This is a genomic window from Paucibacter sp. Y2R2-4, from assembly GCF_025717535.1.
Taxonomy (GTDB): Bacteria; Pseudomonadota; Gammaproteobacteria; order Burkholderiales; family Burkholderiaceae_C; genus Paucibacter_A.
The window spans coordinates 556848-669544 of sequence record NZ_JAJIRO010000003.1 but is presented as its reverse complement, the minus strand read 5'-3'; the positions used below and the strand labels follow the sequence as shown (position 1 = coordinate 669544).

The 112697-nt window shown below is 63.0% G+C and carries 105 protein-coding genes (2 of these 105 cut by a window edge); 36 read left to right on the top strand and 69 right to left on the bottom strand.

Annotated features, from left to right (window positions below):
- Both potE and LNV06_RS14305 read right to left on the bottom strand, forming a co-directional pair.
- Positions 1-1295, bottom strand: partial view of a putrescine-ornithine antiporter gene (gene potE, locus LNV06_RS14310; protein WP_263538963.1) — the 5' portion only. The gene continues 37 nt to the left of window position 1, outside the view; the window shows 1295 of its 1332 coding nt (coding positions 1-1295); it begins with the start codon at positions 1293-1295; its stop codon lies beyond the left edge, outside the window.
- Between the two features lie 48 nt (positions 1296-1343).
- Positions 1344-3626 carry an Orn/Lys/Arg family decarboxylase gene (locus LNV06_RS14305; RefSeq protein ID WP_263538962.1) on the bottom strand — a complete coding sequence of 761 codons (2283 nt, stop codon included), beginning with the start codon at positions 3624-3626 and terminating at the stop codon, positions 1344-1346.
- A gap of 219 nt (positions 3627-3845) precedes the next feature.
- Here LNV06_RS14305 and LNV06_RS14300 point away from each other — a divergent pair, with 219 nt between their 5' ends.
- The 4 genes from LNV06_RS14300 (at position 3846) to LNV06_RS14285 (ending at position 9489) form a co-directional block, all read left to right on the top strand.
- The gene (locus LNV06_RS14300) at positions 3846-6587 is read left to right on the top strand and encodes a M16 family metallopeptidase (RefSeq protein ID WP_263538961.1); all 2742 of its coding nucleotides are present in this window, start codon (positions 3846-3848) and stop codon (positions 6585-6587) included.
- A gap of 529 nt (positions 6588-7116) precedes the next feature.
- The gene (locus tag LNV06_RS14295) at positions 7117-8004 is read left to right on the top strand and encodes a zinc ribbon domain-containing protein (RefSeq protein ID WP_263538960.1); all 888 of its coding nucleotides are present in this window, start codon (positions 7117-7119) and stop codon (positions 8002-8004) included.
- Complete coding sequence (locus LNV06_RS14290) at positions 8005-9048, top strand: TAXI family TRAP transporter solute-binding subunit (RefSeq protein ID WP_263538959.1); 1044 nt, start codon at positions 8005-8007, stop codon at positions 9046-9048. It begins immediately after the preceding gene.
- Entirely contained in the window at positions 9049-9489 is a 441-nt protein-coding gene (locus tag LNV06_RS14285; RefSeq protein WP_263538958.1) for a DUF3224 domain-containing protein, read from the top strand.
- A 228-nt stretch (positions 9490-9717) separates the two neighbouring features.
- On the opposite strand, the gene LNV06_RS14280 is transcribed toward LNV06_RS14285, so the two are convergent.
- Complete coding sequence (locus LNV06_RS14280; RefSeq protein ID WP_263538957.1) at positions 9718-10407, bottom strand: HD domain-containing protein; 690 nt, start codon at positions 10405-10407, stop codon at positions 9718-9720.
- 122 nt (positions 10408-10529) lie between these two features.
- Between LNV06_RS14280 and LNV06_RS14275 the strand changes: the two genes are divergently transcribed.
- From LNV06_RS14275 to LNV06_RS14250, 6 genes are all read left to right on the top strand, one after another.
- Complete coding sequence (locus tag LNV06_RS14275) at positions 10530-11093, top strand: cytochrome b (protein WP_263538956.1); 564 nt, start codon at positions 10530-10532, stop codon at positions 11091-11093.
- Positions 11094-11113: 20 nt separating this feature from the next.
- A complete protein-coding gene (locus tag LNV06_RS14270; protein ID WP_263538955.1) occupies positions 11114-11761 on the top strand; it encodes a YceI family protein in 648 nt (215 codons plus the stop codon).
- A gap of 39 nt (positions 11762-11800) precedes the next feature.
- On the top strand, positions 11801-12370 hold the full coding sequence (locus tag LNV06_RS14265; protein ID WP_263539145.1) for a YceI family protein: 570 nt from the start codon (positions 11801-11803) through the stop codon (positions 12368-12370).
- 231 nt (positions 12371-12601) lie between these two features.
- Positions 12602-14053 carry a sensor histidine kinase gene (locus tag LNV06_RS14260; protein ID WP_263538954.1) on the top strand — a complete coding sequence of 484 codons (1452 nt, stop codon included), beginning with the start codon at positions 12602-12604 and terminating at the stop codon, positions 14051-14053.
- Positions 14050-14478 carry a hypothetical protein gene (locus tag LNV06_RS14255; RefSeq protein ID WP_263538953.1) on the top strand — a complete coding sequence of 143 codons (429 nt, stop codon included), beginning with the start codon at positions 14050-14052 and terminating at the stop codon, positions 14476-14478. Before LNV06_RS14260 ends, LNV06_RS14255 begins: the two co-directional genes overlap by 4 nt.
- A gap of 52 nt (positions 14479-14530) precedes the next feature.
- The gene (locus LNV06_RS14250; protein WP_263538952.1) at positions 14531-15394 is read left to right on the top strand and encodes a LytR/AlgR family response regulator transcription factor; all 864 of its coding nucleotides are present in this window, start codon (positions 14531-14533) and stop codon (positions 15392-15394) included.
- Between the two features lie 46 nt (positions 15395-15440).
- Here the strand turns inward: LNV06_RS14250 and LNV06_RS14245 are convergent, their stop codons facing one another.
- A complete protein-coding gene (locus tag LNV06_RS14245; RefSeq protein WP_263538951.1) occupies positions 15441-15989 on the bottom strand; it encodes a TlpA family protein disulfide reductase in 549 nt (182 codons plus the stop codon).
- Between the two features lie 210 nt (positions 15990-16199).
- Here LNV06_RS14245 and LNV06_RS14240 point away from each other — a divergent pair, with 210 nt between their 5' ends.
- Both LNV06_RS14240 and LNV06_RS14235 read left to right on the top strand, forming a co-directional pair.
- Positions 16200-17102 carry an ABC transporter ATP-binding protein gene (locus LNV06_RS14240; RefSeq protein ID WP_263538950.1) on the top strand — a complete coding sequence of 301 codons (903 nt, stop codon included), beginning with the start codon at positions 16200-16202 and terminating at the stop codon, positions 17100-17102.
- A 10-nt stretch (positions 17103-17112) separates the two neighbouring features.
- Entirely contained in the window at positions 17113-20727 is a 3615-nt protein-coding gene (locus LNV06_RS14235) for an ABC transporter permease/M1 family aminopeptidase (protein WP_263538949.1), read from the top strand.
- Between the two features lie 402 nt (positions 20728-21129).
- Here the strand turns inward: LNV06_RS14235 and LNV06_RS14230 are convergent, their stop codons facing one another.
- Positions 21130-21612 (bottom strand): nuclear transport factor 2 family protein, encoded by a 483-nt coding sequence (locus LNV06_RS14230; protein WP_263538948.1) that lies wholly within the window; start codon positions 21610-21612, stop codon positions 21130-21132.
- A 57-nt stretch (positions 21613-21669) separates the two neighbouring features.
- Entirely contained in the window at positions 21670-22218 is a 549-nt protein-coding gene (locus LNV06_RS14225; protein WP_263538947.1) for a carboxymuconolactone decarboxylase family protein, read from the bottom strand.
- A gap of 137 nt (positions 22219-22355) precedes the next feature.
- On the opposite strand from LNV06_RS14225, the gene LNV06_RS14220 reads away from it, so the two are divergent.
- The 3 genes from LNV06_RS14220 (at position 22356) to LNV06_RS14210 (ending at position 25619) form a co-directional block, all read left to right on the top strand.
- Positions 22356-23258: a LysR family transcriptional regulator gene (locus tag LNV06_RS14220; protein ID WP_263538946.1), complete on the top strand. Its 903-nt coding sequence runs from the start codon at positions 22356-22358 to the stop codon at positions 23256-23258.
- Between the two features lie 340 nt (positions 23259-23598).
- Positions 23599-24423, top strand: a complete 825-nt coding sequence (locus LNV06_RS14215) for a spondin domain-containing protein (protein ID WP_263538945.1) — start codon at positions 23599-23601, stop codon at positions 24421-24423.
- A 53-nt stretch (positions 24424-24476) separates the two neighbouring features.
- Complete coding sequence (locus LNV06_RS14210) at positions 24477-25619, top strand: patatin-like phospholipase family protein (RefSeq protein ID WP_263538944.1); 1143 nt, start codon at positions 24477-24479, stop codon at positions 25617-25619.
- Positions 25620-25641: 22 nt separating this feature from the next.
- Here the strand turns inward: LNV06_RS14210 and LNV06_RS14205 are convergent, their stop codons facing one another.
- From LNV06_RS14205 to alaC, 3 genes are all read right to left on the bottom strand, one after another.
- A complete protein-coding gene (locus tag LNV06_RS14205) occupies positions 25642-27033 on the bottom strand; it encodes a M48 family metallopeptidase (protein ID WP_263538943.1) in 1392 nt (463 codons plus the stop codon).
- Between the two features lie 144 nt (positions 27034-27177).
- A complete protein-coding gene (locus LNV06_RS14200) occupies positions 27178-27666 on the bottom strand; it encodes an FKBP-type peptidyl-prolyl cis-trans isomerase (protein WP_263539144.1) in 489 nt (162 codons plus the stop codon).
- Between the two features lie 169 nt (positions 27667-27835).
- Positions 27836-29053, bottom strand: coding sequence for an alanine transaminase (alaC, locus tag LNV06_RS14195; RefSeq protein WP_263538942.1), 1218 nt, complete (start codon positions 29051-29053; stop codon positions 27836-27838).
- 159 nt (positions 29054-29212) lie between these two features.
- Between alaC and LNV06_RS14190 the strand changes: the two genes are divergently transcribed.
- A complete protein-coding gene (locus LNV06_RS14190; RefSeq protein ID WP_263538941.1) occupies positions 29213-29662 on the top strand; it encodes an SRPBCC domain-containing protein in 450 nt (149 codons plus the stop codon).
- A gap of 31 nt (positions 29663-29693) precedes the next feature.
- Here the strand turns inward: LNV06_RS14190 and LNV06_RS14185 are convergent, their stop codons facing one another.
- Positions 29694-31766 carry an ATP-dependent helicase gene (locus LNV06_RS14185; protein ID WP_263538940.1) on the bottom strand — a complete coding sequence of 691 codons (2073 nt, stop codon included), beginning with the start codon at positions 31764-31766 and terminating at the stop codon, positions 29694-29696.
- 76 nt (positions 31767-31842) lie between these two features.
- On the opposite strand from LNV06_RS14185, the gene LNV06_RS14180 reads away from it, so the two are divergent.
- On the top strand, positions 31843-32649 hold the full coding sequence (locus LNV06_RS14180; RefSeq protein WP_263538939.1) for a substrate-binding periplasmic protein: 807 nt from the start codon (positions 31843-31845) through the stop codon (positions 32647-32649).
- Here LNV06_RS14180 and LNV06_RS14175 read toward each other — a convergent pair.
- On the bottom strand, positions 32614-35163 hold the full coding sequence (locus tag LNV06_RS14175) for a hypothetical protein (protein ID WP_263538938.1): 2550 nt from the start codon (positions 35161-35163) through the stop codon (positions 32614-32616). The genes LNV06_RS14180 and LNV06_RS14175 overlap by 36 nt on opposite strands.
- Positions 35164-35315: 152 nt before the next feature.
- Here LNV06_RS14175 and LNV06_RS14170 point away from each other — a divergent pair, with 152 nt between their 5' ends.
- Entirely contained in the window at positions 35316-36863 is a 1548-nt protein-coding gene (locus LNV06_RS14170; RefSeq protein WP_263538937.1) for an alkaline phosphatase D family protein, read from the top strand.
- 55 nt (positions 36864-36918) lie between these two features.
- Here the strand turns inward: LNV06_RS14170 and LNV06_RS14165 are convergent, their stop codons facing one another.
- A complete protein-coding gene (locus LNV06_RS14165; RefSeq protein ID WP_263538936.1) occupies positions 36919-38262 on the bottom strand; it encodes a serine/threonine-protein kinase in 1344 nt (447 codons plus the stop codon).
- A gap of 211 nt (positions 38263-38473) precedes the next feature.
- On the opposite strand from LNV06_RS14165, the gene LNV06_RS14160 reads away from it, so the two are divergent.
- Positions 38474-39430 (top strand): AEC family transporter, encoded by a 957-nt coding sequence (locus LNV06_RS14160; RefSeq protein WP_263538935.1) that lies wholly within the window; start codon positions 38474-38476, stop codon positions 39428-39430.
- A gap of 112 nt (positions 39431-39542) precedes the next feature.
- Entirely contained in the window at positions 39543-42017 is a 2475-nt protein-coding gene (locus LNV06_RS14155) for an alpha/beta hydrolase family protein (protein ID WP_263538934.1), read from the top strand.
- A 54-nt stretch (positions 42018-42071) separates the two neighbouring features.
- On the opposite strand, the gene LNV06_RS14150 is transcribed toward LNV06_RS14155, so the two are convergent.
- From LNV06_RS14150 to LNV06_RS14140, 3 genes are read right to left on the bottom strand one after another with little or no spacing between them, the layout of a single operon-like run.
- Positions 42072-43931 carry a sensor histidine kinase gene (locus LNV06_RS14150; RefSeq protein WP_263538933.1) on the bottom strand — a complete coding sequence of 620 codons (1860 nt, stop codon included), beginning with the start codon at positions 43929-43931 and terminating at the stop codon, positions 42072-42074.
- Positions 43932-43957: 26 nt separating this feature from the next.
- A complete protein-coding gene (locus LNV06_RS14145) occupies positions 43958-44719 on the bottom strand; it encodes an HD-GYP domain-containing protein (protein ID WP_411970121.1) in 762 nt (253 codons plus the stop codon).
- Positions 44720-44772: 53 nt separating this feature from the next.
- Complete coding sequence (locus LNV06_RS14140; protein ID WP_263538932.1) at positions 44773-45144, bottom strand: response regulator transcription factor; 372 nt, start codon at positions 45142-45144, stop codon at positions 44773-44775.
- A gap of 105 nt (positions 45145-45249) precedes the next feature.
- Here LNV06_RS14140 and LNV06_RS14135 point away from each other — a divergent pair, with 105 nt between their 5' ends.
- From LNV06_RS14135 to LNV06_RS14125, 3 genes are read left to right on the top strand one after another with little or no spacing between them, the layout of a single operon-like run.
- Positions 45250-45909, top strand: a complete 660-nt coding sequence (locus LNV06_RS14135; protein WP_263538931.1) for an excisionase family DNA-binding protein — start codon at positions 45250-45252, stop codon at positions 45907-45909.
- Between the two features lie 10 nt (positions 45910-45919).
- On the top strand, positions 45920-46690 hold the full coding sequence (locus LNV06_RS14130; RefSeq protein ID WP_263538930.1) for a response regulator: 771 nt from the start codon (positions 45920-45922) through the stop codon (positions 46688-46690).
- A gap of 7 nt (positions 46691-46697) precedes the next feature.
- On the top strand, positions 46698-47255 hold the full coding sequence (locus tag LNV06_RS14125; protein WP_263538929.1) for an ECF-type sigma factor: 558 nt from the start codon (positions 46698-46700) through the stop codon (positions 47253-47255).
- Here LNV06_RS14125 and LNV06_RS14120 read toward each other — a convergent pair.
- From LNV06_RS14120 to LNV06_RS14110, 3 genes are all read right to left on the bottom strand, one after another.
- Positions 47245-49494 carry a serine/threonine-protein kinase gene (locus LNV06_RS14120; RefSeq protein ID WP_263538928.1) on the bottom strand — a complete coding sequence of 750 codons (2250 nt, stop codon included), beginning with the start codon at positions 49492-49494 and terminating at the stop codon, positions 47245-47247. The genes LNV06_RS14125 and LNV06_RS14120 overlap by 11 nt on opposite strands.
- Before the next feature lie 41 nt (positions 49495-49535).
- Positions 49536-50411 (bottom strand): PEP-CTERM sorting domain-containing protein, encoded by an 876-nt coding sequence (locus tag LNV06_RS14115; RefSeq protein ID WP_263538927.1) that lies wholly within the window; start codon positions 50409-50411, stop codon positions 49536-49538.
- Between the two features lie 133 nt (positions 50412-50544).
- Positions 50545-52377, bottom strand: coding sequence for a helix-turn-helix domain-containing protein (locus tag LNV06_RS14110; protein WP_263538926.1), 1833 nt, complete (start codon positions 52375-52377; stop codon positions 50545-50547).
- A 317-nt stretch (positions 52378-52694) separates the two neighbouring features.
- Here LNV06_RS14110 and LNV06_RS14105 point away from each other — a divergent pair, with 317 nt between their 5' ends.
- The 3 genes from LNV06_RS14105 (at position 52695) to LNV06_RS14095 (ending at position 56698) form a co-directional block, all read left to right on the top strand.
- Positions 52695-53351 (top strand): hypothetical protein, encoded by a 657-nt coding sequence (locus LNV06_RS14105; protein WP_263538925.1) that lies wholly within the window; start codon positions 52695-52697, stop codon positions 53349-53351.
- Positions 53351-55927 (top strand): zinc metalloprotease, encoded by a 2577-nt coding sequence (locus tag LNV06_RS14100; RefSeq protein ID WP_263538924.1) that lies wholly within the window; start codon positions 53351-53353, stop codon positions 55925-55927. The genes LNV06_RS14105 and LNV06_RS14100 overlap by 1 nt, the downstream gene beginning before the upstream one ends.
- 99 nt (positions 55928-56026) lie before the next feature.
- The gene (locus LNV06_RS14095; RefSeq protein ID WP_263538923.1) at positions 56027-56698 is read left to right on the top strand and encodes a PEP-CTERM sorting domain-containing protein; all 672 of its coding nucleotides are present in this window, start codon (positions 56027-56029) and stop codon (positions 56696-56698) included.
- 46 nt (positions 56699-56744) lie between these two features.
- Here LNV06_RS14095 and LNV06_RS14090 read toward each other — a convergent pair whose 3' ends face one another.
- The 4 genes from LNV06_RS14090 to hemE form a co-directional block, all read right to left on the bottom strand.
- On the bottom strand, positions 56745-57899 hold the full coding sequence (locus LNV06_RS14090) for a PEP-CTERM sorting domain-containing protein (protein ID WP_263538922.1): 1155 nt from the start codon (positions 57897-57899) through the stop codon (positions 56745-56747).
- A 253-nt stretch (positions 57900-58152) separates the two neighbouring features.
- Positions 58153-59187, bottom strand: coding sequence for a helix-turn-helix domain-containing protein (locus LNV06_RS14085; RefSeq protein ID WP_263538921.1), 1035 nt, complete (start codon positions 59185-59187; stop codon positions 58153-58155).
- An 86-nt stretch (positions 59188-59273) separates the two neighbouring features.
- The gene (gene priA / locus LNV06_RS14080; RefSeq protein ID WP_263538920.1) at positions 59274-61451 is read right to left on the bottom strand and encodes a replication restart helicase PriA; all 2178 of its coding nucleotides are present in this window, start codon (positions 61449-61451) and stop codon (positions 59274-59276) included.
- Between the two features lie 359 nt (positions 61452-61810).
- Positions 61811-62902 carry a uroporphyrinogen decarboxylase gene (gene hemE / locus LNV06_RS14075; RefSeq protein ID WP_263538919.1) on the bottom strand — a complete coding sequence of 364 codons (1092 nt, stop codon included), beginning with the start codon at positions 62900-62902 and terminating at the stop codon, positions 61811-61813.
- A 129-nt stretch (positions 62903-63031) separates the two neighbouring features.
- On the opposite strand from hemE, the gene LNV06_RS14070 reads away from it, so the two are divergent.
- From LNV06_RS14070 to LNV06_RS14060, 3 genes are read left to right on the top strand one after another with little or no spacing between them, the layout of a single operon-like run.
- Positions 63032-63649, top strand: coding sequence for a LemA family protein (locus tag LNV06_RS14070; protein ID WP_263538918.1), 618 nt, complete (start codon positions 63032-63034; stop codon positions 63647-63649).
- 12 nt (positions 63650-63661) lie between these two features.
- Positions 63662-64606 (top strand): TPM domain-containing protein, encoded by a 945-nt coding sequence (locus LNV06_RS14065; protein ID WP_263538917.1) that lies wholly within the window; start codon positions 63662-63664, stop codon positions 64604-64606.
- Positions 64607-64638: 32 nt separating this feature from the next.
- Positions 64639-65139 (top strand): TPM domain-containing protein, encoded by a 501-nt coding sequence (locus LNV06_RS14060; protein ID WP_263538916.1) that lies wholly within the window; start codon positions 64639-64641, stop codon positions 65137-65139.
- Positions 65140-65166: 27 nt separating this feature from the next.
- Here the strand turns inward: LNV06_RS14060 and ppk2 are convergent, their stop codons facing one another.
- The 36 genes from ppk2 to LNV06_RS13880 all read right to left on the bottom strand — a co-directional run bounded on the left by ppk2 (position 65167) and on the right by LNV06_RS13880 (position 95820).
- On the bottom strand, positions 65167-66009 hold the full coding sequence (ppk2, locus tag LNV06_RS14055; protein WP_263538915.1) for a polyphosphate kinase 2: 843 nt from the start codon (positions 66007-66009) through the stop codon (positions 65167-65169).
- Positions 66010-66098: 89 nt separating this feature from the next.
- Positions 66099-66920: a D-hexose-6-phosphate mutarotase gene (locus LNV06_RS14050; RefSeq protein ID WP_263538914.1), complete on the bottom strand. Its 822-nt coding sequence runs from the start codon at positions 66918-66920 to the stop codon at positions 66099-66101.
- Between the two features lie 109 nt (positions 66921-67029).
- Entirely contained in the window at positions 67030-67752 is a 723-nt protein-coding gene (locus LNV06_RS14045) for a 4'-phosphopantetheinyl transferase family protein (protein WP_263538913.1), read from the bottom strand.
- Positions 67753-67850: 98 nt separating this feature from the next.
- On the bottom strand, positions 67851-68441 hold the full coding sequence (locus LNV06_RS14040) for a hypothetical protein (RefSeq protein ID WP_263538912.1): 591 nt from the start codon (positions 68439-68441) through the stop codon (positions 67851-67853).
- A 53-nt stretch (positions 68442-68494) separates the two neighbouring features.
- Positions 68495-68926, bottom strand: a complete 432-nt coding sequence (locus LNV06_RS14035; RefSeq protein ID WP_263538911.1) for an Sbal_3080 family lipoprotein — start codon at positions 68924-68926, stop codon at positions 68495-68497.
- A gap of 89 nt (positions 68927-69015) precedes the next feature.
- Complete coding sequence (locus LNV06_RS14030; protein ID WP_263538910.1) at positions 69016-69420, bottom strand: hypothetical protein; 405 nt, start codon at positions 69418-69420, stop codon at positions 69016-69018.
- Positions 69421-69468: 48 nt separating this feature from the next.
- Positions 69469-70698, bottom strand: coding sequence for a beta-ketoacyl-ACP synthase (locus tag LNV06_RS14025; RefSeq protein ID WP_263538909.1), 1230 nt, complete (start codon positions 70696-70698; stop codon positions 69469-69471).
- A complete protein-coding gene (locus LNV06_RS14020) occupies positions 70695-71450 on the bottom strand; it encodes a 3-ketoacyl-ACP reductase FabG2 (RefSeq protein ID WP_263538908.1) in 756 nt (251 codons plus the stop codon). The genes LNV06_RS14025 and LNV06_RS14020 overlap by 4 nt, the downstream gene beginning before the upstream one ends.
- Positions 71443-71928: a hotdog family protein gene (locus LNV06_RS14015; protein WP_263538907.1), complete on the bottom strand. Its 486-nt coding sequence runs from the start codon at positions 71926-71928 to the stop codon at positions 71443-71445. The genes LNV06_RS14020 and LNV06_RS14015 overlap by 8 nt, the downstream gene beginning before the upstream one ends.
- Positions 71918-73138 (bottom strand): beta-ketoacyl-ACP synthase, encoded by a 1221-nt coding sequence (locus LNV06_RS14010; protein WP_263538906.1) that lies wholly within the window; start codon positions 73136-73138, stop codon positions 71918-71920. The genes LNV06_RS14015 and LNV06_RS14010 overlap by 11 nt, the downstream gene beginning before the upstream one ends.
- Complete coding sequence (locus LNV06_RS14005; RefSeq protein ID WP_263538905.1) at positions 73135-73716, bottom strand: DUF3261 domain-containing protein; 582 nt, start codon at positions 73714-73716, stop codon at positions 73135-73137. Before LNV06_RS14005 ends, LNV06_RS14010 begins: the two co-directional genes overlap by 4 nt.
- Positions 73713-74786, bottom strand: coding sequence for a class I SAM-dependent methyltransferase (locus LNV06_RS14000; protein WP_263538904.1), 1074 nt, complete (start codon positions 74784-74786; stop codon positions 73713-73715). Before LNV06_RS14000 ends, LNV06_RS14005 begins: the two co-directional genes overlap by 4 nt.
- 8 nt (positions 74787-74794) lie before the next feature.
- Positions 74795-77149, bottom strand: coding sequence for an MMPL family transporter (locus LNV06_RS13995; protein ID WP_263538903.1), 2355 nt, complete (start codon positions 77147-77149; stop codon positions 74795-74797).
- Positions 77142-77774 (bottom strand): outer membrane lipoprotein carrier protein LolA, encoded by a 633-nt coding sequence (locus LNV06_RS13990; protein WP_263538902.1) that lies wholly within the window; start codon positions 77772-77774, stop codon positions 77142-77144. Before LNV06_RS13990 ends, LNV06_RS13995 begins: the two co-directional genes overlap by 8 nt.
- Positions 77771-78196: an acyl-CoA thioesterase gene (locus tag LNV06_RS13985; RefSeq protein WP_263538901.1), complete on the bottom strand. Its 426-nt coding sequence runs from the start codon at positions 78194-78196 to the stop codon at positions 77771-77773. Before LNV06_RS13985 ends, LNV06_RS13990 begins: the two co-directional genes overlap by 4 nt.
- Positions 78180-79745, bottom strand: a complete 1566-nt coding sequence (locus LNV06_RS13980; RefSeq protein ID WP_263538900.1) for an HAL/PAL/TAL family ammonia-lyase — start codon at positions 79743-79745, stop codon at positions 78180-78182. The genes LNV06_RS13985 and LNV06_RS13980 overlap by 17 nt, the downstream gene beginning before the upstream one ends.
- Positions 79742-80692 carry a lysophospholipid acyltransferase family protein gene (locus LNV06_RS13975; RefSeq protein WP_263538899.1) on the bottom strand — a complete coding sequence of 317 codons (951 nt, stop codon included), beginning with the start codon at positions 80690-80692 and terminating at the stop codon, positions 79742-79744. The genes LNV06_RS13980 and LNV06_RS13975 overlap by 4 nt, the downstream gene beginning before the upstream one ends.
- A gap of 11 nt (positions 80693-80703) precedes the next feature.
- A complete protein-coding gene (locus LNV06_RS13970; RefSeq protein ID WP_263538898.1) occupies positions 80704-81450 on the bottom strand; it encodes a glycosyltransferase family 2 protein in 747 nt (248 codons plus the stop codon).
- On the bottom strand, positions 81447-83141 hold the full coding sequence (locus LNV06_RS13965; protein ID WP_263538897.1) for an ApeI family dehydratase: 1695 nt from the start codon (positions 83139-83141) through the stop codon (positions 81447-81449). Before LNV06_RS13965 ends, LNV06_RS13970 begins: the two co-directional genes overlap by 4 nt.
- The gene (locus tag LNV06_RS13960; RefSeq protein WP_263538896.1) at positions 83141-83686 is read right to left on the bottom strand and encodes a COG4648 family protein; all 546 of its coding nucleotides are present in this window, start codon (positions 83684-83686) and stop codon (positions 83141-83143) included. The genes LNV06_RS13965 and LNV06_RS13960 overlap by 1 nt, the downstream gene beginning before the upstream one ends.
- The gene (locus tag LNV06_RS13955) at positions 83687-83989 is read right to left on the bottom strand and encodes an acyl carrier protein (protein WP_263538895.1); all 303 of its coding nucleotides are present in this window, start codon (positions 83987-83989) and stop codon (positions 83687-83689) included. It abuts the gene before it with no gap.
- Positions 83990-84088: 99 nt separating this feature from the next.
- The gene (locus tag LNV06_RS13950; protein ID WP_263538894.1) at positions 84089-84352 is read right to left on the bottom strand and encodes a phosphopantetheine-binding protein; all 264 of its coding nucleotides are present in this window, start codon (positions 84350-84352) and stop codon (positions 84089-84091) included.
- A gap of 14 nt (positions 84353-84366) precedes the next feature.
- Entirely contained in the window at positions 84367-85152 is a 786-nt protein-coding gene (locus LNV06_RS13945) for a lysophospholipid acyltransferase family protein (RefSeq protein ID WP_263538893.1), read from the bottom strand.
- On the bottom strand, positions 85142-85900 hold the full coding sequence (locus LNV06_RS13940; RefSeq protein ID WP_263538892.1) for a beta-ketoacyl synthase chain length factor: 759 nt from the start codon (positions 85898-85900) through the stop codon (positions 85142-85144). Before LNV06_RS13940 ends, LNV06_RS13945 begins: the two co-directional genes overlap by 11 nt.
- A gap of 124 nt (positions 85901-86024) precedes the next feature.
- Positions 86025-86441 (bottom strand): F0F1 ATP synthase subunit epsilon, encoded by a 417-nt coding sequence (locus LNV06_RS13935; protein WP_263538891.1) that lies wholly within the window; start codon positions 86439-86441, stop codon positions 86025-86027.
- A 73-nt stretch (positions 86442-86514) separates the two neighbouring features.
- Positions 86515-87933 (bottom strand): F0F1 ATP synthase subunit beta, encoded by a 1419-nt coding sequence (atpD, locus tag LNV06_RS13930; protein WP_263538890.1) that lies wholly within the window; start codon positions 87931-87933, stop codon positions 86515-86517.
- Positions 87934-87983: 50 nt separating this feature from the next.
- On the bottom strand, positions 87984-88868 hold the full coding sequence (gene atpG / locus LNV06_RS13925; RefSeq protein ID WP_263538889.1) for a F0F1 ATP synthase subunit gamma: 885 nt from the start codon (positions 88866-88868) through the stop codon (positions 87984-87986).
- 62 nt (positions 88869-88930) lie between these two features.
- Positions 88931-90484 (bottom strand): F0F1 ATP synthase subunit alpha, encoded by a 1554-nt coding sequence (gene atpA, locus LNV06_RS13920; RefSeq protein WP_263538888.1) that lies wholly within the window; start codon positions 90482-90484, stop codon positions 88931-88933.
- Positions 90485-90575: 91 nt separating this feature from the next.
- A complete protein-coding gene (locus tag LNV06_RS13915) occupies positions 90576-91109 on the bottom strand; it encodes a F0F1 ATP synthase subunit delta (protein WP_263538887.1) in 534 nt (177 codons plus the stop codon).
- Positions 91110-91111: 2 nt separating this feature from the next.
- On the bottom strand, positions 91112-91582 hold the full coding sequence (locus LNV06_RS13910; RefSeq protein ID WP_263538886.1) for a F0F1 ATP synthase subunit B: 471 nt from the start codon (positions 91580-91582) through the stop codon (positions 91112-91114).
- A gap of 38 nt (positions 91583-91620) precedes the next feature.
- Positions 91621-91866 (bottom strand): F0F1 ATP synthase subunit C, encoded by a 246-nt coding sequence (gene atpE, locus LNV06_RS13905; RefSeq protein WP_058721792.1) that lies wholly within the window; start codon positions 91864-91866, stop codon positions 91621-91623.
- 77 nt (positions 91867-91943) lie between these two features.
- Complete coding sequence (atpB, locus tag LNV06_RS13900; RefSeq protein ID WP_263538885.1) at positions 91944-92846, bottom strand: F0F1 ATP synthase subunit A; 903 nt, start codon at positions 92844-92846, stop codon at positions 91944-91946.
- A 24-nt stretch (positions 92847-92870) separates the two neighbouring features.
- The gene (locus tag LNV06_RS13895) at positions 92871-93401 is read right to left on the bottom strand and encodes an ATP synthase subunit I (RefSeq protein ID WP_263538884.1); all 531 of its coding nucleotides are present in this window, start codon (positions 93399-93401) and stop codon (positions 92871-92873) included.
- Positions 93402-93597: 196 nt separating this feature from the next.
- Positions 93598-94518, bottom strand: a complete 921-nt coding sequence (locus LNV06_RS13890; protein WP_263538883.1) for an SMP-30/gluconolactonase/LRE family protein — start codon at positions 94516-94518, stop codon at positions 93598-93600.
- A 73-nt stretch (positions 94519-94591) separates the two neighbouring features.
- Entirely contained in the window at positions 94592-95086 is a 495-nt protein-coding gene (locus LNV06_RS13885) for a GNAT family N-acetyltransferase (RefSeq protein WP_263538882.1), read from the bottom strand.
- A 44-nt stretch (positions 95087-95130) separates the two neighbouring features.
- Positions 95131-95820, bottom strand: coding sequence for a cytochrome b/b6 domain-containing protein (locus LNV06_RS13880; protein WP_263538881.1), 690 nt, complete (start codon positions 95818-95820; stop codon positions 95131-95133).
- Between the two features lie 165 nt (positions 95821-95985).
- Between LNV06_RS13880 and LNV06_RS13875 the strand changes: the two genes are divergently transcribed.
- A complete protein-coding gene (locus LNV06_RS13875) occupies positions 95986-96447 on the top strand; it encodes a c-type cytochrome (protein ID WP_263538880.1) in 462 nt (153 codons plus the stop codon).
- A 67-nt stretch (positions 96448-96514) separates the two neighbouring features.
- Here the strand turns inward: LNV06_RS13875 and LNV06_RS13870 are convergent, their stop codons facing one another.
- Genes LNV06_RS13870 through LNV06_RS13845 form a run of 6 tightly spaced genes read right to left on the bottom strand, consistent with a single transcriptional unit; the run spans position 96515 to position 101232 of the window.
- A complete protein-coding gene (locus LNV06_RS13870; protein ID WP_263538879.1) occupies positions 96515-97135 on the bottom strand; it encodes a glutathione S-transferase family protein in 621 nt (206 codons plus the stop codon).
- A 10-nt stretch (positions 97136-97145) separates the two neighbouring features.
- Positions 97146-97784 carry a VOC family protein gene (locus tag LNV06_RS13865; RefSeq protein ID WP_263538878.1) on the bottom strand — a complete coding sequence of 213 codons (639 nt, stop codon included), beginning with the start codon at positions 97782-97784 and terminating at the stop codon, positions 97146-97148.
- Positions 97781-98632: a PhzF family protein gene (locus LNV06_RS13860; protein ID WP_263539142.1), complete on the bottom strand. Its 852-nt coding sequence runs from the start codon at positions 98630-98632 to the stop codon at positions 97781-97783. Before LNV06_RS13860 ends, LNV06_RS13865 begins: the two co-directional genes overlap by 4 nt.
- A gap of 2 nt (positions 98633-98634) precedes the next feature.
- Entirely contained in the window at positions 98635-99843 is a 1209-nt protein-coding gene (locus LNV06_RS13855) for an aminotransferase-like domain-containing protein (protein ID WP_263538877.1), read from the bottom strand.
- A gap of 47 nt (positions 99844-99890) precedes the next feature.
- Entirely contained in the window at positions 99891-100601 is a 711-nt protein-coding gene (locus LNV06_RS13850) for an aspartate/glutamate racemase family protein (RefSeq protein WP_263538876.1), read from the bottom strand.
- A 19-nt stretch (positions 100602-100620) separates the two neighbouring features.
- A complete protein-coding gene (locus LNV06_RS13845) occupies positions 100621-101232 on the bottom strand; it encodes a LysE family translocator (RefSeq protein ID WP_263538875.1) in 612 nt (203 codons plus the stop codon).
- Between the two features lie 138 nt (positions 101233-101370).
- Between LNV06_RS13845 and LNV06_RS13840 the strand changes: the two genes are divergently transcribed.
- The 3 genes from LNV06_RS13840 (at position 101371) to LNV06_RS13830 (ending at position 104406) form a co-directional block, all read left to right on the top strand.
- Positions 101371-102816, top strand: coding sequence for an aminotransferase-like domain-containing protein (locus LNV06_RS13840; protein WP_263538874.1), 1446 nt, complete (start codon positions 101371-101373; stop codon positions 102814-102816).
- A 148-nt stretch (positions 102817-102964) separates the two neighbouring features.
- On the top strand, positions 102965-103597 hold the full coding sequence (locus LNV06_RS13835) for a response regulator (protein WP_263538873.1): 633 nt from the start codon (positions 102965-102967) through the stop codon (positions 103595-103597).
- 32 nt (positions 103598-103629) lie between these two features.
- Entirely contained in the window at positions 103630-104406 is a 777-nt protein-coding gene (locus tag LNV06_RS13830) for a fumarylacetoacetate hydrolase family protein (RefSeq protein WP_263538872.1), read from the top strand.
- Between the two features lie 17 nt (positions 104407-104423).
- Here LNV06_RS13830 and LNV06_RS13825 read toward each other — a convergent pair whose 3' ends face one another.
- Complete coding sequence (locus LNV06_RS13825) at positions 104424-104831, bottom strand: hypothetical protein (protein WP_263538871.1); 408 nt, start codon at positions 104829-104831, stop codon at positions 104424-104426.
- The gene (locus LNV06_RS13820; protein ID WP_263538870.1) at positions 104828-106720 is read right to left on the bottom strand and encodes an ATP-binding cassette domain-containing protein; all 1893 of its coding nucleotides are present in this window, start codon (positions 106718-106720) and stop codon (positions 104828-104830) included. The genes LNV06_RS13825 and LNV06_RS13820 overlap by 4 nt, the downstream gene beginning before the upstream one ends.
- Before the next feature lie 287 nt (positions 106721-107007).
- Here LNV06_RS13820 and LNV06_RS13815 point away from each other — a divergent pair, with 287 nt between their 5' ends.
- Both LNV06_RS13815 and LNV06_RS13810 read left to right on the top strand, forming a co-directional pair.
- A complete protein-coding gene (locus LNV06_RS13815) occupies positions 107008-107727 on the top strand; it encodes a choice-of-anchor J family PEP-CTERM protein (protein WP_263538869.1) in 720 nt (239 codons plus the stop codon).
- Positions 107728-109010: 1283 nt separating this feature from the next.
- Positions 109011-109157, top strand: a complete 147-nt coding sequence (locus LNV06_RS13810; RefSeq protein WP_263538868.1) for a hypothetical protein — start codon at positions 109011-109013, stop codon at positions 109155-109157.
- A 13-nt stretch (positions 109158-109170) separates the two neighbouring features.
- On the opposite strand, the gene LNV06_RS13805 is transcribed toward LNV06_RS13810, so the two are convergent.
- Entirely contained in the window at positions 109171-110034 is an 864-nt protein-coding gene (locus LNV06_RS13805) for a helix-turn-helix domain-containing protein (protein ID WP_263538867.1), read from the bottom strand.
- A gap of 88 nt (positions 110035-110122) precedes the next feature.
- Between LNV06_RS13805 and LNV06_RS13800 the strand changes: the two genes are divergently transcribed.
- A complete protein-coding gene (locus LNV06_RS13800) occupies positions 110123-111496 on the top strand; it encodes a cytochrome P450 (RefSeq protein ID WP_263538866.1) in 1374 nt (457 codons plus the stop codon).
- Positions 111497-111513: 17 nt separating this feature from the next.
- Here the strand turns inward: LNV06_RS13800 and fghA are convergent, their stop codons facing one another.
- Both fghA and LNV06_RS13790 read right to left on the bottom strand, forming a co-directional pair.
- A complete protein-coding gene (gene fghA / locus LNV06_RS13795; protein WP_318013493.1) occupies positions 111514-112392 on the bottom strand; it encodes an S-formylglutathione hydrolase in 879 nt (292 codons plus the stop codon).
- 2 nt (positions 112393-112394) lie between these two features.
- Positions 112395-112697: the end of an S-(hydroxymethyl)glutathione dehydrogenase/class III alcohol dehydrogenase gene (locus LNV06_RS13790; protein WP_263539140.1), read on the bottom strand. It continues 804 nt past the right edge of the window; the window shows 303 of its 1107 coding nt (coding positions 805-1107); its start codon lies beyond the right edge, outside the window; its stop codon occupies positions 112395-112397.

The following is a 112697-nucleotide window of genomic DNA, read 5'->3' as shown; positions in this document are numbered from 1 at the left end:
AAGCGATGCGCAATAAAGCCATAGATCAGATAGCCCACAGCCATCACGATCATGCCGCCGAACACCGCTTCCTGGCCCGAGGCATACAGGGCGTAGAAGCTGTAGGCCATGGCCACCAAGAGGGCCAGCATATTGCGATTGAAGACGCTGGCGCTGACCTGGGCCTTGTGCATGATGATGAGCAAGGCCGACAAGGAGGTGACGTAAGGAATCAAGTTCGTCACCGCCGCCAGATTGACCAGCTTGCCGAACTGCGCCGCCGCATCGGGCGACATGGTGGACACCGCCATCAGCGTCTGCAGCACGCCCGCCACCACCATGCCGACAACAGGAGCCTCGGCCGCCGTCACGCGCGCAAAGAACTTGGGGAACATGCGCTGGTCCGCCGCCGCCTTGGAGACTTGGCTGAGGGTGAACTGCCAACCCAGCAGCGAGCCCACACAGGCCGCCACCGCCAAGGCCAAAATCAGATTGCCCACCCATGGCGTGAACATGGTGGAGTAGACCAAGGCAAAGGGGGCGGTGGAATGCGCCAGCGCTTCATTGGGCACGATGCCCTGGATGACGGTGGTGGACAAGATGTAGACCACGGCCGCACCGCCGGTGCCAAACAAGCAAGCGAGCGGCACATTGCGCTTGGGGTTCTCCACCGCGTCGGAGTTGGCGGCCGCCGACTCCATGCCCAAAAAGGCCCAGAGCGTCAGCGGGATACTGGAGGAGATGGCTTCACCGAGCGGCGCGCCATGCGGGTTCCAGGCCTGAGCAAACACATCGCTCTTGAACCAGAACCAACCCATCACCGACAGCCCCGCCACCGGAATGATGACGCCCCAGACGGTGAAGGCGCCGATGCGCCCGGTCAGCTTAGGCCCGCCGAAATTGGCCACCGTGGTCAGCCACAACAGTGCCACCACGCCGACGAACAGCGGTGTGGCGCCGGTGCCCAGCCAAGGAATGAAGGGCGTGATGTAGCCCACCGCCGAGATGGCAATCGCCACATTGCCGATGGCCAGCGAGAGGTAGTACAGAAAAGAGGCCATGAAGAAGCCGGACTTGCCGTGCGCCTCTTCGGTATAGGCCGACATGCCGCCGGAGCGGGCGCAAAACAGACCGCACTGCGCGAAGCTGTAGGCAATCGCCATCGAGCCCACGGCGGTGATGGCCCAGGACAAGAGCGACACCGCCCCGATCTGCGCCATATTGGCCGGCAACATGATGATGCCGGAGCCCATCATATTGACCGCCACCAGGGTGGTCAGCCCCATCAAGCTCATCTTCTTGCTGGAATCAGCCATGCCGGCCTCCGCGTTGCTGCTGGGTTAGGTTCATCAAGCTCAAGCGCTTCATTTCAAGCACTGCACGTAGTAGCGACCATCGCGGTCTTCCACCCCGTGGGTGTCATGGCCGAAGCCGGGGAAGCGCCGGCCCCAGTCTTGGAGGCCGCGCAAATAGGCGATGAAGGGGCCGTCGGCCGCGCCGGCCTTCTCACCCGGCATCAGCATCGGGATGCCGGGCGGATAAGGCACCACCGCCGTGGCCAGCACGCGGCCGGCCAAGGCGTCCAGATCGACCTCTTCCACCTCGGCATGCACCAGCTTGGAGTAGGCATCGGCCGGCGTCAGCACCGGCTCGGGCAGGGTCGAGAAAGCCTCGGCTTGAGTGCGCAAGATATCGCTGCGCTTCATCTGCTCGAACATCGCATCAGCCAGGTCCTTCAAGCCCATGCCTTCGTACTGCGCGGGCGCATCGGCGACACGCTCGAACAAAACCTCGGCCACCGGCGCATTGTTGTCGTAAGCGTCTTTGAAGCGCAGCAAGGCGTTGACCAAGGTACCGAACTTGCCGCGGGTCACGCCGAGCGAGAACAAGACCAAGATGGTGAAGTCGGTGGTCTTTTCCACCTGAATGCCGCGCTGGCTCAAAAAGGCCGTCACCAGTTTGGCGGGGATGCCGCGCTGCTCAAAAGAGCCATCTACCGCCACACCCGGGCTGAGGATGGAGACCTTGATCGGGTCCAACATGCAATAGTTGGCTTCGATGTCCTTGAAGCCATGCCAGGCGGCCTCGGGGTGCAGCACCCAGCAATCGGGCTCGCTGACCAGCAACTCATCGGGCGCGTCTTCAAAGGCCAGGCTCTGGCCGCTGGCGGGGTCGGTGACGGTGTCGGCATTCCAGGTGCTGAAGAACCAGTCGCCGCTCTTCTCGGCCTCACGCTTGATGCGGCGCACTGCTTTGCGGAAAGCCACCGCTTCCAGGATCGATTCGGTGGTCAGCGTGCGGCCTCCCACCCCGCTCATCATGGCCGCCGAGACTTCGTTGGAGGCGATGATGGCGTAGAGCGGCGAGGTCGAGCCATGCATCATGTAGCTCTCGTTGAAGCGCGCATGCGGCACCGGCTTGCGGCCATCGCGCACACCGATCAAGGAGGATTGGCTCAGTGCGGCCAAGAGCTTGTGGGTGGAGGTGGTGGTAAAGATGGTGGGCTTGTCGCGCGGATAGTCCTTGGCTTCACCGTACATGCCAAAGCGGTTGCGGTAAAGCGGGTTGAAGCGCGCATAGCCGTACCAGGCTTCATCGAAGTGGATGCGGTCCACGCTCTTGTCCAACAGCTCCACCACGCGCGGGGTCAGGTAAATGAGTCCGTCGTAGGTGGAATTGGTGACGATGGCATGCACGGCCTTTTGCGCCTTGTCCTTGGCCAAAGGGTTGGCCTGGATGGCGGCCTGCACGCCGGCTTCGCTCAAGGTCTTGGCGTAGATGGGGCCGATGATGCCCAGATGGTTGCGCGAGGGCACCAGATAGGTGGGCACCACACCGGTCATGGTCAGCGCCTGCTCGGTGGACTTGTGGGCATTGCGATCACATAAGGCGTAATCCCCACGGGTCACCGAAGACATCATGATGACCCGGTTCGACATCGAGGAGCCATTGGTCACCGTGTAAGCGCGGTCGGCGCCAAAGATCTTGGCGCAGTACTTCTCGCTCTCGCCGATGGGGCCGCTGTGATCCAGCAAGGAGCCCAGCTCGCCCACCGAAATCGACAGATCGGAGCGCAAGAGGTTCTCACCAAAATAGTCATGGAATGCGCGGCCCACCGGTGACTTCAAAAAGGCCGTGCCGCCCGCATGACCGGGCGTGTGCCAGGAGTATTCGTACTTGGAGGCAAAACCGATCAGTGCCTTGGAGAAAGGCGGCGCGATCGCTTCGCGATAACGCTGCACGGCGGCCAGCACCCGGCCGGCGATGAACTGGGTAGTGTCTTCCAAGAACCAGATCAACTCATCCACTTGGCGCATCACCTCGGCGGTCAAAGCGGCGCCATCTTTCTCGGCCATCAAGAAGACCGGCACATCGGCATTGCGCGAGCGGATCAGTTGCAGCAGCGACTGCGCTTGTTTGTGCTCAGAGCCGCCCAAGCTCCAGCTCAGCAAAATGCCTTGAATCGAAGGGTCGGACAAGATCACCGCACGCGCGTCGTCGGCGCTGCTGGCTTCCACCACATTGATGTCTCGCTCGCCCAAGGACTGAGCCAAGGACCGAACGGTTCGCCCCACAGCGGTCTGCCCATGCAGGGCCTCGCTGATCACCAGGACCTTGATTTCGACGATGCGCGCACCTTGACTCATACCCAATGCTCCAATTTGATACAGATTCAAGCCCAACACGCGATCAAGGGACCTAGCGCGTTAGCTGTGAGCCATCCTAGGCTCGAAATCGCATTCATTTCTATTCAGGTTCCCCCCATAGGTAGGGAGACAGGTCTGCAGTTCAATGTGAGTTGATGCAAGTCAAGAAGCGGGCCTGCTACGCTTGACGATCTGTTCACCACCCGCCCTGGAGACTGCATGCCGCTGTTTCGTAGCCGAGCTGTTTGCCTGACTGCTTTTTCTCTGACCCTGGGCCTGGCCCTGAGCTTGCACGCCGAGATCAGCCAGGCGCATTCGCTCAAGCCCATCACCTCAGTAGAAGGCATCACCGAGTACCGCTTGCCCAATGGTCTGCAGGTGCTCCTGGCCCCCGACGAAGCCAAGCCCAGTACCACGGTGAACGTGACCTACCGCGTCGGCTCCAAGCATGAGAATTACGGCGAAACCGGCATGGCGCATTTGCTGGAGCACCTGATCTTCAAAGGCAGCCCCAAGACGCCCGACCCCTGGGCCGAGTTCTCGCGCCGCGGCTTGAATGCCAATGGCACGACCTGGTTTGATCGCACCAATTACTTCGCCGCCTTTGCCGCAAATGACGAGAACCTGAAGTGGTATTTGCAATGGCAGGCCGATGCCATGGTGAACAGCTTCATTGCCCGCCGCCACCTCGACACCGAAATGACGGTGGTGCGCAATGAGATGGAGATGGGTGAGAACAATGCCGAAGGCGTGACCACCCAGCGCATCCTGGCCGCCATGTACCAGTGGCACAACTACGGCAAGGACACGATTGGCGCACGCAGCGATGTGGAGAACGTCAACATCCAGCGCCTGCAAGCCTTTTATCGCGCCTACTACCAACCGGATAACGCCACGCTGACGGTGACCGGCAAGTTCAAGCCCGACCAGGTGTTGGACTGGGTCGAGCAGTCCTTTGGCAAGCTGCCCAAGTCCAAGAAGAAGCCGGCGCCGCTCTACACCGTGGACCCGGTGCAAGACGGCGAGCGCTTGCTGACGGTGCGGCGCGTGGGCGGCAACCCACTGTCCATCGCGGCCTACCATGTGCCACCGGGCGCCCACCCAGACTACGCCGCCATCGAATTGCTGAACCTGATCTTGGCCGAGGCTCCGAGCGGGCGTCTGCACAAGCGCTTGGTCGAAGAAAGCAAGTTGGCTGCGGCGGTGCGCAATTTCGGTCTGGCCCTGGCCGAGCCGGGCTTCAGCATGCTGATTGCCGAGAGCGCCCCCGGCGCATCGCAAGACGCGCTCAATCGCGAACTGGTGACGGTGACCGAAGGCTTTGCGCAACGGCCGATCACGGCCCAAGAACTCAGCCGCGCCAAGACCCGCTGGCTGAACCGCTGGGAGCGCAGCTTCACCAGCCCTGAAGAAGTGGGCGTGACGCTGTCGGAGTCGATCGCCCAAGGCGATTGGCGCTTGTTCTTCCTGCTGCGCGACCGTATCAAGGCCATCAGCCTGGATGATGTGCAGCGCGTTGCCACCGAGCGCTTCTTGCCCGCCAACCGCACCCTGGCCCAGTACATCCCCAGCGAAAAGCCGCAGCGTGCGCCGGCCCCAGCGATGGTGAATCTGGCCGAGCAAATGCAGAGCTTCAAGCCTCAGCCGGCCGCAGCGCCTGTGCCCGCTTTTGATGCCTCGCCCGCTGCCATCGACGCCAAGACTCGCCGCAGCCGCTTGCCCAATGGCATGCAGCTCAGCTTGTTGCCCAAGCCGAGCCGGGGCCAAGCGGTGCAAGGTGTCATCAGCCTGAGCCTGGGCGATGCGCAAAGCCTGTTCGGCCAACAGAGCGTGGCCCAGATGACTGCCTCTCTGCTCAACAAGGGCACGCAGTCGCTGGACCGCGAACAACTGCGTGACGCGCTGGATGCCGCCAAGGTTGAGCTGTCCGTCCTGAACTCCGAGAGCGGCGACCGCCTCACTCTGAGTTGGAGCAGCAAGCGCGAGCAAGCCCAGCAAGCTTTGGCCTTGATCAGCCAGATGCTGCGTCAACCCCGCCTGGACGTCGCAACCTTGGAAGAAGTGCGCAGCCAAAGCCTGGCCGCCGTGCAAGCGCAGCGTGACGACCCTGAGGGCGTGGCCGGCAAAGCCCTGGCCTCAGCGCTGGATCTCTACCCGGCCGGCGATGCGCGCCATGCCCGCAGCTTTGATGAAGAAGTCAAGGATCACAAAGCGGTGACCGCAGCGCAAGTGCAGGCCTTCCACAAAGCCATGTACGGCGGCCAAAAAGCCCAGCTCAGCATGGTGGGTGACTTTGACGCCGCCGCCATCGAGAGCGCTGCCCAGCAACTCTTCGGTGACTGGGTGGCGCCGACCCAGCCGCAGCATCTGCCCCGCCAGGCCTCCAAAGCGCCCGGCCGCCTGCAGCTGATCGCCACGCCCGACAAGCAAAACGCGATGATGCTGGGCACCTTGCATCTGCCTCTGAACGACGAACACGCCGACCGCGCCGCCCTGGCCATGGCCAGCTACCTGGTGGGCGGCTCCAGCAGCTCGCGCCTGTGGCTGCGCATCCGCGAGAAGGAAGGCCTGTCTTACGGGGCCGGTGCCGGCATCCGTTTCTCGGACCGCGATGCGGTGTCACCGCTGTGGGTTTACGGCATCTTCGCGCCGCAAAACCGCGCCAAGGTGGAAGCCGCCTTGCGGGAAGAACTGAGCCGCGTCTTGAAAGACGGTTTCAGCCCGCGCGAGCTCTCAGAGGCCAAGCAAGCCCTGCTGAATGACCGTCGCCTGGGCCGCGCCCAAGACGAGGCACTCAGCGCCATGCTGGCCAAGCAAGCGGATCTGGATCGGACCATGGCCCGCGAGCAGAGCTTTGACCAAGCGCTGAACAGCCTGAGCCTGGAGCAGGTCAACGCCGCCTTGCGTCAGTACTTCCGACTGGACGACTTTCAGCTGATTTTTGCGGGCGACTTCAAATAAAGCGACGGCGCCTTTTAGCCCTCAAGCCCAAAAGGAAGGACCGGTGGTCGTTCCTTTTTTTTGCGGCTCGAAGACCGCAAAAGCCATGCCCGAAGGTGCCCCGGCCCGCCGACGGGCGATTTGTGCCCGGCCGAGGGCGCAGCGGAGCGGGTCAGGCGCGCGCAGCGCGCTTCCACTTCTGACTTGGCGGCACTTGTTTGAGCGCAGTGAGCTCAAGCGAACGTAGCGAGTTTGCCGCCGCTGACCCGCGCAGTGAGCAGCGAGGGAAGTCGGCTCCCAAGAGCCGACCCGGACACCATGAGCGCGGCGGCGGGCCGGGGCGCCGGAGCAGAAAGAACCCTTGGGTCATCCTGCACCTAAGTCCAACACGCAAACACAAACAAGGCGAATTTTTACCTTACCCCTAGTCTCAAGGTTTTGGCTGATGCGCAGGGCCTGCAGCCGGTCTACACTGCGGGCGCACCCTGTTCGGCAACTCTCCGGCAGGCCTACAAGACCTTGACGGTTGAGCATCGGATTCAAACCCTTCATGTCCCCCGCCAACGCCCCAAGACCCTGCCCCTACTGCGATCACGTCAGCCCGCCCGATTCCAAATTCTGTAATGAATGCGGGGCGGCCCTGCATCTGCAACCTTGCCCGCACTGCGGCTCGGTGAACGACATCACCAAAAGCTCGATCTGCGGACGCTGCAATGGCGATTTGCACCTGCAGCCGCCCGACACCCAGCCTGCAGACGATGCCCCGGCAGCTAGCGAAACTCAGGCCCCGCCGCCCAGCAGCCCGGCACCAGAAGTAGAGCCGCTAGGCGCCGCGGAGCCGACTCATCGTCAGCACCTCCACGACCCGCTGGCGCCGCACGAACTGCCTGCCCAGCGCCGCTCGCCCGCCGTGATCCTGCTCGTGTTGGCCTTGATCGCTGGGGCAGGCTATTTTGGGTATAGCGCCTGGCAATCTCCGGCAAGCACGGAGGCCTCGTCCTCCAGCACTCCGGCACAGAACAAATGGCAAGGCAAAGCGGAAGAAGCCTCGCCCCAGCCAGTGCTGCAGCCCCCCTCCGCCGGGCAAGCCACGGTTGAGAACAAGTTGCCGGCGACCGAAGTCAAAACCGAGCCCGCGGCCGCAGCTGAGGCCAGCAGTGCCGCGGCCACACCCGCCAGCAAGCCCGAAGCACCTGCGACGCCCAGCCCGCGCGTGGCCGCACAGGCCAAGCCCAATCCACGCCAAGCCTCCAAGCCTGAGCCAGCGGCCACTTCGGCGGCAGGCAATGCCGCGACGGCCACCCCCGCCTCCAGCAGCCGCCAGCGCAGCGAGGCCCAGCAAGGCCTGGACCTGAAGAAACCGCAAATCAACAATTGCACCGACGCCGTGGCCGCACTCGGCCTATGCGCCCAAGAAACCAAGCCCAGGAGCCCCTAGATGACCGCCTTTTCACGTCCGTCCCTGTTGCGCAGCTTGATCGCGTCGGCCCTGGTACTCGCCGGTGGCTGGGCGCAGGCAGCGGCCGAATACAAAATCGTCACCGCGTCGGAGAAAGGCACGTACTACGCCATCGGCAAGGACCTGGCCAAATTTGTGGCGCCTGAGGCAGACATCCAACTCGAAGTGCTGCCCACCTCGGGCTCGGCCGCTAACGTCAAATTGATGCGGTACGAGCCCGGCGTCAAGCTCGCCGTGGTGCAGGCCGACGTGTACCAGGCCTTTTTGGACCGAGCCACCACCGGCAACGCCGAGGCGGCCCAAATCATCAAGCCGCTGCGCGTGGTGCTGCCGCTCTACAACACCGAGATCCACTACATCGTTCGCTCCGACTCGGAGATGAACTACCTGCACGATATTCGCGGCGCCAAGATCAATGGCGGCCTGGTTGGCAGCGGCGCCGCGCTGATCACCCACACGCTTTACAAAATGATGTTCGGCGGCGCCATGCCGGACGAGCAGGCCAGCTTCCTCTCCAATGAAGAAGCCTTGGTCAAGCTGATTGGCGACAAGTCCGTTGATGTGGTGGTGGTGGCGGCCGGCCAGCCCGCGCCCCTGATTGCCAATATGAAGCCTGAAGCGCAGAAGTTCATCAAGCTGCTGAAATTCGACCCCAAGCATGCCTCCGCCCAAGCGGCTTTGAACGTCTACGCGCCGGCCACCGTGCAGGCTGCGAGTTACCCCAATTTGCTGACCGAGGACTTCACCACCATTTCGGTCGGTGCCTTCTTGGTGACCTATGACTACAACTTGAAGGACACGATGCAGCACTTCTCCTTGCTGGGCAAGTCGCTGTGCCAGAACTTCTCGCGCCTGCAGGCCGAGGGTCACCCGAAATGGAAAGAGGTCGATCTATCCATGCCCAAGCTGCCCCAGGGCTGGACCTATTACGCCCCCACCTACCGCGAACTGCGCAATTGCGTGGTCAAGAAAGCGAAGAAGTGCTCGGCCGAGGAGCGCATCCTGGGCCTGTGCGGCGCTTAAATGATGAGCTCAAGCGCGCCGGCCAACAGTCCCAAAATTCACCATGCCGCCGGGCGCTTCGAAGTCAAGATCGGCGCGCCGCAAGCGATGGAGGTGCCGCCTGGGGCCGCGCCCATGTTTCGACGCAGCTTGAACAAGCAGTACAGCGGCGATTTGGCGGGCTCAGCCCTGGGCGAAATGCAGATGTCCGGCCAGCCTCAAGTGGGCGAAGCGGCTTACACCGCCATCGAGTCCTTCATTGGGGCATTGCAGGGGCGCAGCGGCAGCTTTGCGCTGGCTCATCTGGGCTTGATGAGCGGGGGGCAGCAGGACCTTCGCATTACCATCGTGCCGGGCTCGGGCAGCGGCGAGTTGGCCGGCATCAGCGGTGAGTTGGCGCTGCGCATCGAGGCCGGCGTGCATTTCTACGAGCTGCACTATCAGTTCAAACCCAAGACCTGATTCAAGACCTGCCCGCGGCAACGCCAAAGCCGTCGCGACAGCAATTAAGCCCCAGAAAAAACTAAGCCGACAAGCGCCACTCCAATGAGTTTTGCTTGCCGGCGTAGCTCCTCTCCCCTTTGACCAACGCGCTGAGGTCCAGGCAACGCGTCAATCAAGTAACAAGTATCCTGATCGGCACCGGCCTTGCCTATCCCTCCTTATGGGGGGATGGTCTTCAGCAGTGGCTCAGGCCACGCTCACACGACCCGGCTGACTGCTTTCACGCAGTACATCGTCCAGCAAATTCAGGTAATAACCCAGCGGCGGCGTGCGCTTGCCGGGATGCTTGGCCAGATCGTCCCAGCGCCTCAATTGCAAGGCCCGGCTGGCCTGCGCTTGCGACATGAAAATCAAGCGTTCCTCAGCGTTCATGCGCCCGCCCTGCAGACTGAGGGAATGCTTGGAGGCCAGCGACAGGCCATCGGCGTAGCTGGCGTCAGTTGAGACCAGATAACGCTTGGCCTGCACATGCAGTCGAATCGGCTCCAACACGGCCGGGCCAAAGCCGCCCGCGCCGAGCAGGGTCAAGGCGCGCTCTTCGTGATGGTCGTCGTTGAGCCCCTCGTCCGGCCCGCCATCCAGCAACTGGCCCAGGTCATGCAAGAGTGCTGCGGCGACCAAGGCGTTGTCGGCATGCGCCCACTCGGCCAGCTGCGCGCATTGCAGCGCATGCTCCAGCGCACTGACGCTTTCGCGCCGGGCCAAGGCCTGACCGGTATAGAGGGAGGAGCCACGGCGCTCGAACAAGGCTTCGACTTTGCACACTACATCCATCACACAACCCTCACAGACCAAGACCGTCATCTTGCCGCTTGCGCGATGACCAGACGGTGACAAGGCGGTGATCTTGGTGTGAAGATGAACAGTGCCGGCCATGAGCATTCAAATTCAATGAACTGTGCCGTCAACAAGCCTGCATCACCCGCCGACCTAAGAAGCGCACACTGCCAGGCATCGACGCAGGGCCTCGCCCTGCTTCCGACCCAAGAAAGCCACCAATGCAAAACCGCTCACATTCCTCGCGAGACCCAGGCCGCTACAGCGTCATGGCCATTGCCCTGCATTGGCTGCTGGCCCTGGCCATCGTTGGCGCCTTCGGGGTGGGCATCTATATGGTGGACTTGCCCTTCTCACCTTCGCGACTGAAGCTCTACAACTGGCACAAATGGGCCGGCGTCAGCATCCTGGCCCTGTCAGGCTTTCGCCTGCTGTGGCGCCTCACTCACAAGCAGCCAGCCGATCTGCCCATGCCCGCCTGGCAGGCTCGCGCCGCGCATCTGACCCATCTGCTGATGTACCTGCTGTTTTTTGCCTTGCCGCTGGCCGGTTGGGCCTACAGCTCGGCGGCCGGTTTCCCCATCGTCTGGTTTGGCGTCTTGCCGCTGCCGGATTTCGTCCCCGTGGACAAGGCCCTGGCGGAAACGCTGAAGCTGAGCCACAAATTGCTGGCCTATGGCTTGGCGGGTCTGGTGCTGATGCACATCGCCGCCGCGCTGAAACACCAAGTGGTGGACCGCGACGGCCTGCTGGCCCGCATGTCTCCCCTGCCTAAGAGAGGATAAAACGAATGAAGAACTCACCGATGACCGCATGGCATCAAGCCCTGAAAGGGAGCGCTCTGGCCCTGGCGATGGTCGGCTCGCTGCTTGGGGCTGACGCAGCCCTGGCGCAAAGCAAACCCGCGCTCAAGCCGGCAGCGAGCAGTGCCTCCAGCAGTTTGGCCAGCAGCAGCGCCCAGTTGCAAGCGGCCCAGAGTGAACTGAGTTTCACCAGCCGCCAGATGGGCGTGCCGGTGGACGGCCGCTTCAAGCGCTTCGACGCCAAGCTCAGCTTCGACCCTAAAAAGCCCGAAGCCGCCCTGGTGGCCTTCAGCATCGATCTGGCCAGCGTGGCACTGGGCGCGCCCGAGTTGGAGGCTGAGCTGGCCAAAGCCGCCTGGTTCGACAGCAAGAAGCTGCCCCAAGCCAGCTTCACCAGCAGCGCGGTCAAGGCCACGGGCCCGGCCAAGTTCGAAGTCAGCGGCAAGCTCAGCATCAAGGGACAAACCCGCGACATCGTGGTGCCCATCAGCCTGAGCCAAGCCGGCGGCCTCACCACCGCCAGCGGCAGCTTTGTATTGAAGCGCCTGGAATTCAAGATCGGTGACGGCGAGTGGGCCGACACCTCAATGGTGGCCAATGAAGTCCAAGTGAAGTTCAAGCTGGCTTTCACCGGCATCGCCGCCCTTTAATCCACACCCTTTTTTCCAACCCTGAGAGCTCACATCATGATGAAGAAAACTTTGATCCTGGCCGCCCTGGGCCTCGCTGCCAGCCTGGCGCAAGCCGAATCCGCCACCTACGCGATCGACCCGACCCACACCTTTGTGACCTACGAGATCAGCCACTTCGGCACCTCGACCAACCGTGGCCGCTTCGACAAGAAAGAAGGCTCGGTGAAGTTTGACCGCGCCGCCAAGACCGGCCGCGTCGAGATCAGCTTCCCGCTGGCCTCGGTCAGCACCGGCGTGGCACCGATGGACAAGCATTTGCAAGGCGAAGACTTCTTCCTGACCGAGAAGTTCCCGACCGCCACTTTTGTGGGCGACAAATTCGTCTTCAACGGCGACAAAGTCAGCGAAGTGCAGGGCCTGCTGACGCTGCGCGGCAAGACCAACCCGGTCACCCTGAAGGCCAATGCCTTCAACTGCTATGACAACCCGATGTTCAAGCGCGAAGTCTGCGGCGGCGACTTTGAAGCCACCATCGACCGCACTCAATGGGGCATCGACTATGGTCTGGCCTGGGGCTTCCCGAAGAACGTCAAGCTGGTGATTCAGGTCGAAGCGGTCAAGCAATAAGCAAGCCCAGCAACACCCCGGCCGGAGCCCAGCTCCGGCCCTTGGCCTCGCTCTGCCGAAGCCTCCACCCACCCGCCTGCGTAAGAGGCCGGTGGGTTTTCACTTTCTGAGGGTACGGACTGTCGCGTTTCACTGCATTTCGCCCCTCGGACTTGACGCTGTATCGCCTGCGCATCACAAGGCCCCGCCTGCATGCGTACAGTGCGAAGCATGGAACAAGGTCCCTCTTCTGTGAACGCTGCCCCCCGAGCCAAGCCCAGCATCACGCCCTATCAACGGTGGGTGACCTTCAGCGCGGCCGTGATGCGCGCTTTTCATGTCTATGCCGGCTGGCTGGTCAGCATCAGCTGGAAGCGTTTCATCGTCCTGGCCATTGCGCTGATGATCGGAGTGAATATCCTGGTGGACCTGCCGCCTTTCACCTGGCGCATGACCTCCAGCATCACCACCGATGAGGAGCCCGAGCCTGCGGCAGAGCCTGAGCCACCCGCCAAGCCGGTACCGATTAGCCCCAGCAAGACCAAAGCCAAGACGAAGCCGGAAGGCTCGGTGCATTACGAGGTCAGCATCGACGAGCGCGGCGTGCGGGTGATCCCGCGCAAGGCCAAGGCTGCCAGTTCAGCGCCCAGTTCCGCCGCCTCCGGCAGCGCCGATGCCAGCGAGGCTCATGGTGACGACGTCGACCCCGATTTGCCGTCCATCACCATCGGTCTGCCCAAGAACGCCGACGCCGGTGACATCAAGAACGCCATTGAAGAAGCCCGCCGCGACGTGCAACAAGCCTTGGAAGAAGCCAACAGCGCCAGCCAGCAAGCCGCCGCAGAAGCCCGAGAAGCCGCCGCGGCGGTCGCCCGCGATGCCGCACGCATGTCGGCACGCAAGCCCCGCCAACACACCACGGTGGTGCACTTTGGCGACTTCCTGATCAAGATGGCGGTCTTCTGGATTTTGGGTTCGGCCCTGATCAAGGTGACCTACAAAGGCCGGCTGCAGGCCGAGGTGAAAGCCGCCCAGGCGACCGAGACCGCCGAGGCCGAGTCGCTCAAGCGCCAGGTGGTCGAGGCCCGCATGGCCGCCATGCAGGCCCAGGTGGAGCCACACTTCCTCTTCAATACCCTGGCCTCGATCGACCATTTGATCGAAACCGACCCGCCGCGCGCCTCGCAGATGCAGAAGAACCTGATCTCGCTGCTGCGCGCCTCCATGCCCACCATGCGCGAGGCGAATGCCAGCGGCGTGAGGGACCTGGGCCGCGAGCTGGCGGTCATCAAGCCCTATCTTGAGATCCTCAAGATGCGCATGGAAGAACGTTTGCAGACCGAGATCGACGTGCCCGAGGGCCTGCTGTCGGCCGAGTTCCCGCCCATGATGATTCAAAGCCTGGTGGAAAACGCCATCAAGCATGGCCTGGAGCCCAAGGCCGAAGGCGGCAGCCTGCGCGTCAAGGCCGAGGTGACGCACGGCAAGCTGGCCGTCACCGTGGCCGACACCGGTCTGGGCTTCGGCCGCGCCGCCACCAGCGGCACCGGCGTGGGCCTGGCCAATATCCGCGAACGACTGATGCTGCTCTACGGCCCCAAGGCCAGCGTCACCGTCAGCGAAAACCTTCCCTGCGGCACCAAGGTGTGCATCACCGTGCCCTACCGCAGTCGCAGCAACGATGAAACAGGAGCTCAGGCATGAAGAACGCATTCAAATGGCTGCTGATCGGCGGCGCCCTGCTGGCCATGTTGGCGATGTGGAGTGGCTTTGCCCTCTGGCACGGTTTGCATGAGTTTGTGATGCAGCCGGACGTGAGCTTCAGCATCAATGGCGAAGACATCGACATCGAAGGCCTGCGCGAATGGGGCTCGGCGCCCTGGTACGAGGTGATGTTCGGCATGATGATGGCCGGCCTAGCACTCTGCCTGGTCTTGCCCCTGGTGCTGGTGTTCAGCATTGGTCTGCCGATCTTGTTGACGGTGCTGATCCTGGGCGGCGTCGCTTTCGGCCTCTTGAGCTTGGGCGGCTTGCTGTTCTCGCCCTTCATCCTCTTGGCCCTGCTGCTGTGGCTGGTGTTCAGAAACAAGCGACGCCCCAGCCAAACCACGGCCGCTTCGCGCGGTTGAGGTTGAATTGCGCGGCTGAATTGCCGGCCCGAAACCGCTAGCATTGCCCCCCATGAGCGAAACCCAATCCAACTCCAAAAGCGTGCGTGCCGTTCTGGCCGATGACGAACGTTTGATGCGCGAGCAATTGCGCAGCCGCCTGACCGAGGTCTGGCCCGATCTGGAGATCGTGGCCGAAGCCAAGAATGGGCTGGAAGCCGTGGAACTGGTGCGTCAGCATCGGCCCGATCTGGTGTTTCTGGACATCCGCATGCCCGGCCTGACCGGCGTGGACGCAGCCCGCCAGATCGCCCAACTGCCGGAAGACGACGACTGGCTGGCGCCCGAGATCGTCTTCATCACCGCCTATGACCAATATGCGGTGGAAGCCTTCGAGCAAGGCGTGGCCGACTATGTGCTCAAACCCGCGGAGCGCGATCGCCTGCAGGTGACGGTGCAGCGCATCAAGAAGCGGCTGGCGCAGCGCGTGGACGGTGAGCAAAGCAGCGACGGCTCGGCGAGCGCGGACGCTTCCGACGGCCCAGCCGGCGCGCCACTGCAACAGCTGCTGCACAAGCTCTCGGCCCAGATGAACCCGGGCGCAGCGCCCAAGTATCTGCAGTGGATTCAAGCCACGGTCGGCCAGGCGATTCAGATGATTCCGGTGGAAGACGTTTTGTTCTTCATCAGCGACGAGAAGTACACCCGCGTACAAACCGCCCGCGTCGAAGCGCTGATCCGCAAGCCGATCAAGGAACTGGTGGACGAGTTAGACCCGACCCTGTTCTGGCAGATCCATCGCTCGACCTTGGTGAACGCCCGCGCCATCGACGGCATCACCCGCGACTTCCGCGGCCGCCAGATGGTGGGCGTGAAAGGCCTGAGCGAAAAGCTGGAAGTCAGCCGCAGCTACACGCATTTGTTCAAGGGCATGTAAACGCCCCCAGGCCGGCGGCCGCTGCGCCGCTCGGCCGGCCCTGCTTCTAGGGCTTTGACAGCTCTTGCTGCGCGGGAGCAGCTATGGCCTGGTTCAATTCCGCCACGATGTGATCCAGGCTGCTCTCACCATAGCCTTTGAAGACCCGCTGGACTCTGCCGTCACGCCCAATGATGACCAGGTGCGGAATGCCCTTCACCCCATAAGCCTCCGCGCCGATCTTGCCGGGGTCCCAGGCCAGTTGCATGCTGAGCCCCTTCATGGCGCGCACCACCTTTTTGTAGACATCGCGCGGCTCGGTGTTGACGGCAATCACCTGCACCTGCTCTGCGCCTGTCTTTTGAATGCCCTCCAGAATCGGCAGCTCTTTCAAGCAGTGCGGACACCAGGTGGCCCAAAAAGACAGCACCACCACCTTGCCGGCATAAGGAGCTAGCGACACGGTCTCGCCCTCCAGCGTCTTGCCCACCACCTCGGGAGCCATATCGCCCACGCGAGGACTTGCCCAGGCCACGCTTGTGGCCATCAACAAAAAGCACAGCCCGAGCAGTTCGTGCCTCAGCCCCGAGCGCAAGATTCGCATCAGCGTCAACATCGTGATCCCTCCCCGGATTCGGCGGCATTTTGGCTCAGACTTGCTGGCTCGCGCCCCCGCAAATCCACCTGACTCAGAAAGCTGCGGACTGGCCCTGCAGTTCAGCCCTGCCTTCGTGCAGCGCATCGCAAGGCGCGGGCGTGCACAAAGGTCTTTGGAGACACTGCGGGCAGCTTCAAAATTTATCTTGGCTCGCGCAGGAAACTCCAAATGCTCAAACTCACCGGACTCACCCACGTCTATCCCAACGGCACCAAGGCGCTGGACGATGTTCAGCTCGACATTCCCAAAGGCATGTTCGGCTTGCTGGGTCCGAATGGCGCCGGCAAGTCTTCGCTGATGCGCTGCATCGCCACCTTGCAGACTCCGACCGCCGGCAGCATCCGTTTTGGCGATATCGATGTGATCCAGCAGCCGGAAGCCTTGCGCCAGACCCTGGGCTATTTGCCGCAAGACTTTGGCGTCTATCCGCGCGTCTCGGCCTACGACTTGCTCGACCACCTCGCAGTGCTCAAAGGCATTGCCAACAAGGGTGAGCGCAAAGAGACGGTGGAGACGCTTTTGGCCCAGGTCAATCTCTGGGGCGTGCGCAAGAAGGCCGTGGCCGGCTATTCGGGCGGCATGCGTCAGCGCTTCGGCGTAGCCCAAGCGCTGATCGGAAGCCCCAGCCTGATCATTGTGGATGAGCCCACCGCCGGCCTCGACCCCGAAGAGCGCAATCGCTTCAACAATCTCTTGGCCGCCATCGGCGAGAACGTGGTGGTGATTCTGTCCACCCATATCGTGGAAGACGTGGCCGATCTGTGCCCGCGCATGGCCATCATCAACGAGGGCCGCATCGTGCAAAGCGGTGCACCGCTGGCCTTGATGCGTGAGCTGAACGGCCGCGTCTGGCGCCGCACCGTCGACAACGACACCCTGCCGCGCTACCAGATGGAGCTGAACGTGATCTCGAACCGCCTGCGCGGTGGGCAGACCGTCATCCATGTCTTGGCCGATGCCGCGCCCGACGCCGGCTTTGAGGCCGTGACCGGCGATTTGGAGGACCTCTACTTCGCGACGCTCAGCCGCTCGCGCAAGAGCCAAGCGGCCGCGGCCGCCAACGCAGCCTGAAGAGCCGACCATGCTGACCCAAATCGCCGCCTTCGAGGCGCGTTACCAGTTTCGCTCACCGCTGTTCGTGATGAGCTTTCTGATCTTCTTCTTGCTCACCTTCGGGGCGGTCACGGTTGAAGACATCCAGATCGGCTCAAACGGCAACACCCATGTGAACTCGCCCTACATGATTCTGCAGACCATGGGTCTGATGAGCATGATGGCCATCTTCATCGTCACCGCCTTTGTCGCCAATGTGGTGATACGCGACGACGAAACCGGCTTCGCGCCGATCTTGCGCACCACCCGCATCGGCAAGCTGGACTATCTGCTGGGCCGCTTCAGCGGCGCCATGCTGGTGGCTTTGACGGTGCTGAGTGCGGTTCCTCTGGCCATGCTGATTGGCTCCTTCATGCCCTGGGTGGACAGCGAGAAGATCGGCCCCTTGGTGATCGGCCACTATGTCTGGGCCTTGCTGGTGTTCGGTCTTCCGACGCTCTTGGTCATTGGCGCGGGCTTCTTCGCCCTGGCCACCGTGACCCGGTCCATGGTGTGGAGCTATATCGGTGCCGTGGCCTTTTTGGTCCTCTATGGCAGCTCGCGGGCGCTGTTGAAGGACCCGTCGCTGGACATGGTGTCCGGCCTGGCCGACCCCTTTGCTGTGGGCACCTTGATGCGGGTGACCAAGTACTGGACCACCGCCGAACGCAACACCCTATTGCCGGATTTGAGCGGCATTCTGCTCTACAACCGCTTGATCTGGTTGGGCGTGGCGGCGGCGCTGTTTGCGCTCAGCGTGGCCTTGTTCCGCTTTGAAGTGAAGGCCAAATCGCCAAAGTCGCACAAGAAGCTAGGCAAGGAAACGCCGGCGAAAGCCGACCCGGCGCCCACGCCTCAAGCGCTGGCTCTGCCCAGCCGCAGCGCGGGCGCGGCCTGGGCGCAGTTCAAGGCCTTGGTGCGTTTCGACATGGCCTATGTCTTCAAGAGCCCGGCCTTTCTGGTGCTGCTGATTCTGGGGGTGTTGAATGCCCTGGTGGCCTTGCTGCTCACGGTGCATGAGCGCGGCGTGGACTTGCTGCCGGTCACTCGCACCGTCGTCGGCGCCTTGGACGGCAGCTTTTCCATCATCCCCGTCATCATCGCGGTGTTCTACGCCGGCGAGTTGGTCTGGCGCGACCGCGAGCGCCGCATGCACGAAATCATCGACGCCAGCGCGGCGCCGAACTGGGCCTTCATGCTGCCCAAGGTGTTGGCCCTCAGCGGCGTGCTGCTGGCCTGTTATGCGGTCGCCAGCTTGACCGGTGTGCTCTTCCAACTGGCCCATGGCTTCACCGACTTGATGCCGCAGGGCTACTTGCTTTGGTTTGTTTTGCCCAATTTGATCGGCGTGGTGCTGCTTGCCGCGCTGGCCATTTTTGTGCAGGCCCTGGTGCCCAACAAGGCCGCCGGCTGGGGCGTGATGCTGGTCTTCATGGTGCTGAGCATGGCGCTCAGCGGCGCCGGCTTTGAGAACAAGCTCTACAACTACGCCGCCACGCCCGAGGTGCCACTGTCCGATATGAACGGCATGGAGCGCTTCTGGATTGGTCGCGCTTGGTTCCAGTTTTATTGGCTGGCCTTTGCCGCCATTTTGTTGCTGGGCGCGCATCTCTTGTGGCGCCGCGGCAGCGAAACCCGGCTGGCGCCGCGCTTTGCGCGCCTCAAGCATCGCCTGGCCGGCACGTCCGGCCTGCTACTCGGCATTGCCACGCTGGCCTGGGTCGGCAGCGGCGCCTTCATCTTCTACAACACCAATGTCTTGAACGTCTACGAGACCGGCGACGACGTAGAAAAGCTGCGCGCCGACTACGAGAAAACGCTCTGGGCCTTTGCTGAGTTGCCACAGCCCACCATCAAGCATGTGCAGATGAGGGTGGAGCTTTTCCCGCGCGAGACCCGCGCCGAAATCAGCGGCAGCTATTTGATCGAGAACCGCAGCGGCGTGCCGCTCAGCCGCATCGACTTGCAATGGGACAACGATTTGCAACTGCTGCAGTTCGAGATGCCCGGCGCTCGGCTGGAGAAAAGCTACGACCGCCTGGCCCACCATGTCTACACCTTGAGCACCCCCATGCAGCCCGGCGAAACCCGCCAGGTCAAATTCCGCACCCGACTGGCACAGCGCGGCTTTGTCAACAGCCGGCCGCTGACCCGCATCGTCGAAAATGGAACCTTCTTGGCCAACTACATGATCACGCCGGAGTTCGGCGTTAGCCATCGCGTCTTGTTGCAAGAGCGCGCCAAGCGCCGCAAATACGGCCTGCCGCCCGAAATGCGCCCGGCCAAGCTGGAGGACAACAGCGCCAATGGTCACAGCTATGCCCGCCGCGACAGCGACTGGGTCACCGCCGATCTGACGCTGGTGACCGACGCCGACCAAACCCCAGTCGCACCCGGCCACACGGTCAGCGACGAGGTGGCCAATGGCCGCCGCAGCTTGGTGACGCGCAGCGACACGCCGATCAATAACTTCTTCTCGATGCAGTCCGCCCGCTTCCAGGTCAAGAACGACCACTGGGTGAGCAAAGACGGCCAACGGGTGCAGTTGCAGGTCTACCACCACCCACAGCATGATCACAATGTGCAGCGCATGTTGGATGCGATGAAGGTCTCGCTGGACGTCTTCAGCACGGCCTTCACGCCCTACCAGTTCGAGCATCTGCGCATTCAGGAGTTCCCGGCCTATGAGCGCTTTGCTCAGGCTTTTGCCGGCACCGTGCCCTTCTCTGAAGCCATTGGTTTTCAGCAAAAGTTCGACGAGGCCGAGGCCGATGAAAAGATCGACCAAGTCACCTTCGTCACCGCCCATGAGGTGGCGCATCAATGGTGGGCGCATCAGCTGATCGGCGCGAACAAGCAAGGCATGACCCTGCTGAGCGAAACCTTCGCCCAGTACTCGGCGCTGCTGGTGATGGAGCGGCTCTATGGCAAGGAGCAGATCCGCAAGTTCCTGAAGTTTGAGCTGGATCGTTACCTCAGCAGCCGCAGCGCTGAGTTGGTGGAGGAGTTGCCGCTGGCCCGCGTGGAGAACCAGCCCTATGTGCATTACCGCAAGGGCGCGGTCGTGATGTATGGGTTGAAAGAAATGGTTGGCGAAGAGGCCGTCAACCGCGCGCTGCGCAAGCTGCTGGCCGAATTCGCTTTCAAAGCGGCACCCTACCCCGACAGCCGCGACTTCTTGCGCCTTTTGCGTGCCGAAGTCGGCCCCGCGCATGAGCAGCTGATCAAAGACTCCTTTGAGAACATCACGCTTTACGACCTGAAGGCCAGCGAGGCCACGGTCAAGCGGCGTCTCGACGGCAAGTACCTGGTGAGCCTGCAGGTCGAGGCCAAAAAGCTCTATGCCGATGGCCATGGCGTCGAACGCGAAAGCCCGCTGAACCAAGAGCGCTTTGACATCGGCGTCTTCAGCGCCGAGCCCGGCAAAAAGGGTTTCAAGCGCGAAGCGGTGCTGGCGATGGAGCGGCTCCCGCTGCAGTCCGGCAAGCAAACGGTGGAGGTGCTGGTGGACCGCGAACCGCTCTGGGTGGGCGTGGACCCCTACCATCTGCGCATTGACCGCAACTCGGACGACAACCTGGTCAAGGTGACGCGCCAACCCTGAGGCAAGCGCGCTTGTACTCGTTGGTCGCTGGTCACTGGCCTGCGCTTGCAGGCCAGTTCCCGCAGGTTTTCCGCAGACTGGGCTGAGCCGTACTCCCAGCCGAACATTCGACCCCGAGCACGAACATGGACCGGAGCGCCCCCCGGCGTCTCCACCGCCCAAGCCTTCGGCAGCCTTGCGCAGCGCTACACCGACAAGTACTTTGAGCTCTTCGTGTACCAGGCTCAGCTCAATCGCTTCCTGAGTGTGCTGAGCCTGGACTGAGGTTCAGGAGGGTCGCAGGACGCCGTATCGCGGCCTGGTCGCTGGGCACGGTTGTGCGCGAAGGGCCAAGCGCGCAGCCCTTGTTGATCATGATCCGCTTGTTGCAGACATTCGCTGGCAGACCGCCGTCCATCAAGTTCAGAGTCCCAGGTCACTCAAGCTTGGATGGTCAAGCGGACGCGGCCCCTGAGGCCAAAGAAACAGTCGCTCATGCGCCTGGATCGGCTGGTCGTTGATGCTGGCGTGGCGCACGGCCATATAGCCGCCGGCATCGAACTCCCAGTTCTCGTTGCCATAGGAGCGAAACCAGTGGCCGGCCTCGTCACGCCACTCATAGGCGAAGCGCACGGCAATGCGGTCGCCCCCGTGCGCCCACAGTTCCTTGATGAGGCGGTAGTCCAGCTCACGCGCCCATTTGCGCACCAGCAGTTCTTGAATCTGCGCGCGGCCGCGCGGGAACTCGCTGCGGTTGCGCCAGCGGCTGTCGGGCGTGTAGGCCAGGGCCACACGCTGCGGATCACGCGTGTTCCAGGCATCCTCGGCCATGCGGACTTTTTGCACCGCGGTTTCGAAGGTAAACGGCGGCAGAGGTGGGCGCGGGACTTCGGTAGTGATGCTCATGATCGCAGCGTGTGGGCGTGAAGGATTGAAAGGACGGCCAGGCCGTCCGTGGGATGCTCAGGCGGCAGCCTTGGCAGTGACGACGGGGAAGTCGATATCGGTCTGGGCGACGTTGTTGACGTAGTTGGTCAGCACATTGAGGGCCACGTTCAGGACAATCTCCAGCACCGCGGCTTCGTCGAAATCGGCAGCGCGGAGCGCCGCCAGATCGGCGTCGCTTACACGGCCACGCGACTCAGCCACGCGGCGAGCAAACTGCAAGGCAGCCGCGGTGCGCGCATCGTCGGAGTGCGCCTCGCGGGCGGCTTCGACTTCGCTCGCGCTGATCTTGGCCACGTTGGCCGCCAGGTAGCTGTGCGCCGAGAGGCAGTAGTCGCAGCCATTGAATTCGGCCACGGTCAGGGCAATGCGCTCGCGCAGCTGCACGCTCAGCTTGCCTTTGCCCAGGGCGCCGCTCAAAGACAAATAGCCTTCCAGCGCGGCCGGGCTGTGGCCCACCAGCTTCATCAGATTGGGCACCACGCCCAGTTGCTTGTGGACGGCAGCCAGCAGGGGCTTGGAAGCTTCGAGGGATTGGTCGACGGTCGGGATGCTGATGCGGGACATGTTCAAACTCCTTTGAATGGTGGGTGGTTCGCGCTCGGTATCCGCTGCTTGTTCAGCGAATGACTGAACTGTCGTTGAATCGTCCGATGATTAGAATCACCAGAAATCCCAATTCACCGTTACGCAAGGAGAAACAGTTGGATCGACTGCATCTGATCAATGTCTTTGTGGCGGTGGTTGATGCCAGCGGCTTTGCTGGCGCGGCGCGCAAGCTCGGCATCTCGCCGCCGGCGGTCACGCGGGCCATCAGTGAACTGGAGGCGCACCTGGGCGCACGCCTGCTGACCCGCACCACGCGGGTCGTGCGAGTGACCGAGGCGGGTGCACGTTATGTGGAAGACTGCCGACGCATCCTGGCCGAACTGGCGGAAGCCGACGAGTCGGTCAGTGGCTTGCATGGGGCTCCGCGTGGGCGTCTGACCGTGACCGCGCCGGTGCTGTTCGGGGCGTTGCATGTCACCCCGGTCGTGACGGAGTTTTTGCAGCGCTACCCCGAGGTCAGCGCGTCGTGCTGGTTCCTGGACCGGGTCGTGAACCTGACAGATGAAGGGGTGGACGTTGCGGTGCGCATCGGGGAGTTACCCGACTCCTCATTGCAGGCCATACGGGTCGGCAGCGTGCGTCGCGTCATCTGCGCCGCGCCGAGCTATCTGGCCCAGCAGGGCGAGCCCCAAGCGCCCGAGGACCTGCTCGCCCACACCCTGATCTCGGCCAATGCCGTGACGCCAGCGCCCGAGTGGCGCTTCAAGGTAGCGGGTGAAATTCGGACGATCAAGGTGGCGCCGCGCATGATGACCACCACCAATGACTCTGCGATTGCGGCCGCGGTGGGTGGCTTCGGGCTGACCCGTCTGATGTCCTACCAGGTCGACGCTCTGGTGAGTCAGGGCCAGTTGCAGCGGGTGCTCGAAGCCTTCGAGCCTGCACCGCTGCCGGTGCATCTGGTGCACCGTGAAGGCCGCCACGCTTCTCACAAAGCGCGCGCCTTCATCGACCTGTCCATCGAGCGACTGCGCGAACGGCTGGCGCTTCCCGGCTGAGCAGCGGCCGGCACGCGCCAAACGCAGTACTGCGGCAGCCTGAGCCGGGCGGCCACGGGATTGAACTTGGAACCAGCTCGTCTCACCCTCCATGGCTGGCCAAAAAGCCGTCGCTTTCGCGGATGAACCCGGGCCAGCCCTTGCTGAACCTAGCTCCTCATTCCCACGGCAAAAGCCATCGATCAGACCGAGACGGCAAAAGATTTTTTCAAGAAGCGTAAGGATTTCACGCCCCACTCCGACCCAGATGGGCACGCAAGACGGATTTGTTGCCGAGCGTGTCGAGCCCAACCCATTTCATGGCTTCAAGCAAGCCTCGATCACCCATCTGGAGAGACCTATGCACCATTCCTTCAAGTCCGGTCTGCACAAGACCATCGCCACTACCGCGGCCCTGCTCGCCACCGCGGGCGTCACCAGTTTCACCAGCGTTGCCCAAGCGGCCATCGTTGACCTGACGATCACGGTCCACAACCTCGCACCCAGCAATGGCGTGGTGGTCGCGCCGCTGAGCGTCGGTTTGGGTCAGGGCGTGTTTGATGGTTTCGACCTCGGCTCGGCGGCCAATGCCTCCATCGTCAGGGCCGCAGAACTGGGCAATGGCGGACTCTGGCGCGATGCATTCACGGCGGCGGACACGGGCGCCGTCGTTGGCGTGGTGGGCGCGGCGCCCTTGGCGGCGGGCTTGTCGGCCACACAGACCTTTCGCGTCGACACCTCGCTGAACAACTACTTCAGCTTTATCGCCATGGTGGTGCCCAGCAATGATTTCTTCATCGGCAATGATGGCGCCAAGACCTACCAGCTGTTTGATGCCGGCGGCAATTTGCAGATCAACAGCATTGGCCAGAAAGCGCGCGACATCTGGGACGCCGGCTCTGAAGAGTTCAATATCGCCAATGCGGCTTTCATCGTGGGCTCCAATGCGCTGGCTCGCGATGAGCAAAACTCGGTCGTGGCGCGCAACTTTGCAGAGTTCGCGGCCTACAACGGCCAAAGCACCGCCTATGGCTACACCTTCAACAGCGGCCTGGCGGCCGGCACCGATGTCTACCGCATCGATTTCTCGGCCCAGCCGGTGCCCGAACCCGAAAGCTATGCCTTGATGTTGGCCGGACTCGCCGCCATGGCGACCGTCGTGCGCCGTCGCAGCCGAACGGCCTAAGGCTGCAATCAACACAGCAAGGCACCGTCAGCCCCGCTTGCTATGCTGGGTCGATGAACAACAGCCCGTCACTTTCAGCAGGCTCGGCTGCCCCCGCGCCCTGCATCCTCAACCTCGCTCTGCAGGGTGGCGGTTCGCACGGCGCCTTCACCTGGGGCGTGCTGGACGCCTTGTTGGAGGACGGGCATTTGCAGCTGGAGGGCATCAGCGGCACCAGCGCGGGGGCAATGAATGCCGTCGCGCTGGCCCATGGTTTTGCCCAGGCCGCGGGCGGCGACCACCAGGTGGACCCGCTAGAGCGGGCGCGCGAGTCGCTGGCCGCCTTCTGGGACGGCGTGATCCAGCTTGGCGCTCTCAGCGAGGCGCAACGCGCGCCGTTTGCTTTGCTCTTCGGCCATTGCGGCAATCAGCAAAGCTCGCTGGCTGCGATCTGGATGCAGGCCATGAACAGCTTCTGGACGGCCACGGTTTCGCCCTACCAAAGCAATCCGCTGGACCTGAATCCGCTGCGCGACTTTGTCTGCCGCCACATCGACTTCGAGCGCCTGCAGAAAATCAGCGTTAGCAAATACAGCGCGCTAGTCCCCAAGGTGTTTGTCGTGGCCACCCGGGTGCGCAGCGGCAAGGCCGAGGTGTTCTCGGGCAAGCGACTGAGCCTGGATGCGGTGATGGCCTCGGCCTGTTTGCCCACGCTGTACAAAGCTGTGGAGATCGAGGGCGACCATTTCTGGGACGGCGGCTACTCCGGCAACCCAGCCATCCATCCGTTGATCTATGAATGCGCAGCGCGCGATGTGTTGCTGGTGCAGATCAACCCGATCCAGCGCGACAAACTGCCCACCACGCCCAGCGAGATCATGGACCGGCTCAATGAGGTGAGTTTCAACGCCGGACTGATCGCTGAGATGCGCGCCATCGACTTCGTCAAACACCTGCTGGCCGAAGGGCGCTTGGACCCGACGCATTACAAAGACGTGCTGATGCACCGCATCGACGGCGGCGAAGCGCTGGAGGCCTTTGCCGCCTCGAGCAAAAGCTCCACCAGCGCCAGCTTGATTCACGAGCTGAGGGATCTCGGCCGGGCTCAGGCTCAGGCCTGGCTGCGCCGCAACCGGCGTGCCTTGGGCCAGCACAGCACGGTCAATATCAAGCAAGACTATTTGGACGATTTGCGCTTGCCGGTGCAGCGGTCCTGAGCGAGCCTGGACCGCGCCCCGATCAGGGCGTTCCCATGGCCTCGCGCCAGCGCATGCTGGCATGGATACGGGTGCGGGCGCTGGGGTGGTCAAAGAAGACAAACTCTTCCAGCGGCGTGGGATCGGGCTTGCGATACTCCACCAGCTTGAGCATGGCCTCGGCCATGCCATGCGGTTCGCGCGCCAAGTTCAAGCCGTGGTAATCGGCCTCTTGCTCTTGCACCCGCACGATGGTGTTGAAGATCGGCGTGGCCAAGAACATAAAGACCGAAAACACCGCCACCAACAAAGGCAGGCTGGCCACATCGCCCATGCCGGCAGAGCCGCTCTGCAAGCCCCAGCCTGCGCCGCGGCGCTGCAGAAATCGGTTCATCGCCCATTGCGCAAACAAAAAGCCCGCCAACAAAAGCAGGGCCATTTCGACCAGCATCTTGCCCACATGGTTGAGCACGTAATGGCCCAGTTCATGGCCCATGACGGCGCGGATCTCAGGCTCGGTGCAGCGGCGCAGCAGGTTGTCGTTCAAACGCACCGCCGCCGTGCCAAAAAGGCCGCTGACATTGGCGCTGACTCGCGTGGTCTGGCGCGAAGCATCGAATTGGTAGACGTTGTCGGCCGGCACGCCATTGGCCTTGGCCATGGACAGCACCGAGCGCTTCACCGAGCCGTCTTCCACCGGCCTGTAGGTGTTGAACAAGGGCTCGATGAAGACCGGGCCGGCCATGATCAACAAGGCCATCAGCCCGGTGCCGGTGGCCGCGCCCCACAACCACCAACGATCGCCACTGCGTCGAATCACCGCATACAGCAGCGCCACCGCCAGACCGGTCAGCACCATGCTCACGGCCAATCCGATCAGCTGCTCTCCCGCCCAGGCGGCAAAGTTCTGTGTGGCCATGCCATAAGCGTGCTCGCGCACAAAGCCCTGATAGATGCTCAGCGGCAGCGTCAAAACCCCGGCCGCGAGGGCATAGGCGGCCCCAAAAAGTGCATCGCGCGCGAAAGCTTTTTTCCGGGTCACCCGTGCCGCCCAATCGCGCACCCGCGCCGAGCGCCGGCCCTGCAGCATCAAGCCGGCGATCAGCAGACCGAGTAGAAAGTTCCACAGCTGCAACCAGTAGCCACCTTCGAAATAGGCATTGGCGCGCGCCACCACCTCGGTAGGCAAGCGGTCCAGATAGGCCTGGGTGGCAGCCTCGGCCGAACGCGGCAGTGATTCTTGCCAGCCCGGCGCCACGGGTTTGATATGAAACTGCGGCTTGGCACTGGGCACCGAAGCAGCGACAGCGCTGCTCGCCTGAGGCCCTAGTGGCTCCGCTTGGGTCGACGTTTGGGCTTGTGCCCCGAGGGACATCGTGCCCCATACGAGCAGCAGCGCCAGCCGGATGCCAAGCCATTCATTCTTGATCTTCATATGCGGAGTCCCTCCCCTGGTTCGCGCCATGCCGGTCAGCTGCGCGAGCGGATTATGGGGGCGGGCTGCGCCGACAAAGCTCCGGTGTTTCACCAGCAGGGCTTGCCTTGTTGAGCCCTGCGACTGCAGGGCTCGGCGCCAAGCTCAGGGCGTCACGATGCCCAGCAACTCCACCTCGAAAACCAGCGGTGTGTTGGGAGGAATCTCGCCACCACCAGCGCCGCGCTCGCCATAGGCCAGGTTGGAGGGGCAATGCAGCAAGGCCTTGCCGCCGACCTGCATCAGCTGCACGCCTTCGGTCCAGCATTTGATGACGCGGGACAGCGGGAACTCCGCCGGCACGCCGCGCTTCAAGGAACTGTCGAACTCGCGGCCATCGAGAAAGCGGCCGACATAGTGCACCCGCACCTTGTCCGCGGCGCTCGGGTGCGCGCCTGTGCCCAGCTTCAGCGGCTCATAACGGATGCCCGAAGCGGTGGTCAGCGCTTGCGGCGCCGCTGAAGCCGCCGTCGCAGCCGCAGCCGCGCTGGCTGGTGCGCTCGCTGGCGCGGATGCTGGTGCGGATGCTGCGGAAGCAGCCGCGGCCGGCTTGGCGGCTGCCTTGGCCGTGCTCTTGGCTGCGGCGTTCGCCAAGCTCGGCTGCAGCAAAGCCATGCTGACGAGCAGCATGGCCGCGACCGAAGTCATTTGGGAAACAGAACACTTCTTCTCACTCATGGATATCTCGCTCAAGTCACAAAATAGGGCAAATCGCTCCGCACCATCATCGCAGCCCGCCTTGCAAGCGCGCGGCGGCCCTGCCTCAGTCCACCACCAAGCCGTCGGCCTTGAACATGGCCTTGATGCCGCGCACCGCTTGCCGGATGCGCGCCTCGTTTTCGATCAGGGCGAAGCGCACATGGCCGTCCCCCTGGTCGCCAAAGCCAATGCCGGGCGAGACGCAGACCTTGGCTCGCTCCAGCAGTTGGCGTGCGAATTCAAGCGAGCCCAACGGCTCATAGCGCGGCGGAATCTTGGCCCAGATGTACATGCTGGCCTTGGGGCAGTCGACCACCCAGCCCGCTTCGGTCAGACCTTTGTAAAGCACATCGCGGCGGCGTTGATAGCTGGCCGCAATGTCTTGCACACATTGCTGATCACCTTCCAGCGCGGCGATGGCGGCCACCTGCAGCGGCGTGAAGGTGCCGTAGTCGTGATAACTTTTGATGCGCGCCAGGGCCGCTACCAACTCGGGGTTGCCGACCATAAAGCCAACACGCCAGCCGGCCATGTTGTAGCTCTTGGACAGAGTGAAGAACTCCACGGCCACATCTTTGGCGCCGGGCACTTGCATGATGGAGGGCGCCTTCCAGCCATCGAAGACGATGTCGGCATAGGCCAGGTCGTGCACCACCAAGATGTCGTGCTTCTTGGCCAAGGCAATGACGCGCTCAAAGAACTCCAACTCGACGCATTGCGCCGTGGGGTTGGACGGGAAGCCAAACACCATCATCTTGGGCTTGGGGTAGCTGCCGCGAATGGTCTTCTCCAACTCGGCGAAGAAGTCCACGTCGGAGGCCACCGGAATGGCGCGAATGTCCGCCCCCGCGATCACCGCGCCATAGATGTGGATCGGGTAGCTGGGGTCGGGCACCAAGACCGTGTCGCCCCGGTCCAGCGTGGCCAGCATCAGGTGCGCCAGCCCTTCCTTGGAGCCGATGGTGACGATGGCTTCGGTATCCGGATTGATCTCGACCCCGTAGCGCTTTTGATACCAGTGCGAAATCGCGCGACGCAGCCGCGGAATGCCTTTGCTGGCCGAGTAGCCATGGGTGTCGGGGCGCTGCGCCACCTCGGTCAGCTTGGCCACGATATGCGGCGGCGTGGGTCCATCGGGGTTGCCCATGCTCATATCGATGATGTCTTCGCCCCGGCGGCGCGCCGCCAACTTGAGCTCGGCGGTGATGTTGAAGACGTAGGGCGGCAGGCGATCAATGCGCGCGAAGCGACGCTTGCCTGAGGAGGAGGCGGATGAAGACATTGCGGTTTTCCACGTAAGCGCCCGGAACCGTCCGAGCGACGTGGTCGATCTCGGTGGACCGACCGAGGGCCATGCTAACTCAGCCGCTGCACGCGCCGTCTTGCGGGTCTGAGAACAGCTACGATTCGGCGCGCCGACTTTGACATAGAAAGCCCGACCATGGATCCCATCGCTGCTCGCTCGGACCGCCGCCAAACAAGCATCCCCGCAAGCCCTGCCGAGGTCTTCGCCGCGATCAGCGACCCGGCCCGTGTCGCCCGCTGGTGGGGCCCTGCAGGCTTCAGCAACACCATTCACGTTTTTGAGTTCGAGCCGGGCGGCCGCTGGGAGCTGACCATGCACGGGCCGGACGGGGCCAACTACCCGAATGAAAGCCGCTTCACTCGCATCCAAGCCGATCGCTTGTTCGAGATCGAACACCTGAACGGCCACCATTTCGTCTTGACCCTGGAGTTGCAGGCCAGCGAGGCTGGCACGCAGGTGAGTTGGTGCCAAACCTTTGACAACGTGGCCCATTACGAAGCGCTGGCCCCGTTTGTGGCCCAAGCGAATCAAGAAAACCTGGAACGGCTGGCGGCCGAAGTCTTGCGTGTCACACAGAGCAGCTGATCGGCCCGATCAAGACTGAAGTTAGGCTGACTCAGCGCTTGGCCTGATCCGCGGCCTTGGCCGCATCCGAGGCGGCGCCCTTGGCAGCCAGCGACTCGCGCAGGCGCTTGAGTTTTTCGCGCGGGTCTTCTTTGCTGCCGCCTTCGTTCAAGCGCATTTCGGTGATGAAGCGACTGGGGATGCCCATCACCAACTCGCGCGCCTTCTTGCGGCGGCGCAAGGTGCCCACCGCCAGCGTGGTGCGGGCGCGGGTGATACCCACATACATGAGGCGGCGCTCTTCTTCCAAGCGCTGGGCCGTCATCTCTTCATCATCGGCCTTGAAGGGCAAAAGCCCCTCGTTGACGCTGGCCAGAAACACATGCGGCCATTCCAAGCCCTTGGAGGCGTGCAAGGTGGTCAGGGTGACCTGGTCCTGCTCTTCTTCGCGCTCGTTCAAGGAGATGATGACGCTGATGGTTTGCGCCACCTGCAAAACGCTTTGTTTCTCGGCCTCAAAGCTGCTGCCGCCGTCTTGCGTGACCTGGCCGCCGCAGCGCTTGGCCACCCAGTCGACAAAGTCCAGCACATTGTTCCAGCGGGCAATTGCCACGTTCTCGTTGTCTTCGCTGCCGAGCAAATGCTCTTCGTAGCCGATGTCCTTGAGCCATTCCAGCAACAAGGCCTTGGCCGGCTCGCTGCCCTCGGTGTGCTTGGCGCGGAACTCTAGATCAGTCACATAACGGCCAAACTCATGCAGCGAACCGATGGCTTTGGCGCTGAGCACCGTGGCCAGCGAGTCGGAGAACAGCGCCTCGAACATGCTGCACTTCCACTTGCCGGCGAACTGACTCAAGGCGCCCAGGGTGGTGTGGCCGATGCCCCGCTTGGGCGTGGTGATGGCACGCAAAAAGGCCGGGTCATCGTCTTGGTTGACCAAGAGGCGCAACCAGGCGCACAGGTCCTTGATTTCACTCTTGTCGAAAAAGCTCTGCCCGCCCGAAACCTTGTAGGGAATCTCGGCGCGACGCAAAGCCTTCTCGAAGGTGCGGGCCTGGTGGTTGGCGCGGTAGAGGATGGCAAAGTCGGCGAACTTCTGCGCCTTGCCCTCGGCGCGCAGGGCCTGGATGCGCGCCACCGCACGTTCGGCCTCATGCTCTTCGCCGTCCGATTCGACCAGCGAGACCGGATCACCATCGCCGTATTCGCTCCACAGCTTCTTCTCGAAAATCTTGGGGTTGACCGCGATCACATTGTTGGCGGCGCGCAGGATGGCACCGGTGGAGCGGTAGTTTTGCTCCAGCGGAATCACTTTCAGCTCCGGGTAGTCGACCGGCAGGCGCTTCAGGTTCTCAATCGTGGCGCCGCGCCAGCCGTAAATACTTTGATCGTCGTCGCCCACCGCGGTGAACATGCCGCGTTTGCCGACCAGCTGCTTGAGCAGGTCATACTGCACCGCATTGGTGTCCTGGTACTCGTCCACCAAGACATAACGCAATTGGTCCTGCCAGCGTCCGCGCGCCTCGGCGTTCTCCGTCAACAAGCGCAGCGGCAGGCTGATCAGGTCATCAAAGTCCACCGCCTGATAGGCCGCCAAGCGCTCCTGATAACGCTCCATCACGATGGCAGCCGCGCGCTCATGGTCATCCTTGGCCATCACCAAGGCCTGTTTGGCGGTCAGCCCCTGGTTCTTCCAGAGCGAGATGGTCCACTGGTAGGCCTTGGCCTGATTGGCATCGACGGTGCCGCCTGCATCGCGCAGCACGCCCATCACATCGTCGCTGTCGAGAATCGAGAACTGTTCTTTCAAGCCGACCAAGGGGCCTTCTTGTCGCAGGATGCGCACGCCCAGCGAGTGAAAGGTCGAAATCACCAAATCCTTGGCCGCGCGCGGGCCGATCAGGCTTTTGGCGCGCTCGCGCATCTCCTGCGAGGCCTTGTTGGTAAACGTAATGGCGCCAATATTCTTGGCCGCATAGCCGGCCTGCAGCAGGCGCGCAATTTTTTGCGTGATGACGCTGGTCTTGCCCGAGCCCGCCCCGGCGATCACCAGACAAGGGCCGTCCAGGTGGTGAACGGCCTGCATTTGGGCGGGATTGAGGGTGGTAGCGGGCTTGGCAGACATGGCAGCGAGACAGGAGGACGGGCGATGATAGCCAATCGCGCAAAGCCCTCGGCCCGCCCCCCATAATCTGCTCAGCATGCGAATCAACGCTTTGACCCGCAATGGCCACGAATGGCTCCGGTGGCTTCGCACCACGAGCCGCCACTTGCTTTGGGCCCTGCTGTTCACCCTGCATGGTGGAGCGGCGCAGGCCCGAGAACTGCTGGCCGTAGGCACACAGTTCCCCCGCGTCTTTGAATGGGATGCCAAGGGGCCAGCACGCGGCTTGGCGGTCGACTTGCTGAGCAAGGCCGCTGCACAGCAGGGCCACACGGTCCGGTTTGAAGCCCTGCCCTGGGCGCGCGCGCAGATGATGGTGGAGCTGGGCCAGGCCGATGTCTTGATCGGTCCTTACCGCAGCCCGGAGCGGCTGGCGCGCTTCTTGTTCTCGGAACTGGCTTTTTACGAAGACGCCTTGGTCTTTTACGCCAGCCCGGCCCTTGCCTCGCTGTGGACGGGCGACTGGAACCGGCTGAGCGGACGCTCGGTGGGCCTGGTCTTGGGCTGGGCCTATGGCAATGCACTGGAGCAAGCACGCAGCAAGCTCTTGATCAGCAACCCGGGTGATGTGGCCACCGGCCTGCGCATGTTGCAGCGCGGCCGTATCGAGCTGCTGGCCAGCAATGAGCGCAATACCGCGCCGGTCTTGGAATCCATGGGCCTCGCGCAGCAGTTTCAGGCACTGCAGCCCCCGATTGCAGTACAGGCGGGGCATTTCGCCTACCCCCGCACCCCACAAGGCGAAGAGCTGCGCCAGGCGCTGGACCGAAGCCTGGAAGCACTGCGGCAAAGCGGCGTGCTGCGCGACTTAGCGCGGCAATGGGGGGTGAGGACTCCGGACTGAGGCTGCATCGGCAGGGTCCGACGGCGTAGTCGGCGTGCCGCGCAAGCCCAGGCCCAGCAAGGTCATCAGGTAGAACAAGAAGGCCATGCGCGGAGCATCCAGCAAGCTGTCGAACAAGCCCACCACCAAAAAGCCCACCAGCCCCGCCGCCACCGCTGGCGCGAGCTCGTGCCCACGGCCGCGCCCAAAACTGAGACGAACCAGGGCCAGTCCCACCAGCACGCTCAGCAGACCCAGGCCCAGCAGGCCCTGATCGAACCAGACATGCAGGGCCATTTGCTTGATGTGCCAGGGCATGTGGTGGCGGTCACTGGAGAAGAACCAATGCGCCATTTCGGCGCTGAAGTCGCCGTTCTTCAGCAAGGGCTCGCCGCGGCTGTCAGTGAGTTGCATCTCAGCGATCTCCACCGCCGCACCGGGTGTTTCCACCGCCACAGAGAACGCAATCAGGCGCGGCGCGTACCAGTCGCCGCCCATGGGTCGGCTTGAACCCAAGTCGACGTCCAGGGTTTGCCAGCCGCCGGTCTGCGCTTTGAAGTAGGTCTGCTTGATCAAACAGTCTTCGTTGTAGAGCAGGTGCTTTTCGCAAACCTCGGTGTGCAGACCCATGTCTTGCTTGACCCGCAAGGTGAGCTTCAGGCGGGAGGCCCCCTGCGGCGCGCTGATGCGCTGGCTGATGCGGAACATCTCCCCCCAACCCTGCACATGCTTACCCGCCGTCAGCAATAGATAGTTGCGGCCATTCTCGGTTTTGAGTCGGTAGTCGCCGGTTTGCTCCGACTGAGGGCCAATGAAGAAGTGGTTGGCCACAAAACGGCCACTGCCCTTGCCCAACCAGCGCTCGGTCGGCGTGTGCAGCATCGAAATGCCCTGCCGCCAATGCTCCAGGCGAACCTGCATATCGCCGCCCGAAGTGGCGCTTCGGTCGCGCATATAGGAGCCAGCCATCAGCGTAGAGATCACCGCCATCAACAAGACGACCGCACCGAAAAGCCCGGCGCGGGCGCGCCAGCCTGCCAAGCCCGAGAGTTGCGCAAACGGCCACAAACTTGGCCACATCCGCATCAGCACGGCCACAAGCGCCGGGATCGCCATCGCCGCTGCGGCCAAACGCAGGCTTTGCCCCTCAGCCCAGTAGTCCGCCACGATGACGCTGCTGGCCAAGAGCCAGAACCACAAGGTGTCCACAGCGCAAGCGTAGAGCAGCTGCGAACGGCCCGGCCGCGGCCACCAGCGCAGGCCGAGCGCCATGACAAACACCAAGGCGTAAAGGCCGTAGGCCGCCTTGGGCACATGCGCTGAAACGCTCCAGCACAGCGCAGCCAAAGGCAGCGCAATCAAGGCACCCAGCGCCAAGCTGGCCACGCCTTGCGAGCGTCGCGCCTGCAAAAGGCGAGGTGGCATCAAGACAAAGATCAGGCTGACGCCCAAGAGCGCCAGCAAAGCGCGGTAACCGCCAGCCATGAACATCATGAGCGCCGCAGCGCCATAGCCCCCCACCATCAGCAAGCCGCCCAGCAGCGGCAAATTCGGACCTGCACCAGAGGAAGTCTGATTTGGCGAATCCGATGCCCGCGACTGCGCATAACGCAAAGCGACATAGACCGCCACACTCAGCGGGACCGCCAGATACACACCGCGAGAGAAGGTGGTCAAACTGGCATAAGTGGCCAAGAGCATCAAGGCCATAGCGATGACAAAACTCTGGGCCTTGCGGGCGCGCATCAGGAAATGCAGCGCAAACGGCATGGCGATGGCCAAGCAACCATCAAAAGCGGCGCCACCCACATGCATTTCCCAGAACAGCGCGGTGCTGCGGTAGTCGCTGGAGAAGTTCATCAAACCAGGGAATGCCACCCGTTCCCACAAAGCCGCCGCGCTGGCCAGCGCCAGCAAGGAGGACACGCCCAGAAGCAAGCCATCGCTGAACTGCTGCGGCCGCGACGCCGCCGCGCGCAACCACAAAGGCAGCAACCACAGCGCCATCAAATAGCTCTTGCCCAGACGCAGGCTGTTCATCGCCTCGTGATAGCCCTGGTACCAGCCAAACTGGAAACCACCCGCATCGGCAAAGCCGCGCTCAATAGACAGCAAGACCGAGCCGGCAAAGGCCAGCATCAAGATCCACACCCCTGCAGAAAAACTCAAGGGGCGACGCCAGCTGGATACTGAATCCTTGATGCCGGCGCCCAGTCCCAGCGCGACATAACCCCCCGCAGCACAGGCCAGCACCAAGAGGTCCAGCTCTTCAAAGGTGATCCAACCGGTCCAAGGGGCCAGGCCGATGACAGGCAAGATCGCGAGCGCCCAGGGCGTCAGCGTCCAAAAGCGCCAGGCCAAGCCAGAAGCCAGCAAGAACAAGACGATGGCGGCCGTCGGCGACAAAGGGTAGTGAGCCGCCAGAGCCAGGCCGGCCGTGGCACTGAGGGCCGCCATGGGCCAGGCCCACAGATTGGAGCTGCGACTGCTTTTGTTGTAGCTCTTGCTCTTGTGATTGCGACTGGGCTTGATCATGCAGAAGTCATCCTGGGTCACATGGCGCGGCCACCTGAGCGCGGCCGGCGGCGGATCATAGCGGCGCGGGCAGTGGCTCTGGCACTGTCACGATTTCTTCACTCGCGGGCTCATTCGTTATGCTGACGCCCATCCGTACGAGCCCACTTCCCATGACAGCACGCCAACCTCAACGTCGCCAACTGCTGCAAGCCGCCCTGGCCGCCGGCAGCGCTCCGCTCTTCATTCGCCATGCCTTCGCCGCGGACGCCGCGCAGCGTTTTGCCTTGGGCTTGGCCTCGGGCTGCCCGCGTGCCGACAGCTTGGTGCTGTGGACGCGCCTGACCGGCTCCGACCTGCCGCCGCAAGCCGAGGTGCAGTGGGAGTTGGCCGAGGACGAGGCCTTCCAGCGCATCGTGGCGCGCGGCAGCGAGATGGCGGTCGAGGCCGATGCCCATAGCGTGCATGCCGAGCCCAGCGGACTGAAACCAGACCGTTGGTATTGGTACCGCTTCAGCGCCCTGGGCGCACGCAGCAGCGTCGGCCGCACACGCACCTCCCCGCAAGCCGATGCCAAGGTACAGCAGCTGCGTTTTGCTATCGCCTCTTGCCAGCGCTGGGACCATGGCCGTTATGCCGCTTGGGCCGATATGGCACGACAAGATCTGGATCTGGTGCTCTTTATGGGCGACTACATCTATGAGTACGCGTCGGTTTCGAACGCCTCGGCCAGCGGGCCCTCGCCCCGTGTGCACCATGGCGGTTTGTGCCGCAGCTTGTCTGACTATCGCCAGCGTTATGCCCAGTACAAGAGCGACCCGGCCTTGCAAGCCATGCATGCGCGCGCGCCCTGGATCATCATCTGGGACGACCACGAGGTCGACAACGACTGGGCCGGTGACCATTCACAAGGCCTGGAAGCCGACTTCCCGCAACGTCGCATCGCCGCCGCCAAAGCTTATTGGGAGCACATGCCCTTCACCAAGGCGATGCGCCCACGCGGCAGTGATCTCCGCCTGTTCAGCCGCTATGACTGGGGCCAATTGGCGCGCATCATCACGGTGGACGACCGCCAGTGGCGCGATCCGCAGGTCTGCCCCAAGCCGGGCCGTGGAGGTTCCAACACCCTCTCGGTGAAAGAGTGCCCGGACTTCCTGGACCCGCGCCGCAGCCTGCTGGGCGCCGCTCAAGAAATGCGTTTGGCCCAGAGTTGGGACAGCAGCCGCCCCTGGAATCTTTTGGCGCAGCAGACCTTGATGGCGCGCATGAACTGGCAGGCCGACCCGGCACAAAGCCCGGTATATTGGACCGATGGCTGGGACGGCTACCCCGCCGCCCGTGAGCGCTTGTTGCGCGATATGCAAGCCGCCAAGCCGCAAAACGCGGTGGTCTTGGGCGGCGATGTGCATGCCAACTATGTGGCCGACCTGAAGCTGGACTTTGCTGACCCAGCCAGCCCGGTGATCGCCACCGAGTTCTGTGGCACCTCCATCAGCAGCCAGGGCCTGGACCAAGCCCGCGTCAGCAAGGCCATGGGTCACAACCCGCATTTGCGCTATGGCCGCAGCGACCAGCATGGCTATATGAGCTTCGCCTTGCGAAGTGAGCGCCTGGAGGTGGAGTTGCGTTCGGTGCGCGAACTCTGGGATGCGGCCAGTCCGGTGGACGTGTCGGCGCGCTTCGCGGTGGAAGCCGGCCGGGCCGGTGCTCAGCCAGTTTGAAGTCGGCGGCCAGTTGGCTGGCCGTGAATTCGCGGTCCGTGTCTTCGCGGTCTGATTACTCGCTGGCCGCTTTTTCCGTGCTCTGAACGCTGGCTTGGGTGACGGGCCGCGCGCTTTCCTGCGCCAGCAATTCCGGCTTAAGCTTCACCGGGGCTTGCGCCTTGGGTGCCGTTGACACAGTCGCCGGCAAAGAAGCCGCGCCTGCCGAAGCCGCATGGCTGGCGTTCTGAGGCGACTTCTCAAGCGTGCTGACAAGCGGCGCTGACTTCTTGGCGGGTATCGCCGAAGTCGTGTTTGGGCTCATGCTGGGCCGGCCCGCTGACGGCGTGGTCAGCGCGCTATGTGTCGCTGTGGTCTGCGACTGTTGCCAAACTTGCAGGCCTTGCCAAGCGCCCCAAGACAGACCGGCCAAGCTGGCCAAGACCGCCACCGCTCCAGCCGCTTTTTTGAGCGGGTGGGTTTGCGGCGGCCAAGTCGCCACATCAGACTCGCGTTCCATCGACGCGGCGGTTGCAGGCATGGGCGTCAAAGCCAGCGCCGAATGATTCTCTCCGGCCAGCCAGGCGCGCAAGTCTTCCGCCAAGGCCTCGACCCCGGCGTGGCGACGGCTGGCACGCGGCGCTACGGCCTTGGCGCACAAAGCATCCAGGCTGAAGCGTTCTACCGCCGACAAACCCGGCCATGAAGACGCCGGCGAGGCCGCTTCGGGGTCGGCACCGAACTGGCTGGGCAAGCGCCCGTCAACCAACAAACACATCAAAGCACCGACGCCGTAGACCTCGCTGACCAGGCTTGGCGGATCGCCGGCCAGGGTCTCGGGGCTGGCGAATCCTGGCGCCGAGCCCAGGCTCTGACCGCGCTCAAAAGGATCGGCCGGATCGGGCATGGGCAAGAGACCCATGGCCATCAGGCTGAGCTTGCGGCTGGAGTCCACCCAGAGCATGGCGGGGTCGATCTCGGCCAGCAGCCAGCCTTGTTGATGGGCATGACGCAGCGCGTCGCAGAGCTGAACGATCAGTTGCAGGCGCTCGCGCAAAGGCAGCGAGGTGCAGGCCCGCGCAATGGGCTGGCCCTCGGCGGCCGCAAAAATCATATAAGGTTGGCCATCATTGGTGACGCCGCTGTCGGTCGGCACCTTGATGACGGGATGATCCAAATGGCCCATCTCTCCGGCCAAATCACCGAAGCGCAGCATGATGCCGGCGGCGCGCTCGCTGCGCGGCAAGACCAGCACATTGCAGCGTTGATCCGCGGCCAAGGCATGTTTGGCGCTGTACCACTGACCGCTTTGGGTCGCTTCGCGGCCATGCAGGGCGGCGCACAAGCGCCAGACGCCCAGGGCAGCGCCTTCGCGCAGCAAAGCTTGGGACGCGGGTGGGGGGAGAGCGAGTTCGGGCATGCGCATAGGGTTTATGCCGGGATGGTAGGGGACGGGCCCGCCATTCGGCCCCATGCAGGCCCCCGTAATCCGGGGGTGATGCGCAATCGCTCACGCAAGTCCGTGAATTTCTTGGCCCAGTGAAGGGCTCAGGCACAGCAAGCAAGCTGCGAATCGGCCTGGCTCAGCATTCAGCCGCCAGCAAGGCGCACTTGAGATACTGCGGGCCGCCATGCAATCCATCTTCGCCGTCACCCTGCCTTTTTTCGCCCTGGTGCTGTGTGGCTACCTGGCGGCGCAGCGTGGCGTGCTGGCCGAAGAGGCGATCCCGGGCTTGAATGGTTTTGTGCTGTTCTTCGCCCTGCCCTGCTTGCTCTTCCGCTTCGGCCTCAGCACCCCCTTAGCGACCTTGCTGAATCCCTGGCTGCTGGGGCTCTACCTCTTGGTGGCCCTGCTGATGGTGGCACTGACCATCACCCTGACCCGCTCGCCTCGCTTGGGGCTGAAAGACGCGGCCTTTGGCGCCTTGGTAGCCGCCTTCCCGAATACCGGCTTCATGGGGGTACCGCTCTTGGTGGCCCTGCGCGGCGAAGCGGCGGCCGGGCCGGTCATCTGCACCATCTTGATCGACCTGTTCTTCACCAGCTCTCTGTGCATTGCTCTGGCGCGCGCCCATGACGCCGGCCCCGGCAATGCTCGGCAGGCGTGCATCCAAGCGCTGCGCGGCGCGCTGTCCAACCCACTGCCCTGGGCCATCGCCGCCGGGCTTGGTGTGGCCGCACTGGGCTGGACCTTGCCCGGCCCGCTCGCCAGCGTCATCAAAATGCTGGGCGATGCCGCCACGCCGGTGGCCTTGTTCACCATTGGCGCGGTGCTTTGGCGCGCCGGCCAGCATGCCCACAGCCGCACGCCGATGGCGCAGTACTTGCCGGTGGCCTTGCTCAAATTGATCCTGCATCCAGCCTTGGTCATGGGCATAGGCCTGGCGGCACAAAGCGTGGGCGCGCCCTTGGCTCAGTTCGACTTGAGCATCTTGACCTTGGCCGCCGCCCTGCCCAGCGCCAGCAATGTCGCCATGCTGGCCGAGCGCTATGGCGCCGACAATGGCCGGGTGGCGCGCATCATCCTGAGCTCCACCTTGCTGGCTTTTTTGAGCTTCTCGCTGTTGGCCGGGTCGCTGGGCGGATGAATGCGCGTGAGCAGGCCATGAATTGTGCCGATCTGATACGCTTTCTCGCTCGCTGCGGCTGAGCCCGGCCTGGCCTCGCCCTCCTTACTCCGTGTTTGAGCTGTCCACCATCTTGCGCTCCCGTCTTTGTCGTATTCGCAGCGTCCTAAGCCTGATGGCGCTGGGTTTGATCGCTTGCAGCCTGAGCTTGCAGGCGGCGCCACAGTCTGTGGTTTACCAACAGCCGAGCAAGGCCGTGCGGGAGTTGCTGGATGCGCCAGCCCTGCCCAAACACCTCATTTCACCGGACAAACACACGCTGGCCCTGCTGGAGCCGCGGCGCTTCAGCAGCCTGGCGGAATTGGCCCGGCCGACCCGCAAGCTCGCCGGCCTGCGCTTCGACGAAGCGACGGGCCAGCCCAGCCAAACCAGCGCGATTCAAAGCCTGCGCCTGCGCCCCTTGCTCAATCCTCAAGCGCCCGAGCGCATTGTTGAATTGGGTGCGGCCAACGCCGCCGATGGCGGCTACTTCCACAGCTTCAGCTGGGCACCCGACGGCCAGCGCTTTCTGCTGGAGCGACGTGGGGCCCAGAGCAATGAACTCTGGGTCGGCGACAGCGCCAGCGGCCAGCTGCGCCGCGTGCCCGGTCTCAAACTGAACAATGTGCTCAGCCAAGGTGAGCTGGCCTGGCTGAGCCCGCAAGAACTGGTGTTATTGGCCGTGCCGGACAAACGCGGCAAGGCCCCGCAAGAACCCAAGGTGCCCAACGCGCCGGTGGTCCGTGAGAGCAGCGGCCGCGCCTCGCCCGAGCGCACCTATGCCGACTTGCTGAACTCGCCGTATGACGAAGCCTTGCTGGAGCACTATGCGCTGTCGCAGCTGACCCGCGTGCATCTGCAATCCCTGCAAAGCAAAAAGCTCGGTGCGCCGGCCCTGTTCTTCAGCGTGGCCAGCATCGGCGATGAAGACACGCTGCTGACCGAGCGCATCACCCGCCCCTTCAGCTACAGCCTGACCTGGGACGACTTCCCGCAGGTGGTGGAGGTTCGGCGCGCCGATGGCAGCGTCTTGCGCGAAATCGCCCGCCTGCCGCTCAAACGCGGCGTCGCCATCAACGGGGTGCTGCCCGGTCCGCGCCTGTTTTTTGCTTCACCCAACCGAGATGGCGCGGTGTTCTGGGTGGAGGCTCTGGACGGCGGCAACCCCGCCACCCGTGCGCCGCACCGCGATCGTTTGATGCGCCTGGACCCGCCCTACACCGGCGAGGCGCAGGAGCTGCTGCGCATCCCAAATCGCTTCAGCGGCATGCGTTTTCTGGACGATGGCCAACAGGCGCTGCTGAGCGAAGAAGACCCCTTGCGCGCCTGGACCCGCAGCTATCTGCTGATGTTGCGCGGCGGCAGCGTCAGCACCTTGTTTGAACACGCCCTGCGTGAGCGTTACCGCCACCCTGGCACGCCCTTGATACGCACAGACCCGCAGCGCGGCCGCGCGCTGGCGCAAACTCAGGGCGGCGCCTTGCTGATGCTGGGCCAGGGCGCCAGCCCCAAGGGCGACCGCCCCTTTCTGGACCGGCTTTCGCTGCGCGATGGCAGCAGCCAGCGCCTGTTTCAGTCCAGCGACAAGCTCTTTGAACAGCCCCTTGACCTGCTGCCCGGCAATCAGCTGCTGACCCTGCACGAAAGCATCAACAGCGCCCCCAGCTTGCATCTGCAAGTCCTGGGGAGCAATGCGGTGGCCACCCCTGCTGCGGCGCGCTCCGTCGCCCTAACTCAAGCGCCTAACAGCCCTCCTTTGCTGCGCAAGATTCGTCGCGAGCTGGTGCATTTCAAGCGCGATGACGGGGTCGAGATGTCCTTCTGGATGTATCTGCCGCCTGACTACAAAGACGGCGAGGCGCGCCCCACCTTGGTCTGGGCCTACCCGCTGGAGTTCAATGACGCGGCGCTAGCCGGCCAGGTCAGTGGCTCACCGAACCGCTTCCCCAATTTCAGCGGCATCAGCCCGGTGCTGCTCGCCTTGGAAGGTTATGTGGTGCTGAACGACGCCACCATGCCCATCGTCGGCGACGCCAAAACGGTCAACGATGAGTTCGTCGAGCAGATCACCCTGAGTGCGCGCGCCATCATCGAGAAAGCCGAGGAACTGGGCGTCACCGACCCCAAGCGTGTGGCCATTGGCGGCCACAGCTACGGCGCCTTCATGGCCGTCAATCTGCTGGCCCACACCGACCTCTTCAAGGTCGGCATCGCCCGCAGCGGCGCCTACAACCGCACCCTCACACCGTTTGGCTTCCAAAGCGAACGACGCTCGCTCTGGGAGGCCCGCGATACCTATCTGAAGCTCTCGCCCTTTTTGTATGCGAATCAGATCAAGGAGCCGCTGCTGCTGATTCACGGCGAAACCGACAACCGCTCGGGCACACCGGCGCTGCAGAGCGAGCGCCTCTATCAAGCCATGGTGGGCACCGGTGGCACCGTACGTTATGTGCTGCTGCCGCTCGAAGCCCACGGGTACAACGCCCGCGAATCGGCCGGACATGTACAGTGGGAAATGCGCCAATGGCTGCGCCACTATTTGGGGGAACCCAAACCGGCTGCACGCTGACGAGCCCACATCGGTTCAAGGGCCCAGGGCTTGCAGCTGAGGCCGCCTGCGGTGTCAGCAGAGCAAGCTGAGCTCTTGCGCCTGACTCTCTGTGCTGATTTGGCTGATTTGCGTATCGCCTGGCTGACGCTGCGGCAGCACGATGTGGAAGACGGCGCCTCCGCCGCTGCGGTTCTCCGCATAGATGCGCCCCTTGTGCACTTCGACGATCTTGCGGCAAATCGCCAGGCCCAGGCCCGTGCCCCCCGAGCCGTCCTTGGTTTGGCTGGACTGCACAAAGGCCTCGAAGATCTGCTCGGATTCCCCACCCGGTATGCCGGGCCCCTGGTCGGCCACGCTGATATGGATTTCACCCGCCTCATTCAACTTGGCCACCACGTCGATGGAGGCCGCATCCGGTGAGAACTTGATCGCATTGGCCAAGACATTGCGGATCACTTGCTGGAAGCGCAAAGGGTCCACCTTGGCCATCAAGGGCTGCATCGGCATGCGGGTTGAGAGTTGCAGCAAGCGCTTGGCCATCAAAGGCTCCAACTCCTGCAGCACCGCCTGCACCGGGCCACGCAGATCGCAGGTTTCCAGATCAAAAGTGCCGACCGGACTCTCGATTTTGGAGACATCGAGCAAGTCATTGACCAGGGCCAACATGCGCTGGCCGGCCGCATACACATCGCTGAACATGCCGGCCAGCTTGGGGTCGGCGCGGCCGCGCACCATGCCCAGTTCTGAGAAGCCCAAAATAGCTTGCAAAGGCGTGCGCAGCTCATGGCTGATATTGGCGATGAACTCAGACTTGGCACGCGAGGCTTCTTGCGCCTCGTCGCGCGCTTCACGGGTGGCGCGCTCCGCCGCGCGGAAGTTGCTGACGTCCATCAAGGTACACAAGATGCCGGCCACGCCGCCGTTCAAATCGGGCACCAAGACCTTGGTGATTAGCATGTCGCGGCGCACGCCGTCATGGTGCAGCAACTGATGTTCATAACTGATTCGCCCACCGGACTGTAATAAGCGTCGGTCATGCTGCGCATGCATCTCGCGTTCCGCATCGCTCAAGGCCGCGCCCACACGCGTGCCCACCACGTCGGCGCGACCGCGCCCCATGAATTCTTCCCACGCATGGTTGACGGTCACATAGCGGCCCTCGGCATCGAACATGGACACCGGCAAAGGGCTGATCTCTTGCAGCAGGGCCGAGAACGCAAGCTGCTGCTGCAACTTTCCTTGCGCCTCAAAACGATCGGTCACATCGACCGCACTGCCGGCAAAGCCTATCAAACGCCCCGCCTCATATAGGGGCAACACCGCCAGCTCACAGCGGCGCAGCCGACCATCGGGGGACTTCAGCGAGACCTCGATCTTGCGCTCGGCAGCGGTCGAGTCTGGACTGTGCCCGGATGGGAGCGGCCCAGGTCTGAGCAGCGCCTGCACCTGCGCTTGGTCCGCCTCCTCCACCAAATCCACCAGCCGCATGCCGACGGCATCGTCGAGTCGCTTTTGACTGACTCGCGACCAGCGCGCATTGACGTAGGTGATCACGCCCGCCGCGTCGACCCGAAACACCAGTTCTTGCAAGCTGCGCAAGAGCACCCGCTGCTCCTGTTCGCGCTGCGCTAGGCGACGGTGCGCCGCGTCCAGCGCATGGCGCGCGCGCCGCCCGGCCCGGCATTCATAGAGCGCCAAACCCAAGAGCAGCACCATGCAAAGCTCACCCAGCCAGGCGGCGCTGAACAGCGCACCGGAGCTGGCTGTTATCAAACTAGATGTCGGGGCTGGCGCTTGCAGCAGAGCGCCCGACACATGCAGCAAGAACATGAGCGCCGTCAAGCCGGCCGCGACCATCCACCACCAGGGCTTGGCCGGACGACAGGAGTCTGCGCGGGCCGGGAGGGATTCCTTGGAAACGACGCTTTTCATCACAGCGACTCCTTGCTATGGCGCCATCAATCAATCGCTTCGACCAAGTCTTCAAAACTTGGCGGTTCTTTGTTGATGTGCTCACGCAGCGCAATCAGTGTCTCGGCATGCTCGATGATCAAGTCCACCAGCTTGGGATCAAAGGCCAAGCCGCGCTGCTCTTGCAACATCTGCAGCGCCCGCTCATCCGGCAGCGCCGGGCGGTAGCAGCGGTCCATGGTCAAGGCGTCGAAGAAGTCAACCACGCCGACGATGCGTCCGCTCAAGGGAATGGCCTCGCCGGCCAAGCCCATCGGGTAGCCGCCGCCATCCCAGCGTTCATGGTGGGTCATGGCCACTTCGGCCGCCATCTTGAACAAGGGCACGCGCGAACGACCCAGAATCTCCGCGCCGATCAAGGGATGCTTGTTCATCACCTGACGCTCTTCCGGGGTGTAGGCGCCCGGCTTCTTCAGCACCGCATCGGGCACACCGATCTTGCCGATGTCATGCATGGGGGCGGCGCGTCGCAACATTTGCGCAAAGCTGCGCGGTTGGCCGGCAAGCAAAGCCAGCGCCTCGGCCATGAAACCGATGCGCATGATGTGCACGCCGGTGTCGTCATCGCGAAACTCGGCCGCCAAGGACAGGCGCAACAAGGCGTCATGATGAGCACGCGCGACCTCCCGCAAGGCCTGGTTGCGCTCGCGGTACATGCGACCCAGGTCGGCAATGATGCATTCCATCTGTGCTGTGGCTGCTTCATCAAAGACTTTGTTGCTGTGCTCATCGGGCATCAGCACAGGCATGGCTGGGTTGGGCGCGAAGTTGGGGCTGGCACTGAACATCATGTCGAACTCGCTCATTGGGCCAACCACAGTTGCGACAGGCTGTCGATCAGCTGCAAAGGGCTGAAGGGTTTGACCAAATAGGTGTCAGCTCCGGCCTGCAGCCCGGCTTCGCGGTCCCGCGCTTGACCCCGGGCACTGACCACCATCACATGGGTGTCGCAAAGCTCCGGGTCGGCCTTGATGCGCCGGCAGACCTCCAGGCCGTCCACCGGGCCCGGCATCATCACATCGGTCAGCACAAAGTCGGGTCGCACCTGGCTTGCGATGCGCAAGGCCGATTCGCCATCCGCAGCCTCATGGATCTCGTAGTCTTCAAATTCCAAGGTCATGCGGATCAGGCGGCGAATGTCGGCATGATCATCGACCAACAGAATCTTTTTCATCACCATCTCCTGCAAAGCCAGAACATGTAGCAAAGATATCATTTCTATCAATTAAATTCGAGACGAATGCTGAATTCTTCGGCGGATATTCGGCAAAATCGCACAATGACTTCACAAGAACGAATGAAAGACGCGACGGGGCAGGACTACAGCACCCTGGAGGTGGCGCGGCGCCTGGGCATGGCCGTGCGCTCAATTCAGCTGATGGTGGATCGCGGCGAACTGACCGCCTGGAAGACCCCGGGTGGCCACCGCCGCATTGATCGCGCCTCGGTCGAGGCTTGGCTGGAGCGCCGCTCCAGCAGCAGCGCCATGCCCTTGGACGAAGCCAGCAGCAAGCCGACGCCCACCAAAACCAGCAGCACGCCCTCGAGTGGGCGCCAAAGCCTGCTGCTGATTGAAGACTCGGTGCATTTTCAAAAGCTGGTGGGTCTGCTGATCGAGCAGCAATTCCCCGAACTGGACCTGCACATCGCCAGCGACGGCATCGTCGGCCTGGCCATGTTCGGCCAGTTGCAACCCGATATCTTGATTGTTGACATCTTGCTGCCCGGCATTGACGGGCCAACCTTGATCACCGCCCTGCGCTCGCAGCCTCAATTCGCCCGCAGCCAATTGATCGTGCTGACCTCGCTGGACGAAGCTCAACGTGCGCCCTACGCCTTCGCGCTCAGCGACGTGCCGGTGGTGCACAAACCGCGACTGGTGATGGACTTGCCGCCCTTGCTCAAGACCATGGCCCACAAAACCGCCACTCAAAGCTGAGGACAAAGCCATGGTTGCACGCGTGCTGCTGGTCGAAGACAACACCGCCTTGCAGCAATTCGTGACCATGGCCTTGGAAGACATGGCGCTGGACTTGCGCATTTGCGCCTCGGTGGGTGCGGCCCTCCAAGCCTTGCAGCAAGCGCCGGTAGATCTCCTGATCACCGATCTGTCCTTGCCCGACCGCAGCGGGCGCGAGCTGCTGGCCGACTTGAAGGCCCAGCCGGGTCTGCGAGCAGGCGCCCGGCTGGTGGTTTACAGCGCGGCACAACCCACGGCCATGAAGCAGCAATTGCGCGAACTGGACGTCTGGCGCTTTTTGTCCAAACCTTGCCCGCTGGCGGATTTGCAAGCCTGTGTGCGCGAAGCGCTGGCGGAGGTCAGCAGCGAGCCAAGCGCCAGTTCGGCACCCTGCGTCTCCGCGGACGAGGCCGCTTTGCAGCAGGCGCTGGACCACAACTTTGGTGGCAATACCGCGCTGTATCAGTCCTTTCGCCAGTCTTGCCAGCTGCAGTTCCCGGCCGATGTACAAAACGGCGAGCTGGCTTGCATCAAGGCGGATGGAGCGGCTTTGCGGCACCTCGCCCACAGCTTGAAAAGCGTGCTCATGATTCTGGGCCTGGCCGCGGCCGGTGCCAAAGCCGAGCAGCTTGAATTGCTGTTGGAGCACAGCTTAGAGCGGGGCCAAGCCTGGCCGCCCGAGGCCGAAGTCGGTTGGGCCGAACTGCGCGCCCACCTGCTCGGCCCTGCCGTCGCGGGCTGGAAGCCGCCAAGGGCATGAAGCGACCATGAGCGCGTCCCGTGGTCTAAGCCAGGGCCCAGGCGCCCTCGCCTGCGACGCTACGCTGTATCAAGAGCTCAAACAGATTGCGCATGCGCGACTCCGAAATCACGGGCCACAAAACCTGCCACTCGACACCACCACCCTGGTGCATGAAAGCTATCTGCGTCTGGTGCATGCACAGGACAGCGCGCGAGCGCCGGAGTTCGCCAGCGCCGGCCATTTCTTGGCTTATGCCGCCCAGGTGATGCGCTCCGTCGTGGTGGACTTGGCGCGCGAGCAGGCTGCCGCGCGGCACGGCGGCGGGCAAGCCGATCTCAGCCTCGACACCGAGCTGCTGGGCAGCCTGCAAGACCCCAGCAGCGAACCGGCCGTCTTGGCCGTGCATGAAGCCTTGCTGGCCCTGCAGACCCAAGAGCCGCGCTTGGCCCAGGTGGTAGAGATGCGTTACTTCGGCGGTCTCAGCGAGGCCGAGATCGCTGAGCATCTCGGGCTGACCGAGCGCAGTGTGCGGCGCGATTGGCAAAAGGCGCGCATGCTGCTGCTCAGCATGCTCAGCGATTGAGCAAGGCGCAAAGCGCGGCCTGATCGCGCAAGCGCTGGGCGCGGACATCCCTCTGGCCCTCGACATGGGAAGCAGCGCGGGCCGCCAGCAGCGGCTGCAGCTCCTGCCACAGCGTACGCGTCAGCGCCGCAGCCTCTGGCGGTGCGTTCGCTGCGCAGCCCAAGGCCTGCTGCTGCGCCAGCAAGGGCCAAGCCAAGGGGTTGTGTAGACCCAAACTGCCGCGCAACAACTGAACCGCCTGCGCCAGATCATTGGCCTGCGCTTGCGGCTGCTGCAAGGCCGCCCACAACTGGGCGCGCAGGCCCAGCAAGCGCGCATGATCCAGCGCGATGGCCGGCTGAGCCCGCGTCACCAGGGCTAGCGCCCGCGACAAGGTCGATTGCGCGGCCGCCCATTGCTGCGCCTCCAGTTGCAAGGCCGCTAGATGCTGCAGCGCGGCCACATGACCACTGTCCAAAGGTGCGTCGGTTTCGTAGCGCTGCAAGGCCTGCTGCACAGCCGCCAAGCGCTGCGGCCAACTCGCACCGGCCGCCTGCAACTGATCATGCCGAGCCAAGAGCCATTCCGCCCTTGGCAAGCCTTGCGCCGGCAGTTGTGCATCCAAAACCTGCAGGACCTGATCGGCCTCCGCTTGCCGCCCTGCCGCCCTCAAAGCCCAGATCAGTGACAAGCCCGCCTCGCCGCTGCGCGAATGCTTGGCGCCCAGGCGCTCCTGCAAGACGCGCCAGCGCAGGCGAGCCAAGTCCAGGCTGCGCGGCTCATCGCTGAGGTACACCGCCAGCGTGGCACTCAGGCGCAGCAATTCGTCAGCGGTCTCGGGGTCGCGCGGCAGATGCTGTTCGATCTGCGCCATCTGTTGCTGCAAAAGCCGGCGCATGCCCAGGGCCGGGTCTTGAGCATCGCTCTGGCGTGGGTCCAGGGTGCGGAACAAGTCCAATAAATAATGCTGAATCGCCTCGGCACGCCGAGCCTGCTGTGCCGCTTGCTGGGCTTGCCACAGCGTCGCCACCAAACCCAGGGTAAGACTCAGCAGCACAGCGGCACTGACGCTCACCAAGAGATAGTGGCGACGCAGTTGTTTGCGCAAACCTGCCGCCCAAGACAGGCGCCGCGCTCGCAGCGGCAGGCCCGCCAGATAGCGCCGCACATCTTCGCTGAGAGCCTGCACGCTGCCATAACGCTGATTCGGCTCGGATGCCAAGGCCATGCTCATCAGGGCATCCAGATCTCCGCGCAGCGAACGCTGCAGGCGCGCGAGACTCAAACCACATTGCTCGGCATGCGGGGCAGTCACCGTTTGCGAGGGCAAAGCCGGCTCTTGGCCCGCCCGCCAAGGCGGAGGCGGCTGACCGCACAGCACGGTGTGCATAAGAGCACCCAAGGCATAGACATCGGTGGCCACGCTGACCGGCCCGCCGGTCCACTGCTCCGGCGCGGCATAGGCGGGGGTGGCCAGCAACAGACGGGTTGGCTCGACTTCACCTAAGGCTGCGCCCATCTCAGCGTCCGGCAGCAAGAGTTTGGCGATACCAAAGTCCAGCAATTTGACCTGCCCCTGCGGCGTCACCATCACATTGGACGGCTTGAGGTCGCGGTGCACCAGCAACTGGCCATGAGCATATTGCACCGCCTCCATCACCTGCAGCATCAGGCGCAAACGCTCAAGCACGGACAAGCCGCGCTCGCGGCAATCGTCCACCAGGTTCCGCCCCGGCACGTACTCCAGCGCCAGCCAGGGTTGCAACGCCCCCTCGCCGAGCTCGGCCGTGCCGGCATCAAAAAATTGCGCAATATGCGGATGCTGCAGGGCCGCGAGAATGTCTCGCTCGCGGGAAAAGCGCTGCCGCCCCTGGCCGGCCAAGGCCAGTGCATGGGGCAACTTGAGCGCGACTTGGCGTTGGTAAGCACCGTCGCCACGCTCGGCCAACCAAACCTCGCCCATGCCTCCGCGCCCAAGACGCTGCCGCAATTGCCAAGGCCCCAAGACCTGCCCGGCAGAAAAGGCCACAGCCTCATCACCCCAGGGCTCCTGAGCCACAGACAAGCGCGGCGCATCGAGCAAGGGCGCTTGCGTCTGGTCTTGGCTCAAGACCCGCGTGAGGGCTGACCGCAAATGCCGCGCCTCAGCGGGCAAGGCCTGCAACCACGCCGAACGCTCTGGCGTCGGCAGGTCCAGGGCCTGATCCAGCAAGGCAGAGAACTCGGGCCAATGCTCGGCCGCGCAAGGCAGATGCTTCATGCTTGGGCATGATGCCAGCCTTGCGCCAGCCGACCTAGCCCTCAAACTCGACGGCGCCGCTGCAAGCTCAAGAGCAGCATCAAACCGGCCGCCATCAGGACGCCGACCGAAGGCTCGGGGACGGCGCTGAGGGTGAAGTCATGCCCGCTGGCGCCTATGGTGTTCAAACCGGGCTGCGAGGTCTGCAGATAGAAGTTGGCCGTGTGGCCAAAGTCCGACTGCGCCCAATGGGACAAGGTGGCGCTGGAATCCACCGTGGCCAAGGCATACAGCATGCCGGTCACCGACAGATCGTGGCCGACCTCGGTATCCAAGGCCACGCTGTACCAGCCGGTGCTTTGGTTCTTGGCATTCCAGCTGAAGATCTTTTCCGCCCGGCTGACCTGGTCGATCAGGCGGATCTCGGCAATGCCCTCAGAAGCCAGGTGACCACCGACCTCGAAGCTCGGCTGGCTGATCTGCCCCTCAATCCAAAGATGCAACTCATAGCGCACCGGCGCCCCCAAGGCCAGGCCGGCACCGCTGACCTTGACCGTGTCTGCGAAGGTCGCCTGCGCAGTGCCGAAGGAATAGCCGTAGTAATGCGGCTCCGGAATGCCGCTGGGATAGCTGGACTCGGCAAAGGCCTTGAGCCGGCCGATCGATGCCTCCAGGGAGGCCTTGCCATAGCCGCCATTGCTGACCTGTGAGAACTCGCTCAGCGACTGCGCCACCTGTGCTTCGGGTCTGTCGTACCAGCTGAAATGGGAGGTGTTGTTCTGGTCTTCGCGCGGCCCCGGGGAGAACAGGCTCGCCAGTGTGTTGACATTGCCCGTGATTTGATAGTTCTGCGCCTGCGCGGCAACGGCGCTACCCAGCAGCAGGAGGCTCAGCCCCCCAGCCCGCATCCATCGGCAAACTCTCGTGTTCTTCATCATCATCCGACTCCTTGATGTGAGGACGCAAAGCCGCGCACTCGACTCTACCAACGAGAAAGAGCGGATGGACAGGACATATCAAGTTAGGGGGGCGGCCTCGGCGCCGCCTTGGCGAAGACCGCGCCGGTGCGTCTCAAGCCCCCATCTGCAGCACGCCTAGGCTACGCGCACGGGTCACCGCATGACGACGTGAGCCAGCCTCGAGCTTGCCGTACAAGCCTTTCAAATGCCATTTGACGGTTTCGGTGCTGACGCCCAGGGCCTGGGCGATTTCCTTGTTGGAGTAATTGAGCGCCAGCAGGGCCAGCACCTCATGCTCCTTGCGGGTGAGCAGATCGGACTCGGGTTCTGCACAAAGGCGCGGCAATGTCGCTGCGCCCGCATTCGGCAGCGACACCTTGGACTGCGTGGACACAGCCGCCGATGCCAAACCATAAGTCTCGACGGCAGCGATCGCCGGCTCGGCCTTGTGATAGCCCAGCAGATGCAACAAAGCGCGTGAATCCTTGATCGCCAGACTGCTTTCCTGACGCTGCGCCTGGCGGGCGCGCCGGGAATAGGCATAGGCCTGCGCCATATGGTCGGCTTGGCCCTCGGCCTCGGCCCAGGCTTCGGCCAGATAGTCCAACAAGGCCGGCGGCGGGCGCCAGCCGTCGATGCCCAGGCCACGATCCAAAGCGGTCTGCGCGAAGTGGATGGTGGCGGTGGGCGCCGTCATGTCCGGCGGCGCCGGCAATTGCTGACGGCTGCGCCGATGCACCTCGGCCATGGCTTCGCTGATGTCGACCTTGACGGTGTCGTAGCCGTACTGCTCGGTCAGCGCCTTGGACTCCTCCAGCGCTTGCAAGGCGACCTCGACCTGACCCAGCTGAGCCAGCGTCTTCGCCTGCCTCGCCAGCGCCAAGGCCAGATTGCACATGTGCTTGCCTTCGCGGTAGAGCTGGATGGCCTCCCACATCACATCGACCGACTCCTGCAGACGCTCCACCAAGCGCAGCGCAAAAGCCAGTTCGCTGCAAGCAAAGGCGGTGATCAGGCCCGGCGGCACGGCGCGCAACTGCACCAAGGCTTCATTCAGCGCTTGCAAGCTTTCTTGCCCACGTCCCAAGAGGCGCAACACCCGGCCGACCTGCGTTTGCGTCATGCCCATCAAGGCCGGCCATTGGGTCTGTCGGGCCCGCTGCGCAGCGGCTTCAAAACACTGAGCCGCCTGCTCCATATCGCCCAATTCCAACCAGGCGTTGCTGGCGTTCATCATCGCCACGCAATGAAAACGCAGGAAGCCCACCTCCAAGGCCAGGGCGCCGGAAGCCTGAAACAGCGCGGCCGCCTCGGCCGGCGCGCGCAAGCACAAAGGGAAAGCACGCGAAGCCAAGTCATAGACCTGCACCGCTTGGTCCTCTTGCTCAGCCGCATCAACATGGCTCAACGAGCCGGCGGCCAGCGCGGCCTCGGCCTCGGCGCCTGGGTTGGCGAGGTAAAGGCCCAGTTCAGAGCGCAGCAATGCCCGCGTCACGCCGCGGCGTTGCGGATCGGGCAAGGCCTCAAACAGGCGCAGCGCTTGCTCCAGCAGCGAGATTTCCTCGGAGCGCTGGCCTCTCAGCTTGCGCAGCAAGACCTCGGCCAGGCAGGCGTCGCCCTCGGCGTACACGTCAATGCTGGGATTCAGGTGCGCGCGCGCCCGATCCAGCCAGGCCTGCGCATCGTCAAAGCGGCAGAACAGGGAGGCGGTTTCACAAGCGGTCAGCGCAGCACGCGCGGTCAGGGCATTGAGCTGATCCAGCGGCAGGCGGTGCCGGGGCAGCCAGCGCCAGAACTCGGCCAGCAGTTGCTCGGCTCGCAAGCTATCGCGTTGGCGCAGATGCCAGGCCAGCGCCAACAAATTGTGTAAACGCGCGCTGCCGGAGGCTGACTCCAAGCTCAGCGCCAAGGTCTCGACCCTGCCATCACTCACCGCGTATCTCATGGGCCAAGTCTAGGGGCTGGCTGCGGCCGCTCACCCCGTCGCTATCCCCTAGCTGATCCCCTCCATCTGGGGGGAATGCAAGCACCAAAGCCGGGCAGAGGCCATGCGGCCGTGCACCCCGCTGGCGCGTAGCTCAGCAAAAACCCTGGGCCGCCCAGGTAATCCATTAGCTGAAAGCGCAGCAACCCACCCGCGGCGGGGGGGGATCACAAAAGAACGAATCGATAAGGTCACAACCCTGAGCCGCACTCACTGTGCAGCCTTTCACATTTCTTTGTGTTGGTCTTTCCTCCCCGCAGTCATTCAGGAGTTTTGCCATGAGAGTTCTTAGCCCCACCCTCGCGCCACCGCGCACCTTCGGCCGTGCCCTAGGCACGGCGCTGCTGGCCGCCTCGGCCTGCCTGGCCCTGCCGGCGCTGGCCACCCAGCTGCCGCCTCAAAACCTCAGCCAAATGATTGCCAAGGCGGACTTGATCGTCAGCGGCCAGGTCACGGCGGTGAAAGACGGCATTGAAAACGGCCTGCCCTTCACCGAAGTGACGCTCAAAGTCAGCGGCAGCGCCAAGCAATCGCTGGACACCAGCAGCAGCTACAGCTTCCGCCAGTACGGCCTGCTCAAGCCACGCAAGATGAGCGATGGCCGCTACCTCTTGCCGGCCAAGATCGAAGGCATGCCCAGCTGGCGGGTGGGTGAGCGAGTGCTGACCTTTATGAACAAGCCGGCTGCGGCCACTGGCCTGCGCACACCGGTGGGCCTGGCCCAAGGCAAGTTCAGCATCAATGGCAGCAAGGCCAGCAATGCCTTCAACAACGAAGGCTTGTTTGATGGCGTTTCGGTCGATAGCGGTCTGCTGCGCAGCAGCGAGACCACCATGTTGGCCAAACGCTCGGGCGCTGTGGACTTGGCCGTGCTGCAAGGCCTGGTCAACCGCGCCGTCAAGAACAACTGGATCGCCACAGGAGTGATGCGCTGATGAAAACCACCCAAGTCTGTACCGCACTGGCCGCGCTGTTGCTGGCCAGTGCCGCCACCCACGCCGCCGGCCCGCTTTACCTGGACGGCAACCCCTCCAATCTGAAGCCGCTGCGCTGGGACACCAGCAAGGGCCCGATCAAGGTCTACACCGACGTCGGCGCCTTCTCGCGCAAAAATGACGGCAGCGTCTTTCTCACCGAAGCGCAGGCCAACAAGATCACCGCTTTCTCCTTGCAGCAATGGAGTTCGGTGCCCACCTCCACCTGGCGCGCTGAAACCGACACCGCCAAGTTCACACCCTTCACTGCGGTGCCCAGCATCGGCGTGGACGTGAATGACGGCGCCACCGCGGCCTTGATTTACGGCAAGTACAACGAAGGCGGCTTCTACGTCATCTATGACGTGGACGGCCGCGTGCTGGAGGAGTTCTTTGGCGTGCCCAAAGACCAAGTGCTGGGCATTGCCATGCCTGAGATCGCCGAAGACCGCGACGGCGACGGCTACCCCGAAACCATCGTCAAAGCCACGGCGGTGATGAACGGCTGGATGGTCAGCCACGAAACACCGCCGCCCGGCCAACGCAATCTGCCGCCTGCCGACGTGGGCGGAAGCCGTTATGCCGGCATCTTCACCCATGAGTTTGGCCACGCGATCAATCTGTCGCACTCGCAGACCAATGGTCAGCTAGCCTATATGAGCACGCCCGACTTCGGGCGTGACCTCTACCCCGGCGTGGCCGGCTGCGTAGCACCGGTGCACCATTGGCTGCGTGGGCCGGTGAACAGCCATATCGACCCGAAGTACATCGAGACCATGTTCCCCTTCATCGACCCGAGCAATGTGGCCAAGGGCCGCTCGGCGGGTTATGAGATGAGCACGGTGGACCGCCCCGATGACATCGCCGCCATCTCCAACCTCTACCCCACGGCCGATTACCTCAGCAAGACCGGCTCCATCACCGGCAGCTTGCTGCTGAAAGATGGCAAGACCGGCTACAGCGGCATCAACATCATTGCCCGCAATGTGAAGGACCCGCTGGGCGACGCGATCTCGGTGATGTCGGGCGACCAGACCCAAGGCCAGCTCGGCCCGGATGGGCGCTTCCGCATCAACAACCTGAAGGCGGGCGAGAGCTATGTGATCTATATCGAAGAGATCAATGCCGGCGGCTACCCCACCCAGCCGACGATGCTGATGTCCCAGGCCGAATATTGGAACGATGGCGAGACGAACGACCCGAGCTTGGACACGCCTTGCAAGGCCAATGCCATCCAGGCCGAGGCCGGTGTGACCAAGACGGCCAATCTGGTTTTCAATGGCCGCAACGAAGGCGTGCAGTACACCTTCTTGACGGGCGGCTACGTGACCAGCTTGTCTGATGACGCCCGCCGCGGCGGCGGCGTGGTTGGACAAGGCATCCCCTTCCTCTGGGATGCGGAGACCGGCGCCAGCCTGACGCCCGAAGCGCTCAATCTGGGTGGCTCGGCCATGAGTTCGATGACCGGCGACGGCCGCAAGATGATGGTGGAAGCCAACTTCGACGGCGAGGTGCAGTACGACCCGGACGGCAACCCCTATCTGCTCAAGCAGATGGCGCTGTGGAACACCGACACCAACAAGGTCGTGCCCATGGGTGCCCTGAGCAATCGTTGCGACGAATGGGGCAGCGGTACCACCAGCTACGGCTGGGGCATGAGCCGTGACGGGCGCTCGGCTGTTGGCTACAGCAGCTACGAAAAGCCCGATGGCAGCTGCGGTGGCTTTGATCCTGGCACGCAGTCGCTCGGTGTCGTGCCCTATCTCTGGACCGCCGACAAGGGCGGTCGCGCTTTGCGCCTGGACGGCCTGAACCTGGAATGGATGCCCTGGATTCGCGCCGCCGGTGTCTCGGCCAATGCGGAGGTGGTGGTGGGTCAAGGCAATGGCAGCAATGCCTACGCTTGGTTCAAAGAAGGCGCACCGCTGGACCTGACCGCTTTGACCGGGGCCTATACGGCCGACCTGGTCAGCGCCGATGGTCAGCGTGTGCCCCTGGCCACCGACCGCAGCGTGATGATGTGGAACCCCTACCTGGGCACCGATGCCAAATCGCTGCGCGACATCAGCTCACCGAAGTACTGCACCGACTTCCCGCTGGTGACCTGGGACGGCGTGGACTATTGCAAGACCGAGGGCGCGGCTTGGGTGGAAGCCAACTTCGGCGTGCCACCGCAGCAACTCAATGGCATCAGCGACGACGGCCGAGTGATGGTGGCCCGCGTCGGCAGCTTCTTCACCACGCTGGCCGGCTTTATGTGGGTGGATGAGCTGGGCTGGATGAACTTGAACGACTTCTTCCGCAAGCAAGGCGTGGTCGAAGCCGCCAAGTACGGCATGGAGAACCCGATCGCCCTGAACGGCCCAGGCACGGCCATTGCCGGCGGCTTGACCGGTGCCTCGATGACCTGGTTGGTGGATATGAAGAAGGTCTACGTCTGCGAAGGCGGCAGCAGCAACACCCTGGTGAGCTTCCCGCAAGAGGCAGTCGCCAAGGTCAAGGCCGGCGCCCGCCTGGGCCGCTGCGAGACCCGCTAACACCAAAACTCAGCAGCAAGAAAAGTAAATCGGTCGCCGCCCGCGAAGCCCTTGGCTTCAAGAGCGGCGATCTCGCCCACACAAGATTCAAGGATGTTTATGAAACACGAATACTTCACCGCCCCCGTTCTGGCCTTAGCCGCGCTGTTCGGCAGCAGCGCCGCGCAAGCCGAGATCACCTTCTTCAACTCGCAAGCGACCTATCTGGCAGCCATCTCAGCGCCGGCCGTCGACAAGTTGGACGACCTGCCCTTTTGGGCTCAAGGTCCCGCCTACGTCGGCCGCACCGCGGGCGAGCACAGCTACACCGCCTGGTCGGTGGCCGGCCCCGGCGAAGATTCCACGCTCTATGCCGCAGGCAGCAGCGAAGACAGCTGGTTGTCCACCAACCAGGCCAGCGACTTCTTGACCTTCGGCTACTTCTCGGACAAGGTCTACGGTGTTGGCGGCTTCTTCTTCGGCACCGACGAGTCGGGCGCCTACAAGGCCGGCCAAACCATCCGCCTGAACGTGCTGGACGCCGACGGCACAGAAGAGTTGATCCTGGTGAACAACACCACACCGGGCAGCTTCTTTGGCTTTGTCTCGACCAGCCGCATCGAGGTGCTCCAGGTCAGCGCCGTCCAGCCCAACGGTGACTTCGCCTGGGTGGCGGCCAATGACCTGACGCTGGGCAATGTGGCCGCCGTGCCCGAGCCAGCCAGCTATGCTTTGCTGCTGACTGGCCTGGGCGTGCTGGGCGCTGCAGCCAAGCGCCGCAGCCGCGCCTGAACGAAGCGGCTGCGAAGGACGACTCAGGCTAAAACCAGGCGCTAGATCAAGCCTGAGTCTGCTCGCGACGCCGGCGGGCGGTGGCGGCCAGCAGGCCCAAGCCGCTCAACATCAAGATCACGCTTTCGGGCTCGGGGACGCTGGACACCAGCGTCATTTGGTAGGCATGCGTCAGCCCGTTATGAACGGCGGTGCCAACAATGCTGCCGTTCTTGCTAATGGCCATGGCCGACGCACTCGTGTTGGTGCTGAAATCCCAGTCGGTGCCGGCGGGCAAGAGGCTTTGCAGCGAGTATGTCGCGCCATCGGCATACAAGAAGGGCACGGAGTACTCGCCGCCCGCATTGCCGACCACCCAACCTTGCTCATTGACCGCGCTGGCTGAGCCGGAACTGGTGTTCGGAGGCAGACCAATCTCGGTCATGCCGCCCTCAGCCGACCAGATGAAGGGCGTGCCCGATCCCTGGTACAGGCCGCTGCTGCCGACCACGTAGCCGCTATTGCTCAGACCGAAATTGATCGCCGAGTTATGGCCCGGCAAGGCGCCCACCGTGCTCATCACGCCGGTCACCGAGTTGTAGACCATGCCCACATTGACGGCGGCATTGTCGGGATCCACACCCACACCGATGACCAAACCCGCATCATTGATGCCGAAGGCCGTGCTCATCCAGGCGCCATTGGCAGCCGTCGCGGTGATCAAGGAGCTGCCATTCGGGCCGAACAGGGCGGCACGCTCAAAGCTGCCCGAACCTACCGCGCCCACGGCCACGCCCGCACTATTGATGCTGTAAGCCCAGCCCGAGTTATAGCCCAGGGGCATGGTCAATGCCGTTACTGCGCCCTGCTTCCACATGACGGGCAATGGCGCGCTGCCAAACACCGTGGTGGACGACACGCCCACCGCGATGCCCGCGTCGTTGACGGCATTCGCAACCGCGTATTTGCGGCCTGCCAAATTGGGCAAGGCCTGCATGCCATCTTGGGCACTCCAGCTGTAGGCATGACCCTGGCTGCCCATGGAACGGCCGACCACATAGCTGCCATTGGGCGAAGCACCAAAGGCTTGGGAGTCGCTGTCGCCGCTGACCACGCCGAGGTCAACAATGCTGTACTGCGGCGTTGCGGCCAAGGCGACGCTGGCGCAGCCCAAGCTCAGGCAAAGGCTCAGGCTGAGTTTTGACAATGGATGAGTTTTCATAAGTGCTTGCTCGCTCGATTTGGAATCAGGTGATGGGATGAAGCCCGTGTCGAGTCCAAAAAAATTCCTCCCGGACTCGAGACGCGAAAACCACCTTAGCAGCGCAGAGACAGCGGCCTCCACAGGGTTTCTGAGCGTTAGGCCGCAGATTGACGAGCGAGGGAAGCCACTGAGGATTTCGGGCTATCACCCGACCGAGCGCCCCAAGCGAGTTTGAGCGCCGGCTTCACTTTAGAGCCGCTGAAACAGGGGCTTAGGGCCGTGCTTTACGCCCCTCGCTGGGGCGCTCACCAAAGCGGCGCAAGTAGGCTTGGCTGAACTTGCCGGCGCTTTGAAAACCCCAGCGTTGCGCCAACTCACGGATGGAGCCCGCCCGGCCTTGGCGCAGCTCAAGGCGCGCCCGGTCCAGCCGCAGCTGGCGCAGAAAAGCCATCGGCGACTGCCCCAGATGGGCTTGAAAGTGGCGCAGCAAACTGCTGACGCTGACGCAAGCGGCCTCGGCAATATCGGCCAAAAGAATGTCGCGCTGCGCATGAGCATCGATGTACTCGATGGCGCGATGCACGCTGCGTGGCGCCAAAGCGGCCATCGAGCGAGTCGGCGCATCCATCAGCTGCTGCTCTTGCACCAAGCTCAGCGCCATCATCTCTAGGCAGCGCTCGAACATCGGTGGCACCGCCACGGCGGACTGTGGCGGCGGCAAAAGCCGTGCGGCTTGTTGCGCCATGAAGAGCAGGCCCTGAGCCAGTGGCGGCGCCAACAAGGGCTTGAATGCCGGCAGCCCCGAGCACTGGCCGGGCCTCAGCTCTGCGCCGACCCGCAGCAAATGCGAGCGGGGCAGTGCCAACTCCACAAAGTGCGAATTTGCCGAAAACTGCGCTCGCTCCACTTCGGCGGGGCTGATCAAAACGCCCTCTCCGGCCTGGGCCACATAGTCAAGCCCGCCCTGCCTCAGGCTGACCGAGCCCGCGAGCACCAAGCCCAGCAGCAGCGGTGCGCCGAGCGCCAAGCTGGGCTGGGCCTGCACATCCAGGACAAAGCTGTTCTGCGACTCGGTCAAAAAGACGGACGACCCGTCCGCCTTGCCGCTCGGCATGGGCATGAGCCCAAGCCGCAAATGCGCGGAGGGACTTGCCCCCCAGCTGCGAATGTTTCGCCGCGCCAAGGGCGAGCGCTGATTGAGCCCATCCAAATAGGCCTCGATGGCTTCGCGTGACTCAAAGCTGACCGTGGGGCTCGCAAGGGCCGGCCGCAAGGTGCGAGAACGGGCAGTGTCAGAGCTGTTCATGCAAGAGACCTGGAAGCAAGGACCGCGTGAATAGTGGCGGCCCCAGTATGACCCAGCTCAGGCCTGGCTTGGTTCGCTATGCGCCCCTATATTGCCAGCGGGTCCACATCCACCGCCCAGCGCAGCAAGCCCTTGTGCTCGCGCTTCAGCGCATGCAACTCGGGCAACCAGTGCCATAAGAGACGTTGCAGGGCGCCGCGGCTGCTGGCTTCGACCAACATCTGCATGCGTTCGACGTTAGCCACCCGGGCCACGCTCATGGGAATGCTGGGGTAGACCAGCACCTGGTCGGCCTCGGGCAGGCTGCGCGCCCAGCGTGAGGCTGCTTCCAGAAAGCCCTTCGCCGCCTCCGCCGTGCGGCCTTCCGCGCGCAGCAAGGCCAGATGCGCAAACGGCGGCAGGCCGGCCGACTCGCGCTCGGCCAACTGGCTTTTGGCAAAAGCCTCAAAGTCATGCAGGGCCAGCGCCTTGTAGAGCGCATGTTCGGGGTGCCAGGTCTGCACCCACATCTCGCTGCGGGCGGCCTGCTCGGCGTCGCGACCGGCGCGGCCGCCGGCTTGCATCAAAAGAGCAAAGAGGCGCTCGGGCGCACGGAAGTCGCTGCTGAACAAGGCGCCGTCCGGGTTGACGGCCGCCACCAGGGTGATGCGGCGGAAGTCGTGGCCCTTGGTGATCATCTGCGTGCCGACGACTATGTCCACCTCGCCGCTGTGCACCGCTTGCAACTGCGCCTCCAGCTCGCCCTTGAGCTTGGTGGAGTCGGCATCGATGCGCAGCACGCGCGCGCCGGGCAGTTGTTCTTGCAACTGTTCTTCCAGTCGCTCGGTGCCGCGGCCCAAGGGTGCGATGTCTTGGTTGCCGCAGGTCGGGCATTCACTGGGCACGCGCTGGGTGAAGCCGCAGTGGTGGCAGCGCAAGGTGCGGTCACCCTTGTGGAAAACACGCCAAGCACTGCAATGCGGGCAATCGCTTTTCCAATTGCATTCGGCGCAGTGCAAGACCGGCGCATAGCCGCGCCGGTTCAAGAAGATCAGGCTTTGCTCGCCACGCTCCAGGCGCTTGCGCAGCGCCTCCAGCAGCGGCATGGTCAGGGCCGTGGTCACGCCCTTGGTGAGCGGCAAGGTCTTCATATCGAACAAGCGCACGCGCGGCATGGCGCCACCGCCGATGCGCTCGGGCAATCTCAACAGCTTGTAGCGGCCTCGCAAGGTGTTCACCGGGCCGCTCCCAAGAACACCTTGGCCCCCTCGGGGGGCCGGCTGTGTACCCGCAGCCGGGGGGCTAACAGGCTGTGCTCTTTGCCAGCTTTCCAAGGATGGCGTGGCCGAGCCAAGAATAACGGGGATTTTCAGCTGATGCGCCCGGTAGACCGCCAGATCGCGGGCCGAGTAGCGCGCGCCATCTTGCTGCTTGTAGGACGGGTCATGTTCCTCGTCGACCACGATCAGGCCCAGGCGCGGCATCGAGGCAAACACCGCCAGCCGCGTGCCCAACACCAGCTCCGCTTGGCCCGCATGGGCCGCCAACCAATGACGCAGGCGCTGCGCCGGGGTCAGGCCGCTATGCAGCGAGACGATGGCGCGGCCGACAAAACGCTCGACAAAGCGGGCTTCGAGCTGCGGGGTCAGATTGATTTCGGGCACCAGCACCAAGACCTGCTTACCCTGGCTCAGCGCATGCTCGGCGGCGCGCAAATAGACCTCGGTCTTGCCGCTGCCGGTCACGCCGTACAAAAGCAATGGCGGCGGCGCCTCGGCGCGGCCCAGCAAGGCATCCAACTGCCCCAAGACCTCCGCCTGCGCTGGGCTGAGTTCGGGTTTGACGGGCGCGCTGTTCGCATCGGCGGCGGCCTTGGCTTGCTCGGCCGCCCATTTGTCCAGCTTCTTGAGCCGCATCTTCAGTTGCGCAGCATCCAGCTCGCGCAGCTGCGGCGGCAAGACCGACAGCGCCAGCTCGCCAATGCTGCGCTGGTAATAGCTGGCCGCGAATTCGAGCAAGCTGCTCCAGGCCGGGCTCAGGGGCGGAATACCGTCCAGGCTGCCCAAAATGGGGCGCAAGGCGGCGGCCTCGGTGTCTTGATCCGACTCACCCGGCCAGACGATGCCCATCAGCTCCCGCCGGCCCAGCGGCACCCGCACCAAGCTGCCGGGCGGCAGCGCCTGCTCGCTCAAATAATCCAAAGGCCCGCTGATGCCGCTGTGCTGCGGAGCATCCACAGCCACGCGAATTCGCAGCGAAGCGCTAGGCGCCAAGGGCTCACTCATGCCTGCCACCGGTTGTTCAGATCAGGTATCAAATGAGCTTTGGCGCTTAAGTGCATGATTTGAAAGGACTCTCAAACTTGCTCACAAATTCTGTGGATAACTTTGTGGGGAAAGTTCTAAGAGTGTGGCTGGCGAGCTGCTGTCGCCCAAGAGGCCCATCCACGACGATTTGCTGAGCACGGCCGACGCCTTCATATAAATCAAGCACTTAGCCTGCAATCGGGAAAACGCGAACATGCGGCGCAACATGTAAATAGCCCCATTCTCGCTGCCAAGTTTCTGGGGATAAGTCTCTACCCTAAGTGCTTACTTCACGTTTTACCGGCTATTTTCTAGGCACCCCGGCCCAGCGCTTGACTTCAACGCCCGGTGCGCAGACGCCGCGAATGGGCGTGCACTTCGTCCACCAAGGCCGTCACATGCTCGGGCGGGGTGAACTGGCTGATGCCATGTCCCAAATTGAACACATGGCCGTCCCAGCCGCCGTCGGCGCGCTGAGGGTTGCCAAAGCTGTCCAGCACAGAGCGCACCTGCTCGCGGATGGCGTCCGGCGGCGCGAACAGCACATTCGGGTCCAGATTGCCTTGCAGGGCTACGCGGCTGCCGACCTGGGCGCGGGCGCGACCCAAATTAGCCGTCCAGTCCAGGCCCACCACATCGGCACCGGCGTCGGCAATCTCATCCAGCCAGAGCGCTCCGCCCTTGGTGAACAAGATGCGCGGGATGCGCTGGCCTTCATGTTCGGTCTTGACCTGCGCCAAGACGCGGCGCGAGTAGTCGAGGCTGAAGCGTTGGAACATGCCGTCGGCCAGCACGCCGCCCCAGCTGTCGAACAGCATCACGGCCTGGGCACCGGCTTCAATTTGAGCGTTCAAATACTGAGCCACTGAATCTGCATTGATTTGCAAGATGCGATGCATCAGATCGGGGCGCGCATACATCAGGCTCTTGACCTGGCGGTAGTCGTCCGAGCCGCCGCCCTCGACCATATAGCAGGCCAGGGTCCAAGGGCTGCCCGAGAAGCCGATCAGCGGCACGCGGCCGTTCAAGGCCTTGCGGATGGAGCTGACGGCGTCGAAGACATAACGCAGCTTGTCCATGTCGGGCACGGCCAGTTCATTCACCGCGGCTTCATCGCGCACGACTTTGGCGAACTTCGGACCTTCGCCGATTTGGAAGGACAGGCCCAAGCCCATGGCGTCGGGCACGGTCAGGATGTCGCTGAACAAAATAGCGGCGTCGAGCTTGTAGCGCTCCAGCGGCTGCAGCGTCACCTCGGTGGCGTAGTCGCGGTTGGTGGCCAGGCCCATGAAGCTGCCGGCCTTGGCGCGGGTGTCGCGGTACTCGGGCAAGTAGCGGCCGGCTTGGCGCATCAGCCAGACGGGGGTGTAGTCGGTCGGCTGGCGCAGGCAGGCGCGCAGAAAGGTGTCGTTTTGGAGTGGGGCGTTCATGGACGTGATTATCGACGCCGAAAGAGCATGACAGGCCGCGAGCGGCGCTGCGATACTCCGCGCGGACTTGATTCCGATCAGCCTGACCTCATATTCCGGCTGCTCCCAACACTCTCAGGAGGTTTTCACATGTCATCGATTCTGAAGCGCGGCGCCCTGGCAGCCACTGTTTTGACGGCCACGCTAACGCTTTCCGGCTGCGGCTACAACCAATTCCAGACGCTCGACGAACAAGTGAACGCCGGCTGGGCCGAGGTCTTGAACCAGTACCAGCGCCGCTCGGACCTGATCCCCAATATCGTCAGCACCGTCAAGGGTGAAGCCAATTTCGAGCAAGAAACCCTGACCAAGGTGATCGAGGCTCGCGCCAAGGCCACCAGCATCCAGGTCACGCCCGAGCTGGCCAATGACCCCGAGGCGATGAAGAAGTTCCAGGCTGCCCAGGGCGAGGTTTCCAGCACGCTGAGCCGCTTGATGATGGTGACCGAGAACTACCCTAACTTGAAGGCCAACCAGGGCTTCCAAGACCTGCGCGTGCAACTGGAAGGCACTGAGAACCGCATCACTGTGGCACGCAATCGTTACATCAAGACGGTGACCGAGTACAACGTTCACACCCGCCAGTTCCCCACTAATCTGACCGCCATGATCTTTGGCTACAAGGTCAAGCCCAACTTCACGGTGGAAAACGAGGCCGCGATCAAGGTCGCGCCGACGGTGAGCTTCGACAAGCCGGCCTCCAAGTAAGGCGGGCCCGCCATGCGTGAACGTGGGTTCCCGCGCCTGGGTCAGGGTTGGTGTCTGTGGCTGATGGCCCTGGGGCTCGCGCTCCTGGGCCTGACGGCGCGCGCCCAAGATGTCTTGCCCGTGCCGGCCTTGAGCGCACGCGTCATCGACCAGACCGCCACCTTGAGCAGCGCCCAACAAAGCGCGCTGGAAGCCAAGCTGGCCGCTTTCGAGCAGAGCGCCGGCTCGCAGCTGGTGATTCTTTTGGTGCCCACTGTGGCGCCCGAGGATATTGCCAGTTATGCGCAGCGCATTGGCGACGCCTGGAAGATCGGTCGTCGCGATGTCGGCGACGGGCTCTTGATCGTGGTGGCCAAGAATGACCGCAAGGTTCGTATCGAAGTCGCCAAGACGCTGGAAGGCGCCGTGCCCGACCTGGCGGCGCGTCAGATCATCCAGCGCGCCATCACCCCGGCCTTCAAGGCGGGCGACTACGCCGGGGGTTTGAATCAGGCGGTGGACCAGTTGTCGGCTCTCATTAGAGGCGAAGCCTTGCCTGCCCCCAAGCCAAGCAAAAAGAGCAGTCAGCCCCAAGACGGCTTCAGCTTTGAAGAGCTGGGGGCGCTGTTCTTCATCGGCGTGCCGGTGCTGGGCGGTATTCTGATCGGCATCTTCGGCCGCAAGCTGGGCAGCCTCTTGACCGGCGGCGCGGCCGGCGCCATCGGCTGGATGTTTGCGTCCAGCCTGCTGATTGCCGGGCTGGCGGCCGTGGCCTCGATGATTTTGGTCGGGGTGATGGGCGTGGGCGCAGGCCGCAGCATCGGGCGCCGTGGCGGCCTGGGGGGCGGCAATAGCGGTCCCATCATTTGGGGCGGTGGCGGCGGTGGCGGTGGATTCGGCGGTGGCGGAGGCGGCGGAGGCTTCTCCTCGGGCGGCGGCGGTGATTTTGGCGGCGGCGGTGCCTCCGGAGATTGGTGAACACGATGCCTCAGCAAAGCCACAAGAAATCTATGCTCGCGCGCTTGTTCAAGCACCGCTGGACCGACAGCGGCACGGTCGCACGCGCCCTGCCCCAGGCCGCCATCGGCGGCCTGGAAGCACGCATCCGCGCCAGCGAGAACCGCCACAGCGGCGAGATCTGCGTTTGCGTGGAAGCAGGCTTGCCACTGTCTTATCTGAGCAAGCGCCTGAGTGCGCGGCAGCGCGCCGTCACCCTGTTCGGCAAGCTGCGCATCTGGGACACCGAGGCGAACAACGGCGTGCTGATCTACCTCTTGCTGGCTGACCACGCCATCGAGATCGTGGCCGACCGGGGGCTGAATGCCCAGGTCACGCCCGAGCAATGGAGCGCCATCGTCGACACCTTGCGCGAGCATCTGCGCGTCGGCCGTTTCGAGGCCGGCCTGCAGGCGGCGGTGGACGGGGTGGATGCCTTGCTGCAGAGCAAGTTCCCCCTGGCACCGGGTCAGAGCAATCCGAACGAGTTGTCGGACGCGGTCGTGCTGCTTTAACTCGAGCCGCGACCCGCGGTGGCCCGCTCAGCCCAGCTTGATGGGCCTGAGCTTGGCACCAAAGGTCTCGACCAAAGGCTTGTGTCCCAGCGGCGGAAAGCGCAGCTTGGACGGCGGTACCGCCACATCGGGCAAGCGCGCCAGCAAGTTGCGAATCAGAGCCAGACGGCCACGCCGCTGGTCGTTGAAGTCCACCAGGGTCCAAGGCGCGTGGCGCGAGTGCGTGGCGGCCAGCATCTGATCACGGGCCTCGCCGTACTCTTTGTACAAGCGGCGCGCTTCCAGGTCGATGGGAGACAGCTTCCATCGCTTCAGCGGGTCCGCCAGGCGCTCGGCAAAGCGAGTCTCTTGCTGGGCTTGGTCGACCGTCAGCCAGTACTTGAACAGCAAAACGCCGTCATCGACCAGCAGCTTTTCAAACACCGGCGCTTGCTTCAGAAAAGCCTGGGTTTGCTCCGGCGTGCAGAAACCCATCACCGTCTCAACGCCGGCGCGGTTGTACCAACTGCGATCGAACAACGCGATCTCACCAGCCGCCGGTAGATGCGGCACATAGCGCTGGAAATACCACTCACCGCGCTCACGGTCGCTGGGCTTGCCCAGGGCCACCACATGGCACTGGCGCGGGTTCAGTGTTTCGGCGATGGCCGAGATCACGCCCCCCTTGCCCGCCGTGTCTCGCCCTTCCACCACGACCACCAAGCGCTGGCCTTGGTGCTGCAGCCAACGCGCCATGGCATTGAGCTCCAGTTGCAGCGACACGAGTTGAGCGAGATAGTCACTCTTGCTCAGCTTCTCGGGTGATGCCTCGCCCTTGGCCTTCAAGCTGGGCTTTGTCTTGGCCTTGCTGCTATCGCTCTTGCTCGCCATGCTTGGGCTCCCTTCAGATGCGTGGAGCCAATAGCTTATGCCAGCCTCGGCGCACATGGACACACATGGGCGCCAGTTGGCGCCATCCCTCAGAGCAAATTGAAGGTTTGCATGCCGACCCAGCCTTCGCCTGCCGCCAGGCTGACCGGCTTTTCGATCTGAGCCGCTTCAAGGCAAAGCATCTGCTTGTAGCTGTCCGCCGGCATATCGGCCAAGGCCGCACATTTCTCTGCACCTGGGTTCCAGACCACCGCATCGTCAAAGCCTTGTTGGCGGATCTGCAAGCGGCGCTCGCTGCTGGCCAGGCGCTCACGCAGGGTCAGCTCTTCGCGAACCCGATGGTAGATGCGGTCCAGATCGCCACCGGGCAGCAGCAGATCGACCCGCTGCACCTTCTCCATCTCATCCACCGCATCCCAATAACGCAAGGCCGTCAGACCTTGAACGCTGGTGGAGTCGAGGTCGTCCAGGCGCAGATAACTGTGCAACGCAGCGGTGAAGTCAAACGTCGACTCGCCCTTGTTCTCGCAGGCCAATTCAATCTGCAACTCACGGCCGCTGATGCGCACGCTCAGCTCCAGCTCAAATGCATGCGGCCAAAACATGCGGGTGGCCGCGTCGTCGCTGAGGCGCAGCACCGCCAAGGCGTCGTCCTTGCCCTGCTCGGCCATCACCAAAGACCAAGGCTTGCTGCGCGCAAATCCATGGCGCTGCAAAGGGCCGCGCGCGCCAAACTGCGGAAAGATCACCGGCACGCCACCGCGAATCGCCTGGCCCGAGGCGAACTCGGACTTCGGTGACAGATACAGCTGCTCCTCGCCACCGGCCGGCTGCCATGAGACCAGATGGCCTCCATGCAGCAAAACGGTCGCGCGAGCACCATCGGGCGAGGCCAGTTCGATGGCATCCATGCCTTGGTAACGGGAGAGAGTGATGGGCTTGGACACAGGCGGGACCGGTAGAAATAAGGGCTGGGAAGGGGCAAAACGAAGGCGCGCCGCTAAGGCAGGCAGCAGCATTTTACCGGCGGCCTTTTGCGACAGAAGCCTCGTAGGTCTGCCAGACTGGCCTATCGCCCTCAGGCAGCACCAAAGCCGCAGCGAGGGCTGCGCCTGCGCAGGCCGAGCCGTCCAGCGCCAGCATCAGCTCGAGTTGGGGCAAAAAGCAGCTGGCGGCCGTGGCTGTGGCTGTATTACTGGGGCTGGGGTTGGGACTAGGCAAGTACTCCAGTTGCGGCATCAGTGCCAGATCCAGACCCAGCCCCTGGCGCTTGAAGTGCGCCTCCTTCAAGGTCCAGTACCGGTAGAACAGTTCAGCCTGCTCGGGCACGCTGCTGGCACCTTCAATCGCCCGGCATTGGGTCGGGCTGTGAACGCTGCGCGCCAGCGCCAGAAAGTCGCGTTGGCGGCCGGTGTTTTCAATGTCCAGCCCAATCGGCGCATGCCCCACCACACAGGCAACCCATGAGCCGCTGTGCGCGATAGAAAGGTAGAGATCGCGACGTCCTTCGATGGCGCTGCGTCCTTGCGCATCGATGGCCAGAGTCGGCTGGCTCAGCCCGAGTCTGCGCAGCAAGACTTGACGCGCCAGATCGCGACCGGCCAGAAACAGCAAGCGACGATGCGGATGTGAGAACTGCTGCAGCCGCCGCAGCTCACTCGGGCTCAGCTGCGCCTGGGTATCAGGTAGATGCGCCAAGCAGGCGGCTTCGTCCAAGCAACGCAGCTCGATGGCCAAGCTCACGGCCGCTCTCCTCGTCCATCAGCCACTGTGCAGCGCTCCCCCAAAAAAAGAAGCGCTGACCTCAGCAGCCAGCGCTTCAGCCTTCAAGGCCAAGGGCCTCAGTTCGGCGCAATGGCCTTGCTGTCTGCACCCGTGGGGCCGCCTTGAGCCTTGGCGTAGTTGGCAATGATGTAGTCGCTGGTCAAGTTGGCCACGCGGGTCAACATCAGGTTGTCATGCACGCCCACCACAAAGCCAGCTGCCCAGGCATCGGCGCGCTGGAAGAACTCAGGAGAGGCAATCACCTTGCCGGTGTTGTCGCGCACATTCAAACGCACGAGCACACCCGAGCTACCAGCCAAGGGGCCCAGCAAGACGCGCTTGGCGCCATGCTGGAACTCCATTTGCTCCACGACAGGTTCAATCACCAAGCTGCGGCCATTGGCATTGCGGGCATTCCACTTCTCCAGCGAAGGCGTCAAGTCCTTCTTCAGGTTTTCCTGAATCTTGGCCAGGCCAGCGGCGTCGCCCTTGAAGCCCTCCTTGAACACCGCAGGCTTCACTTCGATGCGACCGAAGGCTTGGAAAGCCTCCACTGGCGGCGGGTTCTGCAAAGAGGTGGCCTTCACCTTGGTGGCGCAGCCCTGCATCAAGGCCAGGCTCATCAAGCCAGAAGCCAGCATCAGGCGCGTGATCGATTGTTTCTTCATGCTTCAACTCCCTCAGTAAAAAGAATGACTCAGTCTAGGATCATCGTTTGGATTCAGCGCCCACTGCCACCAGGGAAGAGCTGATTGACCAGTTCCGTGATCTTGGTTTCGGCCGAAATGAACTTGTTCATATTGCCGCTGCCGTGGGTGGAGTCGTACACGGCCTCGCCACTCGGCTTGGCATTCTTGTAGACCTTGATTTCAGCGAAGGCCATATAGGTCGCCAAATCCCAGCGCCAGTTGGCGGTGTAGGTCGACATGATCGGGCACTCGGTCAATGCCGCCGAGGCGGGCATCACGCGGACCTCGTAACCCTTTTGCGTCAGCGTGCGGCGATAGACCTCCAAGAAACCGTTCTTCACCGCCGTGTTTTCAACGATGCAGACCTGTTTCTCTTCGAAACGTTCCACCGGTCGCACCTGCTGGCGAATGGCGCATGCGCTCATCAGCAGAGTCGCCGTCAAGAGGGCAATTTTTGTCTTCATCTCCATCTATCCCTTCGACATGTTTGTTGGGGCCGCCGGCGTTCTGGCCTTGCGCGACCTTGGACGCATCGACTGTCCGCGCCGTTTGTTTACTTGAGTGGCAGTTGATTGATCTCGGTCGAGATTGCTTGACTGAGATTGGCCACCCACTTGTTGTAGAAGGGATGGATTTCGCCCGTGGCGCTGTCGTGCTTCATATTGACGCTGCTGACGTAGCGGATCTGAAAGCCGCTCAGGTCGTAGCTCACATCCACGACCACCTCGTGTTTGTTTTGCTTGTTGTACTTCAGGGTCAGCTTGCCGGATTCATCTTTGGCCACGGTCCAGTTGTGGCGAGCACCGCCGCGCACGATGGCTTGCTTGAGCTGGTCCAGGCTGCGGTCTGGACCACTCACCAGAACCACACGGCTCGGCTCGATCAGCGCCTCAGTGCTGCGGGCTTGCGCAAGCCCCAAAGAAAGAGACAAGGCCAGGGCGCAAACAATCGTCTTCATCAAGAACTCTCTCCATCCAAACAGTCGGTATGCACTTGGGGCTGGTCCTCAAATGCGCTTGAAGATCAGGGATGTATTGATCCCACCAAATGCGAAGTTATTGCTCATCACGATGTCGGTCTGCAGTTCACGACCCGAACCGGTGATGTAGTCCAGTTCGGCGCAGCGTGGGTCGACCTTCGTCAGGTTCAGCGTTGGCGCAAACCAGCCACGGTGCATCATCTCAATGCTGATCCAGGCCTCCAGCGCGCCGCAAGCACCCAGCGTGTGGCCCATATAGCTCTTCAGCGAAGAGATCGCCAGCTTAGGACCAAAGACGGCATGGGTGGCTTGCGACTCGGCCACATCACCTTGGTCGGTGGCCGTGCCATGCGCGTTGACATAGGCAATATCGGCCGGCTGCAGGCCTGAATCTTCCAGCGCCAGATGAATGGCTTGCGCCATGGTCTCGGCCTGCGGATGGGTCACATGGGCGCCATCGCTATTGGTGCCAAATCCAATCAGCTCGGCATAGATGCGAGCGCCGCGCGCGCGCGCATGCTCGTACTCTTCGAGCACCAGAGTGCAAGCGCCTTCGCCCAAGACCAAGCCATCGCGTGCCACATCAAAGGGGCGCGGCGTCAGCTCGGGCGTGCTGTTGTACTTGACGCTGGTGGCGAACAAAGTGTCGAACACCGCCGCCTGGGTGGCGTCGAGTTCCTCGGCGCCACCGGCCAACATGGCGAGCTGCTTGCCCGATTTGATGGCCTCGTAGGCATAGCCTATGCCTTGCGAGCCGGAGGTGCAGGCACTGGTGGTGGTGATGATGCGGCCGGTCAGGCCCAAGAACACGCCGATATTGACGGCCGCCGTGTGCGCCATCATCTTGATGTAAGTGGTGGCGTTGATGCCTTCGGTGCTCTTGTCCGCCATCATGCGACCGAAGTCGCCGATGGCCTTGGGCGTGCCCGAGCTAGAGCCGTAGGAGATGCCCATGCGGCCGCTCTTGACCAGCGGGTCGCCGAGCAGGCCAGCGTCTTCCAGCGCCATTTCACTGGCGCGAGTGGCCATCACCGCCACCCGGCCCATGCTGCGCATGCTCTTGCGGTTGTAGCGCTCGTGTGGCAACTCAAAAGCCAGGGCCGGCGCGCCGACCTGGGTGTTCAGGCCCTCGTAATCGGCCCACTCTTGCACCACTTGAACGGCGCTCTGGCCGGCGCGCAGCCGCGCTTCGACCGTGGCCCAGTCATGCCCCAAAGGGCTGATGGCGCCCACGCCCGTGACGACAACGCGTCTCATCCGATCATTCCCCCATTCACCGAAATCACCTGGCGAGTGATGTAGGCCGCATCCGGACTCATCAGAAAACTCACCACGGCGGCTACCTCTTCGGGCTTACCAATGCGCTTGGCCGGGATCAGCTTGAGGGCTTCTTCCAGCAAACGCTCATCCACCATTTCGGTCGCTATCAAGCCCGGAGCCACGCAGTTGACGGTAATCTCCCGGCTGGCCAACTCGACCGCCAGCGCTTTTGTGGCGCCCATGATACCGGCCTTGGCGGCGCTGTAATTGACCTGGCCCCGGTTGCCCATCAGGCCCGAGACCGAGGCCAGCGTGACGATACGGCCCGGCTTGCGGCGCCGCACCAGCGGCATGGTCAAGGGTTGCAGCACATTGAAGAAGCCATCCAGATTGGTGTGGATGACAGCGTCCCAGTCCTCGCCACTGAGCGCCGGGAAAGCACCGTCGCGCGCAATGCCGGCGTTGCAGACCACGCCGTAATAGCAGCCATGCGCGTCCACATCCGCCAACAGCGCCGCGGCTGCGGCTTCGCGCTGCCCCACATCAAACTGCAACACCCGCGCTTGGCGCCCCAGGCCTTGCACCTCAGCGGCCACCGCCTCGGCCTCGGCACGCTGGCTGCGGCAATGGATCACCAGGTCATAGCCCTCGCGCGCCAAGCGCAGCGCGATCGCGCGGCCGATGCCGCGGCTCGAGCCGGTCACCAGCACAGTCAAGCCCTTGCTTTCCACGTTTTGTCGTTCACTCATCTTGGGCTCCTTCGCCCTGCAAAAATTGTTCAGGATTCGGCGGGCCGAACACGGTCAAGGCGGCGCTCGCGATCAACTGGCCCTCCAGCCAGATCTCACAGGCAAACTGGCCCAGGCCGTTGTCGGCCTGGAACTCGCGCCGCGCGCACACCTCCAGCGCCTCGCCCGGCAAAAACAGCGAGCGCTCACAACGGTATTTGCGGCTGCCCAGCAAGAGCCCGATTTTCGGTGCTTGCTGCGACTGCCGCCCTTGCCAGCCGGCCCAAGCCGCCACCGCCTGCGCCATGTACTCGATGCCCACCCAGGCGCCCACGCCGCCCAAGGCCGCGTCATAAAACAAGTCTTGCTCACTGATGCGCACGCGGGCACGCAGCGATTCCGCCTCGACCTGCACAAGCTCACTGAGCAAGCTCATGCGGCCGGCATGAGGCACCAACTCGTGGATGGTCCAGTCGGCTTGCTTCACTTCAGTGTTCATGCGACCCCGCACACAACAACAAGGCCGCATTGCTGCCGCCAAAGGCAAAGGAATTGCTCAGCACGGCGCGCAAAGGCCGACCCAGGGACTGGCCCGGCTGCACCAGCTTCAAGGCCGGCAGCTCCGGGTCGGCGCAGCCGTCCCACCAATGGGGCGGCAAGCGCCCTTGCGGATTGCCCTTCAAGCTCAACCACGCGATCGCGGCTTCCAAGGCGCCCGCAGCGCCCAGCGTATGGCCGGTCAAAGGCTTGGTGGAGCTGCAGGGCAAGTCGGCACCCAAGAGCTGATGCACCGCGCGCGATTCCATCGCGTCATTCTGGCGCGTGGCGGTGCCGTGCAGATTGAGATAGTCGATGTCTGCGGGCTGCAAACCGGCGCGATCGAGCGCCCGCTGCATGGCGCTCAATGCGCCTTCGCCCGAGGCCAAAGGGGCGGAGATGTGATGGGCGTCCGAGGTCTCGCCCCAGCCGGCCAGACGCACCACGTCCGCTGCCGCCTCAGCATCGGTATCCCTGCTCATCAAAAACAGCGCCGCCGCCTCGCCAATATTGATGCCCTGCCGGTGGCTGCTGAAGGGATTGCAGCGCCCTGCGTCCACCGACTCCAGCGCGTCAAAGCCCGCCACCGTGAAGGCGCACAGCGAATCCGCCCCCCCCGTGATCACCGCATCGCAAGCCCCTGAGGCCAAGAGCCTTGCGGCACTGGCCATGGCCTTGGCGCTGGAGGAACAGGCGGTCGAAATCACATAAGCCGGCCCGCCCAGACCCAGATACTCAGCCAGCATCAAGGCCGGCGAGCCGATCTCCTGCTGGCGCAGGTCAAAGCCGGCCGGGAACTCGCCCTGCGCCGCACGAGCCTTGAAGGCCGCCTCGCTCTCGCCAATGCCCGAGGTGCTGGTGCCCAGGATCACCGCGACACGCTCGGCACCATAACGAGCCACCGCAGCGTCCACCGCCGGGCGAATCTGCGCCAGCGCCTCCAGCAGCAGCGCGTTGTTACGGCTGCGATGCCGCTCGGGCAAACCGGCCACGTCCGGCAATTCACTGCGCACTGCGCCCAGGTGCAAACGGCGACCGGGTAAGACGCCCTCCATCTCGGCCACGCCGCTGGGCGCCGGCCCAAACAAGGCCGCACGCACCTCGGCCTGGCCGCGGCCCAGCGCGCACACCAGGCCCAGTTGATGCAAGTAGAAATGCTTGTTCTGATTCATGTCGCTTGCGGCTTCGATTCGATCAACAACCGGTAGCCCTCGACGAGGTTGAGAAGCTCGATTTTTTCACCGTCTGAGCCCAACGTCTCAATGCCGACGCGGATGACCGTTCGGCCCTCTTGCAGCAGCAGGCGCTGCCCCGCATCAGCCTCCAAGGTCCAGCCCGTGGGCAGATGGGCTCGCAAGGCCTCAAGCGGCCAGAACACCAGGCAAAGGTCGCGCAGCATGCGATCGGTGTCAACCTCGGCCGGCAGCATCAGATGGCGCTGCACCCGCAGTTGCAGACCGTCCCATTGCAACATCAAGATGCGTTGGCCGAGAGCGAAGCCGGCCAGGCGAAGCCCGCCTGCGTCGGCCTCCAACTGCACATCCACCGTTTGCGGTGCCGCCTCGGGCGTATCGAGCCGGTAGACACTGAGCCTTTGCACTAGGCTGAGGCTGCGCCCCAACTCGGCCGGCGCTAGATGCAATTTCGGCAGTCGCGAAGGCGCGGTCGGCCGCGTCGCGCAAGCGGCGAGCAGCAACGCCAGCGCCGGTCCCCAGGCCAGCGCCGTCCGCCGAGACAAGGTCTTGCTCATGCCTTGGCGAACCTCAAGAGGCTGTGGCAGTAACCGATGCCTTCACGCACCGTCAGCAACTTCAGACCGGCGGCCTCAGCCAGTCGGATGTAGTCCGTGCTTTGATAGATCTTGCTGTTGCCGCTGGCCATGGCCGTGAAGTAAGGGCTGGTGTTGATCAGGCAAAAGGCGGCGATGTCGTAGCGCTGCAGATCCCAGAAGGTGTCCATGATCAAGACCTGGCCCCCATCGGCCAATGCGGCGGCGGCGCGGCTGAGAATGCTGGCGATCACAGGCTCGCTAAAGCAACTCAGGAACTGGCTCATCCAAATCAGGTCCATGCCAGGCGGAAAGGCTTGCTCAGTGTCCAACATGTCCACGGCATGCAGATGGGCGCGCTCGCGGCAGCCGGCTTCGCTCAAGGTCTGCGCCGCCACCGCCAGCTGCTGAGGCAGATCCAGCAGATGCAGCTCAACTTCGGCCTTATAGGCCAGGGCGGCGCGGCTGAACTTACCGGTGTTGGCGCCGATGTCCATGACCCGGCGCGGCGCGCTGGCGAAGACATCGGGCATCACATCAGGAAACGAGGTGTCCGAGTAATGGTGATCGAACTCGAACCAGCTTTGCTTGGCCGGCTCAGGCAATTGCGACATGCCCTCATACAGCGTCGGCCAGTCGCCCAGACGCGCCAGGCCCAGCGGGCGCTCCTGATCGATCGCGGCCTCCAGATCGGCCAGGCCTAAGTAGCAAACGTCGTGCACAAAATCGAGGTTGATCTGCGTCATGCGGTCGGTGACGAGAATGAAGCCCGTCTTGTCCAGCACATAACGCCCGTCCCGCAGGCACACCACGCCGGCCGACAAACTGGTTTCCAGCACCAGCTTCAGGGCGTACAAGGTCCAGGGCCCTTCGGCCGCCATCGCCTCCACACTCAAGCCCACACTGCCAGCCTGGGCCAAGCGCTCCAGCATGCCGCGCTTCCAGGCATAGCGCACGCACTGGAACACCACCGGTCCAAACGCAATCTTCTGCGCTTCGAAGCGGGCCGCGAAAGCGCTTTGTTTTTCAGGAGAAAACTTCTTATCGAGCATGGAACACTTCAGGTGGGGATGGTATTGAGGTCGTCGGCCTCAGGCATGAACAGCGGCGTCAAAGCCCATGACAACACGATGCCCAGCAACATGGTCAGGCCAAAGGCACGCAGCGCGGGCGTGCCAGAAAGCGCCAACAGTCCGAATGCTAAAAGCGTGGAGGCCGCCGCCAGCGTGACCGATAAAAAAGGCCGCAAGGCCTGCCGCGCAGGCTGCTCGAGCAGAAAGATGCCGTAGTCCACGCCCATGCCGAGAATCAGCAACAGGGCCAAGACATTGAAGAGTTGCATTGGTTGGCCGAATAGCGCCGGTATAGCCAGGGCCAGGGCGCTGGCCAGCAGCGTCGGCAACAAGGCGCGCCAGGCACGGCGGCCAAAGCGCCAAGTCAGCGCGGCGAACACCAGGCCATAGCTGAGTGCGATCACCCCGCCCATCAGGCCACGGTAGCGCGCCAACACCTGCGAGACCTCGCCGACCTTGTCGACCCACTGCACGCCGGCTCGGCCCTCGGCGAGCGCCGCCAGCCGCGGCAGCTTGCTGAAGTCCGTCAGGCCACGCAGCAGCACTACGCTGGCGTAGCCGCCTTCAAAGGGGCCCAACCACTGATGGCGCAGCGGCTCGGACACCGGCGCCGCCAGCCACTCGGCCGGCAAGAGCGGCTTGAAGGCCGGCGCCGGCGCGGCCGCGGGCGCTTCACCCAAGATCTTCAGGGCCGCAGGCAAGACCTGACCCTGCACTACGCGCTTCAGCAAGGCCGCATCTTCGGCCTGACGGGCTTGCGATGGCAGCCAATCGCTGACAGCCTGCGTGCCGCTGACCAAGCCCGGCTCGGCCATCAAGGTTTGCTTCAAAGCCTCTTCGCGCTGCAGCACTTCTTCTTCGCTGGCGCCACGCACCAGATAGAACTGCGCCGGGCTGGGCAAGTCCATCAGAGCCGAGAAGGCACGCTGCTGTTCGAGCAAGGCCTTCGGTGAGTTCTGCAGCAAGCGGATGTCGTCATTGGCCTGCAGGCGCAAGAGGCCCAACAGCAAGACCGGCAGCAGCACCAGGCCAAAACCCAGCGTAAAGCGGTTGCGCCCCACGACCGGCCAAGACGCGCGCTGCGCGCCGATCCAGCGCGAGAACGGGCTCCAGGCCATCTCACCGCGATCAAAGAGCGGGAAGCACCAGAGCGTGGTGATGAAGGCCGCCAGCAAGCCCACCACCGAAAACACCGCGATCTGACGCAGGCCCGGGAAGGGCGTCAGGGCCAGCAGGGCATAGCCAATGGCGGTGGTGCACATGGCCAAGACCATGGCGCCGCTTTGCTCGCGCAGCATCTGAAAGCGTTCGGCGAACGGTCGACCCAGGCGGCCGCTGTAATAGTTGCTGGCGTAGTTCTCGGCCACGCCCACCAAGCTGGCACCAAACACCAGGGTGATCATGTGCACGCGCCCAAAAATCAGGCTGGTGACGGAGATGGCGCAAAGCAGTCCGACACCGATCGACAGCGTGACCAGCAAGCGCGGGCGAATGGCCTGAAAGGCAAACAAGGTCAGCACGATGATGCCGACCAGCGAGCCCAGGCCGATGGTGTGCACCTCATGCTCGGCCTGTTGCGCGGCGGCGGCCGCATGCAGCGGCACGCCGACCATCAGCACTTCAGCCTGCGGCTGCAATTGCAAGGCCGCAGCACGGGCCTTCTCCAGGCTCGAAATCAAGGCTTGCTGGCTGCTCATCGAAAAGCCCGACTCCAGCAACTCCATCGTCAAAAAGGCGTACTGCCGCTGCGGGCCGGCCAGCAACAGCCGCCCCTCGGTGACGCGCACGCGGCTGTCGCCAGCACGCTCGGACAGCCAAGCGCCGAACAGATTGAGCGGGTCGGCCTGCCAGCTGCCAATGCGCGGCATGCCCATGGGCCGGTAGAGCGACTCGACTGCGCGCTGCGCCAGGGTGTCTGGAGATTCTCTTTGCAGCAAGGCGCGCTGCTCAGCCGTCAGCAACTGGCCTTGATAGGGCGTGAAAAAGCCCAGCCACTGTTCGGCCGAAGCCTCGCCGACCTGATAACGCAGCGTGATCGGCGCAGCCGGCGCTTCCAGCAAGGAGGCGGCAAAGGCGTCGCCGGCTTGACGCGCGGCATCCCAGTCGGCGGCGCCGACCAGCACCACGACGCGGCGCGCCGCCGCATCGGCCAAGGCACGTGTCGCCTGCCGCACCGCCGGCTGGCGCTCGTCCTGCGGCAACATGGCCAAGACATCGGTGTCCAGTTGCAAGCGCCCGCCCAAGAGCAGCCACAGCGCATGACTGCACAGCACCGCACACAGCAGCAGCCAGACGGCGGCGCGGCGGAGCAGAGGCAGCTGATCGGGGGCGGTCTCAGTCAAAACGCGCTGCCTCATCGGCACTCAGGCGCGCCGGCTCACTGCGCTGGGCGCTGAAGCGCAGCTGGGTCAGATCACCATTGGCTTCATCAAGGCGGATGCTGGTGACATGACTGTCGCCATTCAGCTCGATCGCCTTGAACAGTTTGCTCAAGGCCGCTTGGCGCGGTTGCAGTTGCAACTGCCAACGCCGGCCATCGATCTGGCCTTCGATACGGAAGTACTCCGACAAGGCCGCGATATCGCCATTCAACAAGGAGAACATCAGGCCATTGATGATGCGTACCGAGGGTTCCTTGCCAGCGTCGAGCCGAAAGGCGACCGCGCCATTGCCCTGGGTGGCGACGATCTCATCTCGGGTCAGACGCAGATTGGAGGCAAACGGCGTCTTGGTACGCCACAGCACACCGCGCTCGCGCGCAACGATGAAGTCCCCGCGCGACAGCAAGGGCTTGGCAAAGCCTTGCACCTGCTTGCTCTGCTCAAAGTCCCCGCGCAAAACCGCCGGCTGCTGCAGGCGCTCGCGCACAGCAGCCGCCAACTCGGGGCCGCTCAGCGGCGCAGCCAACACAGGCCCTGAGGCCAGGAGACTCAAGGCTGCGGCGCAAAGCAACAGGCGGCGCTTCATGTGGGTTCCACCCCGAGGCGTTCCCACAACACGGCGGGGCAGACGTACAGCATCTCGCGCTCGGCGATCGAATATGCCACCTGGATGGTGTAGGCCCGGTTGATGGCCTGACCGCTGGAGGCGTCGGAGATCAGGTACTCGATCTTCAGGCGGTTGTCCCACTCGGTGATCTCGGCGCGCACCAAGAGGCGCTGGTTGAAGCTGGCCATGCCCACATACTTCAAGCGCATATCGACGATGGGCCAGGCATAGCCGGACTCACGCATCTGCGGGTAGTCGTAATTGAACTTGGCCAAGAGTGCGCAGCGCGCCAGCTCCAGGTATTTGACGTAGTGGCCGTGCCAGACGATGTCGAGCGGATCGAGGTCGTGAAAGGCCGGCGCCAGTTCAATCGTGTGGCTGAGATCAGGCTTGCTGTTCATACAGACTCCAAGCTTGCTCGCGCACCGCCTTTAACAGCGCATGCAGATCAGCGTCGAGGGCGCGGTCTTCCTTGACCAGGGCAATGCGCGCTTCAAGGTCCGCCTGCATCGCGGCCAGGGCCGGGCTCAACGTCAGCGGCTGCAAGTCGGCGCGCAAGCTCAGGCCCTGGCGGGCCGCGATCAACATCGCCGCCAGCACTTGCTCACTCAGCTCCAGCACGCGCAGGCAGTCGCGTGCGGCAATGGTGCCCATGCTGACCTTGTCTTGGTTGTGGCATTCGGTCGAGCGGCTGAAGACCGAGGCCGGCATCGTGCCCTTCAAGGCCTCGGCGGTCCAGGCCGAGACGCTGATCTGCAGCGCCTTCAGACCATGGTTGATGGCAGCACGCTCGCCGGTGGCGCCGGACAGATTGCTGGGCAGGCCATGGTTGTAGCGGGTGTCCACCAGCAGGGCCAGTTGGCGATCGAGCAGATCGGCCACATTGGCCACCGCAGTTTTCAGCGTGTCCATGGCCAAGGCGATATGGCCGCCATAGAAATGCCCGCCGTGCAGCACCAGCTCATTGCGGGCGTCGATCAGCGGGTTGTCATTGGCGCTGTTCAGCTCGTTCTCGATCAGCTGGCGCAAGAAGGGCAAGGCGTCTTGCAGCACGCCGATCACATGCGGGGCGCAGCGCAGCGAGTAGCGGTCTTGCAGACGCTGCTCATTGCGGCTGGGTCGGTCGCTGACCAGATCGGCGCGCAGGCGCTCGGCGCAGAGTTGCTGGCCGGGGTGCGGCTTGGCGGCGAACAAGGCCTCGTCGAAGTGGTGCGCATTGCCGCCGCTGGCGACCACATTGATGGCAGTCAGACGCGTGGCCAGGCGGCACAGATAGTCGGCACGTTGCCAAGCCAGGCAGGCCAGACCGGTCATCACCGCCGTGCCGTTCATGATGGCCAGGCCTTCCTTGGGACGCAGGCGCAGCGGCTTCAGGCCCACCAGGGCCAAGGCCTGCTCGGCGGGCATGCGGGCACCCTTGAACAGCACCTCGCGCTCGCCGCACAAGACCGCAGCCAGATAGGACAGCGGCGTCAAATCGCCGCTGGCACCGACCGAACCCTCGGAGGGAATCAGCGGCAGGATGTCGTGCTTGAGCAAGGCCTCGATTTGCGCCAACAGGTCCACGCTGACACCCGACATGCCCTGGCTCAAGGAGGCCAGCCGCGCGGCCAAGACGGCGCGGGTTTGCTCGGGGCTCAAGACCGCGCCCATGCCGCAGCCATGGTAGGTGTAGAGATGGTGCGGCAGATCGGGCACCAGGGCGGACGGCACGGTAACGGTGCAGGAGTCGCCATAGCCGGTGGTGACGCCGTAAATGACACCCTCTTCCGCCAACAAGCGGGCGACGAAATCAGCGCCGGCCTGGATATGGGCGCGGAAGGCGGGGTCACTGCTCAGGCGGGCCGGCCGGCGGCCAAGCGCGACGGCGCAGATGTCTTCGATGCGCAAGCGCTGACCGTCAAATTGCACGGCTTCGGTAGGGGTCGTCGATTCGACTCGGGCTGTCATGATGGTGTTTGGTCCCAAAAGGGAAAGAAATTGAACCAGTCGTACGGCGACTGGCGCAGCTGCGCACTGAGCGCCGCCACAAACTGCTGGGCATAGGCTTGCATCGCTGGCTCGCGCTGGCCACGTGGCAGCGTCACTTGCTCGGCCAAACGCTCAAAGCGCACCAGATAGCCGCTGCCTTGATGCAGGCATGACAGCATATAGAGCGGACATTTCAGCAAACTCGCCAGCACATAAGGACCGACCGGAAAGTGCGCCGGGTGGCCCAAGAAATCGACCTGCACCGTCTTGCTCTGAAGCACCGGAATGCGGTCTCCGGCGATGGCAATGAACTCGCCGGCGGCGACCTTTTCGCTCAAGACCATAGCCATAGCCGCATCCATTTCGGTGACCTCGATCAGGTTCACTCGGCTGTTCGGTTGAAGCCGCTTCAGCACCTGATTGAAGGCCTGGGCGTGGGCGGTATGTACCAGCACGTTGAGCCGAAACACGCTTTCATCCTCGACCAAGGCACGGCACAACTCCAGGCAACCGATGTGGGCGGTCACGAGGATGCCGCCCTGCCCGGCTGCGGCCGCTTGGCGCAAAGCATCGGCGCCCTGCACCTGCACTTGCTCCATCGGGTAGCGGCCCGCCATGGCCAAGAGTTTGTCGAGCATGGTGTCGGCGAACAGGCCCACATGGCGCAGGCCATGCCGCCAATTCGGCTCGGTCGGAAAAACCGCGTACTGAGCCTGCAAACGCTGCAAATACTGCAGGGAGTCGCGCCGCAGTGCCGGTCGGCTGAGCCAGTGCAGCAGCATCACCGGAGTCATGAAGAATCGAAACACCCAGCGGCCACTCAGGCGATGCACCCAGTACAGCAGCCAGATGCCGGCGACAAAGGTGTTCTCACCCAGGCTGGCCCAATGGCTGCCAGGGCTTTGACGTTCAAATTGGCCGGACATCTGCGGCCCCGTCATTTTGAGAAACGCCGCCACAGCAGCAGCGGCAGGCGCGGCAGCATGCCGAAGAACAAGCGGGTGTGCATCCAGGAGATCAAGACGTTGTCATGCAAGGCCCGAAAGTGCGAGATGCCGTCGCTGGGGTAGCTGACGCGGGTCGGCTGGTTGATGACGCGCACGCCGCGCCAGATCAGACGCACCGCGATCTCAACGTCAAAGTCCATGCGTCGGCCGATTTGCACGCTATCGATCAAGGCCACCGTCGGCGCCAAAGGATAGATGCGAAAGCCGCACATCGAGTCGCGCAATTCCATGGACAAGGTGTTGATCCAAACCCAGATATGGGTGGCATAGCGGCCATACAGCCGCGCCTTGGGCACGGACTCGTCATAGATCGGGCAGCCACAAATGAAATGCCGCGGATGGGCTTGGGCCAAGGCCAGAAAGCGCGGTACGTCGGCGGCCTCATGCTGACCATCAGCATCGATCTGCAGCGCATGGCTATAGCCCAATGCCAAGGCTAGCCGCAAGCCGGCCATCATCGCCCCGCCCTTGCCTTGGTTGACGGCCAGACGCTCGACGCGGATCTGCGCCGGTTCGGCCGCCGCCAACTGATCCAACACCGCAGCGCAGCCGGGCTCGCTGCCGTCATCCACCAGCAGCACCGGCAAGCCATGGCCGCGCAAGCTGTGCACCACTGCCCCGATGGCCTCGCCGTGGTTGTAGACCGGCACCACTGCCAACACAGAGAGCGGGCTCATGGTGCGGCTCCAAACACCACCCGGCCGCTGGCATGGACGCCGCGCGCCGACTCGTACTTGAAGCTCAGCTGACCCGATTCGGGCTTGAAGCTGAGCGTCAGTGAAAGCGTCAATCCCGGCGTGATGACCTGTTGGAACTTCAACGCCTCCAGGGCAGCAAAGCGCGGAGGCAAGGGAAACAGCTCACGGCCAAAACGAATCGCCCAGTCCACTTGCGCCACGCCCGGCAGCACCGGATGGCCGGGGAAATGGCCGTCGAACTGCGGCAACCCCGGCTCGATCTGCAAGCGCAATTCGGCCGTCGTGGCGCTGGCTTGCACAACACGCATGGGCGGGCGGCGCGGGTCGAACAGGGCCAGCAGCTCGGCTTGCGTGGCCTTGCCCTGGCTATTGCTGGGCAGGCTGGACACAAAACGCCAGCGGCGCGGCGCTGAGACCGGCTCCAGGCTTTGCAGCAGCAACTGCCGCAGTTGCGCGCCCAGGGCTTGGCGGCCGATGCGTTCCAACTGCGCCCAGCCAGCCTCGTTCGGCACCGCCACCACGGCCAGTTGCAAACGACCATGTTGCGTGGGCGAAGGCACACTCAGCACGCGCAGCTCGGCCAAGAGCCCGCTGCTCAGCAGAGCGGCTTCTACCGCAGCGACGGAAACACGCTTTTCTTCGATCTTCAGCAAGCGGTCGGCGCGGCCTAGCAATTCAAAGCTCTTGCCCAGATCGCGGGCACGATCGGCAGCTGCCGTCCAATCCAGCGTGGGCAAATGCGGCGAGGCAATGTGCAGCAATTCATCGACCACACGCCAACGCACGCCGGGCAAGGCTGACCATGCGGTGGCAGCTGTGCTTTCGCGCTGGCGCCAGGCAATGCCGCCGGTTTCACTGCTGCCGTAAACCTCAATGGGGGCTTGGCCAAAGACGCGCAGGCAATCGGGCAGCGCCTCGTCGGGCAGCGGGCCGCCGGAGGAGAACACCGCGCGCAGGCCACGCAGATTGACCGCCGGAAGACGCTTGAGGTGAGCCGGGCTGGCGATCAGCAAGGCGGGTCGCGCCGCATGCAGGGCTGCCGTCAGGTCTTCTACAAAGGCGTAGCGCTCGGCATGAAACGCGCAGCCGCGCGCCAAGGGCCAGAGCACGCGAAACAGGAGGCCGTAGATGTGCTGATGCGAAACCGTGGCCAGAACCTCGGCCTTGCCCAGGCGCTCGCCAAAGGCTTGATCAAGCGCCGCGACCTCATGGAAGAGCTGGGACAGGCGCTTCTCTATCGCCAGCGGTGCGGCGGTCGAGCCCGAGGTGAAGATTTGCACTTGGATCGCGGCGGGATCCAAGGCTTGCCAGACGGGCTCCTGTGCGCTCGCATCTTCATTGGGCGAACTCAGCTGCGCATCGGCAAAGTCACCCGCCAGAGCGTCGACCTGAAGCTGCAGTTGCGCCGCCGTCGCTAGCAGTTTGTCGCCAGGCAAATAAACGACCTTGCCCGCATGCCAAAGCGCGAACAAGGCGGCAGCGAACTCGAAGGCATCATCCAAGTACAGGCCGATGCGCTGAGCCGGCAAGGCCTCGGCTTGCCAATACCAAGCCGTGACGCGACGCTTGAAAGCCGCCCAATCCAAAGCTTGATGGCCGCGCCAAGCCAGCACTTCGCCCGAAGGCCGGAGCTCACAAAGCAGCGAATTCAGCGCATGCAGCGTCGCCATCAAGACACCTTGCCGGCTTGCTTGAGCATGCGTTGGCGCCACAGCCACTCGCCGCCCAGCAGCAGGCCGATCAGAACATAACTGATCAAACCGTTGTACAAGGCCCAGAGCGCATCGTTGGCCCAAAGCCCGCTCGCCAAGGCCAGGCTGCCATTGAAAACAAAGAAACCGCACCAGACCTGAGTGACACGACGGGTATAGGCCACGCCCTGTGCATCCAGATGCGGTTCGCGCAAGCGCGCCAAGCGCTCGATGGCGCTGGGCGGGTTGAACAAACTGGCAGCAAAAACGAACAGCAGCGTTGCGTTCACCAACACGGGATAGAGCTTCAAAGGCAGGGCGGTATTGCCAAAGGCGGTCAAGGCCGCCAAAAGCAAAGCGCCTGCCGCCGCCCAGCGCCAGAAACGATCCGGGCTGCCGACGGCACGCAGCAAAGCCAATCCGGCCAAGAGCAAGGCCAGCCAACGGGGCTCAAAGCGACCGAGGCCGAAGTAGACCAATAGCGGATAGGCCGCCGTCAGCAAGCCAATCAAAATCGGGCGCATTCAACCCAAGGCGCTACGTGCTTCGGTCGATGCCTTGGCTTCTGCACCTTCGGACTCGCCGACCTTGATCAAGCCTTGCAAGGCATCGATCACATCTTGCAGCGTGCGCACCGCTTTGAAGGCATCGGGCTGCAGGCGTTTGCCGACCAAGGGGCGCAGTTTGACGATCAAGTCCACCGCGTCGATGCTGTCGATGTCGAGGTCTTCATAAAGCCGCGCCTGCGGTTGAATCACCGCGTCGTCGATATCAAAGGTCTCGATCAGAATGGCCCGCAGGCGTTCGAAAATTTCTTGGTCCGTCATGTCTGAATACTCCCGACCGCGCCGATTGGGCGCTGCCGTACTGCGGCACTGAGGCCTCATCGCCGGCGGTTTTTGGCGCCGGCTTACTCGCTTGCTTGCTTACTTGCTGCGCTTATCGGCGACGAATTGAGCCAGGGCCCGGATACTCGCGAAGTGCTGGCGGGTTTGGGTGGAGTCGGCCGACATGCTCACGCCATAGCGTTGCTGCAAAGCCAGGCCCAATTCCAACGCATCAATAGAGTCCAAACCCAGGCCCTCGACAAAGAGCGCCTGTTCGGGGTCAATCGCGTCCGGCGTCATGTCTTCCAGATTGAGGCTGGCGATCAATAGTTGCTTGATCTCCAACTCAAGATCGGTCGTCATGGTTTGCATATGTCTTATCCCTGAATCGAAAAATAGTTTGCCAAGTGTGCGGTCAGATATCGCGCAGCCAATCCCGCTTCTTGGTTGGCCGACTCTAGAAAAGAGTTGATGGGGATGTCTTCGGCCACCGTGATCTCAAAATGCAAGGCCCGATCGGCGACGCGCCACCACGCCTGGCCCTTGCTCAAACCGGGGGGCGTGCAGCGTATTCGCACAGGCGTGATTGACCGCCCCGCTCGCAAGGCAATCTGCGCCGCGCCACGCTGTAGCTTCAAGGCTTGGCCCGGCCGGCTGCGCGTGCCTTCTGGAAAGATGATCAGATTAGCGCCGTCTTGCAAACTGTCCATACAGGATTGCAGCAATTCCGGGCCTTCATTGTTCAGCACATAGGCGCAGGCGCGCACCGGGCCAAAGGTGAATGGATTGCGGGCCAAGCCGCCCCGCACCACGCAATCGGCATTGCGAATCAATGAAATCAGGAACACCACATCGATCAAGCTCGGGTGATTGGCCAACACCAAGAGGCCGCTGCGCTGCAAGCGTTCCAGGCCTTCAAATCGGTAGCTGATCAAGCCCAATGCACGCATGAGCTCGATGAAAGCGGCAAAGACCCGACTCACCACAGTTCGAGCATGCAAGCTGCGTCGCGCGCCATCGCGCTGCAACAGCAAGAGCATGGGGAAGTAGAAGAGACCCAATAAGAGCCCGCCCACGCCAAAGGCCGAGAACGCCAGAGCCGTAGCCGCAATGCGGCGCAGACGGTTCAAGCGTGGCCAAGCTGTAGCGGTCTCAAACCCCATGACGTTCCCAATGCCAAGGACCGTGTCGCAACTCGGCTTGCTGACCGATCAAGAACTCGAGAGTTCGCAGATCCGAGGGCAACTGAAAGCCTGTGGACTCGGATGGCACATTCGATTCGAGCGAAGCGGCCAGGGGCCGTTTTGCAGTCAGGCGAAGTCCTTGCGCCGATGGCTCAGCATCCGCAGGGCGAAGCAGGCAGGCCCAGGCCCGGGTGAAGGTGGACGCATCTGTGGTTCGAAAGGCCGAATAGCAATCAGGTAGTGCGGCATCGAAGACCACCAGCAGCACACCTGCTGCACCATCGGCCAATAAGGCTTGCGCCTCCGCGAAGCCCGCCTCGGCGGAGTGGGCCCCGGCGCTGACGGCTTGGTAGTTGGAGCGGTCGCCCCGAGCAATCGAGTAGAGCGCGCCAATGGCGTTGTGCACAGACAGGCTGAAGGCTGTTGGCGACAGGGGCTGTGCCTGGGCCAGTTGTTCCAGCATGCCCACGGACCGAGCCAACTCTCCCCAGCGCGAAGCAAAAACCAAGGGGATGGTTTCGGCAGGCTGGACCTCATAGGCCGACTGCAAAGCGGCACGGCCCAAGGGATCGATGCGTCGCCGCATCATGGCCGGCATCGCCGCCAAGGCCGCTTGCTCGGCACCCAGCAAGGCATGCGGCGCGGCGAACCACGACCGCCAATCAGACTCGCTTTCAAGCCCAGGCGCCCAGGCTGCCCATTGTTGAATGCTGAAGCTTGCAGACATGTGGCTTGTGGCGGCTCCGAAAACGGCTCCGCCGCGACGAGTCGCGGCGGATGTTTGGGAGTCCGGTCCAGTCAAAGGATAGGAGCGGGTCTCACGGGCAAGAGGGTGTGATGCCTGAGAAAACTCAGTTCTTGCGGAACTTGCGCAGGGCGGCGATTTGGGCGGCCATGGCAGCGAATTCACCTTGCGCCTTGGCAAAGTCGATATCGCTCTTGGCGTTCTTCATCGCTTCTTCGGCCATTGCGCGGGCTTCCAGAGCCTTGGCTTCGTCCAGATCCTTGCCGCGGATCGCGGTGTCGGCCAGCACGGTCACCTTGCCTGGTTGCACTTCCAACAAGCCACCAGCCACGAAGACGAACTCTTCTTGGCCGTTGTCGGCGCGCTGAATGCGCACCGCGCCGGGCTTGATGCGAGTGATCAGCGGCGTGTGATTGGGCAAGATGCCCAGCTCACCGCTTTCACCCGGCAGCGCAACAAATTTGGCCTCGCCGGAGAAGATTTGCTCTTCGGCGGAAACCACATCGACGTGGAGGGTTGCCATCTTTAATCTTCCTTAGCGTTTGCGTTGAGAACTGTGCTGAACACGGGGAGAGCTTGCGCTCTCCCGCATTTCATCAGCCCAGCTTCTTCGCCTTTTCGAACGCTTCGTCGATGGTGCCGACCATGTAGAAGGCCTGCTCAGGCAGGTGATCGCATTCGCCAGCAACAATCATCTTGAAGCCGCGGATGGTTTCCTTCAAAGGCACATACTTACCAGGCGAGCCGGTGAACACTTCGGCCACGTGGAAAGGCTGCGACAGGAAACGCTGGATCTTACGAGCGCGGCTCACGGCCAGCTTGTCTTCAGGCGACAGCTCGTCCATACCCAGAATCGCGATGATGTCGCGCAGTTCCTTGTAGCGCTGCAGCACTTGCTGAACGCCACGGGCGGTCAGGTAATGCTCTTCGCCAACCACGTTCGGGTCCAGCTGACGCGAGGTCGAGTCGAGCGGGTCCACGGCGGGGTAGATACCCAGCGAAGCGATGTCACGCGACAACACCACGGTGGAGTCCAAGTGGGCGAAAGTCGTCGCAGGCGAGGGGTCGGTCAAGTCATCCGCTGGCACGTAAACGGCCTGGATGGAAGTGATCGAACCGACCTTGGTCGAAGTGATCCGCTCTTGCAAGCGGCCCATTTCTTCGGCCAGCGTAGGCTGGTAACCCACGGCGGAAGGCATACGACCCAGCAGCGCGGACACTTCGGTACCGGCCAAGGTGTAGCGGTAGATGTTGTCCACGAAGAACAGCACGTCCTTGCCTTCGTCACGGAAGGATTCGGCGATGGTCAGACCGGTCAGGGCCACGCGCAGACGGTTGCCTGGAGGCTCGTTCATCTGGCCGTAAACCATGGCGACCTTGGAGTCTTCGAGCTTCTCGAGGTTCACGACGCCCGAATCGGCCATCTCGTGATAGAAGTCGTTACCCTCACGAGTACGCTCACCCACACCAGCGAACACCGACAGACCGCTGTGAGCCTTGGCGATGTTGTTGATGAGTTCCATCATGTTCACGGTCTTGCCCACACCGGCGCCACCGAACAGACCCACCTTGCCGCCCTTGGCGAACGGGCAGATCAAGTCGATCACCTTGATGCCGGTTTCCAGCAGCTCTTGCGAGGGGCTCAGCTCGTCGTAAGCAGGAGCAGCGCGGTGGATCGACGCGATTTGCGTCTGAGCCACAGGACCACGCTCATCGATGGGCGCGCCAAGCACGTCCATGATGCGGCCCAGGGTCGCCTTGCCCACGGGAACTTGGATGTTCTCGCCGGTGTTGAACACTTGGGTGCCGCGGCGCAGGCCGTCCGACGAACCCAGCGCAATGGTACGCACGACGCCGTCGCCCAGCTGCTGCTGAACTTCCAGTGTCAGGGTGCTACCTTCCATCTTCAGCGCGTCATAGACCTTCGGCATTTGGTCACGCGGGAATTCCACGTCCACCACGGCGCCGATGCACTGAACGATCTTGCCAACTGCGTTGGTTTGAATGCTAGACATTTCGATTCCTTCAATCTGTATTCGTTGCGTCTGGTTTGGCTGGCGGTCGATTAACCGACCGCGGCCGCGCCACTGACAATCTCGCTCAATTCCTTGGTAATGGCGGCCTGACGGGTCTTGTTGTAGACCAGCTTCAGCTCACCAATCAAGGTGCCGGCGTTGTCGGTTGCGGCCTTCATCGCCACCATGCGCGCCGATTGCTCGGACGCCATGTTTTCAGCCACCGACTGGTAGACCAGTGCTTCGGTGTAACGCACCAGCAGCTCATCGATCACCGTGGCCGCATCGGGTTCGTACAGATAGTCCCAAGCGTGAGCTTGAGCGCCATCGGCCCCTGCGGTCTTCATGCCTTCGGTCGACAGCGGCAACAACTGCATCACCACCGGCTCTTGCCGCATCGTGTTGATGAACTTGGTGTAGCAGAGGTAGACCGCCGACAGCTTGCCTTCGGCATACGCGTCGAGCAAAACCTTCACCGGGCCGATCATCTTTTCGATGTGCGGCTGATCACCCATTTGCGTGACCTGCGAGACCACCTTGGCGCCGATGCGGTTCATGAAGCCCAGGCCTTTGTTGCCAATGGCAACGACCTCGGCCTTTTGGCCGGCAGCTTCGAGTTCCTTCAGCTTGGCCGTCGTCGCACGCAAGAGATTGGTGTTCAGACCACCGCACAGACCCTTGTCGGTCGTCACGACCACGAAACCAGCCGCCTTGGCGCCTTCGTTCGTGCTCAGAAACGCATGCCGATACTCGGGATTGGCCTTGGCGAGATTGGCGGCGATATTGCCGATCTTCTCGCAGTAAGGACGAGCCGCGCGCATCCGCTCCTGCGCCTTGCGCATCTTGGAAGCGGCGACCATTTCCATGGCCTTGGTGATCTTCTTGGTGTTCTCAACCGACTTGATCTTGCCGCGAATTTCCTTGCTTGATGCCATGATTTCTCCTGTTCAGATGGGGCGGTTCAGCGCAGAGTGCTTGGTCCGCCCCGTCATGGGCATTAAGCGAAGGACTTCTTGAAGGAAGTGATCGCAGCGTTCAACTCGGCTTCGGCATCTTTGTCCATCGCCTTGTCGGCTTCCAGCTTGGCCAGCAGAGCGGCGTGGCTGGTCTTCAGGAACTGATGCAGGCCGTGTTCGAAAGCCAGAACCTTCTTCACGTCCAGGCTGTCCATGAAGCCCTTGTTCACCGCATACAGCGTCGCGCCCATCAGGCTGATCGACAGCGGCGAGTACTGAGCTTGCTTGAGCAACTCGGTCACGCGAGCACCGCGGTCCAGCTGCTTGCGGGTGGACTCGTCCAGATCGGAAGCGAACTGCGCGAAGGCAGCCAGTTCACGGTACTGGGCCAAGTCGGTACGGATACCGCCGGACAGGGACTTGATCAGCTTGGTCTGAGCAGCACCACCCACGCGCGACACCGAGATACCGGCGTTAATCGCAGGACGGATACCGGCGTTGAACAGCGATGTTTCCAAGAAGATCTGACCGTCGGTAATCGAAATCACGTTGGTCGGAACGAAGGCAGAAACGTCACCGGCTTGGGTTTCAATGATGGGCAGCGCGGTCAAAGAACCGGTCTTGCCCTTCACTTCGCCCTTGGTGAATGCTTCGACGTAGTCGGCGTTCACGCGAGCTGCACGCTCCAGCAGACGGCTGTGGAGATAGAACACGTCGCCAGGGTAGGCTTCACGGCCTGGAGGACGACGCAGCAGTAGCGAAACCTGACGGTAAGCCACGGCTTGCTTGGACAGATCGTCATAAACGATCAGCGCGTCTTGACCGCGGTCGCGGAAGTACTCGCCCATCGTGCAGCCCGAGTAGGCCGAGACGTACTGCATCGCAGCAGATTCAGAAGCGGAGGCCGCCACGACGATGGTGTATTCCATCGCGCCGTTGGCTTCCAGAGCGCGCACCACGTTCTTGATCGACGAAGCCTTCTGGCCGATCGCAACGTAGATACAGGTCATGTTCTGACCCTTCTGGCTGATGATGGCGTCGATCGCGACAGCCGTCTTGCCAGTCTGGCGGTCACCAATGATCAGCTCGCGCTGACCACGGCCCACCGGCACCATGGAGTCAATCGACTTCAGGCCGGTTTGCATCGGCTGATCCACCGACTTACGGGCAATCACGCCGGGAGCGACCTTTTCGATCACGTCCGTCATCTTGGCGTTGATCGGGCCCTTGCCGTCGATGGGCTGACCCAGAGCGTTGACCACGCGGCCCACCAGCTCAGGACCGACCGGCACTTCCAGAATGCGGCCCGTGCACTTGACGGTGTCGCCTTCGGAGATGTGCTCATAGGCACCCAGAATCACGGAACCGACCGAGTCGCGCTCCAAGTTCAGGGCCAGACCGAAGGTCTGTGTGCCATCGGCGGCAGCTGGGAATTCCAGCATTTCGCCTTGCATCACATCGGACAGGCCGTGGATGCGAACGATACCGTCAGACACAGACACCACGGTGCCTTGGTTGCGGACGTCCGTCGAAGTGCCAAGGCCTTCAATACGGCTCTTGATCAGTTCGGAAATTTCAGCAGGATTCAAATTCATTGCTATGGCTCCCATCTGGCCCGCCGTCTTTTTGCAAAGCGATTGACACAGGGATGAACGGATAGGGTGGCGTCGCGCTCGGGCCTGAAAATCAGGCCGTGAGCGCCACTTTCATGCGTTCCAGACGGTACTTGACCGAGGTGTCCAGCACCTCATCGCCAACCACCGCCCGAATGCCGCCAATCAGCGAAGGTTCCAGCACGACTTGCGCTTCGAGCTTGCGAGCAAAACGCTTTTCCAGCGCCGCCTTGACCTCAGCCAACTGGGCCGCGTCAATGGGGAAGGCGCTGTAAATCAAAGCGTCGGCAACGCCGGCTGCAGCATTGGCCAAGGCATGGAATTGCTCCACCACCGCAGGCAAGGCGCTCAGGCGCCCGTTGGCGATGACGGTGCGCAGAAAGTTCTGCACGCCTTCAGCCAACTCGACCTTGGCGGTCTGTGTCGAGACGACATAGACCTGCTCAGGCGTTGCTTTGGGGTGATCGGCAAACTGGCGCAGCTCGGGCGCCGCGGCCACTTGGGCCAGGGCGTCGAGTTGCAGGCCCCAAGCCTTGACGTCGTGCTGACGCGCTACTTGATAGAGCGCTTCAGCGTACGGACGGGCAATGGTTGCGAGCTCGGCCATGCTTACAGCTCCGTCTTCAGGCGGTTCAGCAATTCGGCGTGCACGCTGGCGTTAACCTCGCGCTGCAGAATTTGCTCGGCACCCTTGACGGCCAAGGCGGCGACTTGCTCGCGCAAGACTTCGCGGGCACGCATGGACTGCTGTTCGGCTTCGGCTTGCGCGTCAGCAACGATCTTGGCAGCCTTTTCCTCGGCTTGACCAGCGGCAGCGGCCACGATCGCAGCGGCGCGCTTTTCAGCGTCGGCCAGCAGCTTGGTGGTTTCGCCACGGGTCAGCGCCAATTGCTCGTCAACCTTCTTGTTGGCGTTGGCCAACTCGGCCTTGGCCTTGTCGGCCGCAGCCAGACCGTCAGCGATCTTGGCGGCGCGCTCGTCCAGGGCCTTCATCATTGGAGGCCAGATGAAGCGCATGGTGAACCAGACAAGGATCGCAAAAACGATCGCTTGCAGGAACAGTGTTGCGTTGATATTCACAGAGCTATCCTTTCAACTGTGAAAGGTTGGCGCATCAATTAGATGGCGAAAGGCTTGGCGAATGCGAACAGCAGAGCAATAGCAACGCCGATCAGGAACGCAGCGTCGATCAGACCAGCCAAGATGAACATCTTGGTTTGCAGTTCGTTCATCAGCTCAGGCTGGCGAGCCGAAGATTCCAGGAACTTGCCGCCCATCAAAGCGATACCGATCGAAGCGCCCAGAGCGCCCAGACCAACGATGAGACCGCAAGCCAGCGCGACGAGACCGAGGATGTTTTCCATGATTTGCTCCTGAAGGAAAGGTAAGAAAGAAAAAGAAAAAACGAACTAGAGAGAAAGAACCGAAGCTCGGTACCCGATCAGTGTTGATCGTGCGCCTGGCCGGTGTAGATCAAGGTCAGCATCATGAAGATGAAGGCCTGCAAGGTGATGATCAGGATGTGGAACAGGGTCCACACCGTACCAGCCACCAAATGGCCCAGACCCAGCCAGAAGCCACCCGACAACGGGTTCAACTCCCAGGCCCAGACGCCACCCATCAGCGCGATCAGCATGAAGACCAGCTCACCCGCAAACATATTGCCGAACAACCGCATGCCGTGCGAAACGGTCTTGGCAGCGAACTCAATCAGCTGCATCAGGAAGTTGATCGGGTACAAGAACCATTTGTCACCAAACGGAGCTGCCAACAGCTCGTGCGTCCAGCCGCCCACGCCCTTGATCTTGACGCTATAGAAGAAGCACATGATCAAGACGCTGGTCGACAGACCCAGGGTGGTCGACAAGTCAGCGGTCGGCACAACACGCATATAAGCATGATGCGCATCGTGGCCCATCGAGCCATAAACCTTGGCCCACAGGCTGGGCAGCAGGTCCACGGGCAACATGTCCATGAAGTTCATCAGGAAGATCCAGACGAACACGGTCAGCGCCAGAGGCGAGATGACCTTGCGGCTGGTGGCGTTGTGAATCACGCCCTTGGCTTGGTTCTCGACCATTTCAGCCAAGATTTCGACGGCTGCCTGGAAGCGACCCGGCACGCCGGAGGTCGCTTTGCGCGCAGCGCGCCAAAGGAAGAAGCAGCCGATCAGGCCCAGAATCACCGAATAGATCAGTGAGTCCAAATTAAACAAGCTGAAATCAACGATGGAGGTCTGTTTGACCATCTCACCCTTGAAATTCATCTGCATATGCTGCAGGTGGTGCTGGATGTACTCGCCCGCGTTGGGTGCGTGTTCCTGTCCGTGTCCTTCGGCTGCCATCGTCAGTTTCCGTCCGCGTATTTACTAAACTTTTCGAGCCCGGCCCTGCCAAAGCAGCGCCAGCCAATTAACCTTCAAGCACCCGACCAAAGCCGCCAACAAGGCCAGCCAACTCAAATCAGGCATTCCAACCGCAGTCACTGCCAAGATGGCAATGGCCGTCATGATCTTGATCAGCTCCCAGAACATAAAACCCAGCACCGCAGCGCCAGGAATCCCTCTGAAGAGCCCGGTCATGCCCCACGCCATCAAGGCATTGGGCAAAACCACCGCAGCCGCCCCACACAGAGCCGACCACGCTGTCTTGCTTTGCCCGGTGAACAGCCACCCCAACAGGGCGACCAACACCCCCACCACAGCCTGCATCGCAACAATTCGCCAGGGCGAAATCGGCGGATGCCTGGCCGACAAGGCCTGCGCTTCTTCTCGCGTCAGGGTCTTGAAAGGCAGCTCTTCAACCTCATCGTTCCAATCAAGGTCGTTTTGAGCAACTTTGGAAGCTCCATTGCGCTCGGGCGAACTCATGTCGGTCTGATGGATGTCGGCAAAACCCAAAGATTATATGTGTAAACCCGTAAGCCCTCGACAAGACCCCTGCCGAGCACTGGTAAGGGCGCCTTGACGGGGTCACTTGTCAGCCACTGTGACTTCTGGCATGCGCCGGTAGGCAGGGGGCGAAAGTCCGTGGGGAAACGCCAGGCGCCTGGGCCTGAGGCCACGACTTATGGACTCGAGGCCGGAAGCGTGCGACTCACAGTCGCAGAAGATTGACCGGCAGACCCGGCACTTCCACCCGAACACGCAAAACACAGCCGGCCCAAGGCTGCTCAGCCAACTCCTCGGCCGAACGGCCGGCGCGGGCGGTGGTGATGTAGAGCGTACGCAGATCATCATCACCAAAGGTCGGCATGGTCGGGCAGCGCACTGGCAGGTGCAATTCCCGCAAGACCTGCCCCTCGGGCGAAAGGCGCAGCAGGCGCTGGCCTTCGAACATGGCCACCCAATAGCAGCCTTCGGCATCCACCGCCGCGCCATCGGGCCGTCCACCATAGGTCGCCAGTTCTTGTCCGGCAACGCGGGCCGGGAAACTGGCAAACAGCTGGCGCTCACCCAAGCTGCCGCTCGCGGCATCAAAACTGAAGCGGTAAATCTCGTGGGCCTTGGTGTCAGACCAATAGAGCGTACGCTGATCCGGGCTCCAGGCCAAGCCATTGGAGGTGACGATGTCCTTGGCCATCAGCCTGAACTCGCCGCCCTCATAACGATACAGGCCAGCGTCAGGCAGGCGCGCATCATCAATGGTGCCGACCCAAAGCCGTCCTTGACTATCCGGCTTGCCATCGTTGAAACGCTGACGGCCTGCGTCATAAGGAGCGCCAGCCAATTGTTGATGCGAGCCGTCTTGCGGATTCAAACGCCACAAACCATCGCGCTGCGCCACAGCCAAGCCGCCCCCGTCAATCAGCGCGATGCAGCCCGGCTCGCTATCGAGCTGCCATTGACGCAACTCGCCGCTGGCGGGGTGCAGGCGCAAGACCTGACGCTCGGGAATGTCCACGTAATAAAGCGCTTGCTCTTGGGCGTGCCAGAGCGGCGATTCACCCAAAGACGCGGCTTGGGGGCCGGCGGGCTCGATGCGGTACAGCGTGTCAGGGGTTTCAGTGTGGCTCATGACGGGCAAAGAATTCAGGGATGTGCCGCCATGCTATGCCGGTAACCAGCTGAAACTCTCGCCTCAAGCTGAATTAAGCCAGATCGACTTTTAAATAGTGGGCGCCGGGTATTGGGTTGAAGTAGTACGGCGGCACAGCCTCAAAGCCCAAACTTTCATACAAGCCACGCGCGGCCTCCATATCGTCCAAGGTATCCAGCAGCATGGCCGAGTAGCCCGCCTGCACCGCAGCATCGATCAGCCCCTGCGCCAAGATGCGCCCAATGCCAAAGCGACGAAAGGCCGGGCGCACGTACAAACGCTTCATTTCGCAAGCATTGGCATAGTCCACATCCGGCAAGGCCCGAAAGCCCACACAACCCGCCACTTGCCCATCCACCAGCGCCAGCAACAACAGGCCGCCGGGCGCCTCGTATTGGCCAGGCAGGGTTTGCAACTCGGCCTCAAAGTCCTGGAAGCACAGGTCAACGTTCAAGCTGCCGGCATAGTCGCGAAGGATTTGTCGCGTCGCGTCCCACAGCTCGGGGCTGTCAGGGTTGATCAGTTGGATGTCGGGGCTGCTGTTCATTCAATCACGGCAATACAGGCTTCAGTGTACTCAGCGCTTGCCGGTCAAGCCGGCGTCAAGCTGATCAAGAGATAGACCCCGGCCGCGCAAGCCGTCAGCAAAGTCAAGGCAAACACCCGCGTTCCCCAAGAGTCCTGGCTTGCCGGGATGGCGGCCGGCAGGGACTTGTCACCGCTGAACATCGGCCCCAGCAAGTTCTTGCGTTGCCAAAAGCGATAAAAGACGATGGCAGCGATATGCAGCCCGACCAGGGCCAGCAGACCCCATTGGCCATAACTCTTGTGATACGCGGTCCAGGCCAGGCTGACTTCGCCCGAGACAAAACCGATCAAAGGACCCGTGGTGGCGATTTCGTCATCGGCAATCAAGCCCGAAGCCACCTGGGCCAGCAACCAAGCCAGCATGGCCAGCACCGAGAACGCCCCCAGCGGGTTGTGGCCCACATCGAAGTGGTCTTCCGGCAAGGCCTGACCCCGCAAATAGCGCAGCAGCGCCGCCGGGGAATAGAAAAAGCTGCTGAAGCGCGACCAGCGTCCGCCCACCAAGCCCCACAGAATGCGAAAGCCAAGCAGCGCCAAAACGCCATAACCCAAGCGCATATGCCAGACCATGGCATTGCCGCCGACTTTGGCGCTGAGCACCGCCCCGACCACGCAGATGACCAAGGCCCAATGGAACACGCGGGTCGGCAGGTCCCAAACCCGGACCGGCTTCAATTGCCCTTGCTGACTCATGCCTGATGCTCCTTTGCCATGGCCGCGACGATAGCGCATGCAGCAAAGGCTGCAAAGTTCATCACTCTTGCCTACACTGCGCCGAGCACGCCGTCGATGGACGGCTTGCCCAATTCACCCAATGCTTTGTTCCTGGCTTGCCAGACCCTGATGAAGGATGTCCGCATGAAGATGAAGTCTGTTCTGATCGCCGTGGCCAGTGTGGCCGGATTCTGCTGCGCCCTGCCGGCCAGCGCGCAATTCCAGAAGCCCGAAGACGCCGTCAAGTACCGCAAGGCGGCCTTCACCGTGATGGGCACGCACTTCGGCCGCATCGGCGCCATGGTTCAAGGCAAGGTCCCGTTTGACGGTGCCGCCGCTGCCGCCAATGCCGAAGTCGTGGCCGACCTCGCCAAGCTGCCCTTTGCTGCATTTGTCGACGGCACCAGCGGCACCGAGAAAGGCTCACCCAAGGCCAGCGTCTGGAGCGAACGCGCCAAATTCGACGAAGGCGCCCGCGCCCTGCAAAGCGAAGCCGCCAAATTGGCCGTGGCAGCCAAGGCCAACAATCTGGACGCGCTCAAGGCCGCGTTTGGCAGCACCGCCAAGACTTGCAAGTCCTGCCACGACAGCTTCCGCAACGACTGATCGTTGACCCAAGTATCTTGCGTCTTAAAAAGGCTGCCTGCGGGAAGCCTTTTTTTATGGCCGCTGGTCAGACGAAGTTCAGCGCAAAGTTCGCAAAGCCGGGACGTTGCGCCAGCCGCTCGCAATAGGCCTCGATTTCAGGCCAATGCGGCCGCTCGGGCAAAGGCGCCATGCGCCAGCGCTGCACCGACACCCCCAGCACCACGTCGGCCAGGGTGAACTGCTCGCCACAAACAAAGGCACCGGTCTTGGCCAGCGCCTGGGCCAAGATGCCCACATGCCGGTGCCAATTCGCAACACCTGCCGCCAGCAAGGCAGGGTCTTGATGTTGGGGGCTTTGCCTGACCAAGCTCATGAAGGCATAACGCCAAGCGTTGTTGAACTCGCCCGCCTGCCAATCCATCCATTGCTCGACCCGCGCCCGCTCGCGCGGCGCCGCCGGCAAGAGATCCAGACGCTGCTCACGTGCCGCCAAATAACGGCAAATGCTGTTGGACTCCCACAGCACGAAGTCTCCGTCCTGCAGCACCGGCACCATGGCATTGGGATTGAGAGCGAGGAATTCAGGCGTCTCCGTGGACTTGAAGCCCGAACCGAATTCTTCTTGCTGCGGATCCAAACCCAGTTCTGCACAGGTCCACAGCACCTTGCGGACATTGATGGAAGAAGTCTTGCCGAGAATTTTCAAGTGTTCACCTTTACAACTTCAAAGAAACCTCGCCGCGCGGCGTCTGCAAACGCATCTGCACATTTGGGTCGCCCGTTTTTGCCGCCAACCCAGCAAGCAAGTCCGGCTGCGGCAAAGTGGGTGAAAACTCAAGCAGGCTCACACCACTGGACGGCAAGCTATCGCTGGGATGAACCTCTCCCCATTCAATCAACAAGGGCAGCGCGCCATTCAAGAGGCGTCGACCATCCGCGCGCAGGGCAATGCGCCAGCGCAACTCACCCGCCGGCGTCATTCGAGAGGCCGCCACAGCTGGGCCAGCATCCAAGCCATGGGCCTGCCAATCGGCCAGACTCGCCTCCAGCGAGTTGCTGCGCGCCACCCAATGGATCAGCCCCGGCCCGTGGGCCAACCGGGCTCGCATGGCCGACTCGTCCAAATCAAACCAGCGGGCCCGCCCTGGCGGCGGCGCCTCGGGGTCGATGGCAATGATCTCCAAATAACAGCGAGGAAAGGCTTCGCTACTCAGTTGAAGCAAGCGGTTATGCGTACTCATCAACACATGCTTGCCGCCGCTGCTGGGCTTGACGCCCAAAGTGGCCTCACACCAGGCCTCACCTTCGACCAAGCTGGCCGCGCCAATCACCAAATGATCGAGCTGCAAACTCAAAGCCTGACCTCGCCCTCGATCAAGGTCGTGACGTCACCGCCGATCCAGACATCGGCGCCTTCGCGCTGCACCTGGATGCGACCGGCCCGGCCCAGTGCCTTGCCCTGCGCTGCCACATAGCTATCGGCGCACAGGCCGCGCTCCATCATCCACAAGGCCACGCCAGCGTTGAAGCTCCCCGTGACCGGGTCTTCAGGAAAACCCATGGTGGGCACGAAGACGCGCACCTCAAACTGCTGTTTGGCGCCCGCCGGGTAGGCGCCAATGACGCCCAACTCCAGGCCGGCCATGGCCATAAAGTCCGGCTTCAAGGCCAGTACGGCCTCGGCGCTTTGCAAGCGCGCAGCGATCCAGGGCGGACCGTTGTCCACCCACACCACATCCAGCACCTCCTCAGTCGGCTGGCGTAAGGCCTTCAGCACCTGCGCATGCAGATCGGGAGACACCGGCCCACCGCGCCTTAGCGGCGGCGCGGCAAAGGCCAAGCGCTGCTTGCCACTGCGCTCCACCACCCGTTTGATGCGCACCAGGCCGATGCCGCACTGCTGCCGCAACTCACCCTTGCGCTTAGGCGTTCCGCCGGCAGCCAGCCAGCTGTGAGCCGAGCCCAGAGTCGGGTGCCCAGCAAAAGGCAGCTCTCCGCCCGGCGTGAAGATGCGCAAGCGGTAGTCGGCGTCCGGGTCGGTGGGCGGCAGCAAAAACGTGGTCTCGCTGAGATTGGTCCAGCGCGCAAAGCTGGCCATGGCCGCGTCGCTGAGCCCTTCGGCGTCGATGACGACCGCCAAAGGGTTGCCCATCAAGGGCACGGCGGAAAACACATCAACTTGAGCGAATCGGCGCGACTGCAAACTCATGGGGTGATTTCGGCGCCGTTGTCTATGGCTTCGCGCAGCACGCGGCCCAGAATCGCCACGCCCTCGCTGATCTGCGCCGGCGTCAGCGTCACAAAGGACAGGCGCATGGTGCGAGGGTCGGGGCTGTGCGCATAAAAAGCAGCGCCGGGCACAAAGGCAATGCCGGCATCCACCGCCTTGGGCAGCAAGTCCATGACATTCAATCCTTCGGGCAGGCGAATCCAGAAGAACATGCCGCCCTGCGGTGTCTGCCATTCGCAGCCCTCGGGCAAATGCTGCTTGAGGCCTTCGGCCATGGCATCGCGGTTGGCTTTGTAGCGGGCCCGGATCTTCGGGATGTGCTGATCAAGAAAGCCGTTACGCACGACCTCATAAACCACGCGCTGATTGAAGCCCGGCGTGTGCAAATCCGCCGCCTGCTTGGCCTGCAAAAGCTTGGGGTAGAGCTCGGACGGGGCGATCACGTAACCCAGGCGGAAGCCCGGCGTCAGCACCTTGCTGAAAGAGCCCAGATAGATCGAGCCTTCAGGCCACAGCGAACTCAGGGACGGCAGCGGCGGCTCGTCAAACCAGAGGTCACCATAGGGGTTGTCTTCAACGATAGGCACGCCCGCCTGCTGCGCGGCAGCCACCGCCGCTTGGCGCCGCTCCAGCGGCATGACACGGCCGGTCGGGTTTTGATAATTGGGCAAGAGGTAGGCAAAGCGGGTGCCGGGCGCATCATGCGGCAGGCGCGCCAGCGCGGCGGGGTCCACGCCCTGAGCATCGCTGGCGAGGCTGGTAAAGATCGGCTCATAGGGCGTGAAGGCCTGCAGCGCACCCAGATAGGTGGGCGTCTCCACCGCCACCGGTGCGCCGGCATCACACAAAATCTTGCCGACCAGATCCAAGCCCTGTTGCGAGCCACTGGTGATCAAGACCTGCTCGGGCGCCACTTGCATGCCCAACTCAGCCGAGCGCGCCGCCACCCATTCGCGCAGCGGCGCAAAGCCCTCACTGGCCGCGTATTGCAAGGCCTCTTTGGCGTTCTCACTCAAAACCCGGTCGCAGGCGGCCTTCAGTTCCTCGACCGGAAAGGTGTCCGACGAAGGCAGACCGCCGGCCATGGACAAGATGCCCGGCTTCTCGGTCACCTTAAGGATTTCACGAATGATGGAGGGGTTCATGCGCGCGGCGCGGCGCGCTTGGTTCCAGACTGAGCTCATTTCTTTGTCTCGCTTGATGTGGGCGGCGAAAGACTTGGTTTCGCCGGCTAGACAGCTGTTGTACCACCGAGCATCCACTCCACCGCGGCCTGCGCCTGCAAAGCCGTGCTGTCAAACAGAGGCAAAGCGGCCTGCACCTGGGGGTCCAAAAGCAAGGCAATTTCCGTGCAGCCCAGGATCACCGCCTCGGCCCCGGCTGCGGCCAAGTCCTGCACCACCTGCAGGTAAAAGGCCCGCGATTCGGCACGAATCTGGCCCCGGCAGAGCTCTTCAAAAATGACCCGATGCAGCTCCAAACGCTGCGCCGGTGCGGGCATTAGCGTCTCAATGCCATGCCGATTCAGCATGCGGCCCGAATAGAAATCTTCTTCCATCGTGTAGCGGGTGGCCAACAAACCCACCCGCCGCACCCCGGCCGCCTGCAAGGCTTGCGCGGTGACGTCGACGATATGGATCAAGGGCAGGCCGCTCAGCGCCTCGACCTCATCCGCCACCTTGTGCATGGTGTTGGTGGCGATCAGCAAGGCTTGCGCTCCCGCCGATTTCAGCCCCAAACCGGCCTCGCCCAGCACTCGGGCCGCGCCGGCCCAATCCCCGGCCCGTTGCAAGGCCTCGATCTCGGCAAAATTAACGCTGCGCAGCAGCAGATCAGCACTGTTGAGCCCGCCCAAACGCTCGGCTACTTCACGGTTCAAGAGTTGATACAGCAGTGCCGAGGACTCCCAGCTCATGCCGCCCAAAATACCCAAGGTCTTCATACGTCGCTTCTCATTCCATTCAGGTGTTCAACATCGGCCAGATGCTGGCCAGGAGCAGCAGAGCCATCAGCGCATTGAAGACGCGCCGCCGCTTGGGCTCGGCCAGAGCCTGGCTCAAGCGCGAGCCAGCCCAGGCCCACAGACTCACGCAAGGCGCATTCACCAAGCCGCAGACCAGGGCCAGCACCAGCAAATCCACGCCGTCAGCGGCCGGGCTCAAAAAGCCGGCCACCGCGCCAATCGCAATCAACCAGGCCTTGGGGTTGACCCATTGAAAAGCCGCCGCGCCCCAAAAGCCCATCAAGCGCGCTGCCGACTGCGGGGCCGCCTGGTTCGCTGAAGGCGCCCCCGCATGCCAGAGCTGCCAAGCCAGGAACACCATATAGGCCACGCCCAAGCCTTTCAGCGCCAGATAGAGCTGCGGCCACTGCGCCAGCAAGGCGCCTAAGCCTAAGCCCGCAGCCAGAAACAAAATCATCAAGCCCGAGCTGATGCCCACCACATGCGGCAGGCTGGCGCGAAAACCATGGTTCACGCCCGAGGCCAAGAGCATCATGTTGTTGGGACCGGGCGTGATCGAGGTCACCATCGCAAAGCTCATCACGGCAAAGAGGGTTTGAACATCCATCATGAGCGACTCCATTTCTTCAGCGGCGGGCAGCTGAAGCGCTGCACCGCGTGCTTGCAGTATCCGAGCTCAATGCAATACAGTTGCAATACACTTTGTCGATCAAGTACTTCCTCTGTATTGGCAAAAAGGGCAATACAAATGGCGATTGCGTCAACACACACGACCCAGGCCCTGCCGCTGTCCCGCGACTCCAATGTGCCGCTAGCGCAGCAACTGGCGCAGCGCTTTGCCGAGCGGATTCAGCAGCGCCTGATCCTGCCGGGCGCCAAGCTCCTGTCGGTGCGCGAATGTGCGCGCCAGTACGGCGTCAGCACCTTCACCGTGGTGGCCGCCTACGACCAACTGCTGGCGGGCGGCTTGCTGGAAGCGCGCAAGCAGCGCGGCTTTTTTGTGCGCGAAACCCGTCAGCGAGCGCCGCAAGCAGTTTCCGCCACCAAGAACCGCCAGCAGCCGGCACCGGTGGACGCCACCGCCCTGCTGCGCGGCATGTTTCAGTCCGACCCGCGCAGCTCGCCCGGCCTGGGCACCCTGCCGGCGGAATGGCTGGATTTACCGATGCTGCAAGGCGCGATGCGCCGTGTGCTGAGCGCCAGCGAGGGCGGTGCCGATCAACTCTTGCTGCACTACGGCGAGCCGGCTGGCGACGCTCGCCTGCGCCGCGCCCTGAGCCAGCGCATGGCCGACTTGAGCATCGCTTGCCCGCCCGAGCAATTGCTGAGCACGGTGGGCGCCACCCACGCCCTCGACCTGATCACCCGCACGTTTTTGCAGCCCGGCGACACCGTCTTGGTGGACGACCCCGGCTGGGCCATCGAATACGCCCGTTTGACCCAAGCCGGCATGCGCCTGGCCCCCGTGCCGCGCGGCCCCGATGGACCCGACTTGGAGGTCATGGCGCAATTGGTGGCGCAGCACCGGCCCCGCATGTACGTGACCGTTTCGGTCTTGCACAACCCCACCGGCAATACTTTGAGCTTGGCCAGCGCGCATCAAATCCTCAAGCTGGCCGAGGCGGCGAACTTTCTGGTCGTGGAGGATGACACCTACGCTTTTTTGGCGCCCAACCACGCACCCCGTCTCTCGGCCCTGGACGGTCTCAAGCGCACGATTTATGTCTCGGGCTTTTCCAAGATTCTCAGCCCGGCCTGGCGTGTGGGCTATCTGGCGGCCAGTCCCGAGCGGGTCGAGAAGCTGACCAATCTCAAGCTGATCAGCACCCTCACGACCAGCCCTATGGTCGAGCGGGCGCTGGCTTTGTGTCTGGAACAAGGTCAATTGCGCCGGCATGCCGAGCGCGTGCAAGGCAATCTGGATGCAGCGCGCCAGCGCACGCAAAGACTGGCCGAAGCGGCGGGCTGCCATTTCGTGACACCGCCCCAAGGTTTGTTTGGCTGGTTGGATGTGGGTGTGGACACCGAGCGCTTGGCCCTGAGCCTCTTGGACGCGGGCTGGATGACAGCGCCCGGCATGTTGTTCAGCGCCACCCGCCAGGCCAGCACCTTGATGCGGGTGAACTTCAGCACCTCGCAAAATCCGGCCTTCTGGCGCTGCCTGCAGCAGTTGTGCGAGCGGCAAAAAACATGAAGCGCAGCACTTGCGGAAAACCCAAGCGTGGATTCTTCCCCACGGCCACTCAGTGCTTGCAGTCAGCATGCGGCGCAGCCCAGGCTGAGCCGCTACCATCCGAGTCTCGCCCCAATGTTTGTGTCCCAAATTAGGCTAATCACCGTCCATGAGCGCCGAACTTCGTTTTTTAGTCGTCGATGGCCTGACTGGCGTCCAAACTTTCGCAAGGCAAATGCTGGAGGGCTTTGGCCTACCGGCCGAATCGGTGCGCTGCGCCAGCGACCCCAGCAGCGCTTTGAGCCTGGGGCTTGAATTCAAGCCCGATTTTTTGATCACCGACTGGTTTCCCAAGGCGGAGCTCACCGGCATCGCCCTGCACCAAAAAATCAAAGAAGTCAGCCCAGGCTGCCGCCTGGCCCTGCTGAGTTTTGAGGTCGGCCCCGAACAAGAGGCCCAGGCCGCGGCAGCCGGCTCGCGTTTTCTTTTGCGCAAGCCCTTCACTGCGGCGGAACTGAAGGCCACGATGAGCCGCTCGCTGGAAGCCTTGGCCAAGGAACGGCCGGAGTTGCATCAGCGCCTCAGCGCCATCATGAAGTCCGCCAACCCGCCCGGCGCCACGCCGCCGCGCATTGTCTTGCCCGCCATCCCCGTGCCGCCGGCGCTGAAGCCTGGGGACAAAGTGCGTTTTGGCGACAAAACCGAAACCGTGCAAGTGGTGGTGGTCAGTCATGGAGAACTGGTGGTGCAACTGAAGGGCGGCACCGGCCTGGTCCCAGCCACCAAGCTGCAGCGCTTGTGAGTGCCGCTGAACTCAGCACGGCATCGGAGCCCATGCCCCAATCCCTTGAGGCCCTGATCGAACATCTGGCCCTGGCCTGGCAAGGCGGGCCGGCATTGTCCAGCGCCGATTGGAGCAACTGCCTGAGCAGCGCAGAGCTTGCCTATGCGGTGCAAGACGGTTTGGCAGAACGACTCGGCTGGCGACAAGCGGGGCGCCCTCAGTTTTGGAAGAGCGGCGGCCCGAATCGGCAGAGCCCTCTGAGTCATGCACCGCTGGCCCCCATCGGCGTGCGCAGCGCTGCTGGCGGCCTACCGAGCTTCGCAGACTTGGGCCTGCGTCATGCCGGCGCAGAGGCAGAGATCGCCTTGCGCTTGGCACGCGATGTCAGCGCTGATGCACTGGTCGGTATGAGCCGCGACGCCGCCGCACGTTTGATCGACGCCATGACGGTGGCCATTGAACTGGTCGATTCACGCTGGCAAGAAGCCGGCGATGCCCCGGCCCTGCTGCGCCAGGCCGACTGCCTCTCACACGGCGGTTTGGCGATGGGCCAGTGGCTGCCCTACCAAGCGCTCGATTGGTCAAAGCAGAACTGCGAGCTGCAAATCAACGCGGATGCGCCTCAGCGAGCCTGCGGCAGCCACTCCCTCGGCGATCCCGCCTGGGGCTTGCTGGACTGGTTGCAACACGCCTGCCGCCAGGGTCAGGTCTTGCCTGCGGGCAGCGTGGTCACCACCGGCGCCTGGTTGGTGCAAGGGGGACTGAAACCCGGCGATCGAGTGACAGCCAGCTTCGAGGGCCTCGGCCGCGTCAGCCTCGCCCTCTGACGCCGACTCAGACCCGCTCAGGCCAGCCAGGCACTCAGCAACAGCAGCACCGGATAGGGCAGCACCACCGTCGGCCGACAGGCGTTGGCGGCGTACTCTTTCAACAAGGCCAGGCCGCGCGGCCGCTGGGCCATCCATTCGCTGTGCAGCTGCATGGCAAGAACAGGCACCGTCGCAGCCTCGCGCAAGCCCTGCTCGATACGCAACAAGCGATCCGCCAGTCGGCCCTGGAAGGTCTTGAGAATTGCTTCTTGCACCCAGAGCAGCAGGATCAAGACCCACAAAAAAGCCGAGCCCAAGGCCAGCGCGCACAAGCCAACTGCGAAGAGCTTGATGCCCAAAGCGGCCAGCTCATACTGCTCATGATGAGCCTGCAAGGCCAGCCATTCGGCGCGCAGGCCTTCCGTGGGGTCGCGATCGCTCACTTGGCCTCCAGGGCTTCCCAGCGCTCCATCAAGGCCAGCAATTCGGTGTCGATATCGCCCGCGCGCGCCGTCACTTCGGCGATGCGCGCCGCGCCTTGACCGTACAGCTCGGTGCCGTTCAGCAAGGCGTTCAGATGCACTTGCTCGGCCTCCAGCGCAGCCACCTTGGCCGGCAGCTCATCGAGCTCGCGCTGCTCCTTGTAGCTGAGCTTTTTCTTGCTGGCCACGACCGGCGCCGGGGCTGGCGCGGCAACCGGGGCAGCAACAGGCGCTGCAACAGACGCCGGGGCTTGCTTAGCTTTGGCCTCGTTGATAGCTGCCGCACGCTTGGATTGAGTCAACCAATCTTGCACGCCGCCTTCGTACTCGCGCCAACGGCCATCCCCCTCGTTGACGATGGTGGAGGTGACCACATTGTCGAGAAAGCGCCGATCGTGGCTGACCAAAAAGACCGTGCCGTCGTATTCGCTCAGCAGTTCTTCCAGCAGCTCCAGGGTTTCAATGTCCAGGTCATTGGTGGGCTCGTCCAGCACCAAGACATTGGCCGGCCGCGCGAACAAACGGGCCAGCAGCAAGCGGTTGCGCTCGCCCCCCGACAAGCTGCGCACCGGCGAATTGGCGCGCGCCGGCGAGAACAAGAAGTCGCCCAAATAGCTCTTTACATGCTTGCGCTGATTGCCGATCTCGATCCACTCGGAGCCAGGGCTGATGGTGTCGGCCAGGGTGGCGTCCAGATCCAGCACATCACGCATCTGGTCAAAGTAGGCCACATTGATCTTGGAGCCCATGCGCACTTCGCCGCTGTCCGGCGCCAGCTGTCCCAGGATCATCTTCAGCAGCGTGGTCTTGCCAGCACCGTTGGCACCCACCAGACCGACCTTGTCGCCGCGCAAAATCGTGCCGGTGAAGTCGCGCACGATGACGCGGCCACCGTAGCTCTTGTTGACGTTTTCCAGCTCGGCCACGATCTTGCCGCTGGCACCACCGGTATCGATGTCTAACTTGACTTTGCCCTGCACATCACGGCGGGCGGCGTGGGCCAGGCGCATCTGTTCCAAGCGCTGGATACGCGCCACGCTGCGGGTGCGGCGCGCCTCCACGCCCTTACGAATCCAGACCTCTTCTTGCGCCAGGATCTTGTCAAAGCGGGCGTTGTAGAGCGCCTCGTTTTCCAGCTCAAAAGCCTTGGCAGCGGTGAAGGCTGCGAAGTTGCCGGGGTAGCCGCGCAATTGGCCGCGATCAAGTTCAACGATGCGGTTGGCGACGTTGTCCAAGAAGCTGCGATCGTGCGTGATCAGCAGCAAGGAACCCTTGAAGCTGTTCAGCAACTCTTCCAGCCAATTGATGGCGTCCAGGTCCAAATGGTTGGTTGGCTCGTCGAGCAGCAACACATCCGGCTGCGCCACCAGTGCACGGCCCAGCGCCACACGTTTCTTCAATCCACCCGAGAGGGAACCGACCAGGCGAGTGCCATCGAGGTCCAAGCGCTGCAGCGTCTCTTCCACACGCTGCTCCCAGTTCCATGCGCCGATGTGCTCGATGCGCTCGGCCACCCACTCCAGATCGTCCTCCGGATCATGGATCTCATAGCGCTCGCGCAAGGCCTTGGCTTCGGCGACGCCCTCGCTGACCGTCTCGAAGATGGTCGATTCAGGGTTCATCACCGGCTCTTGCGGCACATAGACGCTGGTCAGCCCTTGCTGGAGCTGCAACAGGCCGTCATCGAGTTTCTCGATTTGGGCCAGCACCTTCAGCAGCGACGATTTGCCAGTGCCATTACGACCGATCAGGCCGACACGCTCGCCCGTTTCGAGCGAGAAAGAAGCGCCATCGAGCAGGGCTACGTGGCCGTATGCGAGATGGGCGTTGGAGATAGAGAGGACTGCCATAGCCCTCGATTGTCGTTGACTGGCGAGAACTTTCGCAGCGCAGCAGGACCTAGCACCCGATTTGAGTGGAAACCAGTAAGCACTTCCCTGGACAAAAGCCGACCCCTAGGGAAAGCCCCATGCCACCTGACCTAGGGGGTCACCGGGATTTCATGGATTCGTCAAATTTTTCACACATGTACAAACCAAGAACGCGGCCAGAAGCCTTGGCAACAACAAGTTTCGTGTCCGCCCAAGCGATGGCGAAAGCCTAAATTCTTTGTCGACTGCTCCTCAGGAGGAATGCAATGACTTCAGTTTCTATGTTCACCAAGGCCGGCTTGCCCGCTCTGGTTTCCGCGCTGGCACTGGCTTTTGCAGGCAGCGCATCTGCCGCTTCGGTGACCGAAGGCTTCGAGACGGTCACACCCACAGGATGGACCACCAAGAACAACAGCCAACCATTGGGCACCACGGGTTGGTTCCAAGGCAACACCACAGTGTTTGATGCCCAAGCCGGCTCGGCCACGTCTTATGCAGGTGCCAACTTCAACAACACCGGCAGCGTGGGCACCATCAGCAACTGGCTGATCACCCCGACCTGGAGCTTCAACAACGGCGATGTGGTGTCCTTCTACACCCGCACCACCGATGAAGGCGCTACCGTCTATCCTGATCGCCTGGAACTGCGCTTCAGCGCAACAGGCGGTACGGATGTAGGCGCCACCGCCACCAGCGTCGGCAGCTTCACCACACTGCTGCTGTCAGTCAACCCCAATCTGGGCAATGAGTACCCTCATGATTGGGCACAGTACAGCGTGACCTTGTCTGGCCTGAGCGGCCCGACCAATGGTGCCCTGGCTTTCCGTTACTTCGTGCCCAACGCCGGCTCCCTGGGCGATAACTCCGACTACATCGGCGTGGACACCTTCTCGGTCACTGCTGCCGTGCCAGAGCCATCTACTTATGGCCTGATGGCTTTGGGCCTGGGCGTCTTGCTGATGCGCCGCAAGCAAAAGCAAGGCTGATTGCTCGACTCGTTGACTGATTGACCGACCTCGCGGCCACGTCGCGAGCCGCCCGCAAGCTGGGCGGCACTCTCAAGCCCGGCCATGCCGGGCTTTTTTTGCCCGTCGGGGAAGAACTCTCCTCTGACTCAAAAGTCCGTCTTAACAGACAGTTATTGGGTTTGACGGGATTTGGCGCATTGCGGTCCTTTGGCTTGGCGGCGATCAGGCCACTTGGGGGCTTCACGCCGCTCCTGTCCCCCGCCCCGGTCTGCGCCCCGGGGCTCCTCCTTTACCTCGCGTCGTAAAGCCCCCAAGCGTCCTGATCCAGAACGGCCGTGCGACTTCGACGCGGACGCACATCGATGGAACTGCCGAGTGGCGTCGGGGGCGTGATTCCGCGAGGTAAAGGAGGAGCCGGCGCCTGCAAGGTGACGGCGGGGGACAGGAGCGGAATTACGCCCCCGGCGGCGCTTGGCACCAGCCAATCCGTAAAGGACTGCAAAGAGCCAACAACCGCCGCTCACCCCAGCCAAACTACGAAACGAAAAGGGGCGATGCCGTGCATCACCCCAGTTAGGCAAGTCCCAGTCGGAACTTACTTCTTGACGGTCTCCGCCACTTGGGCGGCCGCAGTTTTGGCTGTCTCAGCAGGCTTGGCAGTCACTGGAGCTGCTGGAGCTGCTGGAGCCGCTGGGCTTGTTAGGGCGGTGGCGCCGGCTGTTTGTTTAGTGGCCTTTTCGACATGAGCCGCCGCGCTCTTGACCTTCGCATCCGCCTTGGCTGCGGCATGAGTAGCCGCAGCTGGAGCCGCTGTTGTCGCGGCCGTGGCAGCTGTCGCTACTGGGGCGCTGGCTGCGGCGGGCGCCGTAGCGGGCTTAGCAGTCGCTGCGACGGTCGCAGGCGTCACAGCTGGAGTGGTTGCGCTTGTAGGGGCCGTTGCAGGAGCCGCTGTGGGCTTGTCCTGGGCCATGCTCGCCTGAGCGGCGAAGACGGCGATCAAAGCACCAACAACAGACGTAGCAGCCACAGAAATCTTTGCCATCTCAAAACTCCAATCTAAGGTTCGCCATCTGGCGCTGTTGCAGCGGTCATTCGCTTGCAGACCCTGGGGTCTGTGCTGCATCAGTCGCCTGGCCCTTTCACAACGGAGGCGAGGCGGGAGCTGTTGACTGGTTAATTGTTAGCAATTGCAAGCGAACTCTGAGGCGAAGAAACAGCGAGTCGGTTCGCCATCGCACAGAACTGCAAAGTTCTGAGGCACAGACTGACAAGCGTTCCCTCACTCAACGGAGTTCCACACCATGTCCAAGATTCAACGCGGCAATAAAGAAGCCAAGAAGCCCAAGCAAGCCATGCCAGCACACAAAGACATCCTGCCTTCTGCCATGGCGCTAACGCCGCCCTCACCCGGCGTCAACAAGCACGGCGCTGCGGCGCCGAAGAAGTAAAGCCGGATCGACCTCAGACCCAGATTCGATAGGCCCAGAAGGCCTCGTCGCTGTCGATGCGCTGGCGCAGCTCTTCGGGGCTGAAGCCGGTGACGCGACGGGTTTCACGGCACAGATGGGCTTGATCGGCATAGCCGAGGTCTTGGGCCAAGGCGCTCCAGACCAGCTCGCCGGCTTCAAGCTCGCGGCGCACCTGAAAGAAGGCCGCTTCCGAGCGACTAACCCGGCGCAAGGCGCGCAGGCTTTGGCCGCTCCATTGTTTGATGCGGCGCTCTACCTGACGCAAGCTGGCGCCGTGACCGGAAGCCACAGCACGGGTGGCCAATTGCTGCATCCAATCCCGGTAGCGATGCGGAGTCTGCCCGGCCTGCTGGCAATGTGCTCGCCAGCGTGGCAACAAGAAGGCCTCCAGAATCTGTTGGCATTGCACTTCATCGCTGGCCGCCAAGATGTCGGCACTCATGGCCTGCCAATCGGAGCCCAAGACCGACTCCAGGCTCACGCAGCGATCCATCAAGCGACTGAGATCCAGCCCGGTCAGCGCATGAAAGGCCTCCGGCAGCAAAGCCACCATGAAGATACGGCCCGGTCCCGCCGAGCGGAACTGCACCGGCCCGCTGCGAGGCCCCACCACCAAGCTGGGGCTGGGCATCGCTTGCATGCTTCCATCGGCGAATACTTGTGAGCCACTGCCATGCAACATCCAGCTGAGGCCACAAAACGGCGTTGCCGGGAACCAGCCCCTGCGTTGCCCCTCGCTCAAAGAAGCGGCCGGCGTGGTGTCGCGCCACATACAAGAATGGACACAGCCGCTCAAGCCCATGCTGGGCGCCAGCAGGCGCGCCACGGTGTCGGGATGCAGGGCTGAGTTGTCCATGCCGGCAGTGTAGAGCCAGCTCACAGCAGACCTTTCGGATGTCGCTTTCGTTCAAGACCCCGCGCGCCGCATTGCCGATGATGCGCCCATGACGACCCAAATCTTGAACTCCAGAACCGGCAGCAAGCTGCCACCCGGCCCACCCTGCCATCTCTTCGGCTTCCCCGAGTTATTCAAACTGGGGCGCGACTACCTGGGCCATTTGCAAGGTCTGCAGCAGCGCTATGGCGATGTCATCTATATGCGCTTTGGCAAGTACCGCGACTACAGCTTCTTTCACCCAGAACAACTGCGCGAGTTGCTGCTCAGCGGGCACGATCGAATGATTCGCTGGGAGCGCGCCACCGAGGTCTTTGCCGCCGTGCATGGCCACAGCGTGCTGGTGGCCGAAGGCAAGGCCTGGAACGAAAAGCGCCGCATGCTGCAACCAGGCTTCAGCCCCAAGCGGGTGGCCGGCTTTGCCGCCGCCATGGTGGAGGCCGGCAGCGCCGCACTGGCGAGCTGGCCCGACCAAGCGCAGCTGGACCTGGACTTCGAGCAAGCCATGACCCGCGTGACCATGGACGTCATCATGCGCACCCTGTTCAGCAGCGCCGCCAACGCCGAAGCCCGCCTGGCTGAAGAGGCTGTGCGCGTGCTGAGCATCGAAGGCATGAAGGAGATGTACTGGCCCAAGAGTGCGCCGCTGTGGGCGCCCTGGAAGACAGGCAAGCGACGCTCTATGCGGGCCCTGGATGCTCTGATTCGGCAACACATCGCAGCACGCAAGGCGCTGCAAGGCGAGACTCCCGACGACCTGCTGGCCATGTTGATGCAGCTGCGCCACGAGGACGGCCAGCCGCTCAGCGACACCGAGTTGCGCGACGAATGCATGACCACTTTTTTGGCCGGCCATGAGACCAGCGCAGCGGCGTTGACCTGGTGGGGCTGGTGCATGGCAGCCAAGCCCGAAACCGCGCGCCTCGCCAGCGCGGAGGTGGACCGGGTGCTGCAGGGCCGCACGCCGCGCTTCGAAGACCTGCCGCAACTGGAATACCTGAGCCAGACCATCAAGGAAACGCTCAGGCTCTACCCGGCGGCACCCGCCCTGATGAGCCGCCAGACCACCGAAGCGATCGAGATTGCCGGGCTGACCATCCCTGCTGGGGCCTTGATTCGGCTCACGCCCGGCGTCACCCAGCGCGACGCGCGCTGGTTCCCCGAGCCTGAGGCCTTCAAGCCTGAGCGATTTGCGCCAGGCGCACCGGAAATTCCTCGCGGCGCCTACATGCCCTTCGGCGCCGGCCCGCGCGTTTGCCTGGGCAGCCACTTTGCGCAAACCGAGATCACGCTGATTGCGGCGCTCTTGCTGCAGCGCTATGAGATTCAAGCCGTGCCCGGTGAGGCCGCGCCGCAGCCGGTCTTGAACATCACCTTGCGCCCGGCCAAGCCTTTGCGCTTGCGCCTGTTATGCCGAGCTTAAGCAGAGCCCACTCACGTTCAAACCGCCAACAATTGCCCGGCGTGATGCCGCAGGTGGTCCTCGACAAAGCTGGCGATGAAGTAATAGCCATGGTCATAGCCAGCATGGCGACGCAGGGTCAGGTCTTGCCCCGCCACTTGGCAAGCCACTTCAAAAGCTTCGGGCTTGAGTTGGGTGGCCAGGAACGGATCGGCCAAGCCTTGGTCGATCAAGATGCCCCCTGCGTAGGCCGCTGATCCACGCGCCAGCATCAAGGCCGTGGCGTCATGACCGGCCCAGATCGCATGGCTGGCGTCGCTCTGGCCCAGATAGCCGCCAAAGGCTTTCTGGCCCCAAGGGCATTGCATCGGCGCGCAGATGGGCGCAAACGCTGAAACCGAGCGGAACAAGGACGGATGGCGCAGCGCCAACGTCAACGCGCCATGGCCCCCCATGGAGTGCCCGAAGATGCCGGGGCGCTGTGGCTCCAAGCCATGCGCCTGCGCCAGGTGCTGCTGCACACCGGGCAAGAGCTCAGCGATCAAATAACTCTCCATGCGCCAGTGCTGGGCCCAGGGCGCCTCCACCGCATCCAGGTAAAAACCGGCGCCGAGGCCGAAGTCCCAACTCTCGGCCTGACCGGCCACCTCGGTGCCACGCGGGCTGGTGTCGGGCATCAGCAAGGCCAGACCCAAACGCGAGGCCGCGGCCTGAGCGCCCGCCTTCATGGTGAAGGTCTCCTCGGTGCAAGTCAGCCCGGCCAAAAAGACCAACAAGCCACGAGGGCGCGGCGGCACAAACAGCGCAAAGCGCATCGGTAAACCGATCTCGCGCGAGGCGTGGCGGTAGAACTGCTGGCGACCGCCGAAGCAGCCGTGGTCGCTCAGCAGTTCCAAGCCGAGCAAGTCGGCGCTCACGCTCAGAACTCCACCACCGCGCGGATCGACTCGCCGCGCTTCATCAAATCAAAGCCCTCGTTGATGCGCTCCAGCGGCAGCTTGTGGGTGATCAGGTCGTCGATATTGAGCTTGCCGTCCATATACCAATCGACGATCTTGGGCACATCGGTGCGGCCGCGCGCGCCGCCAAAGGCCGAGCCCTCCCACTTGCGGCCGGTGACCAACTGGAAAGGCCGGGTGCTGATCTCGGCCCCTGCCGGCGCCACGCCGATGATGATGCTGCGGCCCCAGCCCTTGTGGGTGCATTCCAGCGCATCGCGCAT

What these genes read in the sequence shown, in the direction of transcription:
- LNV06_RS14145 (WP_411970121.1), bottom strand. Translation starts at nt 44,719, where the DNA reads ATGCCTGTGCTGATGCCCGATGAGCACAGCAACAAAGTCTTTGATGAA.
- atpA (WP_263538888.1), bottom strand. Translation starts at nt 90,484, where the DNA reads ATGAATTTGAATCCTGCTGAAATTTCCGAACTGATCAAGAGCCGTATT.
- LNV06_RS14205 (WP_263538943.1), bottom strand. Translation starts at nt 27,033, where the DNA reads ATGAAGATCAAGAATGAATGGCTTGGCATCCGGCTGGCGCTGCTGCTC.
- LNV06_RS14265 (WP_263539145.1), top strand. Translation starts at nt 11,801, where the DNA reads ATGAAGAAAACTTTGATCCTGGCCGCCCTGGGCCTCGCTGCCAGCCTG.
- LNV06_RS13935 (WP_263538891.1), bottom strand. Translation starts at nt 86,441, where the DNA reads ATGGCAACCCTCCACGTCGATGTGGTTTCCGCCGAAGAGCAAATCTTC.
- LNV06_RS13885 (WP_263538882.1), bottom strand. Translation starts at nt 95,086, where the DNA reads ATGAACAGCAGCCCCGACATCCAACTGATCAACCCTGACAGCCCCGAG.
- LNV06_RS14255 (WP_263538953.1), top strand. Translation starts at nt 14,050, where the DNA reads ATGAAGAACGCATTCAAATGGCTGCTGATCGGCGGCGCCCTGCTGGCC.
- LNV06_RS14235 (WP_263538949.1), top strand. Translation starts at nt 17,113, where the DNA reads ATGCTGACCCAAATCGCCGCCTTCGAGGCGCGTTACCAGTTTCGCTCA.
- priA (WP_263538920.1), bottom strand. Translation starts at nt 61,451, where the DNA reads ATGAGTGAGCCCTTGGCGCCTAGCGCTTCGCTGCGAATTCGCGTGGCT.
- LNV06_RS14170 (WP_263538937.1), top strand. Translation starts at nt 35,316, where the DNA reads ATGACAGCACGCCAACCTCAACGTCGCCAACTGCTGCAAGCCGCCCTG.
- LNV06_RS14305 (WP_263538962.1), bottom strand. Translation starts at nt 3,626, where the DNA reads ATGAGTCAAGGTGCGCGCATCGTCGAAATCAAGGTCCTGGTGATCAGC.
- LNV06_RS14215 (WP_263538945.1), top strand. Translation starts at nt 23,599, where the DNA reads ATGCACCATTCCTTCAAGTCCGGTCTGCACAAGACCATCGCCACTACC.
- LNV06_RS14160 (WP_263538935.1), top strand. Translation starts at nt 38,474, where the DNA reads ATGCAATCCATCTTCGCCGTCACCCTGCCTTTTTTCGCCCTGGTGCTG.
- LNV06_RS13945 (WP_263538893.1), bottom strand. Translation starts at nt 85,152, where the DNA reads ATGGGGTTTGAGACCGCTACAGCTTGGCCACGCTTGAACCGTCTGCGC.
- LNV06_RS13965 (WP_263538897.1), bottom strand. Translation starts at nt 83,141, where the DNA reads ATGGCGACGCTGCATGCGCTGAATTCGCTGCTTTGTGAGCTCCGGCCT.
- LNV06_RS14050 (WP_263538914.1), bottom strand. Translation starts at nt 66,920, where the DNA reads ATGGATGCCATCGAACTGGCCTCGCCCGATGGTGCTCGCGCGACCGTT.
- LNV06_RS13950 (WP_263538894.1), bottom strand. Translation starts at nt 84,352, where the DNA reads ATGACGACCGATCTTGAGTTGGAGATCAAGCAACTATTGATCGCCAGC.
- LNV06_RS13820 (WP_263538870.1), bottom strand. Translation starts at nt 106,720, where the DNA reads ATGGCAGTCCTCTCTATCTCCAACGCCCATCTCGCATACGGCCACGTA.
- atpG (WP_263538889.1), bottom strand. Translation starts at nt 88,868, where the DNA reads ATGGCATCAAGCAAGGAAATTCGCGGCAAGATCAAGTCGGTTGAGAAC.
- LNV06_RS14245 (WP_263538951.1), bottom strand. Translation starts at nt 15,989, where the DNA reads ATGTTGACGCTGATGCGAATCTTGCGCTCGGGGCTGAGGCACGAACTG.
- LNV06_RS14125 (WP_263538929.1), top strand. Translation starts at nt 46,698, where the DNA reads ATGAGCGCGTCCCGTGGTCTAAGCCAGGGCCCAGGCGCCCTCGCCTGC.
- LNV06_RS14040 (WP_263538912.1), bottom strand. Translation starts at nt 68,441, where the DNA reads ATGAAGAAACAATCGATCACGCGCCTGATGCTGGCTTCTGGCTTGATG.
- LNV06_RS14210 (WP_263538944.1), top strand. Translation starts at nt 24,477, where the DNA reads ATGAACAACAGCCCGTCACTTTCAGCAGGCTCGGCTGCCCCCGCGCCC.
- LNV06_RS13985 (WP_263538901.1), bottom strand. Translation starts at nt 78,196, where the DNA reads ATGAACAGCAAGCCTGATCTCAGCCACACGATTGAACTGGCGCCGGCC.
- LNV06_RS14270 (WP_263538955.1), top strand. Translation starts at nt 11,114, where the DNA reads ATGACCGCATGGCATCAAGCCCTGAAAGGGAGCGCTCTGGCCCTGGCG.
- LNV06_RS14180 (WP_263538939.1), top strand. Translation starts at nt 31,843, where the DNA reads ATGCGAATCAACGCTTTGACCCGCAATGGCCACGAATGGCTCCGGTGG.
- LNV06_RS14095 (WP_263538923.1), top strand. Translation starts at nt 56,027, where the DNA reads ATGAAACACGAATACTTCACCGCCCCCGTTCTGGCCTTAGCCGCGCTG.
- LNV06_RS14110 (WP_263538926.1), bottom strand. Translation starts at nt 52,377, where the DNA reads ATGAGATACGCGGTGAGTGATGGCAGGGTCGAGACCTTGGCGCTGAGC.
- LNV06_RS14295 (WP_263538960.1), top strand. Translation starts at nt 7,117, where the DNA reads ATGTCCCCCGCCAACGCCCCAAGACCCTGCCCCTACTGCGATCACGTC.
- LNV06_RS13830 (WP_263538872.1), top strand. Translation starts at nt 103,630, where the DNA reads ATGCCCCAATCCCTTGAGGCCCTGATCGAACATCTGGCCCTGGCCTGG.
- LNV06_RS14135 (WP_263538931.1), top strand. Translation starts at nt 45,250, where the DNA reads ATGACTTCACAAGAACGAATGAAAGACGCGACGGGGCAGGACTACAGC.
- LNV06_RS13990 (WP_263538902.1), bottom strand. Translation starts at nt 77,774, where the DNA reads ATGAAGCGCCGCCTGTTGCTTTGCGCCGCAGCCTTGAGTCTCCTGGCC.
- LNV06_RS14090 (WP_263538922.1), bottom strand. Translation starts at nt 57,899, where the DNA reads ATGAAAACTCATCCATTGTCAAAACTCAGCCTGAGCCTTTGCCTGAGC.
- LNV06_RS14030 (WP_263538910.1), bottom strand. Translation starts at nt 69,420, where the DNA reads ATGAAGACGATTGTTTGCGCCCTGGCCTTGTCTCTTTCTTTGGGGCTT.
- LNV06_RS13850 (WP_263538876.1), bottom strand. Translation starts at nt 100,601, where the DNA reads ATGAAGACCTTGGGTATTTTGGGCGGCATGAGCTGGGAGTCCTCGGCA.
- LNV06_RS14025 (WP_263538909.1), bottom strand. Translation starts at nt 70,698, where the DNA reads ATGAGACGCGTTGTCGTCACGGGCGTGGGCGCCATCAGCCCTTTGGGG.
- LNV06_RS14290 (WP_263538959.1), top strand. Translation starts at nt 8,005, where the DNA reads ATGACCGCCTTTTCACGTCCGTCCCTGTTGCGCAGCTTGATCGCGTCG.
- LNV06_RS14115 (WP_263538927.1), bottom strand. Translation starts at nt 50,411, where the DNA reads ATGATGAAGAACACGAGAGTTTGCCGATGGATGCGGGCTGGGGGGCTG.
- LNV06_RS14085 (WP_263538921.1), bottom strand. Translation starts at nt 59,187, where the DNA reads ATGAACAGCTCTGACACTGCCCGTTCTCGCACCTTGCGGCCGGCCCTT.
- LNV06_RS14105 (WP_263538925.1), top strand. Translation starts at nt 52,695, where the DNA reads ATGAGAGTTCTTAGCCCCACCCTCGCGCCACCGCGCACCTTCGGCCGT.
- LNV06_RS14165 (WP_263538936.1), bottom strand. Translation starts at nt 38,262, where the DNA reads ATGCCCGAACTCGCTCTCCCCCCACCCGCGTCCCAAGCTTTGCTGCGC.
- LNV06_RS14240 (WP_263538950.1), top strand. Translation starts at nt 16,200, where the DNA reads ATGCTCAAACTCACCGGACTCACCCACGTCTATCCCAACGGCACCAAG.
- LNV06_RS14250 (WP_263538952.1), top strand. Translation starts at nt 14,531, where the DNA reads ATGAGCGAAACCCAATCCAACTCCAAAAGCGTGCGTGCCGTTCTGGCC.
- LNV06_RS14100 (WP_263538924.1), top strand. Translation starts at nt 53,351, where the DNA reads ATGAAAACCACCCAAGTCTGTACCGCACTGGCCGCGCTGTTGCTGGCC.
- LNV06_RS14185 (WP_263538940.1), bottom strand. Translation starts at nt 31,766, where the DNA reads ATGTCTGCCAAGCCCGCTACCACCCTCAATCCCGCCCAAATGCAGGCC.
- LNV06_RS13880 (WP_263538881.1), bottom strand. Translation starts at nt 95,820, where the DNA reads ATGAGTCAGCAAGGGCAATTGAAGCCGGTCCGGGTTTGGGACCTGCCG.
- LNV06_RS14230 (WP_263538948.1), bottom strand. Translation starts at nt 21,612, where the DNA reads ATGAGCATCACTACCGAAGTCCCGCGCCCACCTCTGCCGCCGTTTACC.
- LNV06_RS13890 (WP_263538883.1), bottom strand. Translation starts at nt 94,518, where the DNA reads ATGAGCCACACTGAAACCCCTGACACGCTGTACCGCATCGAGCCCGCC.
- LNV06_RS13840 (WP_263538874.1), top strand. Translation starts at nt 101,371, where the DNA reads ATGGCGATTGCGTCAACACACACGACCCAGGCCCTGCCGCTGTCCCGC.
- atpD (WP_263538890.1), bottom strand. Translation starts at nt 87,933, where the DNA reads ATGTCTAGCATTCAAACCAACGCAGTTGGCAAGATCGTTCAGTGCATC.
- LNV06_RS14035 (WP_263538911.1), bottom strand. Translation starts at nt 68,926, where the DNA reads ATGAAGACAAAAATTGCCCTCTTGACGGCGACTCTGCTGATGAGCGCA.
- LNV06_RS13800 (WP_263538866.1), top strand. Translation starts at nt 110,123, where the DNA reads ATGACGACCCAAATCTTGAACTCCAGAACCGGCAGCAAGCTGCCACCC.
- atpE (WP_058721792.1), bottom strand. Translation starts at nt 91,866, where the DNA reads ATGGAAAACATCCTCGGTCTCGTCGCGCTGGCTTGCGGTCTCATCGTT.
- LNV06_RS14275 (WP_263538956.1), top strand. Translation starts at nt 10,530, where the DNA reads ATGCAAAACCGCTCACATTCCTCGCGAGACCCAGGCCGCTACAGCGTC.
- LNV06_RS13805 (WP_263538867.1), bottom strand. Translation starts at nt 110,034, where the DNA reads ATGGACAACTCAGCCCTGCATCCCGACACCGTGGCGCGCCTGCTGGCG.
- LNV06_RS13960 (WP_263538896.1), bottom strand. Translation starts at nt 83,686, where the DNA reads ATGCGCCCGATTTTGATTGGCTTGCTGACGGCGGCCTATCCGCTATTG.
- LNV06_RS14190 (WP_263538941.1), top strand. Translation starts at nt 29,213, where the DNA reads ATGGATCCCATCGCTGCTCGCTCGGACCGCCGCCAAACAAGCATCCCC.
- LNV06_RS13970 (WP_263538898.1), bottom strand. Translation starts at nt 81,450, where the DNA reads ATGAGCCCGCTCTCTGTGTTGGCAGTGGTGCCGGTCTACAACCACGGC.
- LNV06_RS14140 (WP_263538932.1), bottom strand. Translation starts at nt 45,144, where the DNA reads ATGAAAAAGATTCTGTTGGTCGATGATCATGCCGACATTCGCCGCCTG.
- LNV06_RS14225 (WP_263538947.1), bottom strand. Translation starts at nt 22,218, where the DNA reads ATGTCCCGCATCAGCATCCCGACCGTCGACCAATCCCTCGAAGCTTCC.
- LNV06_RS14130 (WP_263538930.1), top strand. Translation starts at nt 45,920, where the DNA reads ATGGTTGCACGCGTGCTGCTGGTCGAAGACAACACCGCCTTGCAGCAA.
- LNV06_RS14000 (WP_263538904.1), bottom strand. Translation starts at nt 74,786, where the DNA reads ATGCTCGATAAGAAGTTTTCTCCTGAAAAACAAAGCGCTTTCGCGGCC.
- LNV06_RS13940 (WP_263538892.1), bottom strand. Translation starts at nt 85,900, where the DNA reads ATGTCTGCAAGCTTCAGCATTCAACAATGGGCAGCCTGGGCGCCTGGG.
- LNV06_RS13915 (WP_263538887.1), bottom strand. Translation starts at nt 91,109, where the DNA reads ATGGCCGAGCTCGCAACCATTGCCCGTCCGTACGCTGAAGCGCTCTAT.
- hemE (WP_263538919.1), bottom strand. Translation starts at nt 62,902, where the DNA reads ATGAACGCCCCACTCCAAAACGACACCTTTCTGCGCGCCTGCCTGCGC.
- LNV06_RS13855 (WP_263538877.1), bottom strand. Translation starts at nt 99,843, where the DNA reads ATGAGCTCAGTCTGGAACCAAGCGCGCCGCGCCGCGCGCATGAACCCC.
- LNV06_RS14060 (WP_263538916.1), top strand. Translation starts at nt 64,639, where the DNA reads ATGCTCGCGCGCTTGTTCAAGCACCGCTGGACCGACAGCGGCACGGTC.
- LNV06_RS13980 (WP_263538900.1), bottom strand. Translation starts at nt 79,745, where the DNA reads ATGACAGCCCGAGTCGAATCGACGACCCCTACCGAAGCCGTGCAATTT.
- LNV06_RS14015 (WP_263538907.1), bottom strand. Translation starts at nt 71,928, where the DNA reads ATGAACACTGAAGTGAAGCAAGCCGACTGGACCATCCACGAGTTGGTG.
- LNV06_RS13835 (WP_263538873.1), top strand. Translation starts at nt 102,965, where the DNA reads ATGAGCGCCGAACTTCGTTTTTTAGTCGTCGATGGCCTGACTGGCGTC.
- LNV06_RS14150 (WP_263538933.1), bottom strand. Translation starts at nt 43,931, where the DNA reads ATGAAAAGCGTCGTTTCCAAGGAATCCCTCCCGGCCCGCGCAGACTCC.
- LNV06_RS13975 (WP_263538899.1), bottom strand. Translation starts at nt 80,692, where the DNA reads ATGTCCGGCCAATTTGAACGTCAAAGCCCTGGCAGCCATTGGGCCAGC.
- LNV06_RS14065 (WP_263538917.1), top strand. Translation starts at nt 63,662, where the DNA reads ATGCGTGAACGTGGGTTCCCGCGCCTGGGTCAGGGTTGGTGTCTGTGG.
- LNV06_RS13845 (WP_263538875.1), bottom strand. Translation starts at nt 101,232, where the DNA reads ATGATGGATGTTCAAACCCTCTTTGCCGTGATGAGCTTTGCGATGGTG.
- LNV06_RS14285 (WP_263538958.1), top strand. Translation starts at nt 9,049, where the DNA reads ATGATGAGCTCAAGCGCGCCGGCCAACAGTCCCAAAATTCACCATGCC.
- ppk2 (WP_263538915.1), bottom strand. Translation starts at nt 66,009, where the DNA reads ATGGCGAGCAAGAGCGATAGCAGCAAGGCCAAGACAAAGCCCAGCTTG.
- LNV06_RS14280 (WP_263538957.1), bottom strand. Translation starts at nt 10,407, where the DNA reads ATGGCCGGCACTGTTCATCTTCACACCAAGATCACCGCCTTGTCACCG.
- LNV06_RS13810 (WP_263538868.1), top strand. Translation starts at nt 109,011, where the DNA reads ATGTCCAAGATTCAACGCGGCAATAAAGAAGCCAAGAAGCCCAAGCAA.
- atpB (WP_263538885.1), bottom strand. Translation starts at nt 92,846, where the DNA reads ATGGCAGCCGAAGGACACGGACAGGAACACGCACCCAACGCGGGCGAG.
- alaC (WP_263538942.1), bottom strand. Translation starts at nt 29,053, where the DNA reads ATGTCTTCATCCGCCTCCTCCTCAGGCAAGCGTCGCTTCGCGCGCATT.
- LNV06_RS14010 (WP_263538906.1), bottom strand. Translation starts at nt 73,138, where the DNA reads ATGAATCAGAACAAGCATTTCTACTTGCATCAACTGGGCCTGGTGTGC.
- LNV06_RS14300 (WP_263538961.1), top strand. Translation starts at nt 3,846, where the DNA reads ATGCCGCTGTTTCGTAGCCGAGCTGTTTGCCTGACTGCTTTTTCTCTG.
- LNV06_RS14175 (WP_263538938.1), bottom strand. Translation starts at nt 35,163, where the DNA reads ATGATCAAGCCCAGTCGCAATCACAAGAGCAAGAGCTACAACAAAAGC.
- LNV06_RS14070 (WP_263538918.1), top strand. Translation starts at nt 63,032, where the DNA reads ATGTCATCGATTCTGAAGCGCGGCGCCCTGGCAGCCACTGTTTTGACG.
- LNV06_RS13875 (WP_263538880.1), top strand. Translation starts at nt 95,986, where the DNA reads ATGAAGATGAAGTCTGTTCTGATCGCCGTGGCCAGTGTGGCCGGATTC.
- LNV06_RS13815 (WP_263538869.1), top strand. Translation starts at nt 107,008, where the DNA reads ATGACTTCAGTTTCTATGTTCACCAAGGCCGGCTTGCCCGCTCTGGTT.
- LNV06_RS14120 (WP_263538928.1), bottom strand. Translation starts at nt 49,494, where the DNA reads ATGAAGCATCTGCCTTGCGCGGCCGAGCATTGGCCCGAGTTCTCTGCC.
- LNV06_RS14020 (WP_263538908.1), bottom strand. Translation starts at nt 71,450, where the DNA reads ATGAGTGAACGACAAAACGTGGAAAGCAAGGGCTTGACTGTGCTGGTG.
- LNV06_RS14005 (WP_263538905.1), bottom strand. Translation starts at nt 73,716, where the DNA reads ATGAGCAAGACCTTGTCTCGGCGGACGGCGCTGGCCTGGGGACCGGCG.
- LNV06_RS13955 (WP_263538895.1), bottom strand. Translation starts at nt 83,989, where the DNA reads ATGACGGACCAAGAAATTTTCGAACGCCTGCGGGCCATTCTGATCGAG.